Genomic DNA, 115343 nt, shown 5'->3' with positions numbered 1-115343 from the left:
GCAAACCAGAGATTGCAAAAAAACTTTTACAGTTGCTTGAACGGACATCCTTCAGCAGGGAACAGATGGGGAAATATGTTAACCGCTTATTTGAAAGTTTTAAATGGGAGGGTGTTCCATATGTAGAGAGTGAAAAGGATACATATATAGTTCGTATATACGAGCGTGGCATGGTCATGCTGGAAAAAAGAATGAAGCAGACGGAAGAAGTAATCTACTGGCTGCTCGAGGATATCATTTTTACGGCGGCGCATGTGGAGTTGCTGGAACGTCACGGTGTGGATAATAAACAGACACATTTGAATTACACGAACGAAGTGACGCAAGAACTGGTGCAAAGTGTTGAGAAAGCTTTCCAACAGATCGGTGATCCCTATTTACATTGGCATCAGATGGGTAAACGGCAGGAGCTTGAGAAGATGGAACCGAGGAAGAAGAGGTGATTGTGTGAGTGAACAGGATATCAATGAAGTGTGGTATGAGTATGCTTTAACCTTTGTAGGGAAAAAGAATGAATCCGCTCAGGGGTGGGCTGCGCTAACAGCGAATGAGCAGGAAATTGCTGCTTTATGGCTTTTAGAGACGGATGTGTTTAACGGTGGTTTTGTTCAATTTTTCTGCAACTGGGGAGAAGAGGCATACCTATACGCGCTGCGGGCATTACATGTCATTGGTGCGCCTCAAGTGTTGGACATCATAAAGTCAGCATACGGCTGCATTGAGCATTTGGAAGAGGATGAAAGACTTAATGGGCTGTGGGATATTCCTAAGTTTCTAACAACAGAGGAGGAGCGCAAGCTGGATATACTGGATCAGCAATTCTGGAACAATGAAGATCAGATTGCAGAAAAGGCTTATGCATATTATCATGAAAAGTTGAACATGATGTCTTTATAAACTTTGGCACAGGACTCATCTCTTGTTCTATCTGAAGATTAAATTCTTGCCCTTGCAATGATATTAACGTTCGGCTATACTGGCTATAAATTGAATACATGAATTACGTTGATAGAGCGCAGTAGCGGCTTTGTCCCTGTTACAGAAAGTCAGGGGTTGATGGAACCTGATACATACAAGGGCTGCGAATTACACTCTGGAGTACTTGGGTAATGCCAAGCGGAATGGCAAACGTTATTTTGCCGAAAGCGGTATGGACAGCGTGTAAGCTGTTGTCTGTGCAAGTTGGGTGGTACCACGGTTATGATAATCGTCCCTATGTCTATTGAAGACAAGGCGGCGATTTTTTTGTGTCCAAAAAAAAGTCGCACCCTGCTTAGCTCTTGATGAATTCACGTAAATCATGGCCTAATACCAATGCATAGAGAAGGGGTTGTTTGTTTTGAATATTATTGATGAACTGGAATGGCGCGACGCCATTAACCAACAGACGGATGCGGAGGGTCTGCGTGAGCTGACCGAGACGACGTCGGTTTCCTTGTACTGCGGGGTTGACCCTACAGGAGACAGCATGCACATCGGACATTTGATTCCGTTCATGATGCTGAAACGTTTCCAACTCGCTGGCCACCGTCCGGTCATTCTGATTGGTGGGGCAACAGGTACTATTGGTGATCCAAGTGGTCGTCAATCGGAACGTTCTCTGCAAACATTGGAAGAGGTACAGGCGAATGTGGACGCTCTGACTGCACAAATGAAAAAGCTTTTCGTAACGGATGGCGATAATCAGGTGCGTATGGTCAACAACTACGACTGGACACACAAAATCAATGTGATTGAATTTTTGCGGGACTACGGTAAAAACTTTAACCTTAACACAATGCTGGCCAAAGATGTGGTTGCAAGCAGACTGGAAGACGGAATTTCGTTTACCGAGTTTTCCTACCAAATTCTGCAATCACTTGACTACCTGCATCTGTTCCAACATGAGGATGTACAGCTGCAAATCGGCGGTTCAGATCAATGGGGCAACATTACAAGCGGTCTGGACCTGATCCGTAAAAAAGAAGGGCCAGAAGCTAAAGCTTACGGTCTGACAATCCCGCTTATGCTCAAATCCGACGGAACGAAATTCGGTAAGTCCGCAGGCGGGTCCATCTGGCTTGATGCGAATAAGACAACTCCATTCGAATTCTACCAGTTCTGGGCGAATACGGATGACCGTGATGTAATCAAATACCTGAAATACTTCACGTTCCTAAGCAAAGAAGAGATAGAAGCTTTGGCTGTTAAGGTAGAAACGGAGCCGCACAAGCGTGAAGCACAAAAGGCACTCGCTGAAGAAATGACGAAATTCGTTCATGGCGACGATATGCTGGAGCAGGCGAAACGCATTACCGCAGCACTGTTCAGCGGAGATATTCGTTCCCTTACGGCGGACGAAATTGAGCAGGGTTTTAAAGAAATGCCGACCTTCGAAACCGATGGTGAAGCGAAAAATATTGTAGACTGGCTTGTAGATCTTGGCCTGGAGCCATCCAAACGTCAGGCACGTGAGGATGTTACCAAAGGGGCTATTTCCATGAACGGTGAGAAAGTGACGGAGCTGGAATTCACGGTTTCTGCAGAGCATGCCATCGGTGGTAAATTCATCATTATCCGCAAAGGCAAGAAAAACTACAGTCTGGTGAAATTGAAATAGCCATAGGATTGCAGTCAGAATCTGGGGAAGGTAGAGCGAAGGCATTATCTTTCCCAGTAACACAAAAGGACCGTCCCCAATCATGTCAATGACATCATGGAGACGGTCCTTTTTACATTCCATTCGCAAATGGATTATTCGTTATTCATTTATTGATTCACAATCGCTGTGATCTCTTCATCCAGATCCAGTCGAACATTCTCACGGTAAGCCCGAATATCGTATTCACTGTGCAGGTAGCGAAGGATTGCTTCAATCATGTTCGATTCGACCAGATACTGACTGCGGCCTTGAATCCAGACTTCAGCGGAATATCCCGTATCCTCTTCCCAGCTCAGTTCCACATTGACATCGGTTGGGCGAACACCCTTGCGTTCAGCCATGTGAATACATATCGCGTTGACAATTTCATCCATGCTCAGAACCATAGAGATTAGTACCGTCCGTTTCTGTTACGGTCATCATCATCACGATCATTACGGCGGTCATAACGACCATCTGCTGCTGGTTTACGACGATTCGTAATGGCTCTGAACAGGGCCATTGCGAGCATCACGATCAGCATAATTGCAGCCACGTTTACGAGCAATCCAAGAATGTTACCCAGAGCGCCCATGCCACCGAACAATCCGCCGAACATCATACCGGCAAGACCACCCAGCATCATACCTTTCATGAATCCACCGCCACCGCCGAAGAATCCGCCGCGGTTCGTTGTAGCTGCTCCATTGCTGGAGTTGTTATTCGTATTCGATTTGCTTACATTACTATTGGAATCGGATTTCTTAGGTGTGTTGGTATAGCTTTTTGTTCCCGATTTGAAACCGCCACCACGTCTGGCGTCAGCAGAATCTGGATTCGCGACTCCAACTGTTGCAAACAGCAATGTAAAGGCCATGAAAACCATCATGAGATGTTTAATTCCGAATTTTTTCTTCATTGTAAAGATCGTAACCCCCCGATTAATTTGTTTGAATACCCCAAAAATGGGCCTTACTCAGGTAATACGGTCATCTTGCAGGAACGTTTCAAATTTTTTTTAATTTTCTGAAATACTTGGACAAGGGTCCTGAATGGCCGCTTGGCCATCGAGAAGTTGGGTTACCCAGTTACACCATTCAATGCCCGTTTGTGCGTTCATCAACCCTTTTTGTACCAAAATGTAACTTCCGAATTCCCGACTGCCTACTCGCAAATTATCCTGAGGGATACGGGACTTCAAATCTTCGAAATAACGGATGCGTTCCATAAACCAGTTTTTGCGCTCATTCAGAATGCGTCTCATGCTACCATCTTCCGCAATGCCGACACATAAAATACGCAAATTGAACTCGTCACGCGTAACCGGTGCGGTAACGGGAGTGATCATCCATTCCAGCAGTTTCTCAATACCTTTCTCCGTGACTGCATACATTTTTTTGTCCGGTTTGTCAGACTGTTGCACCCAGCGGGAGGCTAAAAGCTCATCGTTTTCCATTTTGGAGAGGAGGGGATAGATCTGACTGTGTTTGGCCTGCCAATGTGGCTGGATTCTCAGCATTAGATCATAACCGGATGACTCCTCGCGGGTAAGAAGCCCGAGCAATCCGTAGGAAAGTATGTTCATGCACATGTCTCCTTAATATTAGGGCTGGGCCAGCAAAAACAACGCAAATTGTTCTCATTGACCGCTTTCATAAAAGTGTACACTGAAACTGTATGGTTTGACAACCTGACAGAACAACTGCCTCAATTTAGACAAAAAAAGAGTGCGGACCCTGAGGTCCGCACCCAAAACCATTTAGAGAGATGTCTATTGCTCATACCCATCTTTGACAAGATCAAGTTCACCCGTGTAAGAGTCGATGACCATGCCGTGAACGGGTACAGTAGGTGGAAGCAATGGATGTTTCTTGATCACTTCCACAGTATGTTTTACCCCTTCTTCAACGCTGTCAAACCCGCGCAACCACTTTTGTAAACGTATGCCCGAGTTCTCCAGTGTGCTCATGACTTCCTCGGATACACCCCGCTCGACCATATGTCCAATCATGGTCTCCGCGTGCAGAGAAGCCATACCGCATTCCGTATGTCCAACAACCAGTACCTCATCGGCACCCAGCTCATAGATGGCTACGAGAACACTACGCATGACAGACCCGAAAGGTTGAGAGATGATTGCGCCAGCGTTTTTAATAATTTTGACATCGCCATTTTTCAGGTTCATGGCTTTAGGCAGCATTTCAACCAGACGAGTATCCATACAAGTGATAATGACCATCTTTTTGGTTGGAAACTTGCCAGCCGTATACTTTTCGTATTCTTTAGTTTCGACAAATGATTTGTTGTAAGTCAGAATCTCTTGAATGTTGTTCATGTCCATTGCCTCCTGTTATTCAATACGATGAGCACGGCCACTTGCATCAAATGCAGCTTGTCCTACGCCCTTTGGTTTTTTATTATATCACGCTCAGCAGCTCAAAATATTCTCCTTTTGAAAAGAATACTTCAAATTGCATCTGTCAAAAGTTGATTATACGCATTGCAAAAAGTATCATCAATAGGGAATCCACATTTTTTTGAAGAGGTGAACATTGACAATGGACCAACAAACACAACAACAGCTAGAATCCTTCCGTAATCTGGCTCGTAAAATCAAGAGTTATCATGAAGCCATTGGTTTGCTTCACTGGGATCTGCGCACAGGCGCGCCCAAAAAAGGTGTACCGACACGTTCGGAAACACTTGGCATGCTTTCGACTGAAGCATTCAAACTACAAACCTCGGCTGATATGAAATCCTGCCTGGATACATTAACAAGTCCAGCGGTGCTGGAACAGCTGGACGATATTGACCGACGTCAGGTGGAAGATTGCCAGAAAGAATATAATCGCAGTCAGTCCGTACCACCGGAAAAAGTTCAAGCTTATACCGTACTCACCGCCAAATCAGAAACGGCTTGGGAAGATGCCAAGCATAATAGCGATTTTGCAGGTTTCTCACCCTACCTCACTGATATTGTGAAGCTCAAACAAGAGTTCATTGACTACTGGGGTGTAAAAGACACTCGTTATGATACTCTTCTGGACATGTATGAGCCAGATCTGACGGTAGACAAGGTGGATGCCGTATTTGCACGTCTTAAAGCCCGTCTGGTGCCCCTGCAAGAAAAAATCAACGCGTCGGCCAACAAGCCGAACACGGAGTTCCTGAACCAGCTGTTTGACAAGGGTCAACAGGAAAAATTCAGCTTGTTTATTCTGGGACAAATGGGTTATGACTTTGAAGCCGGAAGACTGGATGAGAGTGTTCACCCGTTTGCAACAGGCCTGAATCCAGGTGATGTGCGGATTACGACGAACTATTTGCAGGATGATGTGACGAGTGCGGTTTTCAGTTCCCTGCACGAAGGTGGACACGCCCTGTATGAGCAAAATATTGACGACAGTCTCGCGGGTACCCTTCTTGCCGAAGGAACGTCCATGGGGATTCATGAATCCCAGTCTCGCCTATGGGAAAATATGATTGGACGCAGTCTTCCATTCTGGACGCGCTATTACAAAGATCTGCAACAACATTTCCCTCAATTAAACGAGGTTGAGCTGGAAGACTTTTACCGGGCAATTAACCGGGTTGAAAGCTCTCTGATCCGGATTGAAGCCGATGAACTGACATACAATCTGCACATCATCATCCGTTATGAAATTGAGAAAATGCTGTTTAACGAAGGTCTGGAAGTCAAGGACCTGCCAGAGACCTGGAATGCTAAATACAAGGAGTATCTTGGCGTTGTGCCGCCGAATGATGGTATGGGTGTGCTTCAGGATGTTCACTGGTCGGGTGGTGACTTTGGTTACTTTGCATCATACTCGCTCGGCAACATGTATGCAGCACAGATTTTACATACACTGCGCAAAGAAATGCCGGAGTTCGATACCTATATTACCGAAGGTAACCTGATTCCCATCAAGGAATGGTTGACTGACAAAATTTATCGTTACGGCAAAAGCCGTACACCTTCCGAACTGATTGTGGCCGTAACGGGTGAAGAGCTGAATCCGGACTATTTGGCCGATTATCTGGAAGCGAAATATGCAGAGATTTACAAGCTGTAGGACAGCAATGAATATCAGATCCAATTCTTGAAGAGCGGGGCAGGATTGCCCGGCTCTTCTTTTGCATGCAAGTTCTTAACCTTTTGCTGGGCATCAGCATATCCATAGTAGAGAAAACAGCTGAGACCAGTGAAGGAGGGAAATATCATGAAATACACGCCCTGGTTCATCCGGGCCATCGTCATTTTGCTCATTATCATCGTAGCTCTCACCAGCTGCAATAAAGATAAGGATGAGACCAAAATTACGATAGGTGAGGTCACACGTTCTGTATTTTACGCACCAGAGTATGTGGCTGTGGCCCAAGGTTTTTTTGAGGAGCAGGGGCTTGAAGTGGACATTCAGACAACGGCTGGCGGAGACAAAACAATGGCAGCGTTGCTTGCAGGATCAGTTGACATCGCATTGGTCGGAGCAGAGACGTCAATTTATGTCTATCAACAAGGAGCAGAAGATCCGGTCATTAACTTTGCACAACTTACACAGACGGACGGAACGTTTCTCTTTGCCCGCGATCCCGAAGGTGAATTTAATTGGGAGCAACTGAAACAGAGTACATTCCTTGGACAAAGAAAAGGCGGCATGCCCCAAATGGCAGGCGAATTCACGCTAAAAAAACATGGCATTGATCCGCAGAATGATCTGGAATTGATTCAGAATGTGGATTTTGCCAACATCGCTTCTGCATTTGCTTCAGGTACGGGGGATTATGTGCAGCTGTTTGAGCCTCAGGCGTCCATTTTCGAGAAAGAGGGTCGTGGTAAGGTCGTAGCATCATTTGGAACGGAAAGTGGCCATCTGCCTTATACGGTCTTCATGACCAAACAAAGTTATATCAACGACAACAAAGATATTGTACAGAAGTTTACAAACGGCTTGCACAAAGCACAAGCTTGGGTGGACTCGCACACCGCTGAAGAAATTGCTGAAGTCATCAAACCTTATTTTAAAGATATCGATCCAGCCATCCTGATAAGCAGTGTGGACCGTTACAAGGAACAGGGCACATATGCAACCGATCCAATCATTGATGAAGAAGAATGGAATAACTTGCTGGATGTCATGAGTGCTGCGGGAGAATTGAAACAGCGGGTGGATTCTCAAACGATTGTTGATAATTCCTATGCAGAACAAGCAGCATCAGATAAGTAACCAGGTATTCAGGAAAGGACGTGAGCATGTATGCCTGAATCCGAAACGGTGATCAGACTGGAAGGGATTTCGCAAGTCTATGTCAGCGAGCGTGAAGCATCACTGGTTATCGAAAATTTCAATCTTCAGATTGAGCAAGGGGAGTTCATTAGTCTTGTTGGCCCTAGCGGATGTGGTAAAACGACATTACTATCGATCATCGCCGGGCTGCTCACACCGACCGCAGGCGAGGTCAAGGTTAAAGGGAAACGCATTGAAGGGCCGTCTGCCCAGATTGGATATATGCTGCAACAGGATTATCTGTTTCCGTGGCGTTCCATTTTGGATAATGCCCTGATCGGGCTTGAACTGACAGGTACGCTCAATGAACAGAGTCGTGATCGTACGCGTGAGCTGCTCGCAGGTATGGGTTTGGCTGGAACTGAAAGCCAATATCCTTCCGAGCTATCCGGGGGCATGAGACAACGGGTGGCTTTGGTACGTACACTGGCTACGGATCCGGGAATACTGTTGCTGGATGAACCCTTCTCGGCTCTCGATTATCAAACCAAGCTGCAGCTGGAGGATCTGGTCTCGGACACATTGAAAAAATCAGGCAAAACTTCGGTGCTTGTTACCCACGATCTGTCCGAGGCTATCGCTGTCAGTGACCGCGTCATTGTGCTTGATCGTAATCCGGGTCGTATTCGGCGGGAGTTTATTATTCCAGAAGATATAAGAAACGCACAGCCTTTTCACGCGAGGGAGCAGCAAGGGTTCAATGAGCTGTTTCAGGCGTTATGGAGTGAACTGGATCAGTCCGGAGGAGGTGAGAAGAACGGGTGAATCAGACGAAACAGAAGCAGGAAACGCGTGATGTTTGGATGAGACAGCTGCACCAAAGTCATATTCAACAGGTTGCCAGATGGCGACATAAAGTGCTGGCGGTGCAGCTGTCCATGTTGGTGTTTATGTTTTTGCTCTGGGAACTGGCGGGAAGGCTTCGCTGGATAGATGTGCTCTTGTTCAGCTATCCCAGCAAAATTTTCAATCAGATCTGGAAGGACATCATCAGCGGGGAACTATGGGCGCATGTTGGGGTAACCGTAGGGGAAACGGCAGTTGGATTTTTGCTGGGGACACTCGTCGGAACACTGCTTGCGGTTCTGATCTGGTGGTCTCCTTTTTTGTCCAAAGTACTTGATCCTTATATGGTTGTGTTCAACAGCATGCCCAAAGTAGCGCTGGGTCCAATCTTTATCGTCATGTTTGGTGCAGGATTTACTGCCATTGTCATGACGACTTTGTCAATCACAGTCATTATTACTACACTTGTCGTGTATAACAGTTTTAATGAAGTGGATCAGAACTATATTAAAGTTATCCGTACGTTTGGTGGCGATCGCTCCGAGATTTTCAGCAAAGTCGTATTGCCCGCTTCCTTTCCTGCCATTGTCTCTACCTTAAAAGTAAACGTGGGTATGGCCTGGGTTGGTGTCATCGTGGGTGAATTTCTGGTCGCCAAGCAGGGGTTGGGCTATCTGATCATCTATGGGTTTCAAGTGTTCAACTTTACCCTCGTTCTATCGAGCCTGTTAATTATTGCTGCTGTAGCGACAGCGATGTACCAAATGGTTGTATATGTAGAACGCAAGCTGCTGGCAGGACGCAGGTGATTTTGCGAAGCATGCGTGTGTAAAAGAGAGCTTCATGATATGTATACAATTTCACAAGAGGTGTCACGTTGCCCGAACCCGTAAAATCAAGTACCATACTAATACGATTATTCCGCGCAGTCCGGAATGAATGCGACGATTGGAGAAAAGGGCCTAGAGGCTGCTGTCGCATCAATCAAATGGCCAGCGTCCCTCATCCGGGGCGCGTTATTGTGACCGACATGCATATGCATGTCGGTTGATGCCGTTTATGAGTGTAGCATCGAATTATGAGATGCGGTTCTTCCAGAATCCTTCTTTTAATTAGAGAAGAAATGGTTTTTGGCAGGATGTGTAATACTATGGATAGGATATTTGGCAGTACACGCTGCAGGCATAGGACAAGCATTCCACCTGGATGGGCATGGCTCACTGGCTTTGACATTTATGCAGCTTAGAGGAGAGGGAGTTAGATGGGTTTTAGGGTAATCAAAACTGCAATAGCCGCGCTGATGGCTGTGCTGATTGCGGACTGGTGCGGTTTGCCTGGACCAACATCGGCGGGCTTGCTGGCCATACTAGGCGTTGATGTAACACGAAAAAGAAGTATTCGCACCATATCTGCCCGATTTTTTGCTTCCGTAGTGGGGCTTTTATTCGCAAGTGTACTTTTTCACTTTCTTGGCTTCCATTACTGGGTGCTGGCGGTCTACATACTGATTGCATTTCCGGTTATCGTTCGGGCCGGATTCAAGGAAGGCATTGTAACAGGTTCTGTTGTGGTGTTCCGGGTATTTGGTGGCGGCGAAATGGACGTACATGTGGTTTTGATTCAAATTGGACTGCTGCTGATTGGTCTCGGTTCAGCGATGGTGGTTAATCTGGCTTATATGCCTGCTGCGGACCCGCAAATGCTGCGTATTCGCAAAAGAATTGACGAACTATTCTCGGTTATCTTCAAGGAGTTTGCAGCCACGCTGCGCAATCCAAATGAAGTGTGGGCAGGAAAAGAGCTAATCGAAGCCGATAAGGCAGTGCTGGGCGGTATTGAAGCGGCCAAACGTTCATTGGAGAATCAGGTCATTCATCCGAACGAGGGATGGAGTGTTTACTTTTATATGCGCAAAACGCAGCTGGATTCTATCCAGCATATGATGCATCTGGTATCCCAGATCTATCAGAAGATGCCGCATGCGGAAATGGTATCAGAGCTGTTCGAACAGCTCAGTCAAGATGTACTCACTGAATCTTACACCGGACGTACGGAAAAACTTCTCGCAGATGTGCAAGAAGAATTCAAGCAAATGGAGTTGCCGGATACAAGGGAAGAATTCGAGATTCGTTCCGCTATTCTCCAGTTGTGCCGGGAACTCGCGCTGTATCTGAAAATTGCGAAGAAGGACAAAGCACCATCTCCGGTGTCGGACCGGTCCCAATCTACAAATGAATAATAGAAAATAGTTGTCACCCTAGACGGATGCCCTGCATACACTTGTAAAGAATGATTGTATGGAGGAGGTTTAAAGATGTCATTGAGTCATAAACATCAATGTAGAGAGATCATCACGAAGGCGATCTGCGGCAAAGGTCGTAAGTTCTCTACCGTAACACATACCGTGACTCCGCCAAATGGTCCGACTAGTATTTTGGGGGCTTGGATTATCAACCACCAATATGAAGCTGTATCAGCGGGGGACGGAATTGAAGTTATTGGTACTTACGATATCAACATTTGGTATTCCTATGACAAAAATTCACAGACGGATGTAGCCAAAGAAACGGTGTCGTATGTAGAACATGTGCCTTTGTCCTATCTGGACCCGAAACACCGGGCCGCCACTGTAGAGGTATCTGCGGATGCAACGCAGGAACCGAGCTGCGTGGAGGCCACGGTGTCAGCAGGAGGAAGCAGCGTAATTATCCGGGTAGAACGGGAATTCGCTGTTGAACTGGTCGCCGAGACCAAAGTCTGTGTGAAAGTGTGCACGGATGGCTGTGGAGATTACGAAGACAAGGATTATGACTTCGGCAGTGGTGATGGAGATTATGACGATCTCGATCCTGACCTGCTTGACGATGAGTTGTAAGCTCATCGATCTGGACTCATAAACTTAAGGTATCATATGCGCCGCAAGCGGCAGTGAAGAGGGCGTAAGCCCTCTTTTTTTATTTTGGGCGAAAATCGGGAGGAGGGACAGGATGAATGTGGTCGATGAGGCAGAGGAGGCGGTGCGCCGATATGAGCGCATGCTCCCTCGTGAAAGGGTAGATCGTCTGAAACGTTCTGGCATTGAAGTACTGGCTTCACAAGGCAGGCGTGACCGGGAGTTGGGCCTGCGTGTACGTTACGATGTGGAGATATGCTGTCTGCAAGCGATTCGCATCAAGCGCAGGGACACCAGTGGCATGGGTGGAACGCAAGAAAGTGTGCTGGATCGCGAAGCGGCATCCACGTTATTCAAACGCATTGAACGACTTGCCACCAAAACATTGTATACGGTTGGATTGGATCACGGCGCTGTAAGACTCGAAGCAACAGGCAAAAGCGGTTGTTCTGTCATCTCGATTGACCCCAGGCCATGGAAGGGAATGACAGATCTCTCTGCGATGTACCGCGCAGGCTGGAAACAGCTTCAGTCCGAACTGGATGAAGAGCGACATCGTAATGCGGCCCCTATCATAGGAATGGACCCCGAGTTCCTGCTTGTGCAGATGCCAGAGTCCAAAATTGTACCCGCCTCCCGATTTCTCGAGCGAACAGGCATAGCCGGCTGTGATTCCGTGACGATTGGTGGAAGACGAATATATCCTGTAGCCGAACTGCGACCGGTTCCCAGCTCGGAGCCGCGTGAACTGCTGGCTCATCTGATGAGAGCCTTCGCGGTCGCAGACCGCAGCATTAGTGATCACTCACTGATCTGGCAGGCAGGAGGAATGCCCCAGCGTGGCTTGCCACTGGGCGGACATGTTCATTTCAGTGGTGTTACGCTAAATGGGGAGCTGCTGCGCGCACTTGACAATTATCTGGCGCTGCCGCTTGCCGTTCTTCAGGATCCACGAGGATCAGGCCGCCGTCCACGTTATGGGGCATTAGGTGATTTTCGACTGAAATCATACGGTGGATTCGAATATCGCACATTGCCCAGTTTTCTGGTATCCCCTCTGGTTGCCAAAGGCGTTGTTGCTCTGGCTGGTCTTATCGTAAGAGGCTATCATCAGCTGCATCAGCGTCCGTTGGCGAAGGCTGCTATTCATACTGCATTTTATGAAGGCAACCGTGAAGTGATGCAGGCGCATATTCCGTCACTGCTGGATGACCTGATGCAGATGGACGGTTATGAACGTTATGAACGTTACGCCGCTCCATTAATTAGCCAGCTTATACAAGGTAAGACGTGGGACGAGAGTCGGGATATACGTAAACTCTGGAATATTCGAGCAGGTTCATGAAGAGTGGGCACTTTTTTGTTATAATGAGAATTAAGTCGATTTTGATCATCGTTACGGAAGAAATGGAACAGCAACCTGTGAGGGAAGCGGCGGATGCCGAAACTGAGGCGGTGGCACGAATAAGGTGTCTGACCGCCTTATTGCTCCTTCCGGGACAGCTTCTCTTCCTGACAACAATGGAACGGATGGAGGATACTCATGGCTCAGTATACGCCAATGATTCAACAATATTTGCAAGTGAAGGCCGAAGCGCAGGACGCTTTTCTTTTTTTTAGACTAGGTGATTTCTATGAAATGTTCTTTGAGGATGCGGTTAATGCTTCCCGTGAGCTGGAAATAACATTAACAGCGCGCGCAGGTGGGGGAGAAGATAAAATCCCGATGTGCGGTGTGCCTTATCATTCGGCTGACAATTACATACAGCGCTTGATTGAAAAAGGATACAAAGTAGCCATCTGTGAACAGATGGAAGATCCAACGGTAACCAAAGGCATGGTGCGGCGTGAAATTGTACGCGTTATAACACCCGGAACGGTAATGGAAGGCAAGACATTGGGGGACAAGTCCAACAACTATATGGTGTGCCTGACAGGGAATCTGAACACACTTGCACTGGCTGCCTGTGACTTGTCCACGGGAGAGCTCTACGTGACCTCTGTGCCATACTCCGAGGAATGGCTCAAGGATGAGATCGGGATCTACGAACCTTCGGAACTGGTGGGGGATGCAGCACTGTTGGATACGGTGGCTACCCAGGCATCTCCAATTGGTCGGCCTGTGGTATACACACCCTGGACGAAGAGCAAGGAAGATTTGGTGCGTCAGCAATTTGGCGAAGCGGTATGGGCTCGTCTGGAGCCTGAACGTCAAGCTTGTATAGCGCGTCTTTTCTCCTACTTAAGTGAGACACAGAAACGTTCTCTTGGACAATTGACACAGGTTTCGACGTATGAGCCGGATCACTTTATGATTCTGGACCCTTTTACTCGGCGTAATCTGGAACTGGTGGAGACGGTACGTGAACGTTCGAAGAAAGGTTCGCTGCTCTGGCTGTTGGACCGCACAGAGACATCCATGGGTGCTCGCATGCTGCGTCGGTGGGTAGATAAACCCTTGCTGCAAAAAGGCAAAATCAATGAGCGGCTGGAGGCGGTAGACACGCTGTATAACCAGTTTATACTGCGGGAAGATCTTAGAGCAGAGCTCAAAGACATCTACGATCTGGAACGCCTGGTGGGTCGAATTGCCTTTGGTAACGCCAACGGTCGGGATCTGAATGCACTGAAGCTGTCACTGGACAAAATTCCGGGATTACGTCAGTATTGTGCAGGCTCACCTTCCACGACATTACAGCACATTGCTGGTGTTATGGACGAATGTAGTGATTTGCGGGATGCGATCGCTCAGGCTATCGTTGATGAGCCGCCTGTGTCGGTTCGAGATGGTGGCTTAATTCGTGAAGGATACCATGAGCGGCTGGATGAGCTCAGGGAAGCCTCGGTGAATGGCAAGCAGTGGATTGCTGAGCTGGAAGCCAGAGAGCGTGAAGCGACGGGCATTCGCTCACTGAAAATCGGGTACAACAAAGTATTCGGGTACTATATTGAAATTACCAAGTCGAATCTGTCTTCTCTGCCGGAAGGCCGTTACGAGCGGAAACAAACCCTTGCTAATGCTGAGCGTTATATTACACCGGAGCTGAAAGAAAAAGAAACGCTGATTCTGGAAGCTCAGGACAAGATGGTTGATATTGAGTACGGCTTGTTCGCTGAATTGCGGGAACGGCTCAACCAGGAGATCTCCAGACTGCAGAAGCTGGCTGAGCTGGTCGCGGAGATTGATGTGTATCAATCCTTTGCCGTCATCAGTGCAGAGCGTAATTTCGTACGGCCTACCTTGACCGATGGTTATGATCTGGTCGTGGAACAGGGGCGTCATCCAGTGGTTGAGGCAGTAATGCGAGATGGAGCTTTCATTGCCAATGATACTGCGATGCAGAAGGAAGAGGCGCGTATTCTGCTGATTACCGGCCCGAATATGGCAGGGAAAAGTACGTATATGCGGCAGGTAGCGCTGATTTCGATTCTGGCGCAGATTGGCTGTTTTGTGCCGGCAGGACATGCTGAAGTACCGATTATGGATCGTATTTTCACACGGATTGGTGCGGCAGACGATCTCATCGGCGGACAAAGTACGTTTATGGTGGAGATGGCCGACATTCAGGTCATGACGGACAAAGCAACACCACGCAGTCTGATTATTATTGATGAATTGGGCCGGGGAACGTCTACCAGTGAGGGAATGGCCATTGCACAGTCCGTCATTGAATATGTGCATGATATCATTGGGTGTAAAGCACTTGTATCCACTCACTTTCATGAGCTTGCTCATCTGGAAGAGAGTTTGGACAAGTTGGCGAATTACTCCATGGCTGTTCAAGAGAGCGGGGACAAGGTTAATTTCCTGCGTAAATTGATTGCTGGGGCAGCCAGCAGCAGCTACGGGATCTATTGCGCACGGCTTGCAGGGCTGCCGGACAGCATTATTGAACGGGCGAATGGTTTGCTGCACGGTTTTGAGCATGCGGCGGCTCAGGTTGCGGTTGGCAGCGAATTTGGCGGGAATGACAAGCAGAAGTCAGGTGATTATGCTCGAGATGGTGCAGAGTTCCAGTCAACTGATCATTCGTCATTGGTTCGGGAGCAGGGATCTACAGAACCTGTCGAACTCACTGTGGCGACTGAAGATCCGGCGCGGAAACAACATGCTAATAAACCAACCAGCAAGCAGCAGTCAGTCTCCAAACATGCCGATGTGGTTCAGCTGTCCATCTTTGGGGATGAAGAGCCAAGTGTGTCTCCAAAAACGGAGGTTGCTGCCCTTGACAAGCCTGCCCGCGAGTTTATTCGTAATATGAAAGATATTGATGTTATGAACATGACGCCGCTTCAGGCGATGCAAATACTGAATGATCTTAAATTGAAGGCACAGCAATTATCCTGAGTATAGGGGAGGGGAAGACCTGTGGCGAAAATTCATGTGCTTGATGAACATATTGCCAACCAGATTGCAGCAGGTGAGGTGGTCGAACGGCCTGCTTCAGTCGTGAAGGAACTGCTCGAAAATTCGGTGGATGCAGGCGCCTCCAAGATTGATGTTACGGTGGAAGAGGGAGGACTGCTCCGTATTCGGGTCAAAGACAATGGCTCCGGTATTGAGCCAGAGGATATGGAAAAGGCCTTCTATCGTCATGCAACCAGTAAAATAGCTCATGGCCGCGATCTGTTCCAGATCACAAGTCTTGGATTCCGGGGAGAGGCCTTGGCAAGTATTGCCGCTGTCTCCAAGGTGGAAGTGTTATCGGCCAGCGGGAATGACGGGCGAGGGCGACGAATCGTGATTGAGGGCGGCAAACTTCTCTCACATGAGGATGAAACCTCGCCCCAAGGTACGGACTTTGAGGTGAAAGAACTATTTTTCAATACGCCGGCCAGGCTTAAATATATGAAAACGATCCAGACCGAGCTGGGACATATCTCGGATGTTCTCTATCGCATGGCCATGTCCCATCCTAACATCTCATTCACGCTGCGTCATAATGAAAATACGCTGCTGCAGACGCTGGGCAATGGGGATCTGCTGCAAGTGGTTGCAGCGATCTATGGTACCAGTGCCGCCAAAGCGATGCTCCCCATTCAGGGAGAGAGTCTGGACTATCGTGTGAGCGGGCTGATCAGTTTGCCGGAATGGACTCGTGCCAATCGTGGCGGCATGTCGACCATTGTGAATGGACGATTTATTCGGAATTACGGGCTCAACCAAGCTATTCTGAAGGCGTATCATACGCTGCTACCTATTAATCGGTTCCCGCTTGTCGTGGTGCAGTTGGAGATGCATCCGTCCCTGGTCGATGTGAACGTACATCCGGCGAAGCTGGAGGTTCGTTTCAGCAAGGAAGCGGAGCTGTACGAGTTTGTGGAAACGACACTGCGTGGCATATTGCGGAAGGAAGTGCTCATTCCACAGGTAACCAAGCAGCAAATCAGACGTGGAGATAACAGTTCCTTTATCCAGGAACAATTTCTGTTCCCCAGAGGTCCTTTGAAGGATGAGCCGGAATCCTCAGGTTATGGGCAGCAGGGTCCATTAGGAAGAAATGCCGGACCCGCGAAAATGACTTCAGAGGACGATGATCTGGATCTGGACGCTCCGGCTGATGTGCAATCAACTCCTGATGGAAACGGTGAGAATCAAACGCAGCCGTTGCCTGAAGCTCCACCCGAGGTACCACCAACCTATGATCCATTCGGGATGTTGGGCGGGGACCTAGGATCTAATGTTCTGAAGCATAATGATGGTCATGACGAACATTCACATAGTGAACCAGCTTCTGCTGTGAGTGAGAATACAAGTGCAAGTGCTGCTAAGGATCGTGCTGCGCAGGATGCAACGCCTTCAACTGGGGATAAGGGGCCATCGACTTCACAGGTTCAGGCTTCTGCCTATCGTTCCAATTCGGTGAATTCTCCGGTTAGAGAAGCACGTTCATCTTATAACCCATCTGCGGCGGCTGCAAAAGGAGAGCGAAGCTGGAAGGCTCCAAGTTTACCGGACCCGGCAAGGCTGGCTTCCGCCGTTAAATCGGATGTTTCCATGCCCGCATTTCCTGAACTGAGCCTGATTGGGCAGCACCATGGAACATATTTGATTGCACAAAATCAAGATGGTCTGTATCTGATCGATCAGCATGCAGCCCATGAACGAGTGAATTATGAGTATTACTACGAGCAGTTTGGCAATCCAGCTCAGGCTTCACAGGAGCTGCTGCTGCCCATTACACTGGAGTTCACACCATCCGAGACCGAAAAGCTCAAAGCAAGACTGGCTTGGTTTGAGCAGGCGGGTGTGTACCTGGAACATTTCGGTGGACAAACCTTCCGGGTGCGTTCCCACCCGTTCTGGTTCCCCAAGGGGGATGAGAAAGACATTATTGAAGAGATGTCAGAATGGGTGCTGAGTGAACGCAGTATTGATGTTGCCAAGATGCGAGAAGCGGCGTCCATTATGTGCTCTTGCAAGGCTTCCATCAAAGCCAATCAGAAATTGACGGATCAGGAGGCGGAAGTGCTGATTCAGCGTCTTGCCTCTTGCCGTCAACCGTATACATGTCCACACGGGAGACCGATTGTGGTTTCATTTTCAACCTATGATCTGGAGAAGTTATTCAAACGGGTCATGTAGCTATTTAGGAGGAAGTTATGTATATTACAACCGGTGAAAAGGAAGCAGGCCACCTTGTGGAACGTGCACGAAACCTGGCGGAAACAACGGGAGGGACCTATGTACCGCGCAAAAAAATGTCTTTGCCTGCACTGGTCGCACATTATGGGATCGATGAGATTGTAGTTGTGCTTCAGGGTAAAGTTCGTTTGTTTCGACCGGATTCACCGCTGCTTGAGTTTCACCCCAGTATGGGATTTGTTCGGGCCAAGCGTGTATTAAATGGAGAAGCTGATCCGATGCTGGAGGCGGGGGCGATTCATGAAGGAGATATCGTTATCGATTGTACAGCAGGGTTGGGCACCGATGCATTGGTATTCTCGGTTGCTGTAGGCAAAAGTGGTCGGGTCATCGCCTGTGAAAGCTCCCTCCCACTGTACACGCTATTGGTAGAAGGCATGTCTCAATATGAGAGCATTAAGCCTGAGGTAAACGAAGCTTTCCGGCGCATTGAGCTGCGGCATGTGAATCATCTCGATTTGCTGCGTTCCTTGCCTGATCGAAGCTGTGACACGGTTTATTTTGACCCCATGTTTCGTGAACCGATGATGGATTCGAGTGGCATCAAGCCTTTGCGGGATTATGCGAATCACAACGCACTGGATGAACAGAGTATTTTTGAAGCCAAAAGAGTTGCCCGCAAGCGGGTCGTTATGAAAGAGAAGCGCGGCAGCGCGGAATTTACGAGACTCGGTTTTGAAGTACACGACCGGGGCAATGCAAAAACACTGTACGGAGTGATTAATGTTGAAAGCGGAAGTTAAACCGAAGCTGCTTGTGCTGGTTGGACCAACAGCTGTAGGCAAAACAAGAATGAGTATTGAGCTTGCACAGGCGTTCAATTGTGAGATTATTTCGGGAGATTCGATGCAGGTCTATCGCGAAATGGATATCGGAACAGCCAAAATTACCCGCGATGAAATGAAGGGCGTGCCCCATCACCTCATTGACATCCATGAACCGGAATACCCCTATTCCGTGGCGGAATTTCAGGAGAGCTGCACACGTCTGATTGGGGAAATCCATGAGCGCGGCAAGTTGCCTTTTATTGTTGGCGGCACAGGTCTGTATGTGGAATCGGTATGTTACGGCTTTCAATTCTCGGACAGCGGCTCGGATGAAGCGTTTCGGGATGAACAGTTTCGTTATGCTGAGCAACATGGCCCGCAGGCGTTACATGATAAGCTGAGGGTCATTGATCCGGTTAGTGCAGAACGACTGCATCCGAATGACCAGCGCCGAATTGTTCGTGCACTGGAGATCTATCACCTCACAGGTGAAAAGTTGTCCGAGCAGCTGGCTTCCCAGAAAAAAGAGTCTCCATATGACCTGCTTATTGTGGGTTTGACCATGGATCGTCAGAAGCTGTATGCCCGAGTGGAAGAGCGAATTGATCTTATGATCGGACAGGGTTTGGTAGACGAGGTTAAGTCTTTACTGGAGCGCGGTGTAGCTAGAGGACATATCTCCATGCAGGGGCTCGGGTATAAGGAAATTGCAGCGTATCTCCAGGGTGAAGTCAGCTGGGAGGCTGCGGTAGAGTGGCTGAAAAGGGATACGCGCCGTTTTGCCAAGCGGCAATTGTCCTGGTTCCGTCATATGAAGGATATCGAGTGGGTGGATATGACAGACACCGATGATTTTTCAGGCAATTATGCCCAGGTATGTGAGATGATCAAACGAAAGTTTAACTGAATATTAGGTGGAGTTTGCCACCTCTTTAGGACTTTAGAAGGGGCTGTCTCAAAAGGAATTCCGCCTCGCTCCAAGCGCTAACGAACCTACCGCACCTTAAAAGGCAGATCATCAACGGTTGCAAGATTTAACGAACCTCAGTAACGCTTTTTCGTCATAAAAGGGCTTCAAAACCTAAAAAATCAAGTGAATCGACGAAATAACGTCTCTGTAATTCGTTAGATCTCAGATCTGGGCAAATGGGAGCGAATAGCGTGTGTCAGGTTCATTAAAACAAAATAACACTAAAAGAGGATGCCCCCGTCATATTCATGACTTATGGGACATCCTCTTCTTACTTTTTTGATATGAAATGACGTCATTAAAAGAGGGAATAATCGGATGTATATACAAATTTAAGTAAAGATATTCATTGTGAAAAAATAACATAAATATTAAAATGAATTCAAATGACAAGCAAATTTATTTTGATTCTAAGCTAAAGTGGGAAGGGGGAAGATTTTATGAGTGCAGAACCGAGCGGCATGGCAAGTTTATATCTCTTTTTCTCAGGGTTATTTGGAATTGGCTTTGCCATTGGAGGTCTTATCGCCTTAATTTGGTTAATTATCGTTCTAATCAATACCAATACATACCTGAAACTCTTAATCAATGATAGAAAAAATCGGAAAAATAGTACGTTAGCCGGCGAAGAAGGAAAACCGTTTACAGATCAGGAGAAGTAAGGAGGAAAGCATGTCGAAAAGGCAGAAATTGTCCCTCTTTTGCAATTCTGACAAGCGGTGTATAATGGATAAGTCTTCTAGTTGCAAGCGAAGCTCAGGCATGGGTGCAAAATAGCAGACAAGGGGTTTTTGTGGATTATATGAATCCGTTCATGATATAATAGCACGAAAGCTACTCAGCGATATTGAATATTACTTAAACTCGAATTCAAATGAACCAATGGGGGTACGGCTAATGAACAAGTCCATCAACATCCAAGATACGTTCTTGAACCAACTGCGGAAAGAAAACATTCCTGCTACGGTCTATCTGACCAATGGCTTTCAAATCCGCGGAACGATCAAGGCATTTGACAATTTTACGATCGTCATTGACAGCGACGGACGCCAGCAAATGGTCTACAAGCACGCCATCTCCACGTTCACGCCGCAACGCAGCGTATCGCTGATGCAGCAAGATAATAGCGGCGAAGCTTAAAAAATTACGAAACCTTTTTATCAACCATTTCGTCTACAAGTATAGGAAATGAGACAGAGCAACCTGAATAAGGGTTGTTCTTTTCATTCCGGGCAAAATAAGCTCTAAGGAGCTTGAGTCAGCAGACGAATAGAAATTATGCAACCGAAAGGGAGTCAGGAGGTAACATGCCAAACGATCCGTTGTCGAGGTCTAACAATCGCAACAACAATAACAAGTCAACCAAAAAAGCGAAGCCAAAGACCTCTAAAAAGAAAAAAATTACGGGTAAACGCGTTGGTTGGACACTGTTTTTCACTATGGCAATCGCCATATTCTGTGCACTGGGTGGATATTTATTTATAATGGTGAGTGGAGAAAAGCTGCTCAAAGCCAATCTGGACAAAACAACAATTAATGAAACTTCAAAAGTATATGATCGCAACGGGCAGTTAATGGGCGAGTTGTCCATTCAAAAGCTTGAGCCGGTCAAGGAAGAAGATATTCCGGATTTGGTAAAAGAAGCTTTTGTTGCTACAGAGGATAAACGATTCTACGAGCATCAGGGCGTGGATATCTGGTCCATCGGACGGGCGGCGGTAAAAGACGTCATGGCCCGCTCCATGGTGGAGGGCGGCAGTACGCTGACTCAGCAGCTGGCGAAAAATATGTTCTTGTCCCGTGACAAGACCTTCTTCCGGAAAGCGACGGAAGTTTCCATTGCGATGGCATTGGAGCGCAAGTACACAAAAGACGAAATTCTGACGATGTATCTGAACCGAATTTTCTTTGGTCATCAGCGTTACGGAATTAAGGCTGCATCTGAATTTTATTTCGGGGAGTCTGACCTTAACAACTTGAAAATCTGGCAAATTGCCACGTTGGCAGCGATGCCTAAAGGGCCTTCTGCCTATAACCCGCTGAGCAATCCCAATGATTCCAAGGCACGTCGTGGTGTGGTATTGCAGCTGATGTATGAGCAAGGATACATCACCAAGGCGGAAATGGATGAAGCCAAAGCAGTGGATTATGACTATACACCTCCAGAAAAAGAGCAAAAGTACCAAGCTTTTATCGATTATGTTCTTCGTGAAGCTGAAAAAGTGACAGGTAAAACGGAGGATGATCTGAATATCGGCGGGTACAAGATTTACACGACGATGGATGCTCAGGCCCAAACAGCCATGGAGAGTGCGTTTTCGGATGACAGCTTGTTCGAGTCAAGCAAAGATGATCAGCCGGTTCAAGGTTCCATGGTAATCATGAATCATGAAAATGGCAGTCTCGTCGCCTTGCTAGGCGGACGGGATTATCAAACGAAGGGTTATAGCCGGGTAACACAGAGTCGCAGACAGCCTGGCTCGGCGTTTAAGCCAATTGTGTCTTATGCACCTGCTCTTGAATCGGGTGATTACAATGCAAACTCGTCGCTAAGTAATGAAAAGCAATGTTTTGGCAACTACTGCCCAGGGAACTTGCACGGGTATTCTTCTACCATTAGCATGACGGATGCCATTACAAAATCGGAAAATATTCCGGCAGTATGGCTCTTAAGCAAAATAGGTGTGAATACAGGTGTTCAGTTTGCAAAAAGCGTAGGGATCCAACTTACGGATGAAGACAAAAACCTGGCGATTGCGTTGGGTGGCCTTAGCAAAGGTACGAATACGTTGGAAATGGCGCAAGCCTATAGTGCATTTGCTAATCTGGGTGAATACCAGCAGGCTTATTCCATTAAGGAAATTAAGGATAGTGCAGGGAAAACGACTTATAAACACGATAAATCGCATACAACGCGTGTCATGAGTGAGCAAAATGCTTATTCTATGACTCAGATGCTGCAAAACGTGGTAAATGACGGTACAGGTCGTTCAGCACGTTTGGATCGACCAGTTGCTGGTAAGACGGGAACTGTTCAAAGTGGCATTTCCGGCAACAGTGCCAATCGTGATGTTTGGTTCGTCGGATACACGCCTGAATGGACTGCTGCCGTATGGATGGGTTACGACAATCCTGATGCAACGCACATGCTCAAGAATAGCAGCAAGCTGTCAGCGGCGTTCTTTGCCAAAGTAATGGGGGATGCGTTGAAAGGAGTTCCTGTGAAGGACTTCAAAGCTCCAGCAGGAGCCCAGACTCCTCCGCCGCAAAAAGAACCAGAGCAGCCAACGCTTTCAGTGAGTGGTTTGAATGGGTCGTATGATCCATCTACGCAAACTGTATCGTTGAATTGGACAGCAACGGGGGATTCCTCGACTCAGTATCGGATTTACAGAAAAGAAACATCTGAGGGACAGTACACTCATCTCTTAGATGCGGTGGGTTCGACGAGTGCGCAGGATTTAAGTGCACTTCCAGGTCTTACCTATGAATACTATGTGACTGCTGTTGACCCTGCTTCCGGACAGGAGACGGATCCATCCAACACTATATCGCTGATGATTGAAGCGGAGGAACTGGAACCGGAACAGCCAGATACGGGCACAGAGCCAGGAACGGAACCGGGCACAGAACAGCCAGGAACAGAAAATCCGGACAACGGTTCGCAGGGAAATGGAAATTCTGAGGGTAACAATGGTAACGGGAATAATGGCAACAATGGTAATGGCAACAATGGTAATGGTAATGGGAATAATGGCAACGGAAATAATGGTAACAACAGCGGGCCAGGTCAAGGGGGCGGACAGAACGGAGAAGGAAATACATCGCCTGGGCAGGGAACAACAGAACCTGGAGGTACAGGGGAGGGTTCCAATGATGGTTCCGTTATGACACCGGGTGAGGTTGTCACGCCGCCTGATAATGGAAGCAACGGTAACGCTGGAGAGACTGATGCACCGACAGATTCACAAGCTGGTACTGGTGGGTAACGAGAATAAACCATATTAAATAATTGCAACCTAAAACCTGCTCCCTGATGTTAGGGAAGCAGGTTTTTTGGTTCGTGTACCTTACGAAAATTAGCCAAGGCTATTCAATAGGATGGGGCAAAGCTTGATTTTGAGTGTATAACTTAAATATGGTAAGCTGTAACTATTCGTAATACGTGTGCAAATCGGATTCCAGGACTTATGGAATCGGTAATGCGACGTTATTCGCTGTTCACCAATATCAGCAGGTCACGGACCTGTGGTCGGCAAAGAGGGGTTCGTATGAAACGGAAATTCGGGGACCGCGCGAACTGGCGCCGGATTACGAACCGACAATTTACATGCCGGTTCGTTCAATCCAAAATTTTTACGGGGTACATTACGTTGTATACGATACAAGATTTGAAAGAGCCATTGTGGAAAACCTATGGAGGAAGCACCTTCTGCATTGCAGATAAAGGTTATTCCTGGTTGCAGTATTATCCGAAAGGTGAGCACTTTGTTGTTACGGCCATGTTTGACGATCAGGAGCGGATTGTTGAGTGGTATATTGACACATGTCGCAGCCAGGGCATAACCGATCAGGGGGTTCCGTGGTTTGATGATCTGTATCTGGATGTCGTTGTCCTGAAGGATGGAGAAATATTTTTGCTGGACGAGGATGAACTTGAAGATGCTCTTTCACGCAAGCACATTACAACGGGGGATTATGATCTGGCTACCCGTACAGCAAAGGAATTACTGCATGCCATTGATGCACATGTGTTTCCATATTTTCAGTTGTCTTTGAAGCATAGGCAAAACCTTTTTGAGAACGGGGAGTTCAGGAAAAATATTCAGATTTAAGTCAGGGAACAGTCACAGAATTCTTTGCCATCCTTCTAATATTAGAGCACCTGATAGAATACATTAATAATCAGGAGAGTTCAGCCCGATAAAATAGAGGTGATGGCGAATGAACGGACGGGTCATGGCTGCAGGAGGGCAACCGGGAGGCAGACCATCCAGACAAATTAATGTTATTTTGCGTAACCAGGAGCCTCAGATGCTGGTCAAAGAAGATGAAGCAGTAATACAAGCAGCAAAAGGTGTAGCCAAACATGCTCATTTTCAGGAGATACAAGGTGAACTGGAGCAGCTGGTTGGTCTCGAAAATATCAAGGATCTAGTATTTGAGATCTATGCTTTCTTACAGATTGCCCAGATGCGTTCCGAAGCTGGACTAATGAGTGGGGCGCACGTGTATCATATGATTTTTAAAGGCAATCCGGGAACCGGAAAAACAACGGTAGCACGAATTGTTGCGAAGCTGTTTCAGAAGATGGGTGTATTGAGTAAAGGGCATTTGATTGAAGTGGAACGTGCAGACTTGGTCGGGGAATACATCGGGCATACGGCACAGAAAACGAGAGATCTGGTCAAGAAGGCATTGGGTGGAATCCTGTTTATTGACGAGGCGTACAGTCTGGCTCGCGGGGGCGAGAAGGATTTTGGGAAGGAAGCTATTGATACATTGGTAAAGTCAATGGAAGATAACAAGAATCAATTTATCCTTATCCTGGCAGGATACTCGGAAGAGATTGATTTTTTCCTGCAGACAAATCCCGGATTACCTTCCCGTTTTCCAATCCAGGTTGAATTTCCAGACTATAGCATTGATCAATTGATTCAAATTTCGGAGATTATGGCCAAGGAACGTGACTATATTCTCATGCCACAGACCATACTCAAACTAAAGCAGCATCTGCTTCAGGAAAAAAATGAGTCTCTTCATGCGTTCAGCAACGCCCGATATGTTCGAAATGCCATTGAACGATCCATTCGTCATCAGGCAGTTCGACTATTGGAACAGTATACCCAGGGAAATCCGGGGAAACTGGAGCTGATGACCATTCGCACAGAGGATTTGAAGTTTGATCAAAAGTAAGCGATAATATAATTTTTGAAGCAGCCGGCCGGGTTAACCGGTTCGGCTTAAAGCATGCCATGTAAGCATGGTGTACAGAATATATGCGGAAACGTAGTAGAAGGAGTGAATATACACGATGACAAATGGCACACATGATACAGATATGGTGAAGAAGGATCGCGCCGTATTGGTGAGTCTGATCACCGATGAGGTTAAACGTTCGGGTATTAACCCGGAGTACTCCCTTGAGGAGTTGGTGAAACTCGCCGAGACAGCAGGCGTGGAAGTGCTAAGTGTATTGTCACAAAATCGGGAAACCCGGGACACCAAATGGTTCATTGGTAAGGGGAAAGTGGAAGAACTCCGGGCCATAGCTGAAGAAATGGGAGCAACAACAGCTATCTTTGACCAGGAACTGTCTGGTGCTCAGGTACGTAACCTGGAAGAAGCGTTGGATCTCAAAATTATTGACCGTACCCAGCTGATTTTGGATATCTTCGCGCAGCGGGCCAACACCAGAGAAGGTATTATTCAGGTCGAATTGGCTCAGTTGAGTTATTTGTTACCACGTTTGTCGGGTCACGGGAAGAATTTATCAAGACTCGGTGGTGGAATTGGAACACGGGGTCCAGGTGAAAGCAAACTGGAGACGGATCGTCGTCATATCCGGGGTCGCATTGATGACTTGAAGCGTCATTTGGAAGAAGTGACACGTCACCGCAAGCTGCATCGGGAGCGTCGCAAAAAGACGGGGATCGTTCAGGTAGCTCTTGTAGGCTACACGAATGCGGGTAAATCCACCTTGCTTAAACAATTAACGGCAGCAGATGTATACATTCAAGACCAGCTGTTTGCCACACTGGATCCAACTTCACGGACGATGGAACTGCCAAGTGGTAAAGAAATCGTACTTACCGATACGGTTGGGTTTATACAAAACCTCCCTCATGATCTGATTGCAGCATTCCGTGCAACGCTGGAGGAAGTGAATGAAGCGGACCTTATCTTACATGTGGTCGATGCATCGTCTGCGATGCGTGAAGATCAGATGAAAACGGTTCAAACGATTTTGCAGCAGCTGGGTTCAGGGGACAAGCCGCAATTGGTGTTATATAACAAAAAGGATGCTTGCACACCGGAGCAGCTTGAAATGCTTCCTTTAGATAAAGAGCACATCAAAGTGAGCGCACTGGATGCGGATGACTTGTTGAAAATTCGAGAGCTCATCCAGGCTGAATTGACTGGTGACACCAAACGGTTCCGTATTCCGGCTGAGCGTGGGGATCTTACATCAGTACTTTACAAAATTGGTGATGTGGTTGAGACCACATTTGAAGATAATGATGTAATTTATGAAGTAGAGCTGCAAAAAGGTGAATATGAGAAATTCGGTTATTTACTTGAAGATTTCATACAACTGTAACATCGATGACATATTTGTATGATAAGTTGACACGATAATTGATATATGACGTCAGATTCGTGCTATGAAGGGGAATGAAGCAAGATGGCAAGCTTTGATTCAGAGATTATTGAACTTCAACAACAGGTTGAACGTCAGATTGAGGGGCAATTGCAACAGATTGACCGTATTACGGATCATAACCAGTGGAAAGTAATTAATGCTTTTCAACATAGAAAAGTCAGCGATTTTCACTTTGCGGGGTCAACGGGTTACGCTTATAACGATCGGGGGCGTGAAGTACTTGATGAAGTGTATGCCGATGTGTTTGGTGCAGAGGCAGCACTGGTGCGTCCCCATTTTGCATCAGGTACACATACCATAGCTACAGCTTTGTTCGGTGTGCTCCGTCCGGGTGACGAGTTGTTATACATCACGGGTAAGCCCTATGACACATTGCATAAGGTCATTGGCAAACCTGGCGATGGCACAGGATCGTTACGCGATTTTGGCATTGGCTATCAGGAGACGGCTCTGTTGGAAGATGGCGGAGTAGATTGGACAGCGGTAGAGAAAAATATCCATGCAGCGACAAAAGTCATTGGTATTCAGCGCTCCAGAGGATATGATTGGAGATCTTCCTTCTGTATTGAAGAAATCGCTGATATGGTTTCACGTGTAAAGGCAATCAAGGAAGATGTCATCGTATTTGTGGATAACTGTTATGGTGAATTCACGGAGGAACGTGAACCAACTGAAGTCGGAGTAGACCTGATGGCAGGTTCTCTGATTAAGAATCCCGGTGGAGGTCTGGCGGAAACCGGAGGATACATATGCGGGAAGGAAAAATACGTACAATTGGCAGCCTATCGTTTGACTGCTCCCGGAATTGGTGGTGAGGTTGGCGCGATGTTGGGAACAACGCGTGGCATCTACCAAGGACTTTACATGGCTCCGACAATTGTAGGACAGGCCATTAAAGGAAGTACATTCGCTGCGGCGATGTTTGCTGCATCCGGATTTGTAACCAAACCGGCATGGAATGAGATACGTACAGATCTGATTCAGGCTGTTCAATTTAGTTCGGCAGAGCACTTAATTGCCTTTGTACAAGGAATACAGCGGGCTGCTGCAGTAGATAGCCATGTTGTTCCTGAACCGTGGGACATGCCGGGTTACGAGCATCCTGTCATCATGGCGGCAGGTACGTTTATACAGGGCGGGAGTCTTGAATTGTCAGCAGATGCGCCTATCCGAGAGCCTTTTATTGGCTATATGCAGGGCGGTTTAACATACTCTCATGTTAAATATGGCGTTTTGATGGCATTACAGACCATGAAAGAACGCAAATTATTGTGAGTTTATCTAACACATCATTGACACTTAGTAATAACTAAATGTACAATAGAGTGAAGAAAAGATGACTGGAAGGTTGATGAATGATGGGTGACGAAATTCGCAGAAATATGGCCTTATTCCCGATAGGTATTGTAATGAAGCTTACAGATCTGTCCGCGCGTCAGATTCGTTATTATGAGCAGCACAGTTTGATTGTTCCTGCGAGAACGTCAGGTAATCAGCGTTTGTTCTCTTTCAATGACGTAGAACGATTGCTGGAAATTAAGGCTCTGATTGAAAAAGGGGTTAACATCGCAGGCATTAAACAAGTGATGAATCCTGTATCCAAAGAGTCAGAAGAAGCGACTGTTATTACAGCCGATACAGAAGTCAAACGTAGAGAGCTGTCGGACTCCCAACTGCATCGTCTGCTTAAACAACAACTGGTGTCAGGTAAGAGACCTGGACAAGTATCTCTCATACAGGGAGAGCTTTCCCGTTTCTTTAATAAAAAATAAGTTCGTATAACCTCGCAGGTCAGGGGAAATCCTGCTTTTGGGTAGGAGGACTCCTTGACCCATGCAATATTCTAATGTACAAATATAACAGGCAAGCCAAATACGCAGAGAAGAAAGGGAGAGGGTATCGTGAGTTTTACTAAAGAAGACATACTACGCATCTCAAAAGAAGAAAATGTACGATTCGTTCGTTTGCAATTTACCGATCTGCTTGGAGCAATCAAAAACGTTGAAATTCCTGTGAGCCAACTTACCAAGGCTCTGGACAATAAAATGATGTTTGATGGTTCTTCCATTGAAGGTTACGTGCGTATCGAAGAATCCGACATGTACCTCTATCCTGATCTTGATTCTTGGCTGATTTTCCCTTGGGTAGCCGAGAACCGTGTTGCGCGACTGATTTGCGACGTATATCTTCCGGATGGTAATCCGTTCCCAGGAGATCCGCGTGGTATCTTGAAACGAAACCTGAAAGAAGCCGAAGAAATGGGATTCACTTCCTTCAACGTTGGTCCTGAACCAGAGTTCTTCTTGTTCAAAACAGACGAAAAAGGAAACCCGACTAACGAACTGAATGACCAAGGTGGATATTTCGACCTTGCGCCTACGGATCTTGGTGAAAACTGTCGTCGTGACATCGTTATCACACTTGAAGAAATGGGCTTTGAGATCGAAGCTTCCCACCATGAGGTAGCTCCAGGTCAGCATGAGATCGACTTTAAATATGCTGACGCTCTAAAAGCAGCAGACCAGATCCAAACGTTCAAACTTGTTGTTAAAACGATTGCACGTCAGCATGGTCTACATGCTACCTTTATGCCGAAACCGCTGTTTGGTATGAACGGTTCCGGTATGCACTGTAACCAATCCTTGTTCCAAGGCAAAGCGAACGCATTCGTAGACGAGTCGGACGAGCTGGGTCTGAGCAAAACTGCACGTCACTTCATGGCTGGAACATTGAAGCATGCGCGTGCGTTTGCAGCAATTACGAACCCAACTGTGAATTCATACAAACGTCTTGTACCAGGTTATGAAGCCCCTTGTTATGTAGCATGGTCCGCCAGTAACCGTAGCCCAATGATCCGTATTCCAGCTTCCCGTGGTCTGAGTACACGTGTTGAGGTTCGTAACCCGGATCCGGCTGCTAACCCTTACTTGGCTTTGGCTGTTTTGTTGAAAGCAGGTCTGGACGGAATCAAACGTGAGCTTTCCTTACCAGCTCCGATTGACCGTAACATCTACATCATGTCAGAAGAAGAGCGTGTGGAAGAAGGCATTCCAAGCTTGCCGGCTGACCTGAAAGAAGCATTAAACGAATTGATCCGCAGCGAAGTTATCTGTGATGCTCTCGGCGATCACGCCCTGGCTCACTTCTACGAGCTGAAAGAAATTGAGTGGGACATGTACCGTACACAAGTCCACCAATGGGAACGCGATCAATATATCACGTTGTACTAATAGCTCAATCCCTTGGCGCTCTAGCGCTGAGGGGTTTTTCTTTTTGTGGGCAAGTCCATACATACTTAATGAAAAACCAAAGTGCCCACAAAATGCCCACAAAAGTTTTCTATTCAAAAATTTCTTCAGTGAATTTCTCAAATCGATCTATATTGCTTTTCTGGATCTTGCCCGAGATGTGGGCATATACATCTGATGTGATCTGAATACTTCCGTGACCTAATTGTTCTTGAACGAATTTCATATCTGCCCCGGACTCAAGTAAAAGAACCGCGCAGGTATGTCGGAGAGAGTGAATGGGGAGAGAGGGGAGATCGCAACGTTGTAAGCGAGAAAAGGCATTAAACAAGGAGGATTTAGGCATGAAGTTTCCATCTTCCCTACATAGAACCAGATCAAGGTCATGGTGGTATCTATCCCCAAGTATGCCTTTGTTATGTTCCTGCCACTCTCTGTGAAATTTAATGTCATTTACTAAGTTCGTAGTAATTTTTATTTTTCTTACTGATTTTGCTGTCTTGGTATCACCGAATAATTCTTCTTTGCTTTTCGCTGTAAAGTCTAAAGTTTCATCAATTGTAATGATATGATTATCCAAATCAATATCGAGCCATTTAAGAGCGGCTGCTTCGCCTTTCCGCATACCAGTTTCAATTAACACTCGGAAAAATATCCAGTATACATAACCATAATGACGTGAGTTTTGCATAAACAAAGGTATATCATCGGAATCAATAAAATGTACTTCCTTCTTTTTACGCTTAATTTTTATCTCGACACCTAGACATGGATTTTTTTCTAATTTTCCGATTATAACAGCTTTCTGTAAGGCGTTATGCATAGTGGAATGAACCAATTCAACAGTTCGTCGACTATATCCTTTCTCACTAATATGGTTTATAAAATTTTGGTACATAATTGGCTTCACATCTCGTATAAGCATGTTTTTAAAAAAAGGGATAATATGATTTTTAATGTTGTTTTGATGAAGTAATAATGTATTCTTACGAACACTTCCTTTCTTATATTCGTTGATCCAAAAATCCAGATAGTCTTGAAGTGATAAATCAGATTGTTCATAGCCAGAAGCAAGCTTTCTTTCAAATTCTCTAACTGCTAACTGCGCTTCTTTTTTTGACTCGAATCCTCTTTGTGCTTTCTCTCGAAATTTTTGTGTGAAAGGGTCTTTGTATCGTAGTCGATACTCCCATCCGGTTCCATGTTTTTTAAAGCTAGCCAAACAAAAAACCTCCCATAAAGAACGTATGTTCTGTTTTTATTTATATGAAACCGCCTTGCAGCGGTGTAAGCGCAAGTTTATATAAATTTATGTAATTCAACTGGCACAGAGCATCGACGTAGGAGTTGCTCTTTTGTTTCGCCTAATTCAGGTTCTACTGTGGCTGTCAGTAATTTGATAGCAAACTGATTGGCCTGTCGTTCATATTTTCCAGCATTAAAGAATGAGTGTTCATCTAAGAAGAATCTGCTTATGCCAGGGTGGAGACGATCATGGGCGAGTTCATGGGCACAAACAAATCTCATCCAAGGCTCACTTAGATCAGAGTTAATTACGATAAAGCGCCGCCTTAGTTTACGATAGTACATGCCACGTGTATACTTCCCAAGATCAGTGTACCAAACCTTAATATTGAGTCTTTCGGCAATTTCAAAGGGGTCGTTTGTCTTAAAGCGCTTAATGAGTCCTTGAACGATATCGTCCATAGGCTACTCCTCTTTCTTTTTACGACCGTAGGTTTTCTTGTTGTCTTTTTTAGCGTCCCAAAACATTGCTTCCATAACCCGCTTGATCTTTTCTTTGTCCTCACCTGAGATAGGTACCCCGTCAAACATTACATCCCCATCTTCCTCTAACATTGTTTTGAAATCCCTTTTATCTTTGGAAGTTGCCCATTCGGGAAGTACTGTTGAATCTCTACCCAGCAGAAAATCTACTGAAACTTGATGTAGTTCGGCCAATTTATCAATAAACTCAATGTCAGGTTTTGCGATACTATTTTCCCATGAATTGTACCTAGGACGTTTGATGCCGAGTCTTTCTGCCATTTGATCTTGAGTTAATCCTTTTTTTTCGCGTAATTCAGTTAACCTCTGACCTAGTTTCATTTTGTACAATTTCTCCTTTTTAATAAGAAAGATAATATAATTATCAAAATAATATTGACGATAATATAATTATCAAATATAATCAGAGGCAAGGAGGTGAACAGTTTAGTGGAAACACAAAAGCGACAATTTTTCTCAGACTGTAGGAAACATAAATGCACACAAGCAAAAGTGGCTCAAGATAATAAAATCTCAACGGTTTATGTTCGAATGATTGAGAATGGAACATTCACTCCTGGCAGAGATCTCATGTTCAAATTATCAAAATATTTCGGTCATCCAGCAGAAAAACTGTTTCCTGATTATTTTGAAAGGCTTCTTAGTCATGCAAAAAGCGATAATTAAATTATCTACTGTTAATATAAACGATAATATAAATATCGTCAATAATTTAGAATATATTTTTTTGACCTGATTGATAATTAAATTATCAATCTAACGGGAAAGGAGATTTTATGCTATCGATCAGCGTTGATGAAAAAGAAATAAAAAAACTCCTTAAGGAGAAAGTGACAGAGATTTTAAAAGAAGCCGACGCTGAGTATGTCTTCTGGGATGCATCCGAATTGAAGCGCAGGACTTGCATGAGTTGGAATTTCATACAGGATCAATTCTTCTTTGATCCAAGGTTTCCTAAAAGGAAAGTCGGAAGTAAATGGTACTTTCCATCAAGAGAAACACGTGAATTTTTGGAAGAGTGGCTAGCTGAACAGCCAGTAATATGAAGATTCTATTTTAAACGTTCTGGAAGGAGAATCAGGGTGTTAATTGACATAAATCAAATCAAAGTCAGTGACCGAATCCGCAAAGATTTTGGCGGCATTGAAGAATTGGCAAAAGATATCGAACAAAACGGACTTATCAATCCTATCGTTGTTACACCAGAGTATCAGTTAATTGCAGGGGAGCGTCGTTTACGTGCTCATCAATACCTAGACCGCAAAGAGGTTGTAGTCCGAGTGATGGAAATCAGCGACTTTGAACATCAGCTTCGACTAGAAATATCGGAAAACGAGCACCGGAAAGAATTCACCTTTTCGGAGCGAGTTGAGTGGGCTAAACGGTTGGAGGAAGTCGAACGGATCAAGGCAAAAGAACGAATGGCCGCAGGCAAGGAAAATGTTCCTGAGCAGCCTGCCGGACAGGTTCGTGACATTGTAGCTGATCAAGCAGGCTTTGGATCAGGTAGAACCTATGACAAAGCGAAGTACTTTGGGATGGCATGAAACAAATGCAAGAGGACGTTGCCGAAAAGGTCGGAGAGGTTCAGATGATGGTTCAGGAGGTCCGAGACAGCGTAACGCTGACGGATGCAGAATGCTACCAGCTCCAGTCTCTTGTTCGCAAGAAATCTAATGGACTGACCAAAGATCGCTATAAAGAGTCAGATGAGAAATTCAAGGATATGGTTGGTCGTTATCGTCGAATGATCTGGAGTAAGTTGAAGGAAAGGTTTGAAGTAGCGAAATACAGCCATGTACGGCGTATCGACTTTGATGATGCAGTTGATTTCATTAAGGAATTTCGTCCGGAAGATTATATCTGAGGGGAGTTGAAAAACAATGGCACACAAATTCATGACTCTTGACGATTTAGCACGTATCTGGTCACACAAGCCTTTACAGCATGAGATTCTTACTCGAAACATTGATCGGATGAAGAAATTATGATTACTGTTCCGCAGAAATTGCTTCATTCCAGAATCATGCGGAAGAAGTTAAGAAATTTGTATGATGACATCATTGATGCTGAAAAATTTGGCCTTGATGCCAGAGAGATGAGTATTGAAGCCGCGATTTTATCCGATAAGTTGGAGAGTTTAGAATCCTCCATTCGTAAAAATCGCAAATATCTTGGATTGGAATGGAAACCTCCAACGGGATATAAGTGTCTGGAACAGTAATTGGAATATGTCAACTTTGCCAAAAGGAAATCTTCTCAGAGCAGAAAATTCCTGATCCAAATGAAGAAGGACTCTTTTGTAACTACTATTGCAGAAGAGTCTACCGCAATAACAGTATCAAATGAGTCCTTAAATTAATCGTGCTACCAACACGATCATTTAAAAAAATATTCAACGGCAGTATAACATGAAAACTTAAAAATGGAAATAGGGGGGATGTTCCGTGAAAGAAAATAAGAATTTTGCTGTACGGGAAACGAATATCACTGTTAGGGGAGATAAAGAAATATCCCATCCCATCTTTCTGCGGATGTTGGAAATGATGAGAGGCAGAGGATTTACCGTTGGTTCAGACCCGAGGATAGATCGTGATTATGCGATCCTTTCAAAAGATCACTTCGCTGGAAGCAAGGGAGACCTCATCGTCTACCCAGATCGGGTCCCACTCAGCAAAAATGCCGAGGAAATTAAATCAACGTATGATTTTTCTCCACCACCACAAGATGTACTGGAAAACATGGCTGAAGCTTATCGCAATTTGAATGGCACAGAGGTTGTGGGTGCCGTGTGGGGATACAGTCCAGACGGATACAGCCTTTATGGTTGGGAAGACAACGATGATGAAAAATTCAAAGAGTTCATTTATGCAATTGAGCAGGACGCAATGTTCGGAAGTTACATTGATGATCGAGAGAGATTCGATGCTGATTGGGAAAGTGGAAAATACGAACCAGCTGCAGCAATGCATTTTGATAAAAATGACTTCGTAATTCTTGAGAAGATAGAACGTAAATCATTGGCCGAAGGCGATCAATCGACTGAATAAACTTAACGAAGTGGAGGCCGTATCAAGATATTTTGGTCGGTCTCCCCAAATAGGAGGATATACAAATGCGCGAGATTAAATTTAGAGCGTGGAACAAGCAAACGAAACGACTGGTAAGTAACGATGTATTTCGAGATATAGGTAGAGAGCTTGTAGAATTTGCGAAAAAATCGATGCCCAAATCTAGGGTTATTGCGAATGCGAAGGGAGGGCTGTTGATAGCGAATGATGCAGATGAATTAGTGTTCATGCAATTTACTGGTCTGCAAGATCGAAAAAACAAAGATATATACGAAGGCGACATTATGGACTATTTCACATACGTTATGTGCAACGAACGCCGCAAGGGGATTGTATGCTTTGATGAAAAGCAGTCCAAATACAAGATTGTGCCGTTCGAAATGTACGAACTGAACGCAGGAAACGGTGGCTATACAGGGCATTCATTTGACTCTGCAATCTGCGCAGGCTCCGAAGTGATCGGCAACGTCTACGAAAATCCTGAGTTGTTGGCTCCCAAGGAAGGAGCGGAACAATGAGTAAACGAGTGACGCATTATTTCTATGTCGGTGATCGGCGCGTAATGTTCTCAGAATGGTACGAACCTTTATCTAAGAAGGAATTACAGGAACGTGCATTCACAGCGTTTGAACGAGGATATGGAACGCCTGATAAGGTGGTTGACACTACTGGTCGAACGGTGATTTTGGTTGAGGAAGGAGCGGACAAGCATGATTGACTACTCTGATTTAAAACTAATCGATTCCTACGAATACGATATTACTCCCAATGAAAAGGGCGAAATGATGATAGTTTTCAAAGTGATTGAAGCTATAAACGAACGTGATCAAGCGATGGCCGAAATGACGAAAATCAATGCCAACATTGTAGCTGACCATGAACGAACGAAAAGAAAACTAGAATGGTTTGAGAATCGTTGTTTGGAATTCATGAAAGAAAAAGCAGCTTGGGAAACACAGGAGGAACCAGCATGAGCACAGAAGAGATTATTGTCATACCTAAGCAAGAAGACATTGATGATACTAATAAGATCATTCAGTTAAACTTTTTTTCGGATGTGGACAAAGAGGATATTCGTAAAACAAAATGGCTCCTCGGTAAATATGTAGACATGATTGACATCATTCAAAATTATGAGTACGCACTCAAGCAGATCGAGAATGGGATGTCAGCCTATGAATTGTTGTCGGCAGAGGGTTCAGTTGCCAAACGCGAATCAGGCCATGAACTTACAGCAGACGTTACAGCTAATTCGGTAATTATGAAGGACAAGCGTCATGATAACTATAAGTTATATGTGTTCATTACCAATAATGTTCGTTTTGCAATCAACAATATAAAAGATCCCCACGAAGGAGTAGCGGCGAGATTGTTGTTCTTGGAAGGTAAGAAGTATTTGAAAGCTCAGGTATACATGGAAAAAGGCTATCGCAAGGATGTACCGGGAATTGCAGCTACTACATTTGCGGACAAGCGGCGCAGAGCCATAGCTAATATCGCCAATAGTTTGAAATTCAATCGCACTCTAGATTTTGTAACAATAGACTATGGACGCGGAAGAGATAAAGACGGAGAAATAGGTTTAAGGTTGCCTTGAAGCAAGGACCGCTTAGGATTAATTCCAGAGCGGTTTTCTAGCGATAGGAATATTTTACTATATTATGTATTATAGTGGTGGAAATTGTTGAAAAAGGAGGATTTTTATCTATGGAAGATCAAAACGAAGATTTTCTTACTGAGGAGGAACAGGCCCAGGAGGAGAAGAAAAAGGCTCGGATTGAACAAGAGGTTCAAAGGTTACATAATAACTTATCGAGCGGCAACTTGGATACTCTTATTTCCCGAGTTGCATACGTTTTAAATAACTATAAAGAGTCACGAAATTCAGATATGATATTAAAAATAAAGTACTGGCAGATATTTCAAGGCGTGACAGGCAACACAATTGATATCAAAGATATGTTTAAACTCGAAAGGGATACTCAAATTTCCCGAGCAAGGGCGAAAATTCAAAATGAATACAAGTTATTTCAAGCAGATCAAAAAATACGTTGGTATAGAAAAGGAAAAGAAGAAGCAGAAAAAGAAGTCCAAATATCAAACAAACCTAGTCACCCGTCTCTAACTATTTTTGCTGATGAAAGTGGCAAGTCAGGCGCAGACAAATATTTAATCATAGGTGGATTATGGGTCTTAGATCACAATCGGGTTCATGAACTTCAATCTCATTTTAAGAAGTGGAAAGCAGATAGTGGAAATGAAGCTACCGAAGGAATTTCATTTTACTGATATGAAGAGACATCAACTCGATGTGTATAAAGATATTTTTACTGAACTGCTGTCTCTATCCGATATGATTAGTTTAAAAGCAGTTGTAACTGAAAGATCAACCAATAAGTATAAATCACTTGACGAAATGATATATGCAATGTTTTATCAACATGTGCATCATGGAGTGGAGCATGAAAGATCCACTGGTAGAATTACTTTGCCTAGAGCAGTTAACTTTTGGAAGGACAGAGAAGAAGGAAACGACAGGTTATTTATGCAAGAGTTAGAACAGCGATTGGTAACTAATTTTAAAGGTTATTTTAATGATGAATTAACTTTAGATTTAATTAGCCCAATCGACTCTTTTGCAAGTCATTTAATCCAGATGGCTGATCTTTATACTGGATGTATAAACAGATATCTTAACCCTCCTAAAGAAGGAGCGCGGAATCATAAAGATGAATTTGCTGATTTTGTTTTTGATTTATTGAACATAAATCCATTAGATTTGAAAGATCAGAACAATGATATGGCAATGATTCATTATTTGTAGGTATGAAATTATGTAGCGAAAACGTACAAAAAGAATGATATTCTAATTTTATAAAAATTTGAAAATATAAGGTCGCTCTTAGGAGCGGCCTTTTTGTATTGGAGGGAAGAGTGTGGATGGTAATTTTTACAGCAGGAATGAACCGGCTATTCCGAGGGTTTACGAGAAACAACCTGAAAAATGTCGGGGGTGCTGCGTGGGAACATGGACGGGTGTTGTTCAGTTCTGTATAGTGCCACGCTGCTGGAAGGAAAAAGATTCCGAGAAGGTGGTTGAATGAAAAAAGTCCAACCGATCCGTGATGAACGGGTTATAGATGGCATGAAACATTACTTCTGGATTAGGAGTATACGAAACTATTTGTTTTTCTGTATAGGAATATACAGCGGCCTTCGTGTATCAGACTTATGCAAATTAAGAGTAATTGATGTAAAGGGAACACACGTTAACCTGGTTGAACAAAAAAATAAACATGCTAAGAAATTCATAATCCACCCAAGTATACGACAGGATTTAGACAGATACATTGCAAATATGAAGGATACGGATTTTCTGTTCCCAAGCAGGCAAATAAAAACGGTCAGCAGAATGCGGAACCAGCCAATTGACAGAACGACAGCATATCGATTTTTGAATGCAGCTGCTAAAGAATTTGGATTAAAGGAAATTGGTTGCCACACGCTTCGTAAAACGTGGGCATATCGCCTTTATATAGATGATCCAGAGAATTTAGCGTTACTAATGGAGATGTTCGGACATATCGATCCGAGAGAGACTTTGGACTATATCGGGCTGACTCAAGACATGATGGACAAGGCAATCTTGAATTTAAGGTGAATTTAGTGCAACACAATACGGTTTATATTGCACTCATTTATCAATTAGGAAGACATTAGATGAAGAAACATGTTTTTTCATGCCTGAAATGAGTGCAACAGAATTACCTTTATGTTTCAGTCAACTTACATTATTTAGTGCATATGAGTACAGAACAACAGCCTGCGATTCAGACGGAGGCTTATTTTGATTCGTAACGTTTGACTATTACTGACCTTAAATAGGAATTCCAACTCAATTGCATGAAAGTGGTGATAATTTTGTGAGCAGAAAGCAGAATCCGAATCGTAAAAAGGCGTTCAAAATTTGGAAAGATAGTGGCGCTGTAATGAAGCCGAAAGAGATTGCAGAAAAGTTGGGCATTACACCTGAATCAGTCCGAAAGTGGAAATCGCTTGATCAATGGGAAGGGAAGATGGCTAACAGTAAACCTGGTGCTCCTCATGGCAATCAGAACGCTAAAGGTAATCGAGGTGGAAAAGGAGGCCCGCTGGGCAATCAGAAAGCTGTAACACATGGATTGTTCCGTAAGTTCGAGCCGCAAGATCCTGAGTACCTAGAACTCATAGATATTGTTCATCAAATGGAACCGATAGACATGATCTGGCACAACATTACTCAAGGATTCCGTAAGATCATTTGGGCGCAGCGTATTTTCTTTATCAAAGACAAAGAGGATATGACGAAAGAGTTGAAGAGGGAAAAGCCTGGTGAGTATGGTGATGAGTATGAATGGGAAATACAGTTCGCTTGGGACAAGTATGCTAGTTTCATCAAGGCAGAGGCGACAGTTATGCGCGAGATCAGGGGAGCCATCAAACAATTTCTTTCAGTAGCCGATGAGAATGACAAACGCCGTTTAGAGCTTCAGCAGATGCAGGCTCGGGTAGATAAGACGAGACTTGAAATTGAGAAGCTGAAAAACGGAGATGGAGATACAGAAGAAAATCTTATTGAGGATTGGGTGAAGGCGGTGGAATCTGGTGAGTAAAGAATCACCTCAAACGAAACGCCGCTTTGCTGCATTCAAAAAGAGAATCCCAGTGTACCGGAAGAATCCGGTGCTTTTTTGTGTTGAAATGTTAAAGTTTATGCCGGATGAATGGCAAGCCGAAGTATTAATGGATATTGCCGGTAATCCACGTGTGTCAGTACGATCAGGGCAAGGCGTTGGAAAGACAGGTCTGGAAGCGGCGACAGCATTATGGTTTCTCACATGCTTCCCATATCCGAAGGTTATTTGTACAGCTCCGACACGTCAGCAGCTCCACGATGTCCTTTGGGCAGAGATTAGCAAGTGGCAGGAGAAAAGTCCGCTCCTCAAACGAATTCTTAAATGGACAAAAACAAAGATTTACATGCGAAATTACGAGGAACGCTGGTTTGCTACAGCCCGGACAGCTACCAAGCCTGAGAACATGCATGGTTTCCATGAAGACTACATGTTGTTCATCGTAGACGAAGCTTCTGGGGTTGAAGATCGTATCATGGAAGCAATCCTGGGTACGCTCTCAGGTGAATACAATAAGCTGCTTATGTGTGGTAACCCAACCCGAACCAGCGGAGTATTTTATGATTCTCACAACCGAGATCGTGCTGACTACAATACACATAAAGTATCCTGTTTGAACAGTCCTCGGACAAGCAAAGAGAATATAGCTATGCTTGAAAGAAAGTATGGAAAAGGATCTGATGTTTGGCGTGTCCGGGTTGAAGGTGAGTTCCCACGAGGGGAATCCGAAACATTTATTGCGTTGGAAGTGGCTGAATTTGCTGCCAAGGAAGTAAATCTTTCTCCAGTCGGTGATATCTTGACGATTGGCTGTGACGTTGCCCGTTTTGGCGATGATGAGACATCTATGTACGCGGGGATAGGTCCAGTAACAGTTGGACAGCATCATCATTTCAAAAAAGATACAATGGTTACTGCTGGCTGGGTGTTGAACTTGATAAGAGAATTGTTGCCGCAATATCCGGAAGTTGTTCATACGAGAATCAGGATAGATGATACCGGCGTGGGCGGTGGAGTAACGGACCGGCTGAATGAAGTTATTGCTGAGGAAGGACTGCCTTATGAAGTTATCCCGATAAACAACGGTTCATCTTCATTGGATGAGCATTACGGAAATTTAGGCGCAGAGATGTGGGCATCCATTCAAGGACAATTGGAGCAGAATATGAGCAATTACATGAACGGCGACCCTGCTGTATTACAACTACCTGATGATGATGTATTGACATCTCAATTGACCACAAGAAAATGGTCAATGACCAGTAAAGGGAAAATACTTCTCGAAAGTAAGAAGGACATGAAAAAAAGAGGATTAAAATCACCGGATAGAGCGGATGCATATGTTCTCACCTTCGGTGAATATTTGTTGGGAGCACCTCAGGCCCTAATGCTTCCATCATTGGGTAGTGTGTCAATAAAAAGATAAAGTGCGTTGTCGATCAACGAAAGTGATACTTGTTGCGTTGTGAAAGAATGTTTGGAAACCGTTCAGCACTGCCAGTAGATAGGCTTCATCCACCGCGAGGCAGCACTTATTGAGGCATATGTATATAGAGAACATCAGTCCACCAATGCAATCAGCAAGCAGACAGAGACTATTGCTGTTTATAACGTGGACAGAGAAGCTCAGCTCATCAACATGGATGAAAGACTTGAATTTGCAATGAGTAAACTGTCCAGCATCCAGCAGGAGGTCATCCAACGCAGTTACCTGGATCATGAAGGTGAGTTCGATTACATCATTGCTGGTGAAATGCATATGAGTGATAGACGTTTAAGGGAAATCAAACAAGCAGGGCTGGATACATTGGCCACAATAATGCGTTTGACTGTCTACCGTGAAGCGGCCAGTTCAGTCGTGTAAAAAGGGGTTCCGGTTTTTTGCCGGATTCTTGCCGCTTTGTTGCCCTTCGTTGGACTTTAGACGTGATATATTTGTAATGTGGAAATCAAGCGAGAATGAAACGCACAGCCGCAAAAGCGGCATATGACTGGTGCGTTCCTCTTCTCGCTTTTTTAATTCCTAAAAAGATGATTATTGGAAATTATTACCTTTACATATCTATTTTAATAATATATGCTTTAAATGTAACAAAAACCCAAATGAAGTATTTTAGTGGTTCTTGTTCCAAAAAAAATAATATAATTTGGAGAGTGATAATTTTGAGTAAAGCTAAAAAGTTAATTACAGGTATTGTTGCTATGTCTTTGTTACTATCGGTACCAATAAGTGCTGGTGCAGCAGCAATTGAATCAAATGAATCACAGTCTAATTATTCAGTAACGTCACAAACAATCACTGGTATTAAGACTCCTGAGGAATACATTGCTTATTTAAAACAACTTCAAGTTGAATCTTCATCGGTACAATCTTTACATATCACAGCGTCAGAGTCATCGGATGTTAATGACTTCTTAAGCCAGTATGTGAGCTTACCTGAAGATAAACAGCAACAGTTTGTAGATTATCTAAATGACCCAGAATTTATAAAGACAGTATTTTCTGCTATGAATGGAGAATTAGGTAGTCAATCATTTTATAACGGTAATTTGGTAGTTACCAGTTCAGTGAATGAAATTACTCCTGCTTATTCCACAAATGGTATCTCAATTATGGCTGTAGGTGATACTAAAGATCATGGATTGTATCATGAGGCAGTTTCAACATTATTCGGTATTGATTTTATTAAAACACATGTAGAAGTATCTTATAGAACAACTGAAGTAAAAACAAATTCAAGTCAAATCACTAAAATTTTAAATAGTAAAGGGACCCTGGTCCAAAATTATTATCCAGGTGCACACATAACAAAGGAGGAGCACAACGTAGTTGTTGCTTCAGATAAAACAACTGCCAAGTTTACAGTTGATTGGTCCTGGAACTTTATTTGGGATAAACTCGGACTAACTGTTGGAGTGAAGAGACAATGGATCGAAGTGAACAAAGCCGGAACTGGATATGGAAGCATATATAATTTGTAGTAATAATATGATACAATATGATTTATGTACTTAATGTCAATTATTAATGTTTGTAAAATGGGGGGGATTAGGATGAAATCAAACAAAAAGACAGTAATAATAGTATCATCTATTGTCTCGATAGTAATACTTCTACCCCTGATTTACTTCATTGTTTTTGTAGGCTTGTTTAACTCATAACAATGATTATTCCCGCGAACAACAAAAGGACTATGTCATTTGACATGGTCTTTTTATTTAGGTTCTATCAGCTGGTGAAGTGTGTGAGCTAGTCAGTAGAGATTCTTAGTGAAAAAGAGAGGATTCGCTAAATTAAGTCAGTTTGTTTCCTTAAACTGTTCACTCACTTAATTCAGTAAATTGACATTGACTCTATAGTTGAATAGTAAGTATGCATTTAAAGCAAAGAGCGCAGCGTTTTTGCGGCGACCGTTTCGGACGCATGCTTTTAGGACGTAACACCAACTTCATACATATCACATTTAAAGTCGTTCCTTCTTGGATCGGCTTTTTTTTATTGGAGGAATTTAAGTGATAAGCAGCAGAAGACGTAAAAGGAAACGGGCACGACCCAACAAGCAGCCTGAGAAATGCAAAGGTTGTGTATGGGGCAGCTGGGATGGAGTTAAGCAATTTTGTCCCAAACCTCCTGATTGTTGTGTTAGAAAGGAAAAACCTTCCTGAATGTCGAAAGTGGACGTAAGAAAGGGGGATTGACATGGAACATAGCTTTGTTGATGGGTTTTACTCATTCGTTAGAAAGCAAGCTAAGGAGTACCCATGTCTGGGCTGTATGGGTTATAACAACGAGCCGAAAACAAGAAAATTCATCAGTTCTACAAAGGCGGAAGTAACCTTGGAATGTCGAGACTGTAGTAGTGAACGGGTGGTAACTATAACAATGAGGGATAAACAATAAGCAAGTCGCCTTTGTGCGGCTTTTTCTTTTGCTCTCATATGACAGAATGTGAGCCGTTCTGAGCTTCTTAACATGAGAACGTCCGGGTTTGCAGGGATTAGTCTATTGAAGAGCGGAGAACAGCAACTGAGCGAGCCTACGCGCGAATATGAAGCTCACCCAAACGTGGAAACCAACTCAACACAAATGTTATAATATGTTATTCATTGTAGAGTTGGGGAGGATTGAATGGATAATAACGATCGTGATCTCACTAATGATAATTATCAGACTGATTTAGCAAAAACAAAGTTTAGTCAAGATATGAATAAAATGATTGAAAAACAAGCTAAAATCTTAAAATCACTGGGTCCGACAATTGAGATTTTACGGAAAGCTTCGAAGGAATACTCACCTGTATTTAATGCATTAAAGGACTTTAGCAAGATGATCCGACAACAATATCAGTACATTGAACGAAACGGCGCTTCTCCGTTTTATGATCGAATTCATCAAGCCTCTTTAAAGAATACTAGTTATGGATGGTGTATGTCTGCACATATATCCATTAGTGCATATAGGAAAATAGCTGAAAGTGAAGATAGCCAAGAAGAGAAGGATAGACTGTTTGTAATGGAATTTGAAGCGGAAAATTTCGATCTGTATGAGGCAGAGAAGAACCAAATCATTATGACAGCGCATCAAGAATGGCGGGCGTTCTATGAAGAATGTTTTTATCTAATTGACCATCAGAGGTATCAAGCAGTCGTTCCTTCTTTTATATCTGCTATTGAACATGAACTACTCTTTGAACAAACCAGTGCTTATGGAACAAGATTGATTCGCAGAGTAGAAACTTCATTTGAAAATCAAGATCAAACTTCTTTTCTTTACGCACTCAGCACCTCTGTGCTTAATCTTTTAAAAAGCAATATTTTCCTGAACCATCAATTTGATGAGGATAGGCCCCCGTTAATCAACAGAAACTGGGTTCTACATGGGCGTGATAATCCTTCCCTCTGGGGAAAACAAGATGTTTATAAACTGATCGCTTTAATTTCATCTTTAAGAATGTTAAGAGTACATTCAGTAGAATAATAGTGATCAATTGAAGGACAAGCCATAGTGCTGGTCCTTTTTTGTTGCCATAAAACAATGGAGGTAAGGACATGAACATCAGAATCGTTTCAATCAATCAGATTAATGCAGCAGCCTACAACCCCCGGGTTGGCCTTCAGCCGGGAGATCCCGAATACGAGAAGCTTCGCCGCAGCATAGAGGAATTTGGCTATGTGGAGCCAATCGTCTGGAACGAACAGGGCTCGTGGTCGGTGGCCATCAACAGTACAAGATCATGGTTAGTCATAAATTAAAAATGAATTTAGCTCAAAAAAAGCGAGGAATTTGACACTGTTTGTCGAATAATTCGAGGTGGCTAATTATGGATGAATTAATAGAGAAGATAACAGCATTTAGAGATAAACGAAACTGGGGACAATTTCATAATCCAAAGGACCTTGCAAGCCTAATCTCAGGTTTAAAAGGTGCAGCGTTGAGTGACTGGTTCAATTCCCTTAAATCGAAAGGATTGGTGCCGATGAGTACTATCGTAATATCGCTGTCCCTGGTGGCTTGCCGGAGAGAATGGTTGCCTGATTAGACCCATAGTAATTAAAACCTTAGGGACAGTATTAAGAACAAGAGATCATCTCGTTAACGAGGTGGCTTTTTTTATTGGCTACAGGCCATTCTGAATGGAACAGTTTGTCGAATTGGATATCAGGTTCAAAAAGATGAGCTGTGAACTCGGAACTTGAAATATGATGAATGAAATTTATGAAATTTATGAAAGATAACTCTAATTCGAATTGGATTGGAGGAAAATTATTATGAGTCGTGTTCAGCTAGCTCCCACTAAATTGCTATTTGATGAATCAAAGCCTGAAATCATTAGTGAAGAAACTCCATCAGGTGTCAAACTTATTGAGGCTCCTTATATGTGGGACTTGGGTTATAAAGGTAAGGGTGTTGTAATTGCTGTATTAGATTCTGGTTGCGATGTTAATCATCCAGATTTAAAAGGTAGAATTATTGGAGGATATAACTTCACTATTGAGGGTGAAGGGGAGCATGACTACATGGATTATCACTGGCACGGGACCCATGTGGCTGGAACTATTGCGGCAAGTGAAAATCATGAAGGTATTGTTGGAGTAGCGCCTGAAGCTAGTCTTTTAATCTTGAAAGTATTAATGCGAAAAAACTGTAGTTCAACTGATGGATCAATTGGTTTTACTGAGTGGGTCACAAAAGCAATTCGTTATGCACTGTCTTGGAGAGGTCCAAGTGGTGAACGAGTAAAGATAATTTCTATGTCTATTGTGAACGAAAGTGAAGATGACACGGTTAGAGCTATGCATGAAGCAATTCAAGATGCGGTGAAACAGGATGTTTTGGTCGTTGCATGTGCAGGTAATTCAGGAGGAGATTGCGGGCCGGAAAATGATGAAAAGAGTTACCCGGGATACTACTCGGAGGTTGTATCAGTTGCTTCAGTAGCACTTGATAAAACCATGCCTTGTCGATCTACAAACTCTAATATTGACTTGGTTGCACCAGGAGAAATGATTCTTTCGACATTTCCAGGTGGAGGGACTCAAATGGCTTCTGGTTGTTCAATGGCTGTCCCTCATATTTCTGGAGCAGCGGCTCTTTTGGTAAATCAATTTGAAAAAGATTTTGGCAGGAGTCCTACAGAGAATGAATTGTATGCTCAAATAATTAAACATACCTATCCATTAGGTAATGATAAACGTGAAGAAGGAAACGGGCTTTTAATTCTGAAAGGAACAAGTAATTCCTGTTAACATTTATAATTTATTAGAGAGGATGAGCTGATACGCTTGTCCTTTTTTTATTGGTGGTGGTGATGAATGTATGGTATTGCTGAGTAAATCCGTAGTAACGTTATAGTAACTCGATGATATTATATATCCATGGAAGTATGAAAAACTTTAGGGGGTCAGGAAACTTTTCCTGCCTTCTATTTTTATGTCTGGAGGTGAAACTTTGAAATGGTATCATAAAGCCATTTATTCATTTGCGAATTCGGTTCTTCCGACTGCTGTAAAGCGTCAGATGATGGGTTTTGGTAGGATGACCTCACCAAGATCGTCAAGCGGATGGGATATATTCAATTGGCTTCCTAAAAAGTACCAAAGTGCTCACAATATTGATCTGACCAAACTACAGAATCATACAGCAGAAGAATTGCTTGAGATTCTTGTATCTGTTCATCCAGACATATCTCATGCACTATACAACTTTTTGCGTATGGGAGATACGCCACTTTCGTTTACAGCCAAGAAACAGAGTGGCAGTGATGACAAAAGCGGACAGAAGGCTTTGGACTCCATAAAAAATATGCTAGACTCACCACTTCCTTCACCAGGTTACCTGCACGGAAGGTCATTGGATAAACTGGACACAATCCAGCGGATGATGATTATGGTCCGTGGAGCTTGTGCTGGTGAAGTAGTTCTGAATGAGCGTTGTAACGATGTGATTGATATCGTACCTGTTGATCCTGCGACGATTTGGTTCAGGAAAGAAGAGGGGACTAATCGACTTGTGCCTTGGCAATACATCAAGAATTCATGTCCCCGTGTTGGCGAAGATTGGTTTGGTCAGTATAAAAAGATCGATACGCCGACATTCATTTATGAAGAGTTCGATCCGATGATAGATGATCCGTATGGGCGAACACCGATATTACCTGTTCTTCAAGCGGTGTTTTTTCATTTACAGGTTTTGCAGGATTTGAAGGCAGTTGTTCACAATCAGGGATACCCAAGGTTGGATATATCCGTGGTTGAAGAAGTTTTATTAAAAAACATGCCTAATCAATATAAGAATAATCCTGCTGGTCAGCAAAAGTGGTTGACTGAACGTATGAGTGAAATAATGGGACATTTCAATTTGCTTAATCCAGATGATGCCATGATTCATTGGGATAGCGTAAAAGTTGAATATCTCAAGGGTGGCAATGCTGGACCGATGATAGACATCAAGAAATTGATCGATATTATTGATACGCAGATGGCAACCGGGTTGAAAACGTTACTCACATTACTATCAAGGCATCAAGGTTCTACTGAGACTTACAGCTCCGTGGATACTCAAATATATATCAAGTCCGTAGAGTCCGCTCGAAACGTAACCAAGCGTTTCTGGAAGCGGGCTTTTTCTATTGCTGCAAGAGTGAGAGGCGTTCAAACCTTGGTAGAGACAGACTACGCTCCGATTGATCTACGTTCTGAAATGGAGAGAGAGCGTGATCTGAGAGCGAAGCTTAACAACTATGTACTGGCGGAGAAAGAACGCTACATCACTGCCAAAGAAGCGGCGACAGAAGCACGGTGGATTATGGGGCTTGATCCTAATATACCGTCTGAGTTGCTTGCTGGTCTTGAGAAGAAGTATGGGTCTGATGATAACGATGATGATTCAGCAAGTTGAGAAAGAAGATTCGTTTATTACATGAAGGAGGTGAAAAGGAGTAGATGGCAAAGCCAACAACTGAGCAATTAGCGAGAATTAATCAACTTCGCGTGTTCCGCTCACGGAAGAAGAAGCCTATGTGTTTCCTGCAAAGCTTGTGGGTGATCAAATCATCCCACGTCGATTTTACCGATTAACACCGAAATTCCTTCGAAAGATGGCTGTCCAAGCCAGAGAAGGTGTATCGTTGCTGTTGGATCACTCTTGGGCAAATTTAGGAATCATGACAATTCCACTCGGTAGAACCTTTGACAGCCGATTGCAGATGGATGGCGATGAACTAGCATTATATGCAGACCATTATATGAAACTGGGTCAAGAGGTCGGAGACATCAAGATAGATCAAATAGCGGAAGGTATTGATGCCGGAACGATCTTTGATACCTCAATCGGCTTCACAGTAAGTAGTCAAACGTGTTCCATCTGTGGTCAGGAATATTTCGGCGGAAATTGCCCTCACATACGCGGCAGAGAGTATGATACAAAACTCTGCACAGTTGATATTAATGACGGTGATCTTATGGAGAACTCACTTGTCTTTGACGGAGCTTATCCGGGTGCTGGAGTAGTGGGGATGAGCAATGCCACTGAGCAACAACCAACTGTGAAATGGGAAGCTTTATCTGAAGATACGAAGTCGCTTCCTAGCGGCGGACGTGTCTTTTATTCTTTTAGCGGAAAATCCGGTCTTGATGGATTCGTAATCAAGCAAGAAAAAAACAATGTGGCCGAAACGCAGGCCGAAGGAGATGACACTGTGACAGAATAACAAAAGGCTGCTTTGGCAGCATCACAAACTCAAACAATCGCACTGACTGCTGCGAATAGTGTGCTCGGACAAGTCCGGGCTGCGCTGGGCGTTGAAAATGATGCGGACATTACCTCAAAGTTGGCTACACTTAGCGCTCAGGCTGCTGATGGTGCAGTCTACAAGACAAAGGTTACGGAGCAAGCTTGTGGAGCTGGAGTACGTGCGTTGGGAGAAGCGTTTAATACGGAAACTATGAAAGCTATGCTGTCCCACTTGCCAGTATCTGAGATTGAAAAAATCGGCGCGACTTACGAAGCTCAGGCTCAGGCTGCATTGGGTGGTGGTGGTCGTCATACCGAGGGTGAGAACCCTGATCTTCCTGCAGGAGCTGCCAATGGAACAGCGCCAACTAACGCGCAGGCTGCTGGTCAAAAGTCACCAGAACAACTCCAAACAGAGGCAAAGGAAATGGCTAGAGCTGATGCTATAGCTGCCCTCAAAAATACCGGCAGAAGTAATCTGCTGAAGGAGGATAAGTAATATGATTGGATCTCAATACAACGGTGCTCCGGGACCTGGTCAGATTAACACACAGGAATTTGTTGAAGTTCTTGCTTCCACGGACTTGCAAGCGCGGATTCCTGGTGGCGTGTTGCTTGCAAAAGGGAACGGAGTAATTAAGAAAGGTACTGTCCTTGGAAGGGTAACAGCTACTAATAAATTCGTTCCCTATCTCTCTTCAGCATCCGATGGTTCGCAAGAAGCTGTTTGCATTTTGGACAATGATCATGATACCACATTGTATGATATTGGAGCTTCGGCCTGGATCGCGGGCATTTTCACTGAATCTAAAATTACAGGCATTGATGAAGCAGCTATAACAGCACTGAAGCTTTGCTACTTTGTATAAGGGGGAACAAAATAAATGGCAAACGTACTAGACCCGTACTTCCTGACGGAAGTTGTTCAGAACATTCGGACAGATATTAACAGTTTTCGAGGTGCTCAAATCCTGATTAATGGTGTGGATTTCAAACCAGAACTCGGGCTGACAATTAAATATGACGTTACCTACGACGATACCGGCATGACTCCACCTACTGGACTCAATGATCCCTCACCGATCCATTCCGCTCCTGTTGTGAAACAAATGGAGTTTACCAACCAAGAATGGCGTGAAAAAGCAATCATTGATCGAGAAAAAATTGCTACCCTTCGCAAGCCGGGCACCAGTCTTGAGCAAACTTGGGGTGAAGAATACATGATTGAAAAAATGGTAAATCTCAACAAACGTCTTGAAACTCGATTCGAATGGATGCGTTGGCAAGCACTTACAGGCAGCCTTGTTGTTCCAGCAACAGCAAATAAACCTTCGCGGACAATCGACTACGGCGTTCCAGCAAATAACAAGCCGACGGCTGATGTTCTTTGGAACAATACCGCAACTGCTGATCCGTTGAAAAACTTGGATGAATGGCTGCTTAGATTCAGGGGGAGCGGCGCGAGAGGCGTTAAAGTTGTGGCTAACAAAAAGGTGGATACGTACTTAAAGCAGAATGAAAAGATTCGCGATCTGATTAAATTCACTTACGGCAAAGATATTGTAACCGACGGTTCTCTTTCAGAAATCGTCAATCAAAACCTGAATGGGCTGCAATATGAGGTGTATGACGGTGGATACATCGACGATACAGGAACGTTCTACCCGTTTATCCCTGATAACGCCGTAATCATCATTGGTCAAGGCATGACAGGTTCTATAATGGACCTGGTTACCAGCCCGAACAACTACGAAGACATCTTCACTGGTCACACTGGAAAATTCGCGCTGGCTAAACTTATTCAAGGCGACCCTGACCAATGGCAAGTAATCAACGGCGCAACTGTGCTGCCACGTTTAAAATACGTGAACTGGCATATCTTTGCCACAGTGGCGTGAGGGAGGAATGACCTATGACGATTGTAAAAGTTTTGGTTGATGCTGTTGGGGAATACAACGCAGGGGACATCGTAAAAGATGCCCCTGATGGACTAATTGATATTGCTAAAAGGCAAGTTCAAAATGCTGCAACGGGAAAGCTCTTAGCTGAGATTATTGAGGGCGATATAGCTTCTACGCATACTCCATCGGAACGTGAACTAAAGCTTCAGGAAAAGTTGGACGAATCGAAGAAGCGCGAAGCAGAGCTTTTGGCTCAAATTGCTGAACTGCAAGCCGATATTCAAAATGGAGATTTGGACGATGAACTAAAGGAATTGAAATCTGTTGCTAAAGAAATGAAAATCACCGGCTACACAAAAATGAGTATCGAAGAATTAAAAGAGGCCATTGCCGCAATTGGCGGTGACGCTGGTGGCGAATAAGATACTTACGACAGAAACATATCACGAAGAAATAAGAGGGCGTCTAGGCGTTGGTGAGGATGTAGTATCTGACTCCAACATAGACGCTATTTCCGTTTTACCAATCGCTGAAGCGAGGGTTGTAAAGGCAGTTCCAGATTACGCTGATTTGACTGGTGATGACCAAGCCTATGTATATGCAGCAGCTATTTGTATGGTTGCTGCTATACTGGCTCCATCTATGGGTGCGAGAATCAAAAAAACGATGAAAGATTTCGATTTCTCTTTTGAAAATCAGGCAGTCAATTGGGATAGGCGTGCATCACAACTGGTTGATGAGGCAAATGAATTCATTGGCTTGATCTCTAGTTTTCAAGAGCCCTTGGATGCTCCATTATTTGTGTTGTCTGGTCCCACGAGGGAGAAGGAAAGGCGGCGTTTCTAATGTTTAAGGATTTCGCTCACAGGCATTCTCCCTGCACTGTAAATGGGGAACCGGATAAAGTCATTCTGTCCAGAGAAACAAAGGCGATTACGGTTCTTGGTAAAGAGTACATGTACAACGGCCTTTTTGCTCCTAAGTCGCTAGTATTGCCGGGGGATGTCGTGCAGAATGATATGACATTCTTGGTTCAAACTCTCCGCTTTACTGCAACCAAAGACAAATACTGTTCCTTAATCAAAACGAACGTTATCGCGGAAGTTCAACGGTATATGCAGGAGTACGATGCTAATGACAATCCAAAGGGAAGACCTGAGTTTACACCCGTTGCTGCGGATATCATTGGTTTCGCTCAACATGTATCAGCGCAGCTCAAACAAGAGGAACCCGGCCTTCTGCCTACAACATCGTTGGTTCTTCTTTTACAGACGAATGTGGATGTAAGGGAACCAAGTGACCCAGAGCTGATGAGTCCAGACCGTATAGTGATTGCTGGCAAGAAATATCAAGTGGATGCGGTTGATCGGATCAAGTATCCGAATCTTCTGTACATTCAGCTATGCGAGGACCGGCGATGATTACAGGGTATGATGCTGAACGAGCTGCAAAGGATTTGGAGAACAAACTGGCGGTTGAAATCACAGGTCTGACGAAAATCGTTTTGCTTACTGCCAAGACTGGCATCAGATACTACCCTGCTGTCCGGGAAAGCTTAGAAATGCAAATGACTGTTCTGGCGAACCAGATGATATCAGGAGACATCACTGCTGATTACTGGCAAGCCTGGCTTGAACAGTTCGGTAAAGGCTCACTTATGGCAGGCCCAAGTCAAAACCCGGGTCTGGTAAGTTATATGAATAGTGAAGCGTGGAACCGGCTGAGATCAAAGGGGAACCGAGTTGTTGTAGGCCGGGGTAGAGGGAAGTACCGAGCTATTGACGGAACGATTAAGGAATCGAAAGGCGGATATGCAGGCGTTGATTTGGAGGAGCTGGCAGAACGGGGGGATCTTGATCCTTCGTTTAAAGCCACTCCTCCTACTTATTTCATGCGTATTGCTATCGAATCGAACAGGGAGCGGATATTGAACGGAATCAGTCGCGTTATTACTGATTTCCCATATCATCGCTACTTCAGGGAGGTGAAGGGTTGAGTTTGCAATTGTTGGATGCAGTTCAACATGCGCTTAAAAGTGACTTGGAGCTAATGGAACTGCTAGAACTTGATGCATCTTCACCATCCGAAGAGGTAGTGAAGCGTTTGACCAAGGGAATGGAGCCTGAAATCACTGTAAGTCATGAAACTGTGCCTCATATTTGCCAGTATGTGATGCCAGGGCGCTTTTCTCCGAATCAATTAGTCTTCGAAGGAAAGTTTTGCTTAGATTTTTATGCTGGGACTGGTTATGCCGCGAAGCTGCTGTTTGAAAGAGCGTTCCGTATTCTACACGATAAACGGATTACGATGCCAGGTTGGGCGACATACCTTTGTGTACTTACGTATGACGCTGATTTCGCAACCGGAATCCAAGGCGTAAAAGGATACAAGGCTATTTTCGACGTGGACTATCTCCGAATGAATTGAGGTGAAAAATATGTCTGATAAACAGAGTGAGTCAGCGGAGGGGCAACAGGAGCCTAAGGAAGATTTTCCTGAGCTGAAGAAGCTGGTTCAAGAAAAGGTTCGTCTTGCCAAAAAACTGGGATTGATGGACGGTCAACAACCTATCGAAGGATACAATGATACCAAAGATTACAAACGTATTGAAGAGATTGACGCAAGGCTCTGGGAGCTTGTTTAAGCGTCACAAAATAAGGAGGAAATATTAATATGAGACCACTCGTTTTTGATGGTGTAGGTACAATCGTTGCTCGGAATCTGGATGGAACTATTAAGTACGTTGAGGATAAGGTGAACAAAGTTACATTGCAACTTCAATTTGATTGGCAAGCAGTTATGGGTGGTGACAGTGGATATGCATTCCATTACACCGCGGGCGACCTTCAGGACAAGGTTAGCATTGAGGTACCACGTTACTCTGCGGCAATCGCTGATATGTCTCAAGGCGGTAAAACAGAGAAGAAAGAAATTGTGTTTGACGAAACAGAAACGGCTTTTCTGAAGAATGGAGAGTACAAGCTGTCCTTCGGAGAAACTTTGGTAGCGGGCAGTGACGAAGTATATCTCAAGGACCCGGATACTGATGCATTGACTCAACTTACCCGTGTGGCATCAACGCCGACCGATCAACAATATACGATCACCGCTGAAGGATTGATTGAATCTACAACGGCAAATAACGATAAAGAGCTTCTTGTTACCTACAAGTGGTCTAACCAGGGCACGGAAACATCATTCGATGGAACTCGTCGCCCAACAGCATTCAAATTCACCCACAGATTCAAACTGCTCGACGACAAAACGAACAATGAGATCCAATGTCAGCTCACTATTTACAAAGCGCTGGGTGGTGGTACGCTTGACGTATCCCAAGAGCGTAAAAAAGCTAATACTTCCACCATGGATTTGCAAGTCATGGAGCCTGAGCGTACACCAGAAAACCCAAACGGTCATGCAATGACAATCAAATTCGGAATCTAACCAAACTAACCCTGCCGGTCCTCGGTGGGGTTCTTTTTTTGGTAAAAACCATTTGAATTCAAAGGAGAATGAACATGAGCGAAGTGGAAAAAGCAGTTGAAGGCCAAGAAGAAAGACGTTGGACCAGACTTTGAATATTGGAAGCACAGTACGTTTAGCTGAAGGCATTCAGAAGACTATTAAGGTAGGAACGATCAAATTGATTCGGGAAGTTCGGCAGCAAGCAAAGAACCTCAAGGGTATTCGTTTCAGCTATGTAATCGGACGAGATTCTATTGAAGCAACACAAGTAGGAGAACAAGACATTCCAGCCATTGACTGCCCAGCTATCGAGAAGGCATATCAAGAAGCGTTTAATCTAATATTTGTTGAAGGTCTAACGAATGAAGAATATGAACAGGTAGACATGGAGGGCATCAAGGAACTTGATGATGTCCTAGATCGATTTCTATAAGGAATCATTCCCACAAGACCCGGATGACGAAGATGACGATTCAGACGATGAGGAAGAATCAGATCATCCGGGTACGGATTGGCTTGGTCTATGGGCACTCTGTATCAGCAACGGGATATCGGATACAGAGTGCCCTAATATGACCATTCCTAAAATTCGGGCTTTGATGAATGAGAAACAACGTTCTCGCGAGTTCGAAATTGTGTTGCATGGCGGTAAAATTGAAAACAAAAAGCCGAAGAAAGCAAAATACTTATCCGATCTCGGGTTCATCCAGCCAAGATAGAAAGGAGTTACTATGGCAGAGGGTACAAATAAAGATGTCGTTGCTGCGCGGATTAATTTAGATACAGGGACAGTCTTACAGTCTTTCAAAAACATCGACACTGGAGCACGAGGGAACGCAGATGCATTTAAAGCCCTGAATGCTGAGTTATCAACGGCTGAGAAGTCATACAAGAATATATCATCAGCAATGGATAAAATGGCTTTAACTGCAGATCAACGCCGTCAAAAAATCTTAGCTGAATACGAAGCTCAACAAAAACAAAAACTTGCTCAAACTGCTTTGCTTGGTGCCAGGGCTCAACAGATGGAGCAAACCAATCGTTTAATCGATGCAAAAATGCAGGCACAACAAGCCTTGATAAAGAGACGTAACCAGCAGATTGAGCAATCTGAACGTGAGCACCAACAAAAGATGCAGATTCTTCAAAATCGTTCAGTCAAATCAGGACAAGAGGCTGCGAAAGCAACTGGTACGGGTACAGACGAGCTCACGCGGGAACGTGTTCTGCAAGAGGAACAGAAGATACGTGTTGCTCTGACTGAACGCCAGCGAAAAGAAGAAGCTCTCCGGGAAAAAGTGTTGCAAGAGGAACAACGGATTCGACAAGCTTTGTCTCAAACTGAACAGCAAACTAAACGGATGGGGTCCACAATGGATGCTGTCTCTAAAAGTTGGATTGGCAGATTAGGAGACATGGCTACACATGCCGTTGTCTTCCATACGATGTACAAAGCGATGCACGAAGTCACCCAGGCCATGAAAGAAGGTTTGGTTGACATCGAATCAAACATGGCCGGTTACGTGCAGACCAATGAGCATTATTTTGTGCATTTCGAAGATGGCACCAACAAAATGATTATGGACACCCAAAGGTTGAATAAGGAAACTCAACAATTCATCCATACTACTCATGAGCTAGGTTCGAACATTCTGGATGTAACGGAGTCAGCTCGTCTCTGGGGCCGTATGTACAAAGATGTAAACGTAGTACAGGAGCTTGTCCGTCAGTCTACAAAATTGTCCACCGTTGATATGGTGGAACTCGAAGATGCAACGAAGTCCATGGAATCCGTTATGTCTCAGTATGGTGTACACATCAGTAATGCGAATGATGCCATGGTAATTGGTAACCGGGTTTTGGACTCTTGGTCTAAAGTTGCACATGATACGATGGCTCCAGCGCGTGACCTGGGCGCAGCCTTCCAACGTACTGGTAAGATAGCCGCCGAAACAGGCGTATCATTCGACGTAATGAATGGTCTGATCTCCTCTGGTGTTCGGAACACTGCCTTATCCGGGGAGAACTTGGGTAACATGTGGAAAACGGTCCTTGGTACGATTCGGACGGATAAAGCCGTGGATGAAATTGAGCGTCTCGGTGTCAAGACCAAAGAAGTAGTCGATGGTGTTGAACAATGGCGTAAAGCCGAAGATATTCTATTGGATTTGTCCATCCAGGTGACAGACAAGAACTATGACCTCACACAATCCTATGCGGATATTTCTCGCGGGGTTTATCAGTATGCAAAACTAGCAGCATCCTTGAATGTGGGGGATATCCTGCTTGGTACTGCTGCATCTGTAGGTTCTACCGGCTCCACAATGCAATACCTAACCGTTCAGATGGATACAATTCAGCGGAAGGCAGCACAGACAAAAACCTCTCTCCTTGAGATTTTTAACACGGCTGGAGAAGACGGCCTTCGCCAGATGATCAAAGATGTTCTGGACGGTATAGATCAACTCTTGATCGGGTTAACGAAAATACCAACAGGTGTCTATGCAGCCACTGCCGGACTAACCGGTTTGCTTTTGGCATACAAAGCATTACGCGGGCCTGTAATGGCTGTAGTCGCAGCGATTGAAGTATTAAATGCAGCCAAAGCTAAAGAAGCGGCTACGACTGTTGCAGGGACAGCAGCAACAGCAGCAAACAGTGCGGAAAACACAGTAAATATAGTTTCCAGTGAAGGTGTGATTGTCTCTACAGTGCAACAGACTGCTGCTAGAGAAGCCCAAACAGTAGCGACAAGCGCGGCTACAGTGGCGACTAGTTCACTGAGCAAAGCGCAAGCAGTCTCAACCGTTACTATGGCAGCAGCAACCGCAGGGTTATCACTGTTGGTAGGTGCTCGCTTTTAAAAGCGGAGAAGCAGACAAAGCCGAGCGCGATAGATTACAAAGTCTGAAAGATAACGATTCTGCGAGTCAGCAGATGATCAGTCAATATCAACGGCAGATTGATTTATTGCCAAAAATGGTTAATGCGCACAACTCACTGAAAAAAATGATCGACAGTGGAACGCTCTCCTCAAGTAAACAAGAGCAGGCTAAGAGACAACTTGAGGAAGTTTCTAAAGCTCTTGCGATGACAATTGGTCAAGAGGGGTTGGCTCAGCTCGAAGCGGCAGGCTTCACAGACACAGCGACTAAGCAACAGATAGATAATCTTAATCAGTTGATCGAGAAGCAGAGAGAGGCTAGAAAAAACGTTCTGGAAGATCAAAAGAACTCACTGGGAAATCAGTTAACTGCAAACGTTTCTGCCATTGAAGAAGCGAAGTCTAAAATTGATGCTGTAAATAAAAGCATTGCGTCTTTCGGATCAAATATAAACAGGACAGAGCAGCTAAAGACCCTGGAGAATGAACTGGCATCTCTTGAAGCGAAGAACCGTGAACTGCAAGCCGCATTAAGCGATGCTGATGTTCAGATGGGTCAAATGACATTGGAAGCCTTGGACGCACAAAAAGAGATGGATTCTTTAGCAGGTATAAACGGAAAAGTTTCCGAGACCATTGAAGAACTGACTGAAAATTTAGTGGAACAAACAAAAGCCTTAAGGGAATCTGTTCAAGCGAATATTTCATCCGTTTCTGAACTTAATCAAGTAGCAGAAACACTGGCTGATGGGCAATCTCTTAGCGCTCAAACAGTAGCGGATTTAATTCTCAAGTATCCAGAACTGGCTTCGCAAATCAGAAAAACCACTGATGGTTTGGATGTTTGAGGGACAGGTGCTTGAAAAACTCAGACAGGCAAAAATCAAAAAGGCAATAGATGATTTAAAAGCAGAAAGAGATTCAACACGAACGGTCGCATTTTAAAATCGTTCTGCTTTAAAGGTACCCCAGAATCGTTCAATAGGCTGGTTGTCCAAACACCGGCTTACACGAGACATACTTGTCCTAAACTTGTATTTCACTTGAAGTCGCTTGTACTCGAGCGAGGTATATTGAAAGCCTCTATCACTGTGTAAAAGCGGCTCAGCGCCCGGGTTTCTTCGGTAAGCTTTCTTTACCGTATTCATGACAAGCTCATTGTTATTGGAACGGCTGAGCACCCATGAAACAACAGAGTTGTCATATCCGTCAATAATGGCACTCAGATAGGCTTTGCGGCCATTTCCGTACTTTAACTCTGTTACATCCGTGCACCACTTTTGGTTGGGTGTCTCCGCTTGGAATTTTCGGTTCATGACATTTTCAGCGATATGAAGGGCTGGAGCTTTCACGTAATTTGGCCGTTTTTTGCGAATCACTGCTCTTAATTCAAGTGCACGCATGATGCGATAATACCGTTTACGGTTGTAGCTTTTTTTAAGCTTACGATTCAACTGAATACGCATTTGGCGATAACCAAGTATCCCGCTTCGTTTGTCGTAGCGACGTTTGACTTCTTCAGCCAGTGCAAGATTTTCGAGTTCTCTGGTAGATGGCGTCCATTTCAGCCACTTGTAGTAGGCCGATCGGGCAATCTCTGCGAGCTCACAGAGTCTTGTGACCGCATATCCTTTTTCTTCATGCATTTCCTTAATCGCTCGATAGATGTCTACATGCCGAACGAAGGTTAGCGCGGTTTTCTTCGCCGGATCTCTGCCAACTTTTTTGCAAATGCATTCTCCATTTCAAGATACTCATTACGTGCTTCGAGTTCCGTAATCCGAAGCTTTAATTGTTCCTGCTCATCTAGCTCCTTTAGCGGTTTTTTACGACCACGATGATCTTGAAGAGCTTCCTGACCATGGGTTTTAAATTTACGGACCCAAGCGTATACCTGCTGGTAAGAGACCTTGTATTTTTCGATCGCCTTCTGATAATTCAAATCATGAGCGAGGGTATATTGTACAATTTCAATGCGTTCTTCGTAAGTGGTTTTCCGTCCTTTGTTCATGTGTGAGGATCCGATCCTTTTCCGAGTTGGTTTTCCCTCAGTATACTTGGAAATCCATCTCACCAACACACTTTTACTCGATATATGATACTTTTTGGTTACAGCTCGAACGGAGTAGTTCCCGGAGAGTACATCCTGAATCGCTGCCAGTCGTAGCTCCTTGGAATAAACTTTCCAACTTTTGGATTCGTTTAATCCTTCCACTTCATCTGCTTGATATTTTCTTATCCAATCGGTAACCGTGTTTTTATGAACCCCCAGTTGTTTTGCCTCCTGGTTGGGATTGGATTCATGTCGCAGGCAACGCCTTACAACCTGAATCTTTATTTCATATGAAATTGGGCTTCTTTTTGACATTACAAAAACTCCCATCAAGGTAGAGTCGTGTAAGCCGGTGTTTGGACAACCAGCCTATTGAACGATTCTGGGGTACCTTTAAAGCAGAACGATTTTACTTGGAGAAATATGACACGTACGACGATCTCCTGCGAAGTGTACAAACCTATATGCGCTATTACAATAATTATCGATACACCAAACGACTAAATGGTTTATCCCCTAACGAATATCGACGAGCAGCTTAACGAAGAAAAAATAAATCCCCTCAGCTTGGATAACCGAGGGGATTGCACACGGATGATTTTGTTTTTTTGTCTGTCTACTTGACAGGGTGCACTTCATGAAGCTGGAGAGCCTTTTTTTGAATTTAGACTATAATATTGATTAGTTGTATTTTGTAAATTGAATATTATAAGGTTGGTTGTAGTTGTTAATGCCGTTATCCATAATTCTGAAGTAAACTTTCTCACCAGGTTTAGCACTCATACCAATTGCCTCAGCGTATCCAGGCCCATTCCAGTTATCCGTTTTAATGAACTCTATTCCACCGCTTGCATTCATTTTATAAACAATCATAATAATATCGAAATTAGGTGGAGGGGTAGCAATAACGCCAAATGTGATTACAGAAGATCCATTTGTATTGTCTACAAGATAATAATCATTATCACTCATGCTGTCTAAATACTGTGTAGCGCTGAATCCAGAAGTTGGACTAATACTTGTATACATTACTTCCGCGGTTTCAGGAGTATCTGCCCAACCCGTTGCTGCAAAAGCAGAACTTGACCCGAAAGCCATCAAACATGCCGCTGCCATAACAGAAATAGAGAATTTTCTTAATCTTTTCATATTCAAACCTCCCAAATATACTAGAACCAATAAAATAGAGATTCTGTTTTGTATGATTTATTTGAACTTAAAGATGTCGAATAACCTCTTACATGTGACGGTTGGCCAACCATGGTTAAATATACCATATATACTTTGTTATTGTAAATACTTTACATGTAAAATTTTAGCGTTGGAAATACTATATTGGAAATTTATAAGCAATTAAGGACTGTATTAAGAATAAAACAAAGGCGACAGGAATAACCTGCCACCCTTGTTTACTCAAATGTATTCAGTGATTCAAGAATAGATGAAAAAGTTTTTTCTATATAATTTAATCCAGTGTAAACTTGATTCTTAAAATCACTTTCTTTCAGTTTATCTTTGCCATTGTAGTGATCAATGATGTGTTGTATTAGCTCGCCTTTATATGTGTTCAGCTCTTTTAGTTGAGCATTTGTCCCTTGTTTAATTTCCTTAATATTCAGAGAGCATTCTTTTTTTGCGGATGCAAGTAGCTTCTTGTCTGAATCTCTTTGTCCTTTGGCTTTTGCGATCACTTCTTTCGATGCCTTACTTTTCACAACTGCTTTATATTTGTTAATAGAAACTTTATATTTTTCAGATGCGACCTTTACGTTGGCACATGCAGTTTGAGCGAGTTTTTTCAGAGCTACTTTGACTTCTCTCACTTGTGAATTGTAGTCTTCGAAATAGGACTTTTCCACTTCTGATTTAGACATATTAAAAGCGAATGCTTGTACCGGTAGTACTAATACTAGCAGAAATACTAGCGCTATAGTTTTTTTCATAATTTAAACTCCATTTCATCTAGTAAGATTTACTGTTTAATTGAAGAACATTCTTTAGTGTGACAATTTTCCTGAACCAACATATTTATCTTTCTTACTATTCCACTTATAGAAGGCCACAGCAGTGTCCCATCCACCTTCAGGGAAATAATTCTTCCACGCTTGTCTGATCTCACCGGATTTAGATATCCTGATACTTACATCACCAATAATGGAGAGTTTCTTTTTAAGCGTTCCATCCTGGTACTTAAAAACAAATAGTTCAGTGTTTGAAGGCGGATAGTCTAGCGTTATAGCAACATGCTTCTCTTTTGAGGAGATATTAATTAAATGGAAGGTAGGATCTTCTTCGTTGTAGTAGTTCGTATCTATAAGTACTATTACACCTTTAGAGTTTATGAAATAAAAGTTGTTTGAGTCGGTGATCAATAAGTGTTCTTTTTTGTTATCTCCATTTAGATCGATGGATTTACTTACAGTTACGTGTTCTCTGGGGTATTTCTTTTCTAGAAGTTTCACTGGATTAGTTTCAGCGGCATCCGTTGTAGGTGCAATGAGACAAAATAAAATTGATAGTGTACATAACAAAGAAGTAACTTTACGCAATACAATTCCTCCTGATATGGTAATAATTAACAATATTAAATAGTCTATCAGACCTAAGTACAATTTTCTATAAAAATGTATGGATGTGGAGAATGAATACATATAGAGTATTACAAACAGATATGGATTTCCTCGCAGCAGCTTTGACTCAGGGGCATGTATCCGTCTGGCATGTCATGGGTGATCGAGAACATATCATTGACTATGGCGGATCAGTAGAAGAGTATAGCCCAGTATCCATTAAGATTATGGGAAAGAGATACTTTCGTAATACATTTGAATTCAGGGTACAAAAATAAGAGCCTTATACGGCTCCTTAGTTAAACATCTTTATAATAAAAATATCATAACCGTATTCCTCCAAAAATAGGCTTAGACAATATAGGCCACCGAGTAAAAGAAAAAAGCCACTGAAGAAGCAAACTAGTATAGAATTAAAAGCACTTGAACTACCATAATGTTGACCACAATGTGGGCATACATAAGCGGTTGTAGATATTTCTCGTCTACACGATTCACATCTCATTAATTTGCTAGTTGGTTTAAATTTTTCTTTGATATTAACAACCATTGTTTTAAAACTCATATATGACAAGTAAAACAACAAAAAAATCATTATAAAACCGATCGCATTTCCGAAAATATCACTTAAGTTATCCATTTACTCCTCCAAAAACTATGTAATAAATCTAGATCTATTTGACTCAATTAGTCTATCAGACCTATGTGATTATTTCCATATATTTCTGAGTAGAAAAAGACTCCGTGCATTAGCACAGAGTCGTCTCATTAATTGGTCGTATATTCACTTACTTCAAACGTCAAAATCTTATCGAATATCACGTAATCTGTACGCTTGCTGAATGGACCTTTGTTGTTGCTGTATTTATTGATGGCAAATTTAGCTGGTCCATTTCCTGCATCACGAGCATCGTACCAGTTGAGGAATGCATTTACATCACTCATTGGAAGATCATATTCTTTTTCTAGTCCAATTGTCATTGTTACAACTAAAATTGCGCGATTTGCTACAGGTTCATTTGAGTCTGTTGGGTCTGTAGGATTTGTTGGGTCAGTGGGATTTGTAGGATCGGGTACAGAATCCGGATCTTTACTATAAAAAAAGTCGAGTTCATTAATATTGATATCTTCTCCAGACATGGTGTACAAAGTGATGTATCTTACTTTACTTAGTACCTTTCCGTTAGGGATTGATTCAAGTGTCCCACTACCACCATTAAGGGTAAACTCATGCAAGTAACCAACAGATCTATCCTGAAAGCTAATTCTCATACTTTTTAAATCACTATTTATTTTAAAGGAATCAATTGTTCTATCTGTGCCTAAATCAATCATCAACATTCTATTTTTGGGAAGTAAGGTTCCTGTTGTTTCGTTGTTATCAGTAATTAATGTCGTTACAACTTTCGAATCATGCGGTTTTGTAATAAAGTAGTTATCAGGGATCATAATTATGGAATTTTTTCCATTAGCATACCCACCAGTATAGGCACTTACAGATGATAAGGGGATAAATACTGATACAATTAGTGTTAGAATTAAAAATAAATTAATCTTTCTTTTCATTTAAACAAGTCCTCCTAATTTTTATTCAAAGTTAATAATACAAAATTTAACAAGGGTAGTCTAAACAATAATAACTATATATTCAATTAAGTGTTAGATGTAATAAAAAAGCTCTACCGACCTTATAAGTCGATAAAGCTAATAACTCTTTAACCTATTTCTTTTAATAATTCTTCGTTATTATTACGCACATTGCCAACTTCCTTTGGCACATCGTAAGCTCGCATTTCAGACGCTTGATATGGCTTCAGTAAACTAAGCAGCGACTGAAGATCTTGATTATCCCTTCCGAGCCATTCAGCTTCATTCTCAGCTCTCAGTATAACCGGCATTCGATTATGAATGTCTTCCATTAGACTATTCGGTTCAGTTGTAATGATGGTGCATGTACTCAGTTTATTGCCGTCCGGATCTGTCCAGGTATCATATAAGCCAGCCAGTGAAAAGATGCTGTCATCCTTCATTAAAATGCGCATTGGCTGTTTAGCCGATCCTTCTTTACGCCACTCATAAAAACCGTTTGTAGGAATGATGCAGCGTTTGGAACTGATCAGACGTTTAAAGGCTGGCTTTTCGGAAAGAGTTACAGCCCGGGCATTGATCATCTTATTCCCAATCTTGTCATCCTTGGCCCAAACGGGTACCAAACCCCATCGGAGTGAGCCCAGTCTATTGCCGTCTTTGCTGCCGATAATTGTCGGGATGTATTGCATAGGTGCAGCGTTGTAATTAGGCTTGTACTCAAATCCTTCTGCAATAGATGCATAGTACCGATCCAAGATAGCGTCTATGGGATCAGTAATCGTAAATCTACCACACATACAAAGCACCTCCTGTATTGTCCTTACAATATATAATCACACAATAAATTGATCAAACACGGGTATACGTAGTAAGCCGGACTTTGTCCAGTTCCGCATCTTGACCCTGGCTTGTATCTTTGGTTCCAAGTACACATAATCCTTATCCTGGCCAGTTATGAGTTGCTGGCATACACCGCGGAATGCCTGCTTATGCTTTTGATTCGGGCCGTGCTCAATTATTCCTGCTGTTCGTAGCCTGCCGGACAGATCGGGCACAGCAGCAAGCCATCCGAATTCAGTTTTTCGATACCCAGTGATATAGACATCAGCGTATGACCAGTTGATGACCTTCTGCCAGTCTTTGGAACGCCTGCTGACGTACTGACTATCCTTACGCTTGCCGACAACACCTTCCATACCCATCGCTTCAATTTGAGAGAATAGATCTTCTCCAGCGCCTTCTATATGGGGCACAACTCCAAAGCTTCTGGAAGGCAACATGAGGCCATGCAGGATCGCCTTGCGCTCCATAAGAGGTAGCTTACGTAGATCCCGTCCTTGGTAGAAAAGAATATCAAATATAGCAAACGTGGCGGGGAGCGGTTTGGTGAGCTGTTGTATCTTGCTGGACTGTTTGGTGTTTAATCGACTCATAACTCCCTCAAAGTCATTTAGCCCTGTTTTTGGATCAGTGCAAGTGACCTCACCGTCTAGGACAATATCAGAGTCAAACGGCAGAAGCAATTCCGGGTACTGACGAGTACATTCATTATTGTGACGTGTGTATAACCGGACATTGCCGGACTCTTGCGAATATATCAACCGGTGCCCATCAACTTTTGGTTCAAAAATGAATGCTGAATGTGAGAAGGGACCTGGTGCTGTTTCAAGTAACATAGGACTAATAAACATAAAAACACCTCAACCCAATTATAGCGTTTTGCCATAAAGGATTGAGGCGGTAAGTTATGGAGAATATGATATGTATTGATCACTTCATATAAGTTTGTTCAAACCATTCAACGGACTCTGTTAGACTCGCAATTCCTAACACGAAAAGACCTATACCAAAAAGAAAACAGATAAAGATTGAATCACCTAATCCATTCATTTTACCGTAATGTTCACCACAGTACGGGCAAATAATAGCAGTGTTTGAAATTGAACGTCTACATGTTGTACATGGCGTCATTCGGTCTATTTTTATACCTTTTAATCTTCTATAAATATTGATAAAGCTCTTGATAATAAACATAATTGATAATACAAACAATGATAACGTTAAAGCACCTAAACAAAACACACCAAAATAGTCACTAATTTCGTTAATCTTTTTACTCATAAAACAGTTAACCCCTCATTCAAATTTAAATTCTATTAATGTAGCATCCAGGAATCTTCTAACTCGTTGCTTACCCAGCTACCAGTACCACGATTTTCTGATGGACTTATGTATTCGACATCTACATCTTCTCCGCATTCATAGGCCCAACTTCCGTATAATTATTTCGGCAACTCCTTAAAATACTCCTTCAGCTGACGCCCAACGTGTATTGGCACTTGATTTACCAGTTCTTCACTATAACTGTACCCATACTTGTCAAAACCTTTATACATATTAATCGGACAGACTCGGGGTTCTGTTTACTTCTATTGGCATATTTTTTGGAGGAGCTCCGGAACTCCGTGAAAGTTGTTAGGATGACTTTGTAATCTGTAATCTGTATACCGACTAAGAATAAAAAATACATAAAATGTAAGCTGTTATTACTCTCTCCCATGAGTGCTACTATAAAACGACTGGGTATTTTTGTTGTAGATTAAAAAACGAACGTTCTAATTTGCGTGAAAAAAATGGCCCTGCCAACAATTGTGTGGGAGGGCCTTTAATTATCTAATTGTATATTCAAAAGTATTGTCTTTTACCTTAATCACAGCTTTTAACGGTTTATCACTATCAGCGACTTCGTTCGGTATCTCGGCTAGATAATATAACGTTGTGGTTTTTAGAGGATTGACGCTAGTGATGTTGCTATAAGTGAAGTCTTCTCCTCCTTTTTCCTCAACAGTGCTGAATGTAGGGTAGTCATATTGATTATCATATATCAAGGTGACGTTTGCTATTTTATCTGCATCAATGCCTGTAGTATATAAATTTTTAGCTTTTACAGTGAGTGCAAAATATGTAGAATCATCTTCTTTTGATTCGTAGTACGTGTAGAAATTACCGGGTTTTGAAGGTTCAATCTTTTTAGAAAACTTTTGTTTAGAAACTGAAAGCTCCGCATACCCGTCTATCGTTACTGTATCTCCTTTTTTAATTGTAGTTGCAGTAATTTCCTGTTCTTCATTGACAGAATCTGTAGTTGTTTCATCTTTTGACTCTTCTGGTGGTTCCGTTTGCGACACAGTAGGTTCCGCTTCATTCGCTATGACTCCATCACTTTTTAAATCGGCATTAGGTTGAGGTGAGCAAGCTGCGAGTGTTAAAAATGCGGTAATAAGCAAAATACCTGGTACTATTTTCATATTGCTAATAATCCTCCAATTAATATTCTTATTATATAGTCTATCAGACCTAGGAAAATATTTCTATATGTAATTCCAGATATCCCTTAATTTACTGTTGGATAAAGAACGTTTGTTCGCATATAATGTTAACGAGGTGATTAACTTGCTAACGGATTATCAAAGGAAGGTCCTTCGGATCTTATATAACTACAAAGGTGGACGGCGTAGGTTTCCTTCTATACATGAGCTTACAGTCAAAACGGGAAAGCATAAACCGGATGTAATGGCTGCTCTGGACGCTCTTGTGGCTGCGGAATACATACATTGGGATGACAAATCGGATACGTCTAACATAGTTATTTTAGAAGGCTGGGAGCGTGAGGGTGAACGTCCTAAGGTTGACCATAAGCTTCTGGGAACATCGACTATTGGACTGAATATTAAGGGAGGTACTTGTCATGCGTAGCAGACTGAAAGATAACGGGTTGTATGAGACGTCCAGAATGTTTATGCCTGAACACAGAGAGGCATGGTTGGCTCAGTGTGAACAACAAAAAAACGTGGTAAGCCGGAACTGGATGATCAGGAAATTCAACGGATCAGTGAAGTACTTGTTGACTCTTATAATAGAAGTAGTACGGTTGATTTGATATTATTTAACCCTTTCTTCGAAGAGCCGATATCCGGAGTAGTTGTGGGATTAAACTCTGCACGGTATGAAATAAAGTTGATGTTAGAGGATGAGTTCCGCTGGGTTTCTTTAGCCGAAATTGTATCTGTTAATTAATGAGATTGTATCGCTTTGGAATTGTGAGCTTATACTTTATAATATCTGTATAGCATATCATTTTTTTTTTGGAGATTTTCGATTTAACCAACGTCATATAGATTAAATTTATCGCGTTTAATGTCAGAGTAGTAATGCATTCAAAGTGAGGATTCGAAACGAGTTTCTTCATTATAATAAGAAAAAAGGGCGCCCACAAAAGCGCCCACAAAATGCCCACAAAAGTCTGAATAATTATGATTAGTTTTGAAAAGCTGATCACTGATAATACTTGTTTTAAGCCGATTTCTTATGGTGGATGATTCACTTTGAAAGCATGGAACATAAACCGTACACAAGTCCACCAATGGGAACGCGATCAATATATCACGTTGTACTAATTGAATAAGCCTTATACCTACGGGGTTTTTGAGGGTTTAGATGGGGGACGTTTGAAAGGGGACTATACTTCTATTGAGGAGTGTCCCCCAAACGTCCCCCATTTTGATTTTTTGATCCAAGAATGCTGTCGATATATTGTTCATATCTGTCGATATCCTGTTGCTCTAGCTTTTTGGAGATATGGCATATATATCAGAAGTAATTTATACACTTCCATGACCGAGTTGTTCGTGAACAAATTTAATGTCTGCACCAGCTTCAAGCATGAGGACGGCATAGGTGTGCCTGAGAGAATGGATACGTAATTTTCACTTATTTCCGCATGCTTAAGTATGCGCTGGAAGGCATTGAGAAGAGTAGATTTAGGCATGTGGATTTCGTTGTTTCGACACAAAATTCCAGATATCCATTGTGTTTTTTTCAATGATTACGATTGGTGAAAACCCCCAATAGTAGGTAGGTACTGAGAATAAACAGAGGAATGAAAGTCGTCATTACTGGCGGCTTTCATTCGTGTTTAAAAGTGAGGTTAACGGCAATAGATGTAAGGATCAAATGCGGCAAAGTGACGATACAGGACGGTAACTGTGATTGACTAAAATAACTTACAATGGGGTATGAGTTCAGTTTAGATAGCAGTGGAAAAAAGACAAGCCCTAGATCCCTATCTTTTTCCAATGATTTCTCGAACTATCATATTTTAGACTCCATAAAGCCTTCGACTGGCCTTAGAGAATGAAACAGCGACAGCCAGTGAAGTGAAAGTAAAGTCAAAGATTGTCGTTATTTGGGTTGATTTAGCGTTTCCCGGTCTCTTAATAAATTTGTCGTCTTCGCCGTTCAGTGCTCATCCACTCAGGAGTCCAGCTTTGTTCTTTATCATCAATACGTTTGCCTGGTGGATTAATTGCATCAATAGCATCCAACACATTTGTATCGAGTTTCACCTTTGACCCAGAGATATAGGCTTTTAATTGATCTATGGTACGTGGTCCCCATAGGGTTGATGTGACAAACGGATGACTTTGCGTAAAAGCAATCGCCATATCCGCTAATGAAATCCCCACTTCATTTGCCAATTGCTGCAACTTCTCAATGACCTTAAACTTATATTCATTTTCAGCCAATTCTGGATCTAATGTATCTGCATAGCCTTTTAATGTAGCAGCACGTGAATCGCTCTGTGCAGCCTGACCAGCTTTGTATTTTCCAGTTAGTAGGCCACCAGATAAGGGGCTGTACACAAACAGGGATAGGTCATACAGTTTTGCTATCTCAGCAAGTTCAAACTCCATTCTTCGATTAATAATAGAATATGGCGTTTGCTCACTTACGAAACGTTGAACATGATATCGATGGCTAATGTTTTGTGCGTGAACCATTTGCCATCCCAGATGATTGGATGTTCCGATATGATGAATTTTCCCTTCTTTCACCAAATCGTTTAATGTCACTAGAATCTCTTCGTAAGCAACGAATTCAAAAGGAAGATGAAGTTGATAAAGATCTATATAATCGGTTTGCAAACGTAACAGGCTTTGTTCAACAGCGGTTCGTATCCATCCTCGTGAGGCACCATTTTGGTTTATTTTATCAGCAGCTTCCGCTCCAAATTTAGAAGCTAATATGACATTCTGCCGTTTATTCTTAATCGCTTTGCCGATAATACGCTCTGATTCCCCCTTTCCGTAGATATTAGATGTATCAATCAAGTTGATTCCGAAGTCTAAAGCTTCATCAATGATTTTTATGCTCTCATCTTCGCTTGCTCTAGTTCCAAAACTTGATCCGCCTAATGCAAACGCACTAACTTTTGTACCTGTCTTCCCAAGATATCGATATTCCATGGTACCCTCCTAAAATTTAGATAGTTTAAATATAATGAACACGTGTTGATTAAAGCTGTAGAACCTATTATAATTGAGCATTAATGGATGATCAATAAACACAAAAGGCTACGTGTTCATTAATAGATACGACGTGAAAATTGTTCACAAATATATACAATTTCACACTAGGAGGAAAATAGTGATCAAAAATAGTACTGATATGAGAGTGATCCGTAGTCGCACACTAATGGAGAATGCATTGATATTTATATTAGAAAAGGAAGGTATTAAAGGGTTGTCCGTTAAAAACCTTTGTAAAATAGCAGGAATTAATCGAGGAACATTTTATTTGCATTTTAATGATATTTTTCATCTGATAGAGGAAACTGAGTTTGTTCAAGGATTATTGAGTGTATTCGAACCCATTAATCTTCAAGAGTTAATGAGCCACGAGTATGATGATGCAGCTTACCCTCCAATCACGAAAGCCTTTCAGTACTTGCATATTCATGCTAGCTTCTTTAAAACACTAATTTGTTCGGGAGCTCCAACAGAATTAAGAGAGCGACTCCAATATTTGGTGGGCACACGAATGTTTGAAAATTTAACAAAAGATCCAGCCTATATGTTTTCTGACTATGCAATTGCTTATTTAGGAAATGCACAGTTTGGAATTATTCAGCACTGGTTTATGACAAATCGTGCAATTTCACCAGAAGATATAGCGAGGATATTAACCGGATTTATCCGCAAATCTCCGTGTCTTGTTCAATGAGGATTACTGAGGAATTTCAAATTTGAAGAGCACCAGTTCAATTTTTGAACTGGTGCTCTCATTATTAATGACTTTAAGAATGTAGCAGTTTAAGCATTGCAGAAACAGTCCCTACATGACTGATTTCATGCATCACACTCGAAAGAATTAAATCTCCTACGGATTCGGCTTTTAAAAAATTCCCCTCTACAGACACTCCAAGTTTATTATTAAATAAATCATGGATCCGATCTGGCTGCTCCCTCAATTGGGCTACTAAAAAATCCCATTCAGGAGCGTTTTCCCGCCATTCCGTTGGCCTGGTACCACTTCCAAAAAAGTCTTTGTAATACACAGGAAGGTTTGAATTTACCCTCCCCATAGAACCTGGCTACTTCTTTACTTAAGCCAAATTAAGTAATTATTATCAAACTAAAGAATTTCAACTATTCAAAAGCTGAACACGTGTTAATAAAGGCTATAAAACCAATTATGAATAATTGTGATTAGAAGGTCAATAAACATTAAAGACCGTATGTTGATTAAGTGACACCGGGCCAAAATGACATAAACATTTTCAGACGCTCTAAGTGACGACTAGATACACTCTACTTTGGAGTCGGATCAATCACATTCCATGGTAGCATCAATCAAAAAAACAACCTTACTTGTATCTTCAAAAACCTTTCAACTGTTCATTCCAACATGGTAGTTTGCTCCTGATTCCAATGCTTGTGATATCGATGGATGGACTGCCCACATATGCGCTATCATTGCGCTAAGTGGAAGGGGTTCTTACCATGGTCAGCAGAGTTCGATTTTTCTCTCATCATAAGAGCGTGCTCAAACGCAGCAAATAAATCATGATAAGCTATGCGCAGAAAAAGAGGTTGTCCTGATGAACAGGACAACCTCTTTGTGTATTTCACTATGATACGAACCATCTGGCCAACTTTAATCCCTATTAATGAATATCACGGAAAAGGCCAATGACTTTGCCCAGAATGCTAACGTGTTTCAAACGCAAAGGTTCAAAAGTCGAATTTTCCGGTTGAAGACGAATATGATCTTTCTCTTTGTAGAATGTTTTCACAGTCGCTTCATCATCTTCAGTCATGGCTACTACGATATCGCCGTTATCCGCAGTTTGCTGCTGACGTACAATAACATAATCTCCGTTAACAATGCCTGCTTCAACCATACTGTCTCCCACGACCGAAAGCATAAATACTTTCTGATCGCCTACATAATGCGTAGGAAGAGGGAAGTAATCTTCGATATTTTCTGTTGCTGTGATCGGGACCCCTGCAGTAACTTTACCCACGACAGGAATGCGGGCAACGCTGTGAGCAAACTGATGTGAATGCTCTGACTCTTCCTGGCTGAGAAGTTCAATGGCTCTTGGTTTGGTTGGGTCACGTCTAATCAGACCTTTCTTCTCCAAACGATCCAGATGTCCATGTACTGTAGAGCTGGAAGCCAACCCAACGGCTTCACCAATTTCGCGTACGGAAGGAGGATACCCCTTCAACCGGACTTCATTGCGTATAAACTCCAGAATAGCCTGTTGCCTGCTGGATATCTTCGACATACCGTATCAACCCCATTTTAGTAACGTTTGGGAAAATTATAACATAGAACCTCCGTTCGTACAAACATAAGTTCTAAATAAACTGCCATAAAATCAATGTTTTTTTTGCAAATTGAGATAAAAATGTTCTTCGAGTCCAATCAAATACTGCAAATGACAGTTTCCATACAATAGAGGAAAGATAATAGAAGATAGGATCTGAAAAAAAAGCGAACAATTGTTCTAAAAAGTTATTGTACAAAACAGATGTTCGTGTTATATTGATTTCAACAGATAGGAACAAACGTTTGGAGGTCAATAATAATGAGATATTCTACTTATCAAAGTATTTACGAACCGGTTAATACAGAAGTGGTTAAAACAAACATAGGGAACTTCAAGAAGCTGTTTACGAAAGGTAAAACTCCAACATGGATTTTGAAATTGGTAATTGTATCGTTAATTATATTCGTTGGGTGCAGCACAGTACTTACTGTGTTCGCAGGTAATGAGAGCGATCTGTTGCCTGGAAATAAGGTTGCAGTCTCAGAAGGCGATACGCTGTGGAGCATATCGCTGAATCACAAACCTGAAAGTATGGATACACGTATATATATAGAAGCAATTAAGAAAGTGAATCAACTTCACTCAACTTCAATACAGGTGGGGCAAGTCTTAACACTGCCTCAATTCACAGAATAAACTGCACATCCATACGCGCTAATGCGTGTCAGCTTGACAAGCTGCCCTTATCATGTCAAAGTTAATATGACTTTGTATTTTTGGAGGGGACAAGCTTGGATATAGATAGTCTGGTAGCACGTATTAATGAATTGGCCCGTAAGCAAAAATCCACTGGATTGACAGAGGAAGAACTCACTGAACGTGCCAAGCTTAGAGAAATCTATTTGAATAACATTCGAAGCAATTTCAGACAACAACTGGATTCGATTGAAATTGTAGATGATGAGAATGATCAAGGCCACCAAGGCAAACTCAAACATTAAGGAAACCTAATGATATCAATATGATATTTAGGTTTCCTTAATGTTATTTAGAGATTGCAAACTATAGGGGGAAATGTTGGTTTACAGTAATGTAAGCCGATACAAAGAACATCTAAGGGGGGGATTCTCATGTCGCGTTCGTTCGAGAGAACGGTTCGGAAAAATTCTAAGCAGTTGAATCAGCAACGCAAAAAGAACGGTCAACCGGTTTCCGGGACACCAGGTGAAGACGTATTTAAAGGACGCAGCCTTCTGTTTCCTATTTTTCTGATCGGACTAGCATTTCTGTACCTCTTTATGAGTACGTTTCTTGTCAAAGCTCCGATGACCACCTGGGACTGGGTGACCATGTTGCTGTATGTATTTTTGGCAGTTATCTTCATGCTTCGTCGTCCTTATGTCAAAATAGGAAGTAATCGGATTTTGACGACCAAGGGGAACCGTGAGCGTTCAATTGGAGTCGACGATATTGTGAAATTCAGAATTGAGCCAGGTACGGTTGTGATTGAGCATAATGCACGGGGTAAGAGATGGGTGTTTACCAAACTGCTCAATCGTTATGATACAGATGCCATTACTGAACGTCTTCTGAAATTCGCCAAAGCACATCAGATCACTGTGGAAACATACGAGAAAAAGTAATTATTGCATAAAGGGGAAGATGACCGAAATGGCGTTAAAAGCGATTTTGTTCGACCTGGATGATACTTTGCTGTGGGATGAGCGCAGTGTTCGAGAAGCTTTTCATGAGACTTGCCTGTTCGCTGCTCAAGAAACGGGTATTAAACCGGAAGAACTTGAAGATGCTGTTCGTAATGAGGCACGCAATCTGTATGAGTCTTATGAAACTTTTTCGTTTACGAAAATGATTGGCATTAACCCGTTTGAAGGTCTTTGGGCCAACTTTACGGGTGGGGATCAACCGGAGTTTCGTCAGTTGGAGCAGCTTGCACCTGCATATCGTAAAGAGTCATGGCGTCGTGGCTTATTGAAACTTGGTGTTGATCGTGAAGATCTGGCGGAACGACTTGCCTCACAATTTGGGGCAGAGCGGAGATCAAGACCTCATGTCTATGAAGAAACGATGGAAACGTTGAGTCATCTACAAGGGAAGTTCAAGCTTTTGCTTTTAACCAACGGCTGTCCTGCTTTACAACAAGAGAAGCTTGATGGCGTTCCTGAATTGGCTCCTTTTTTTGACGAAATTATCATCTCGGGTACGTTCGGCAAAGGAAAACCTGATCCTTCGATCTTCGAGCACGCATTGAGTAAGCTGGGAGTACAACCTGAGGAAAGTATGATGGTTGGAGATAAACTTACGACTGACATTCGTGGAGCACTATCGGCTGGCATTAAGTCTGTTTGGATCAACCGTGAGAATAAAGAGAATACCGAATCGTATGTGCCTGACCATGAAATCAAGCATTTATCCGAATTGGAACGTATTATTGCCGAATTCTCAATTAATGCATCATAAATCGTATTTTTTGTGTTCTGTCCAAACATTGTTAGGTTCTATGAGATGTTTTCATCCATGAACCTAACAATGTTTTTTTGATTAGGGAAAGCTTGATTATAACGTAATAACGTATTCTAAAAATTTTTATTAAAAGTTATTGAAATTATAGAACGGCTGATTTAGAATATAACTAACATACTAGTATGACTAGTATGCGAATGAATGCAGCGAATATCTGTTGACTTACTCGAATGAACTAGAGGCGGGAGTTATTCGCTATTATTTTCACATTCCATTGTAAGCGCTTTACATAGTTGAATAAACCATTTAATTCTGGAAAACCGACAAACAGTGATTAGTAACAAAATGACAATAAGTATCTTAACCGATATGAGTCTCTAATAATCGCCAGAATTGATATCGCTTACAATGTAAATTTTGTTTATTCTGCAGGTGGGGGTGAAGTTCATCTGAGTACTTATCTTCTACAAAAGAAGAGATGGTAAGATTTGATCGAAAACGATTTTATTTTATTAAGCTAAGGATCGGAGTGAAATAACATATGGAGTCGGAAACCGCTAAAACCACGCTAACGATGACATCATTACGCAAAGAAAGCAGGTTAAGAACGGCCGGAGCTCTGCTTCGCAAAGATTGGCAGCTGTACTCACTGTTAATTCTTCCAATTATCTATCTTATTATTTTCAAATACGGTCCAATGCTCGGTAATGTAATCGCCTTTAGACGATTTGTACCAGGTGGCAGTATTTTTGGAGAGACGTGGGTTGGATTCAGATATTTTCAGATGTTCATTCAAGACCCAACCTTTTGGAAGGTATTTGGAAACACACTTATGCTGGGTGGACTTGCGTTACTTTTCACTTTTCCAGTTCCGATTATTTTTGCATTGATGCTGAATGAGGTGAAAAGCAAACGTTTCAAAAAGTTTGTACAGACCGCATCTTATCTTCCGCACTTCTTATCGATCGTCATCGTTGCCGGAATGATTCTGCAATTAACAGCAGTTAATGGCTCCATTAACGGGATCGTTTCATTTTTTACCGGAGACAGCATTCCTTTCATGCAGCGAGCGGAATGGTTCAGAACAATCTACATCACCTCTGAGGTTTGGCAAGGTATGGGGTGGGGAGCCATTCTATATTTAGCTGCATTGACAACCATTGATGATTCTTTGTATGAAGCTGCACGAATCGATGGTGCAAACCGCTGGAAGCAAACCCTGCATATAACCATACCGGGGATTTTGCCAACAATCGTTACACTGCTAATTTTGAACATGGGTAATTTCCTTGCGGTTGGATTTGAGAAAATCTTGCTCCTTTACAATCCGCTGATCTATGAGACATCTGACGTGATTTCCACTTATCTGTACCGGGTAGGTTTGCAGTCGAGCAATTTCAGCTATGCCACCGCCATTGGTTTGTTCGAATCGATTATTGGACTGATCCTGGTATTCTCGGTTAATGCAATTTCACGCAGACTGACACAACGAAGCTTGTGGTAAAGGAGGAGCAATATGCTGGAATCAAAATCATACAAAGTATTTAAAGTTTTCAATGCGATCTTTTTGCTGCTTGTGGTATTCATCACGCTCTATCCGTTTCTAAATGTTGTGGCTCAATCCTTTAGCAGCGAAGCCTATATCAACTCAGGCAAGGTAAGCATTATCCCGAGAGGTTTTAATGTAGAGACTTACAAGACTATCTCTCGCGACAGCATGTTCTGGACCAATTATAAAAACACAATTATATATACCGTTGTAGGTACTTTGATTTCCATGTTCATGACGACTATTTTCGCGTATGCCTTATCTAAGAAAAGATTGATGGGACGAAAATTTTTGACGATGTTCGCGGTGTTCACCATGTTTTTCAGTGGGGGCTTAATTCCAAACTACGTCCTGATTAACTCTCTGGGCTTCAACAATACGATGTGGGCATTGGTTGTTCCAGGTGCAATCAGTATTTATAACATGTTAATTATGAAATCATTTTTCGAAAACATGCCTGAGGAGCTTGAGGAAGCAGCAGCTATCGACGGTTTGAATACGTACGGCATTTTGTTGCGGATCATTCTACCGCTGAGTAAGGCTGTCATGGCAACAATGGTTTTGTTTTACGCTGTAGGACACTGGAATTCATGGTTCCCCGCATTTCTGTATCTCGACAAAAAGGAACTGTTCCCAGTAACAATCTACTTGCGTAATATGATCGCCGCCGCGACTGGTGGGGCTTCAGCCGGAGCATCAGCAGATAATTTGACTCAGATCGCTGCAAATATCAAATCGGTCACCATGGTACTTACCATTCTGCCTATTTTAACGATTTATCCATTTGTTCAAAGGTACTTTGTAACCGGTATCATGTTGGGATCTGTTAAACAGTAATCCTAACCCGATATAGTTCAACATCTTGTTTGTAAGGCCAATCTAAACCACATGCAGGGGGAGAATTGAATGAAACAAAGACCACGTAAGCTGGTAGGCAAGTTGGTATTGGCAACAATGATGAGTGTCGTATTGGCAGCATGTAGCAGCGGTGCTGGTGGTGAGAAAGTTGAACCAGAATCCAAGGGAGCCATGGAATCCTATGGTGTAGGGGAGACCTTCAAAGCCACTGAACCGTTTAATCTATCTATTCTATACAGTGACCAGCCTGCATACCCGTACAAGAAGGATTGGCTCCTATTCCAAAAAATCACCGAAAAAACTGGAGTCACACTGGATCCTACCATCGTACCGATGAGTGACTATCCCCAGAAAAGATCCCTTTTGATCAGTTCAGGTGATGCTCCGCTAATTATTCCAAAAACCTATCCGGGTGAAGAATCTGCTTTTGTATCGTCTGGTGCGATTTTGCCAGTGAGTGATTATGTTGATTTGATGCCTAATTTCAAGGACAAAGTAGAGAAATGGGGACTTCAGGATGAGCTGGAGGGCCTTCGACAAGAAGATGGGAAATATTATGTGCTTCCAGGTTTGCATGAAGAGGTTTGGCCGGACTATACCCTTATTGTGAGAACTGATATTTTCGAAAAAAATAACATTGCCATTCCCAAGACATGGGATGAATTGTATAATGCAGCCAAAAAGCTGAAGGAAATTTATCCGGATTCCATTCCATTTTCAGATCGATTCAAGTTCAATAGTACGCTGGGTATTGCAGCTATCGGTTTTGGAACAAAGGCGGGATGGGGATTCGGGAATGGTCTGACGTATCAGGCAGACAAGGATGAATTTGTGTACACATCTACAACACCGGAATATAAAGATATGTTGACTTACTTTAACAAATTGGTATCCGAAGGACTTTTGGATAAGGAAAGCTTCACCCAAGACGATGATCAGGCTACACAAAAATTCGTTTCTGGAAAATCATTCATGATTAATGGTAACTCGCAAACGTTAGTACTGCACCGCAATGACATGAACAAAACATTGGGAGAAGGGAATTTCTCTATCGCCAAAATTACGGTACCTGGTGGTCCAAAAGGCCAACTGATGTCTGGCTCCAGACTTGAAAACGGTGTCATGATTTCCGGGAAAATTAAAGACAGCGAAAACTTTAAAGCAACCATGCAATTTATTGACTGGTTATATTATAGTGATGAAGGTCAGGAATTTGCCAAATGGGGTGTTGAAGGGGAAACCTTCACCAAAAAGGACGGCGTTCGTAAACTGGCAGAAGACGTGAATTATAACGGACTGAATCCGAAGGGCACAAAAGATTTGCGTATAGATTACGGCTTCTCTGGTGGTGTGTTTGCATATGGAGGGACAACAGATTTGCTTCAATCCATGTTTAGTGAAGAAGAACTGAAATTCCAACAAGACATGAAAGATACAAAAGAAGTGATTCCTGCTGAGCCGCCAATTCCTTACTCGGATATCGATCGTGAACAGGTCACGTTACTCAGCACACCACTCAAGGATTTTTCGGATCAAAATACCCTCAAATTCATTCTGGGAGAACGCAGTCTTACCGAGTTTGATGCATTTGTAAAAGAATTGGAGAGCCAAGGATTGTCTCAATATATGCAGCTTGCCAACGACACGTATAAGAAATACAAAGAAAACAAGCAACAGTAGTTGTAAACTGAAATTTGCCCATTGCCGTTTCACTTAGGGAATTTTAGTGAAGCGGCAAATTGTGCTAAGATGGATGAATACGGCTGAGAGGAAGAGGTTAAGGCATGTCACTTAATCAAAAGATTAGAGGATCGACCCGGGCTTATTCATACAATCTGATAAAGGAACGCATTCTGCACCTTGAACTTGAGCCTGGCACCAAGATTTCCGAGAAGGAAATCGCGGATGAACTGCAAGTAAGCAGAACGCCAGTTCGTGAAGCATTCATGAAACTTGCCGAAGAAGAATTACTGGATATCATTCCACAGAGTGGAACCATTGTCTCCCATATTAATCTGGAGCATGTTGAAGAAGGCCGGTTTATGCGAGAGAAGATGGAGAAGGAAATTGTCACGCTTGCATGTGCTTCTTTTCCGGAAGAATTCAGATTCAGACTGGAAACCAATATTGCGATGCAGGAAGTATGTATAGGAAAAAATAATTTCTATCGGCTTTTTGAACTGGATGAAGAGTTTCATCAGATTTTGTTTCAAGGAACAGGAAAAATGAGAACATGGAAGATGCTTCAGCAGCTCAATATTCCCTTTAATCGCCTTCGTTTATTACGGTTATCTGAAGATTCCGATGCAGAGGTTATTATTTCACAACATAAAGAAATATACCGGCTCATTATGGAACGTGAGACTGATCAGGCCGTTAAGGTTATGGAAGCTCATCTCAGACTCGTTGTTGTTGAACAAGAGAAGATGAAGGCAAAATATCCGCATTATTTTATATAAAGCATGGAATGTTGTATACTATTTAAAATATGCAGAAACCCCTGTTCGAAATGAACAGGGGTTTGTTGAGCAAATAATAAAATTTGCTTATTATGCTTGTTTGATAAATGTTGGATCCGGGTATGGATCTGCGATCCAGCCATCTTTTTCAATAAACAGACGTATGGCAATAATTTGTTTGTTCTCCATCAAAGTAAAGAAGTGTGGTGTGTTCTCAGGTACCGAGATAACGTCTCCAGGAGACAATTCTACATTAAAGTAACCTACATCATCTGTAGCTTTAATGACAAAGATTCCTTTGCCGGCTACAATTGCTCGGATTTCATCCTCAGCATGAGTATGAATTTCTTCGAATTTGGCAAGCTTCTCTTCAATATCGGGTGTTTGTTCAGACAGCGTAATAACATCCCAGATTTGGTACCCGCGACGTGCAGCCAAGTCTCTGATTTCATAGTCATATGTTTTGAGCACTTCTTCTTTTTGTTCATCGGTGAGTCCAAAGTTATTTTGCAGGTCAGTGCTTAATTTGGACGCGTCCCATTTTTCGAATAATACTTCATATTTGTTTAAGAAATTTCGAACATTTTCGTCTCCAGTGATACGTTCGTTCGTATTTCGGATTACAATTTCAGCCATGCTCTTCCCCTCTTTTCCACTTGGTTTAATCGCTATTATATCGGATTCCCCTATTTTTGTCGATTCACAAATTCATTCGACCTTCAATAAAAACGGCCAGGGGACTGATCAAACCCGATCTTTCACATTAAGATAGTTTCTGTTAAACTAAGATTTAACGTTTTGCGGAGGTGACGATATTGGACAAGCTTAGCCTACATGATGCATTAAAACAACGAATATTGATCCTCGACGGTGCAATGGGGACCATGATTCAACAAGTTGATCTCACAGGCGCAGATTTTGGCGGAGACGATCTGGATGGATGTAATGAAATGCTTGTACTTACACGTCCAGATTTAATCCAGCGTATTCATGAGGAATATCTGGAAGCCGGTGCTGACTTAATTGAAACAAATACGTTTGGTGCAACTTCTGTTGTACTTGCTGAATATGACATTCAGGACCGTGCACGTGAAATCAATCTCGAAGCAGCTAGAATTGCAAAAGCAGCGGTGGATCGATTCTCGACGCCGGAGTCACCGCGCTATGTGGTGGGGGCCATGGGACCCACAACCAAAACGCTGTCTGTAACAGGCGGAGTAACGTTTCAAGAGCTCATCGACAGTTATTTCGAGCAAGCGCTTGCTTTAATTGAGGGAGGCGTTGATGCGCTGCTGCTCGAAACTTCACAAGATACGCTTAATGTAAAAGCAGGCAGCATTGGGATTCAACAGGCATTTGAGCAAAGCGGTATCAAGCTTCCTTTGATGATCTCAGGAACGATCGAACCGATGGGTACCACCCTCGCTGGTCAAAACATTGAGTCTTTTTATATATCCTTAGAACACCTTAACCCAATTTCGGTGGGACTAAACTGTGCTACAGGTCCGGAATTCATGCGTGACCATATTCGCTCTCTTTCCGGGATGGCTTCGGTTGCTGTTAGTTGTTATCCCAATGCAGGTCTTCCGGATGAAAACGGTAATTATCATGAATCCCCGGATTCACTTGCTCAGAAGATCGGTGCATTTGCCGAACAGGGCTGGTTGAACATCGCGGGTGGCTGTTGTGGAACAACCCCTGCGCATATTCGGGCTATGCGGGACACACTAGCCAAGTACCCTCCAAGAGAAATGAACGGAACACATCCACCAGCTTTGTCTGGAATTGATCCAGTCTACATTGAACAGGACAATCGCCCATACATGGTTGGGGAACGTACGAACGTACTTGGATCACGGAAATTCAAGCGTCTTATTGTTGAAGGGAAATATGAAGAAGCTTCGGAAATTGCTCGGGCTCAGGTGAAAAACGGGGCACATGTTGTCGATGTTTGTGTTCAGGACCCGGACCGTGAAGAAGCCGAAGACATGGAGAAGTTCCTTGAGCTTGTTGTTAAAAAAGTAAAGGTGCCGCTCATGATCGATACAACAGATGCAGCCGTCATCGACCTTGCACTGCAATACTCTCAAGGTAAAGCCATAATTAACTCCATTAACCTTGAGGACGGCGAGGAAAAGTTCGAGCTGGTCACTCCGTTGTTGCATAAATACGGCGGTGCTGTCGTTGTCGGAACGATTGATGAACGCGGTCAGGCTATTAGTCGTGAGGACAAGCTTGAGGTAGCGAAGCGATCTTACGATTTGCTGGTGAACAAATATGGATTAAAAGCCGAAGATCTGATTTTTGATACCCTGGTGTTTCCAGTAGGTACGGGTGATGAACAATATATCGGTTCGGCCAAAGAAACCATTGAAGGTATTCGTATCATTAAAGAAGCGATGCCTGAATGTCATACGATCCTAGGGATCAGTAACATATCATTTGGATTGCCTGAAGCAGGGCGTGAAGTGCTGAACTCTGTATTTTTGTATGAATGTACCAAAGCGGGTCTCGATTATGCCATCGTTAACACAGAGAAATTGGAGCGTTATGCATCCATTCCGGAGGAAGAGCGCAGACTCTCGGAAGACCTGTTATATAATACGAATGACGAAACACTGGCTGCTTTCGTAGCGGCGTTCCGTAACAAAAAGGTTGAGAAAAAAGAGAAAATTTCGAACCTGTCATTGGAAGAACGCCTCGCATCGTATGTTGTTGAAGGAAGCAAAGAAGGCTTGCTGCCCGATCTGGAGCAGGCACTCACCAAATATACAGCCCTTGAGGTAATCAATGGCCCGCTGATGCGGGGGATGGAAGAAGTAGGGCGACTGTTTAACAACAATGAGCTGATCGTAGCAGAGGTGCTTCAGAGCGCGGAAGTCATGAAGGCTTCGGTAGCTTATTTGGAACAGTTCTTGGAGAAAAATGAGACGTCAGTTAAAGGGAAAATTATTCTGGCGACGGTCAAGGGCGATGTGCACGATATCGGCAAAAACCTGGTGGAGATCATCCTTTCCAATAACGGTTACCGGATCATAAATTTGGGTATAAAAGTACCACCAGAGCGAATTATCGAGGCGTACAGAGAAGAAAAAGTCGATGCGATCGGTCTATCCGGTCTGTTGGTAAAATCGGCGCAGCAGATGATTCTTACCGCTCAGGACTTACGCACAGCGGGTATCGATGTACCTATTATGGTTGGTGGAGCGGCATTGACACGCAAATTCACCAAGAATCGTATACGCCCGGAATATAACGGCATGGTTGTCTATGCAAAAGATGCCATGGACGGCCTGGATCTGGCCAACAAGCTGATGAATCCAAGCACGCGTGAAGTGATGCAACTTGAGATGGAGGCTGAAAAAGAGGCTGACGCTTCAGGTGCAGAAAATGTACAACCACTTCCCGAGCTTACTCGGGTAGAGCGTTCGGATATCGCAATCGACAACCCGGTTCTTGTTCCGCCGGATCTGGAACGACATGTTATGCGGAATTATCCGCTATCACACATCTTACCGTATGTGAACATGCAGATGTTGCTAGGTCACCATCTTGGTTTGCGTGGCTCAGTAGAGCAGTTGCTTGCTTCGGGTGATCAGAAAGCTACTGACCTGAAAGCGGTAGTGGATGATATTATGCAGGAAGCTGTTCGTGACGGGATTATTCAGGCTCATGCGATGTATCGTTTCTTCCCTGCTCAGTCCAGCGGTAACAGCGTCATTATCTATGACCCGGAGGATACAAGTAATATCCTGCATACATTCACGTTCCCTCGTCAAAAAGTTGAACCCTTCCTGTGCCTGTCTGATTTCCTGAAGCCGGTAGAATCCGGACAAATGGATTACGTTGGTTTCATGGTTGTAACAGCCGGACACGGTGTAAGAGAATTATCAACTGCTTGGAAGGATCAAGGCGATTATCTTCGTTCACATGCTCTGCAATCCGTAGCGCTTGAAGTAGCAGAGGGATTAGCCGAGCGGGTTCATCATATGATGAGAGATATCTGGGGATTCCCTGATCCAGCCCAGATGACCATGAAGCAGCGTCATGGAGCACGTTATCAGGGAATAAGGGTATCATTCGGATATCCGGCCTGTCCTGATTTGGAGGACCAAGGACCGTTGTTCAAGTTGTTACAGCCTGAGGATATCGGTGTGGAGCTGACTGAAGGTTTCATGATGGAACCTGAAGCATCTGTATCGGCGATGGTGTTCAGTCATCCGCAAGCGAAGTATTTTAACGTAGATAAGGCATAAAAGTAAAATGTCAGGCAAAGCCCTCCGCATTGTCGGAGGCTTTTTGCTGGCAACAGAAAGAGGTGCGATCCAGAGTGGAACTATATTTCCTGGGAACTAACGCTGGTGTACCTACGCTTCAGCGGAATGTAACGTCTATAGGGCTGCGTATGTTGGATGAGCGGAGAGCATTGTGGTTGTTTGACTGCGGGGAAGGAACTCAGCATCAGATTCTAAGTTCTCCGCTTAAATTGAGCAAATTGGAGAAAGTATTCATAACCCATCTTCATGGAGATCATGTATTTGGACTTCCGGGTCTACTCTCCAGCAGAGCGTATCAAGGTGGCACTACACCGTTAACGGTGTATGGTCCGCCAGGCACTGAACGAATGATCATGACTACGATGGAACTTAGCCAGTCACGTCTAAACTATGATCTAAGCATTGTAGAACATACAGGCGGAGTGCTTTTTGAAGATGAGACCTTTATCGTGGAATCAGCGTTGCTGGAACACCGTATCGACAGTTATGGGTATCGAATTACCGAGAAGGATCGTCCAGGGAGTCTGGACCCTGCGAAACTGGCTGGGTATGGCTTGAAGCCTGGGCCGTTATTTGGTCGTTTGAAACGTGGAGAAACCATTACTTTAGACAACGGTGACTCACTTCGCCCAGAAGATGTATTGGGAGCGCCAAAGCGTGGAATGATCGTTACCATTTTGGGGGATACACGTCCATGTGACAATGTACAGCCACTAGCTCGTCATGCGGATGTCCTCGTACACGAAGCTACGTTTTTGCATGATTTGGCTGACACGGCTCACGAGTACTATCATAGTACATCGAAGGAAGCGGCTGAGGCGGCGAGAGCGGCAGGTGCAGGACAGCTGATCATGACCCACTTCAGCTCTCGCTACAAAGATGAGGCTCAATTGCAGCCGCTCCTGGAAGAGGCGCAGGCGATATTCCCGAATACAAAACTTGCGATTGAACACGAGCTTATTCCAGTTGTTCACCGCAAGGGCGAATCCTAATGGTGGATGTGCGAAACAGTACAACCAAACACGACGGAAGAAGAAGCCGTTAAATGCACGGGACTGAGGGGAAAGTTACTCCCGAGGTCCCTTTTGCAATCTGGACAAAAAGCGTGTAGGATGGGCAATATGAGCGGGGAAATGATTCAAATTATTTTCCGGGAAAGCGCAGGAAATGACAAGCTTGTACAGAAGACGCGTGAGTCCAGACGTCCTTGTTCGATTCGGTTCGACGAGTTGCGTGCAGATGCGAGCAAGCCATTTTTTGTAGTGTATACATAGGTTAGCATCGAAGATCATTGCAAATGGTAATTAAGGGCATGAACTGTTAATGGAATAAAGAAAGGAAGTGCTGTATATGATTAAGGCCTATCTGATTGATCTGGACGGTACGCTCTATCATGGCAGACATCGTATTGAAGGAGCCGATAAACTTATTCGGACTTTGAATGAACAAGAGATGCCTTATTTGTTTGTGACTAATAATTCTTCGCGTACGCCGCAAGGTGTGGCGGATCATCTGAACGGGATGGGTATCCCCGCCGATGCTTCTCAGGTATGTACTTCTGCGGTAGCGGCTGCGGAATACGTGGCCAAAGAGACTCCAGGAGCCAAAGTGGCTTGTATTGGAGAAGAAGGACTGTTGCAAGCGATTGAAGCGGCAGGACTTACCCTAACGGATGATGAACCTGAATACGTTATACAAGGAATTGATCGTGAATTTTCCTATCATAAATTGACCAAAGCGCTCCGCTGGATCAACAGCGGCTCTAAATCTGTCATGACCAACCCTGATTTGCAGCTTCCTTCTGATGATGGACTTACGCCGGGAGCGGGAACGATTGGGGCAGCGATCGAAGCGGCAACCGGGGTTCACCCTACCGTTATTGGTAAACCGTCAAGTATTATTATGAAGTCTGCTATTAGCCGATTGAACTTAAATTCTAATGAAGTTGCTGTAATCGGAGACAATATGCGTACAGATATTGCGGCAGGAGCAGCAGCGGGATGTGAGACTCTGCTGGTTCTTACCGGAATAACGACACGGGACAATATGGATAGCCACATCCAGGCGACCAAGGTTCGTCCTGATCATGTGTTTGAAGATTTGCATAAACTGATTGAGTGGCTGTCGCAGAAGACAGGCCAAGCATCCAAGAAGGGGTAGATGTACGATGCCGGAATTGCCGGAAATGGAAAACTACCGGACCTTGCTGTCCGAGAAAATACTGGATTTGCCGATTACAGGTGTGGTGGTTAATCGTGAAAAGTCGATTAATATTGATCCTGAAGTGTTCACCCGTGAACTGACAGGGAATCGTATCATATTTGTAGAGCGCCGGGCCAAACATCTGATCTTTCATCTGGCTAATGGGAAGCGGCTTGTGCTGCACCTAATGCTGGGCGGAATGATTTTCTGGGGTACGGAAGCTGAACGTCCTGATCGTTCCACTCAAGTGGAACTTCAGTTTGGAGAATATACGTTGTTTTTTATTGGCCTCCGTTTGGGCTATTTGCATCTGCTTACTTCCAAAGAAACGGAAGAAGCCATGTCTGATCTTGGACCTGAACCACTTGATCGGCGCATGAATGCAGAACGTTTTGCTGCCCTGTTGAAAGGACGTAGGGGCACACTCAAAACGACACTGGTAAACCAGCACATTATTGCAGGCATTGGAAATTGTTATTCGGATGAGATTGCCTTTGCAGCAGGTCTGAGACCAAGCTCCAAGACGCAAAATATTGCCGCCTCGCCTGAACTTACAGCACGTTTGTACCATTCTGTGCAATCCGTGTTGCGGGAAGCTGCATCGGAAGGCGGTTATATGGAAATGCCGCTGATGCAGGGAGACACCAAGACGGGAAGTTTTGATGAGCAGTGCCGAGTGTATGATCGTGAAGGGGAAACTTGCCCTCGCTGTGGGGGAACGATAACACGCGTGGAAATTACGGGCAAGAAGGCTTTCTTCTGTCCGGATTGCCAGCATGAGGCCTAAAAGCGGAATCGGGGCACATGTCAGCACCAGAGGCGGATTTCTTCAGGCAGCCAAACGGGCATATGATATGGGGGCTACGGCATTTCAATATTTTCCGAAGAACCCGCGGAGCCTTGGCTTGAAAGAACTGGACCTCAAAGATGCTGAACAGTGTCGGGATTGGTGTGAGACGCAAGGGATATCTTCCATTGCCCACTCACCCTATCCCACGAATCCGGCTTTGGGCAAAACCCGAGGAGAGGCGGGTTTTCATGCGACCATCGCATCGATTCAAAATGATTTGCTTATTGCAGATGCCTGCGGTTCAGTTGGGACTGTAGTTCACTTTGGACATCTCAAGAGTAATGAGCCACTCGAAGGGTATCAGAATCTCATATCCTGTCTGGACACTGCTTTAGCAGATTGGGATGGACAGGCAAAGGTTCTGCTTGAAAATCAGGCAGGAGATCATGGCTCCATGGGTACGACGATGGAAGAATTGATTCAGATTCGGAAGCTAAGCCGGTACCCCGAACATATTGCTTTTTGTTTTGACACGTGTCATGCTTTTGCTTCAGGCATGTGGACGACAGGCAATGAGGCATCAATGCTTGAGAATGGCAGACTGCTTGGATACTGGGATGCTCTTGCGGCTGTTCACTTTAATGATTCAAAATATCCTTCCGGTTCATGCAAGGACAGACATGCAAGGATCGGACAGGGTTTTATAGGAACAGAAGCGATGCAGGAACTTTTAAGTGCGCCTGAATTTCGGCAAGCTGTCGTTGTGCTGGAGACCGAATCAGGCGAAGATGGAACACATCGTGGTGACATTGAGCTCATGCGTTCCTGGCTTTAAATGGGGAGAGGAGCGATTGTAATGCATGTTTTTTTGGATGATTACCGGTCATGTCCGAAAGGGTTTGTTCTTGCTACCAATGCAGAAGAATGCCTGATGCTGCTTAGAGAAGGTGACGTGGATATTCTATCCCTGGATTATGAACTGGGCCCAGACTCCCCGAATGGAGGAGAAGTTGCTGCTTCGATCGTCCGGGAAGGTTTATTTCCACGCCAGATCTATTTGCACACGTCCAGCATGTATGGCAGACGTCAAATGTACGAATTGTTGTACAGCAATAAACCAGACTCTGTTACCGTCCATAACGGTCCGATGTCGGGTGAGGTTGTGCTTCGTGTTGCTGCAGGAGAAGAAAGCTGATGAAGCCGATAACGACCAAAATGTTAATGCGTGGTGTATGGGAAGGCATGCCTCAGGCTGTATTTATCTATACTCCGCTCTGCGGAACTTGCGCGGCAGCACGTCGAATGCTGGAAATCGCCGAGCATTTGCTGCCCGAGGGGATTTTGACCGAGATGAATATTCACGATATCCCTGAACTTGTGCAGCAATTTCAGATTTCGAGCGTGCCTGCGGTTATGCTGTTTGATGGGGAACATGATGTGCCCAGAATGGTATATCGGATGAACTCTGTCGAGCATCTGTTAGGGGAAATCCGGAAGGCGGTGCTAAAATGAGTATAATCTCGATGGAGCATGTCTCTCTAAGACGGGAAGACAATCAGATTCTGGATGACGTCCATCTGCATGTTAAAGAAAACGAGCATTGGGTGATTCTCGGGCGCAATGGTTCAGGTAAAACAACACTGCTGGAAATGATGAATGGATATATGTTTCCAAGCCAGGGGCGTATTGAAGTATTAGGCAACCTGTACGGTCAATGCGACGTTCGGGAGGTTCGGAAAGAGATTGGTTATATCAGTCAGACCTTGATTGAGAAACTGACACTCCGAGATCCTGTATGGGAAGTTGTCGCAACAGGAGCTTATGCTTTTTTGCGTTTCTATCAAACGATTCCGGATGATGTGAAGGCCAAAGCGATGAACCTGCTTGATGAAATGGGCTTTGCAAAACTGGCTAATCATCCGCTCGGCACCCTTTCTCAAGGGGAGCGCAAAAAAGTAATGCTGGCTCGGTCTTTGATGGCAGAACCCAAATTGTTGATTATGGACGAGCCTTGTGCCGGACTCGATCTGTATGAACGTGAGAAAATGTTGGCCGAAATCGATCGTCTGCATAAGCGTAATATTACTGTTGTTTATGTAACGCATCACGTGGAAGAGATCGTACCTTTGTTCACACATGTGGCCTTGATCCGCGATGGACGTATTGCTGCGGCAGGGCCTAAACATGAAGTTTTAACACAAGAAACAATTAAGCATACGTACGATGTTCCGGTTGATATTCAATGGCATGATGGACGTCCCTGGATCCGCGTACGTTCTGGAGGGTAACACAATTTGAGTACACAGTCATCTTGGGGTGAAGGAGACTTCTCCCGTTTTATCTGCACAGCCAATCATGGCTTTGCACCCTATGCTCAGGAGGAATTGCGCCGTACGTTTGGGGCAGTAAAGAGCACGGTACTCGTACCAGGTGAGATTCTGCTTGCCGGCCTTCCGATTGCGGAAAAAGAGGTAGCGATCAAGCTTTTGGAAGAAAGCCCGACGTTTTTACGTCATATTCAACCTGTTCAATTTCAGGAAAATACGGAAGAATCAGCGCAAGCAATGGAAAAATTGATTTCATTTGTGTTGAACCATACGGAGTTAACAGGCACTAAAGTTGCATTACAAGTTCGTAAAACCGAAGGTGCCTTCTGGCAGGAGAACGCTGCTTCTTTAAAACAGGTGTTGACCGATAAGCTGGATGACCTTGGATGTGAGTGGGTTGTCCGTGATGCGGATCATGTTATATCTGTTTTCTTTGCGGATGACATGTTATATGCCGGTGTATCCAGACCTGATCAAAATCTGTCGGATTGGAGTGGCGGAGCAGTTCGTTTTCAGAAGGAAGAGGGCCAAATCTCTCGAGCCAAATTCAAATTGCTTGAAGCGGAGCAGACGTTTGGTATCGACTTTACTTCTTTTCACAAAGCATTGGACATCGGTGCTGCACCAGGTGGTTGGACCTCTTTCCTGTTAGAGCGCGGGCTTGAAGTTACAGCTGTTGATCCGGCCAAGATGGATGCGACCCTGCTGGAATCACCCAAACTGACCTTTTTGAAAAAAAATGCAGGTGATGTACGTTTCCGTGAAGGGGAATTTGATCTGCTCGTATGTGATATGAGCTGGAGCCCCAAACTGATGAGCCGTCTTATATCGGACCTGTTGTATAGCCTCCAATCGGGAGGGACAGCCGTTGTGACAGTGAAGTTACTGCATAAAAAACCGCTTGCGTTGATTAAAGAAGTCATTGATACATTTGAGCGCTCCCGAATGCAGATCCAGCGTTCCAAACAGTTGTTTCACAATCGTGAAGAAATTACGCTATATATGATTAAGTATTAAGTTATTAAAGGCTTTAAATTTATGCTTTACAATACCTTATTGTCTATACTATAATGATACCAATATTAACCATAACAAGTTGAGGGAAAGCATCCCGAAGTGAAGAGTCCGGATATCCGGTCTGTTCCGCTTCGGTGAAGCTTTCCCTTTTTTGTTATGCATACAAGGAGGAGTACATATGAGACATCCGGCCAGGCTCGAACGTGGAAGCCTGCTGGGAGGAAGATATCGTATCGTGTCCATTCTCGGAACGGGTGGAATGAGTCATGTATATGAAGCGGAGGATTTGAAGTTACCGGGTAAAACCTGGGCGATCAAAGAAAGCGTGACGGCGATGCCATACGAAGGCAGTATGGAGTCAGAAGCTGCTCTCCTTACATCTCTGAGACATCCCAGATTGCCACAAATCGTAGATTTTTTTGTCCCGGATGAGCACGGGTATACGTATCTTGTGATGGAGTATATCGAGGGATTGACACTTGGTGAGTATTTCAAGCAATGTCGAGGGAAGATTCCGCTTGAACATATGACGGAGTTTGTGCTTCAGTTGCTGGATGTATTAAGTTATTTGCACAGTCTGGACCCGCCTGTCATCTATCGGGATTTAAAACCATCCAACATTATGATTACTCCGGAACATGAAGTCAGACTGATTGATTTTGGGATAGCAAGGAGCTATAAAGCACAAAGCGTCGATGATACGGTTAAATTGGGAACGGCAGGTTTCGCTGCACCGGAACAATATGGTTCAGGACAGACGGATGCACGTTCTGACCTGTATGGGCTTGGAGCATTGCTGCTCTATCTCATGACTTGTGGAGCTTATACGGAATGGATTCAGGGAGTAGAGAGTTCCATTCGCAGTGATGTACCTCGTACTTATATTCCTGTTGTGAGAAGGTTGTTACGACTGAATCCGAATGAGCGCTTTCAATCGGCTGATGAAGTTCGTAAGGAGATGCTGCGCAGACCGGGATTAACAGCTGGTAGTTTAGAAACGACGGTGACGATAAGCGGAGGGACCAGAGTGATCGCTTTGACAGGGGCATCATCCGGAGTTGGGGTTACGCATACGGCCATAGCCATCAGTCACTATCTGGAGCGGCAGAATTTCAAAGTAGCCATAATCGAAATGTCACCACGTTCCCAATCGTTTGCACGTATTCAACAAGTGGCGCATGCAGGTAAACCCGTGCCAGCAGGCAGACAGTTTGCAGTGGATGGTGTGCATTATTGGAAACAATCAGGAAGAGCAGACATCCTGTCTTTATTAGGAGGCAGCTATCAGTTCATTGTGATGGATCTGGGCAGTGGTCAAGATCAGAACCGGCTCGAAGAGTTTCTCAGAGCAGATCTGCCCATTGTTATTGGTTCTGGTGCCGAATGGAGACAAGCAGAGATTGGAGCTTTTGTCCGTTCACACAATCGGTACCCGAGAGACAAATGGATTTACTGCCTGCCACTTGCAGCATCTGACGCCGTTCAGCGGATGCGCAAAACGTTGGATACTTCCAGTGTCTATGGTCTGCCTTTACATATCGATCCTTTTGATCGGGAACCGCAGATGGATAAGGTTTTTGCTCATATTCTGACTCATATGATGGGGCAGCTTCCCAAGAAACGTTCACTCTTTGCAAGAAGAAGAGTACATGATTAGAAGAAATTGCGAAAGGAGAGCCTCTTTTGTCTAAATTACGAAAACAAAGCCGTCAACTGATATATGCCGGACTGACGGGAGCAGGAGCAATCGGTTTATTGTTTGGGGCATATGTCATTTACAATGTCAAAACCATGAGTGATACGAGGGCTGAAGTGGAGGCTCGTTACTCATCAGTCTACGAACAAAAAGAAGCTGAATTGATGCAACAATGGAACTCGGGGGCACAGGGATGGGTAACTATACGGGATGTTGAAGCAGGAGAGTCGATATTGCCCGAGGATATCAAACTGATAGCCGTTCCAGATGCACAGGCACCAAGGAATCTGTGGTCGAGCTCCAAGCAGATGGATGGTCAAGTGGCGAAAATAGAATTAAAAAAAGGAACAGCCATTACAACTGAAATGGTGTATGAGGATACCCCGCCTTCGCCGGATTTAAGAAATCGTGAACTACAGGTTGTATTACTACCTTCTTCACTTGCTAAGGGAGACATCATTGATATTCGTATTCAGTTTCCAACGGGCCAAGACTACGTTCTCCTGTCCAAAAAGAAAGTCGAAAGATTAAATGCAGCTACCCTATGGATTACGATGACGGAGGAGGAGATCTTGTCCCTTTCAAGTGCAATTGTAGATGCCTATTTACATAAAGCTTCAATCTATGCCTTAACCTATGTAGAACCACAGTTCCAGACACCAGCAATCCCAACATACCCTGCCAACAATGAAGTGTTAAAACTGTTGGAGAGTGATCCTAATCTAGTGCGTCGGGCTGAAGTGGAGTTGGCACGGCAAGTAAGGAGTTCGCTAGAAAGCTCACTCGCCGCATCCATCTCTGCGCCATCTCAAGGTGTGGAGCAGGATGTTGCACAATCTTCCGTCTCATACAATAATCGCCCTGGAGCGAGTAACTCTTCATCTACTGATGGGGTCATATGGAATGACGGTTCAGGTAGCGGCGGAACGACGGGTACAGAGAGCAATGATTCTTCAGCATCAGCTTCGAGTTCGGATGAGCAGAAAAGCTTGCTGACGGGCGGGGAGTAAAACACGAGAAAAACAATCATTTTTTCTCTTCGTGTAACAACGATTAAAAGAATTTAAAAGGGGCTTTGATAGCTATGCAAATATGGATTTTTGCCGGGTTATGCGAGAAAAATGACCTGATGCTGTACCTTTGCAAAATATTGGCATCCTCCGGTAAACGTGTCTTACTTGTTGATGGAACATTACAGCAGAAATATGGATATGGCGTAGGGGGAAGTCAGCAATCTCTGCGTATTACAGAGTTTGAGGGCTTTGATATTGCCTGTCAGTTCGTAACTTCAACAGCGGTTGAGAGTCATCTTGAAGCGAGTGGCGAGAAATTGGAGACCTATGATTATGTCCTTTACGATATGGAAACATCGCACTTTGCATCACGTGATCTATGGCTCACGGCTGATATCCGTGTCTGGGTCAGTGATTATGAACGTTACAATCTGGAACGAGGTAAAGGCTGGCTAAAGCGTTTGCTTGAAGAACAGTCCCTGCCTGCAGAACTGCCTTTCCAGCGTATTTTGATCAATGCCGTTGATTGCAAACTAGAAGCTCGATATTTGTGGGCGTATCTGGAAGGTAGTCCATTTGTATGGACAGGGGAATCGCTGATGTTGCCTTGGGATGAACTGACCGCAGCAGTCAAACTGGAAAACGAGCATCATCGCCGGATACGCCTGGGGCCATTATCGCGGAACTATAAAAAGTCGCTATGCAGGTTAGTGGAGCAGTTGACCGGTTGGGAAAATGTCCAGAGTCGGCGGGCTATTAAAGAAGCAGAAAGGATGAGGGCATGAGCACTATTACGTTTTGGAGTCCTTTTGCTGGAACAGGCAGCACCTCAAGTGCGTTAATCGCCGCCTATGCCATGGCACTTCAATATAGGACAAGAATTTTGCTTGTAAATACTGGTCCAGTTGGGAGTAGCACAGAAGCTGCCCTTCCCCCCAATGAAATTGGGGAAACAGGTTCGGATTTTAATTTTGAAGAGGGGGGATGGGATGCGATTGAACGGCTGCATATCAGCGGGAGTCTGAATAAGCATAATTTGAGGGATTATACCAAGCCTCTCCTTAAAGACCGTCTGGATCTGTTGACTGGAAGAATTAACCGATTGGAACGTTCAAAAGAAGAGCATGTGGAGACATTAAAAAGGCTGCTGCACGTAGCCAATGAATATTATGATCTGGTTCTTCTAGATGCAGATCGTGCAGGCACAAGTGCCCCGGTTCTGCTGGAACACGCGGACTTCGTTGTGGTGAACTTGAATCAAAATATGAGGGATTTGGAGTGTTTTTTTGAAAAAATCAGACCTGAGAGTATGAGTGATCAAAAGCTGCATGTCGTACTGAATAAGTATGATCCACATTCACGCACAAGCATTACTAATATTCGTCGACGTTTTCGATACAAGGGATCGATATCAGTGTTGCCGTATACTACAGGATTTCTGGATGCCTTTAATCGTCGTGATGCGGCCGCGTACTTGCAATTGGAAGGTCTAAGCAACAATAAAGATATTCGTAAAGGGAGCTTTGCGGCAAGTATGACTGAACTCGCTCGCCTCATTATGGACGGGGCAGGGATGCGTACTGTACTAAAGAGGCTGGAAAGGGGAGCCTGAACATCCGATGCTCTGGAATACCCTGTGGTTAATTTTAATTTTGCTGTTATGCCTTGCATGTGTTTGGTTTAAATACAGTATTTCCCATCGTGAAAAGAATAAACGTGCTCCTGAGCGTGAATCCTTCACGATTGAAGTGCTGACAGAGAAAGTAAAAAACTCGCTACATGAGCTCAGTCATAGTCAACTGGCTGATGCCGGATTGCATGAAGAAGAATATCGTCGAAGAATTAATCAGCGTGCCGAGATGCGTAAGGCGCTTAAAGGTTGTGTATCAGGAAGCATAAGTGACAAAACGTATGTCAAAAATCTGATAGGTGATCTGCTTACCCGCAGCATAGGACTGAACAAGACGAATATAGATGAGGTTATTTATTTTGGGGAAACGGAGTTGCTGACGGTTCAAGATCAATTCGAAATCGTGTTTTATCTATACCGGCAGCAATTTGGTGTCGATGCCTTGTCCCGCATGATTGATACCTATGATCTTGGCAGATTGAGGCTGGGTGAAGGTGCAGACGATGGAGGAAGTTACTATATCTCCGAAGAGGACATCCGATATGTGTTTGAGTGTGAGTACAGAGAGCTTGGATTCAGAGAAAAAACAGATATCATCGTTCAGCGCATCTATCAACATTACAAAGGTTTCTCAGTGGTTGATGAAATAAGGGATCAACGAATAGATGGTGTTAGTGGTGGAGTGAGCGGTATGCTGGATGCCGTTCAGGATATGGGGCTACGGCAGCCAGCTTCGTGGAACGATCTCTTGGAGGATGGACTTGAAGATGCTGCCCTTGAAGAGCCACTTAGCGGAATGGAAAGTGTATGGATTTTCTATAAAGGTAAGTCGATTCATCTGTCCTTTCTGTCATTTGGCAGTATCCGTGAACTGAAAAGGGTATGTCAAAATATTTATAAATACAACTATCCAGGACAGCTTTCAGAAGCGAATGGATACAAGGTAAACGAGATGAAGGATGGATCACGTGTCGTTGTTGTGCGCCCTCCCTTTGCTGAATCATGGGCATTCTTTGTCCGGAAATTTGATATTCCCAATGCTTCACTGGAGCAGCTGATTACCGGAAACAACGCAGAACTGCCAATCACTTTACTGCAATATTTGATGAAAGGAAGTCGAATTACAGCTGTAACAGGAGCACAGGGGTCGGGTAAAACGACGCTGCTCATGGCGATGGTGAAACATATATACGCTTCGTATACCCTACGTGTGCAGGAAATGGCTTTCGAGCTACAGCTGCGGCGTATATACAGTCGGCGTAACATTCTAAGCTTCCGGGAGACCGAGCACATTTCAGGTCAACAGGGACTGGACTTACAGAAAAAGACGGACGGTACTGTAAATATACTTGGTGAGGTCGCAAGTGACGAGGTAGCAGCATGGATGATTCAGATGTCCCAGGTTGCCAGCCTGTTCACCCTGTTTACCCATCATGCCAAAACGTTTCGTGATCTGGTCTTCTCCCTCCGTAATTCACTGCTCAAAACAGGTATGTTCCAACATGAACATATTGCCGAGGAGCAAGTAGTAAGTGTCATTAATTTTGATGTACATATGAAAAAAGACGCAGAGGGAAGAAGATATATCGAACGAATCACGGAGTGTCTGCCACTTTCGAGTAAAGGGGACAGCGTGGAAGAACGGGCGGGCTTTACGTCTCGCAATGTAATTGAGTACAGGGATGGCAATTACATTGTCACAGCCCCGATCTCCATAGGGAGTATCACGGATATGCGGGATCAGATGACCATACAGGATGCTGAGCGGTTCGAACAGTTCATCCAGCAACATTGGGGTGATACCTATGACCGTTAAGCTGTTACTTGTTTTGATGCTGGGCATATGTGCAGGTGGCCTGGTAATTACACTGCTTGTACTGAATCTGTTACGTCATAGAGGAATTGACACTGCAAGCAGATCTATCGGAAGCGCTAAGCTGAACGTAAGAAGTACGTTTCGGTGGGGATCTTTCCTATTAAAGTCCTATCGTTGGGGCATGAAAGTGCCGCTGCTCTCCATGTATATTTTGCAAGTACAGAAACGAATCTCATTCCGGCATATCGGGGACGAACCAGCATTAAGACGAATGACGATGAACGTGGTTCTAATGATCTCCGGAGGATACGGCAGTATCAGTGTAATCCTTTTCCTCTTGCAGCCGGGTATTGCCTTTGTCATATTGTCGGTACTATGTGCTGTAGTTCTAAACAGTCTTGTGCTGGATATGTGTCTGAATCGTATGGAAAAGCGACTGTTGGTGCAAATGTTGGACCTGTTTGCCGACGTGAGACATCGGTATCATCAGCATGGGATGGTAGAGGAAGCACTGTATGAAGCAGCGGAAGCAGGGAAAGGAGAGGCAGCCGAGCAAGTGCTGTTGATCTATGAAGCATTAACTTCTCCGGATCCTAATGAAGCTTTGGAACGTTACTATGAGATTGCACCAAATCGCTTTCTTAAAGGTTTTGCCGGTATTTCATATATGGTGATGGAGTTCGGGGATAAGGATAGAGCACAGGGTTCGATTTACTTGAAAGGCTTGGGAAATCTGACGCAGGAAATTCATCTTGAGATTTTGCGGCGGGACAAATTGGACTATCTGTTAAAAGGGTTAAATATCATTGCCCTGGCCCCCGTTCTGTTCACAGCTCCAATTGAACGTTGGGCCAGAGGAAGTTTTCCAACGATGGATGAATTCTATCGCAGCAAAATCGGGTTTGTTACCAAAATATCGATCTACGTCATTATCATACTTGCCTATCTTCTCTTGCAAAGACTTCAGCAATATGATGAAACCCGTTATCGCACAGGGCGCAAACACTCCAGGATCGATCAGTTCCTGTACAAGCAGACGTTCATTCGTAAAGTTGCGATGTTATTCGCGGCCAAACCTGGCAGTACCAATTACAGCCAAACCGTAAGACTGATGCGGGAAAGCAGCTCGGAACTGAAATATGAATGGCTGGCTATACGAAGGCTGATGTTATTTGCAAGTTGTTTTGTCCTGACCCTCGGCTGTGTCTTTCTGCTGCATCAGGTTGAACGAAATCACATCTTACATGATCCTGTGAGAGATGACCGGATGTTTGGCACGATGGGAGAGGCGGAATTGAAGCAGGCAACCGAAAAGTCAAGTTTGGATCAAGCCGTGCTCGAGCGCATTGAAATGAAGCGAGGAGCAACTTTTGATGAGATCTCCAATGCATTACAGTCCATAAATCGCGTTCAACTGGACCATGATACACAGACTGCAACCATTGCACGCATCCTGCAAAAGCTTGAAGTGTACAACAAGCAATACCTCCGCTGGTGGGAGTTCATTATTGCGGTGATGATCGGTATTGCGGGGTATCACATACCGATCTGGCTCATGGTGTTCCAACGCAAGATGAGAAGCATGGACATGAGGCATGAGATCTATCAGTTTCAGACGGTTATCTCAATCTTGCGAGAGATGGATCGTATGTCTGTAGAGGAAATATTAGAGTGGCTGAATCGTTTTGCTGTCATTTTCAAAAGGCCGCTGCAAAAGTGTCTGTTGCACTTTGAACACGGACCGGAGCATGCGCTTGAACAACTGAAAGAGGATGCGGGCCTGCCTGAATTTCAGCGTTTGGTTGAAAAGCTGCAGCTTGCACTAGGCAAAATTTCAATTCGTGAAGCTTTTGATGATCTGGACAGCATGATGGCCTTTTATTTTGAACAACGGAAACAGGAGTATACCAAGATGATTGATGTGAAAGCATCATGGGGAAGAATGATCGGATTTACACCGATGTATGCCCTGATCTTCCTCTATCTGGTCATTCCGCTGGTAGGTATGAGTTTCCTGCAAATGAACATTTATTATGAACAGATTCAGAAACTGTAACGAGCATGTACGTGACAGTCTGAAATATATTAAAAACTAATCATTATAGGAGGATTTATCATGAACAATGCATCAAGCGCTTTAAAGGTGGCAGCAGGAATATTTCTGACCATCGCCCTTATTACAATTGTAGTTCTGTTGTTTATTTCGGCTCAAGAGGCAACCAAAACGGCGCAAAACAATTTTGCTGATATCCAGACCGAGTTGTCTCAAGCTGCATTTACGGTGTATGACGGAACAACTATTAGCGGATCGCAGGTTACGAATGCATTGCGTAAATATGCGGACAAGGATCAGTTCGGGATTCAAGTTATTACAGGTAAAAATAAAGGAGGACAATGGTATGGAAATCAGTTGAACATTTCCCAGGATCTCAATAATGAGGATTATGGCTCTGTTATTAAACCAGATGAGAAAGTGGGCGTAATCAACCAGACCATGAGTGAAAAAGATAACCAATATGTCAATCCAAGCGGTAAATTCAAAGCGATTATCGTAAAAGACAGATCCAACGTAGTAAGAGGACTTATTTTCCAGCAATCCTGACAGGAGTTGGTTTATCATGTCCCAGAATACACAGCAGTTCATGTTGTTCTGTACGGCGGTTGTCCTATTTGTGACAGCCTGCCTGTACGGGCAGCAGAATGTTAGAGTTCTATCAGACGCTTTGAATCATTTGGTACGTACGACAGCAGACATGGAAGGAAGATTAAATACCACTCTGCGTATAAGCGAGCCAACCCTTTATAGTGGTGCGGAAGTCTTACACACTGTAAGGCAAATGACAGGAACGATGGTCAGCGTTGAGGTGGAGGGGAATGCATATGTCATTGATCCTCTTGTAAACAGAAACGAGACCATACCTGTTCAGCTTGCCGCTTCGTATAGACCCGAGTTCATAAGAAATGAGGCTGGCGAACTGCTAAAGATTGCATTTTGGAAGGAGGGCAGTACACCTTGATTAATGCCACATCCAAGCTGCTTGCTGTTTTGCTGGCAGTGATTTTGCTTTATGTATACCCGGCAGCAGAGACTGCTGATCGACAGGATGACATGGCACGCATGACCGTTGTTCAGACGGTTACCCGTTTTGTTGATGCGGTCAGAACAAAGGGATACATTACCCCTGCCATGTATGCAGAGTTCGAAGAACACCTGGCCCGAACGGGGAATGCCTATGAGATATCCATGGAGCATTTGCACAAAAAATATGTTCCTCATTACTCTGATCCGATGAATCAAAACACATTCACTGGTACCTATGAAACTGTACAAGATGGCTATTATTCAGCTCAAATTAAAGCAAAGCTGTTTCCTTCGTCCGGTGCGCTGGTTTTAGACGATCCTGGGAGGAGGTATACACTGGCCATGGGGGATTTCTTCACAGTGACCGTCAAAAATACGAATCGCACGCCTGCCATGTTGATTCGTGAATGGTTGAACGGGACTGCGCAGGCTGCAGCTGTATTTACCACATATGGGGGAATGGTACTCAATGAAGATTACTGATCTTTCCATTGTGTTTGTGCTTATCTTTTTACCTATATTCTGGCTGATCTCTCACAACACAAACAATGCTCACGAGGTCCAATATTTAAGCAGTCGATATAAAATGGCACTTCAGACTGCTGTATTGGATGCAGGGGCCGTGATGCATCAAAATGAGAAGCAAAACGATGAAGCAGGATATGATTCGACCAAATTTGTAAAGGCGGATAAAGAGCTAGCTTTGACTACGTTTACCCAGACCATGGCGTTAAATATGGGAATCCAGGATGATCCTGCTGCGATACGGGCCATGTTTAATTACATTCCTGCACTGGTCATGTTGGATTATGATGGTTACTATATTTTGGCGAATGAAACAGAGCTTACCGGAAACCCTGAAGATTTATTTAGGCAGGTATGGAGTCCCAAAAAGCCCTATACATATTTTGATTCAAACGGTAGCAGTATTAACTTCACACTCGATGGGTATGTGTATGCCTATGATGCCGGCTTGGGGAAGTGGGTGGAAGGTTTTCAGAAAGAACTGGCCTCCAGCACGCAAATCCCTCTGCTTCAAAATGCCGAGACGTTTGAGCAGGTCAGACGAAGTCGGATCGTGACAAGTGTGCAGGAAGATTTGGCAGATGTAATCAACCGGCATAATGAGTTTGCAAGAAGGAATGGTGTTTCCTATACCTTTACCATGCCTTTAATTTCACAGGAAGACTGGTACAATTCGTTAAATGACACGGGCCTTATGGCTTTTATTCAGGGAATACCTGTAGGTAACCAAAAAATTAACAATTATGCTATCGGTGGTGGCAGACTGGTTAAGAAAACAGCTATTGTTGGCGGAGTTGATCCGGTAAGTGGAATTAAATATTATTACCCTTCCACATGTAGCAATGGTTATAGAGCCGAAGAAGTGTTTACAAATGCCAAACAAGCGGCAGCGCAAGGATATTTTGAGTTTAACTGTTCGTTAAATTAACGGCAGTCTTTTTGTAATAAAAAACTGAGGTTTGGTGAGAGGTTTACATTACTTTCAGAAAAGGCGATACCTGTGCTAAAATAGGGTTTCGGAACGATAGTAATGTCCAATAGATAGGAGCAACCTCATCTTATGAGTTTATTGACAGTAGAGAACGTGAGTCACAATTTTGGAGACCGCACGTTATTTAAAAATGTATCTTTTCGTTTACTTGCCGGAGAACGTGTAGGCCTTGTTGGTGCAAATGGTGTGGGCAAGTCCACATTGATGAACATCCTTACCGGGAAATTGTTAAAGGACGAAGGGAAGGTCGAATGGACCCCCAAAGTTCGTTATGGATATCTGGATCAGCATACCAAGCTCACGCCTGGAAAAACGATTCGTGATGTGTTGAAGGATGCGTTCCTGCCATTGCTTGAGCTGGAGAAAGAAATGATGTCCATCACCGATCAGATGGCAGACGCCGATGCAGATAAGCTCGAATCGTTGCTGGAAGAAATGGGTGACATTCAGGAACAATTGGAGCAAGGTGATTTTTATCTGATTGATGTGAAAGTAGAAGAGATGGCAAATGGTCTTGGCTTGTCCGCCATCGGTCTGGATCGTGACGTGGCCGCGCTTAGTGGTGGTCAGCGTACAAAGGTATTGCTTGCCAAGCTTTTACTGGAGAAACCTACAGCACTTCTGCTGGATGAGCCGACGAACTACCTTGATGTAGAACACATTGAATGGCTGACACGTTACCTGAAGGATTATCCGTATGCGTTTATTCTGATTTCGCATGATACGGAGTTTATGAATGAGGTCGTTAACGTTATTTATCATTTGGAATTTGCCAAATTGACGCGTTATTCAGCGAACTATAACAAATTCCTTGAAATGGCCGACATGAATAAGGCGCAGCATATTGATGCTTATGAGAAACAGCAGGAATATATCAAGAAGCAGGAAGATTTCATTCAGCGGAACAAAGCCCGCGCTTCCACTTCCGGTCGTGCCAAGAGCCGTGAAAAGCAGCTCGGCAAGATTGAACGGATTGATCGTCCAGACGAAGCGGCCAAACCCACATTCAAATTCAAGGATGCCCGGGCGAGTAGTAAAACCGTCTTTGAGGGCATTGATTTTGAAATAGGGTATACGTATGCCTTATTGCCCAAAATGACGATGACGATTGAGCGTGGTGAGAAAATTGCCATTGTTGGCTGTAACGGTGTAGGTAAATCCACACTGCTCAAAACTATTTTGGGTAAAATCCCGCCAATCAGCGGAAAGACCTTCTTGGGTGACTATTTGGAAACAGCCTATTTCGAACAGGAAGTACGTGCAGGTAATATTACCCCAATTGAAGATGTGTGGAATGAATTTTCTCATCTGACACAGAATGAAGTTCGAGGCCATCTTGCACGCTGCGGATTGAAAAATGAGCATATCACCCGTCCACTTAACGCACTTAGTGGTGGTGAACAAGCTAAAGTTCGTTTGTGTAAACTTCTGATGCGTGAAAGCAATTGGATATTGTTCGATGAGCCTACAAACCATTTGGATGTGACGGCCAAGGCGGAACTGAAACGTGCCTTGCAAGAATTCAAGGGTACCGTACTGCTCGTATCCCATGAACCTGAATTCTATGAAGGTTGGGTTACCAAAACGTGGGATGTTGAAGCTTGGTCTGAGAAACAATAGTTTCTTTGAGCTATTCTTCCCACAAGTACACCAACTTCGAAAACCATATTTCCTTTTACTAGGGATATGAATGAATATAATAAAAGTACGGTGACAAAAAATGGAGTCTATGGTAACATAGGCTTCAGCTTCATATGAACACTAGGGGGGCCGCACGACGCGGCTGAGATGGAAGAATGCGATTCCGGACCCTTTGCACCTGATCTGGATCATACCAGCGTAGGGAAGTGGCGCGTTTTCAGCTAATGACAAAGGGTGTTATCGATGATTTTGCGATATTGCCTGCAAGATGAATCATGCGGTTTCCAGGTATACTACGTTGCGACTATGGATGGTTTCATAGTGGGTTATGCGTTATGTATAGAGTAATTGCATGCAACAGTCATTTAGTTGATTCATGAATTTTAAATTCGTGGCCACTCCCTACGGGAGTGGCTTTTTTTGTTGTTTTAGATCGGCTTAAATCATGCAAGAGGAGGGTGAACAGGACGGCAAACTTCCACAAACATGTAAAAACACAATCATTCGAACTGCATGTGGTTTCATCAGGTACAGGAGATAGGGACTCTTTCCTGAATACAGCTAAGGATATTTGGAGGTGGGTCGATTATATCCACATTCGGGAAAAAAAGCTGAACCCTGAGCAGCAGATGGATTGGGCACAAAATTTAAAAACACAAGGTGTTCCATCTAATCGAATTGTTATGAACGGCCTAGATCAGCTGGATCAACATGCTTTGTTTGGTGGTGTGCATTGGGGTCAAGCAGTTATTCGCCGCTATGATAAGGATGTGTTGAGGATAGTCGATCGGCCCCGCTTAGGGATATCGGTTCATTCGCTGGAAGAAGCAAAAGTTGCTGAAGAACGTGGTGCGGACTATCTCTTCTATGGGCATGTCTATCATTCAAGTAGTAAACCAAATTGTGAACCTAGAGGGCTTAGTGCATTGGCTGAGGTGTGCTCCAATGTTTCGATTCCGGTGATCGCGATTGGCGGGATTGGACCTGAGCATATTGCTGCCATTCGGACTGCTGGTGCCAGAGGAGCGGCTGTGATTTCAACGATTTGGACGAACGATAGGCCAGAACTGGCCGCAGCTTCATTGCGGCAGGCGATCGTGTATTCAGAGTAGTACGCCGAATCAAGGAGATGAGATCATGAGTGAGGAAGCAAAAAATAGAAGTGGGAATCGTTCAAATTTTCATCCAGGAACGGTACCCATGAGAAAAGCTGGAACCGAAATTCGAGGAAAACTGCATGCAGAAACCATTATTGTAGGCGGAGGAGTTATCGGATGTGCCATCGCATGTGAACTCGCAACCCGAGGCCATGACGTTCTTCTGGTTGAGCGTGCGCGAATTGCCGGGGGAACTTCCAGCGCAGCCGCCGGAATGCTTGCTGCTGACAGTGAGGAATTCACTCATGCTGTGATGGCGAAGCTTGCACGGCAAAGCAAAGCGCTGCTTCATGAGCAAAAGGAACGAATCAGTTCGCTTAGCGGAGTAGATATGGGGCTGCAACAGAGTGGTTTTATTACTCCTTTTCGTTCATACAGTGAGGTCAGCGATTACAAAAATAGCCGATCTTCGAATTTCTCTGAAAAACCCATTTGGTGGGATCGTGTCGCTGTTCAACAGGAAGCGTCATGGTTGAACAGGAATACGTACGGTGCATATTACAGACCTTCCGAGAGCGAAGTTCTTCCTGTCCATCTAACTCAGGCTTATGTCAGATCGGCCCAAGCCATGGGAGCAAGGGTGGTGGAAGGTGTTCAGGATGTCCGCTTGCATACGGATTTCAACGGAGTGCAGGGAATCAAGACTTCAATAGGAACGATGACATCGAAGAATGTCATTGTTGCAACAGGGTTACATGGAGATGAGTTGATGAAACAAGTGGACATTGGTTTACCTGTTTTGCCTGTGAAGGGTGAAATTGCAGCGGTGCAGTTCTCACCCCATCATGTTGGTTTCAGACCTGACAAAACGGTCTATGCAGAGGATATATATATTGTGCCCAAAGCCAATGGAGAAGTGTGGCTCGGTGCAACCAGCCTTCCTGGAAAAACAGATACAAAAGTCTCAGTTCAAGGCATTCAGAAATTGCTTACTGCTGCGACAAGCTGGGTACCTGGCATGAAGGAAGCGCATTTTCTTCGGGCATGGGCAGGAGTTAGACCTTCGACCCCGGATGGATTGCCCTATATAGGGGCTTGTGATAGTATTCCCGGCTTATTCGCTGCTTTTGGACACTATCGTAATGGCATACTGCTTAGTGCGATTACGGGCAGCTTAATGGCTGATTTGATCTACGGTAAAACTTCTGAAGAGTTGGGAATTCAGGATCTTAGTCCAAATCGTATGAACCGAAAGGAGATACTCAGTGAATATCATTGTCAACGGACAAACCATGCAAATTGAAGATAGCATAGATCGTGTGGACAAATTGCTCCAATCATTTAATTTGCAAGTTAAAACCGTCGTGGTTGAATTGAATCGGCAAATTTTAACACGTGAATATCATGAGACAACGGCAATAAAAGACGGAGATCGAATTGAAATTGTACATTTTGTGGGAGGCGGTTGAACTATGTTGAGGATTGGAAATTATACATTTGAGTCCAGATTGCTTTTGGGTACAGGCAAATTTTCGGACTTGGAAGTGCAAAGCCAGGCGGTTGAAGCTTCAGGTACGGAAGTATTAACATTTGCAGTTCGGCGTTTGAATCTGGAGGATCGGAACAAACAGCATTTTCTGGACACATTGGACTTAAAAAGGTATACGCTGCTTCCCAATACAGCTGGTGCTTCAACGGCAGAGGAAGCTGTGCGAATTGCTGAACTTGCTCGGGCTTCGGGTCTTTGTGATATGATAAAAGTGGAAGTCATCGGCGATGGAATCACTTTGCTGCCTGACCCGATTGAAACCTATAAAGCTTGCGAGATCCTGCTTGAAAAGGGCTTTACGGTACTGCCTTATATTTCGGACGATGTTATTTTGGCCAAGCGATTGCAGCTACTCGGCGTACATGCTGTCATGCCTGGGGCTTCGCCCATAGGGGCGGGGAGAGGAATTATTAATCCTTATAATCTGGAGATTATTATTGAACAAGCTGTCGTTCCTGTCATTGTGGATGCAGGACTTCGTGCACCTAAAGATGCTGCTCATGCAATGGAACTGGGAGCAGACGGTGTATTGTTGAATACAGCCGTCTCCGGATCCGGAGACCCAGTGAAGATGGCGAAGGCAATGCGAATGGGGGTTGAAGCAGGCAGACTGGCTTATGAGGCAGGCATGATTCCCGTAAAGCGCTATGCAGCAGCGAGTAGTCCGGTGGAAGGAATGGTTCATACATGACTAATCAGACACAATCCTCTGAGCAGGGAGACCGCTATTCCAGACAGGAACGGTACGCACCTATCGGTAAGGATGGTCAGCATCGATTGAATAACAGCAGAGTATTAATTGTTGGAGCGGGCGCGCTTGGCACGGGAATTGCAGAAACACTGGTACGTTCAGGTATTGGCCATATTACCATTGCAGATCGTGATTATGTGGAGTGGAGTAACCTGCAGCGGCAACAGTTATATGTAGAGCAAGATGCCATTCAACGAATGCCCAAAGCGATGGCAGCCGAGAAGCGCCTGTCTGACATTAACTCTACCGTTGAAGTTATAGGTAAAGTGATGGACGTCAGGGTGGATGAACTTGAGGAATTGGTTCAGAACGCAGATCTGATCATGGATGCAACAGATAATTTTGATACCCGGTTATTAATAAATGATATGTCTCAGAAGTATCGTATCCCCTGGATTTATGGTGGATGTGTGGGCAGTTATGGAATTACCTACACATTTCTGCCTGGAGAAACCCCTTGTTTAAACTGTTTGTTGGGTGAGATTCCATTAGGTGGGGACACATGTGATACTTCAGGTATTATCCCTCAGGCGGTGCAGATGGTTACGGCGAATCAGACTGCTGAAGCGATGAAATTTCTTAGCGGCAATGTAGGTGCGCTGAGACACAAATTGCTGTCATTCGATGTGTGGAGAAATGAATACATATCCATTAACGTCGACGGTGCCCGCAAAGAAGATTGTCCTTCCTGCGGAGTAAAGGCTAACTACCCGTACCTCTCTGCCTCAAACCTAGAGAAAACAGACGTATTATGTGGCAGGGATACGGTACAGATTCGTCCTTCACGACGTATGAACCTGGATCTACAGCACACGGCTGATCGCCTCAGCAAGCTGGATGAAGGCAAAGTAGAGGCTAATCCGTTTTTGGTTTCTTTTACAATCGGAGCCCACAGGATGGTCATTTTTCAGGATGGCCGTGTCCTTGTGCATGGAACAAAAGACACGGCAGAGGCACGTACACTGGTTCATCGCTACTTTGGTTAGAGAAAAAACAAATGAATGTTCCGAGTTCATTCCTTTCAGGAATGGACTTTTTCATTTTACGGCATGATAAACATACAACAACGCTGTGATACAAAGTGAACTCAAGAAAAATGTGGGGACAAGTGTAATTGAAACCATCCGATGTAGCAGCGTATAAGACAGGCCGGGTGAGAAAATGAAAACATCCATATTACTGATTGGCAGGGGAGATCTGGTTACTTTTATCCAAGAAATATTGTGTGGTGAAGGGTACCAGGTCGAACAATTGGAATGGACAGATTTAAACCGTATTTCTGAATCAACATTAACAAATCTCAATATGATTATATTAATGAATGAAGGATGTCAGGAAGATACTCTTACAAATGGATTAGAGGATTTCGTAAAAAAAGGTGTCCTTTCTCCATTGCTTGTCATAACTCCAAAGACATCTCCTGAAATAATCGTGGAATGGCTGGATTATGGTGCAAATGATGTGATTGAAGAGCCTATACATCGTAATGTCCTGTTGGCCAGGGTACGAAATCTGTTACGTCTGTTTGCACATGTATCACAGGAAGATGAAGAAGTCATTGTGGTGCATGATCTTAAAGTGAATCTTCGTTCACGTCGGGTAAGTCGTGCAGGAGAATATCTGGTATTGACTCCAAAAGAATACGAATTGCTGGAGTTTTTGGCTCGTCATGTGAACGAGGCATGTCCGCGGAGGGTTATTTTAAGGGAAGTGTGGGGGTATGATTTGGATTTTGCAATGGATACCAATGTCGTGGATGTGTACATCAAGCACTTGCGCGTGAAAGTGGATAAGGGGAAAGACATTAAATTAATTCATACCGTTCGTGGAATCGGCTATATGCTTCATACCAAATAAAAGGTCATATCGCCGAACCCATTTCTGTTTTCCATATAACTCCTAGTTTGAACACAGAACTTCATGGGGTAAATATAAAAAGACCGGATCATCAGATCCGGCCCCTCTCACTTCGTATCTAAAAAATGAACTACAGTACGCGGCGAGCTTTAATATAAGTTTTTTTCCAATTACCCGAGTTTAAGTCGGAGAGAGTAACACCTGGTGATCCGTACGTGTGCAGAATTTTTCCGTTTCCTGCATATACAGCTACGTGAGTAATATTGGAGCCAGTAGAGCGACTACCGCTAGAAAAGAAGACCAAATCTCCAACGCGCAGATTCGCTTTAGATACAGCTACGCCTTCTTTGGATTGCTTAACGGATGTACGCGGCAAATCAACACCATACTTTTTGAAGATGTATTTCATAAAAGAAGAGCAGTCAAAATTTCTGGTTGTAGAAGTTGACGCGCCAAATTTATATGGAGTTCCTGTAAAAGTTTTACCATAGTTCACGATTTGTTGTCCTGTGGATACAGACGCGCTTGCTGCCTGTGCAACAGGTGCATTAGTCATTAATACAGCTCCAAAACCTAGTGTAGCGCACAACCCGACGGTTACGGCCTTTTGGACAAAGATGTTTGTTTTCATGTAGTTACCTCCAAAATTCGTTTTCGTTTAGTTGCTAGAGCGAGTATAACAGCTTTGTAACAACCTAGAAATTGGATGGAACCTGATTGTCCTTAGGGCCGCAATGGTTTGGGTTTGTTTATTAAAATACCATTAAAAATGTCAAAAAATTAATCATTGACGAATGTAGAATGTTTCAAACATAGAAAAGATCCTTGTGTATCAAGGGTCTTTGTTATTTTTTGAGATTGTTTTTAATCCGAATCATAGGTTACAAAAAAGTAATAAGTAGTTGCAGGAGGTTAATCTTTGCTCTGAATAATGAGTAATAATCCACTATTGATCGAGACAGTGCCAGACTTTCCAAGCAGCTTGTTACTAATACCTAAAGATTGTCCCATCCGTATCGTGGCTTGATCTAGTGGGTACATGAAACCTTCAAGCGTAATTCCTGTCACTTCATTAGTGAGTGGGAGCAGGGAAACATACTCATATCCACGGTCTTCAACATAAGCTTCGGAGGTCGTTAACATCATATAATTGTGTTCATCCTGCAAAATACAGGAAATATGATGCTGCATAGCGCGGACCATAATATGTACGTTAGCCAGTGTATGATCCATGCGAGTGCCCGTTGCGCCCAACATAAGAATGTCAGTAGGCTCAAGTTCCAAAGCTGTTTCAAATGCCATCTCGGTATCCGTTAAATCCTTATGCACAGGATCGCAAGTGATGATCCGTTCGCTGTTATCTCGTACACTTTCTCGCTCCTGTTCGGTAATGGAATCAAAATCTCCTACTGCGATATGTGGCTGAACTCCATGTTCTATTAAGAATAACGCCCCACGATCGGCTGCGATAATAATGTCATCCTTACTGATTACATTTAAAAATTGAGGAGAGAGATTTCCACCTGTAAAAATAACAATTCGTTTCTTGGTCATTCTATTTCATCCTTCCTGATCAATAAAGAAACAATTCACTTCTAACTTAAGGTGCTATTTTGACGCAAAAATCATTCATAAAACCAGTATAATCCACAAAATGTGGTTGCACAATTTCGGCTTGCGCGGATACAATGGGTAGAGCGACATGGAGATGACTTGAAAAGTGAGGTTTGAACAGGTTGGACTTGCACATTTTTGAAGTGTTCAGCATTATAGGCACCATTGCATTTGCAATGTCCGGAGCTTTCGTGGCAATGGAAGAGGAATATGATATTTTGGGCGTACTGGTGTTGGGACTCGTAACCGCATTTGGAGGCGGAGTTATTCGTAATGTTCTCATTGGTGTACCCGTAACCATGCTGTGGAGCCAGGGAGCGCTAATTATGCTCGCTCTAGTGTCTGTTGCCATTGCGTTTGTATTACCTCTTAAGTGGATTGGTCACTGGAAGCGGACAGAGGCGTTGTTTGATGCGATAGGACTTGCAGCGTTTGCGATTCAAGGAGCGTTATACGCGGTAAATATGGGCCATCCCATCAGTGCCGTTATTGTTGCCGCAATGATGACCGGTATAGGCGGAGGGATTATCCGTGATCTGCTGGCAGGAAGGAAACCACTGGTGCTGCGGGATGAAATCTATGCCGTTTGGGCCATAATCGCTGGTTTTGCCGTGGGTATGGGCTGGTTCACTACAAACGTGGGATTGTTAATATGTTTCGCGTTAGTTGTGATCTTCCGGATGTGTTCTGTTCATTATAAATGGAAGCTGCCACGTCGCTCTCTGGTGCAAACGGAGAGTGTGAAACCTCAGCCAGCAAGAGCGCCACTTAACCGCACCTTGAGTAAGGGGGATTAACATGATTAATGTTTTGTTTGTATGTTTAGGCAATATTTGCCGATCGCCGATGGCTGAAGCCATCCTGCGCCACAAAGTTAATGAAAGAGGACTAGCTCAGCAGATTCGTGTGGACTCGGCAGGTACAGGAGACTGGCATGTCGGTAAACCTCCGCATGAGGGGACTCGGAAATTGCTTGATTCGCGTCAAATTTCTTATGCCGATATGGCTGCAAGACAATTTGGAAGTGAAGACTTTGTACAGTTTAACTACATTATATGCATGGATGATTCCAACGCCGCTAACGTAAAGAGTGTTGCAGGCGGTGAAGAAGAAGAAATTATCAAGATGATGGATCTCCTGCCGGACGAAACACTCCGCGAAGTTCCCGACCCGTATTATACTGGGAATTTTGAAGAAGTTTACAGGCTGCTTGATGCAGGCTGCGATGTGTTACTGGAACGGATTGAAAAGCACCATTCATTGAATAACATCGGATAATGTTTGTAGTAATGATATGTGTGATACAAGAGAAGAAGCCGAAATGGACAAGCAGGTGTGCCTGCTTCTTTTTTGAGTTTATTTGTAAGCGGTATCAAATGATTGTAAAACAAAAGCGGCATTTCAGCCGCCTGTTCAATGATTGAAGTTAATTTTCCTGAAGAAAGTAGAGCAATGCATCCGGCAGTTCTTTCTGCCAGAAACCCCACTGGTGATGCCCGTCTTTCTCCTGATAGGAGACGAGTGCACCTCGTTTTTCCAGTAAATCACGGGTATCCCGGTTTAATTGAACAAAATTATAGGTACCTGTATCGGCTTTAAAGGAAGTTTCCTGCAAACCAACAATCATCCAGATTGTGAGCCAAGACAAGTCTTGCTCTGCAGCATAGATTTCCTGCGAGGCAGTGTAGAAGGCCCCAGACATACTGATGACACGTGTAAACAGGTCAGGATAGAGAAGAGCAAGATGCAGTGAAACACTACCACCCAGTGAGTCGCCAGCAAGTATACGTTCCTGCGGAGAGCGGCGCACAGGATATTTCTCTTCTACATAGGGAATAATCTCTTCTGCAAAGCACTTGGTGTAGGCTGTGAATCGACTGCCAAAAGGAGCGTACTCCTGAGTTCTTACGGATACGTCCACTTGAACCCCTACTATAATGAAAGGTTCGGCACCTTCATCCAGAATGATGCGGTTGGCTGTTGTGGCGATTCGTCCAAAGTTAAAAAATTCTTCGCCATCCTGGCAGTACACCACAGGGTAGCTAAGCAGTTCGTTGTAGCCTGGGGGAAGATAGATGCGAAGGGTCCGTTTTTCACCGAGATAACGGCTTTCAATCTCTTCCTTAACAATTGTCCGTTTCAAATAGCGGGAATCCGTCATAAAACGTCACCTTTCCGGGTTATTTTTGCATTCGACCGCGCAATACGGTAAGATTAACCTGGTGCGGGGATGGGTCAAACACGCAATCATGTATTATGCTGTTATACCAATATTAGCCCCCTGTTATACATACAATCCCAAAGGAAACATAAAAAAATTACGGATTTCTTTGACGTATGCAGTGAAACAGGTGTATAATAATAATATAACAGCGGAACTTGATATTCAAATTTTTTGTTGAGGTGAAGAAAAAAATGAGCAAGGTTCCTTATGAAGTATATACGGAGGATGTAGAAGCTCTGTCCGTGCTGTCTCCTGACGGCGAAATTGTTAACAAAGACATGATGCCTAAGCTTTCCGACGATCAATTAAAAGAAATTATGTATCGCATGGTATTTACCCGTACTTGGGATGACCGTGCAGTAAACCTTGGCCGTCAAGGTCGTCTTGGTTTCTATGCTCCAGTATCTGGTCAAGAAGCTACAATGGTAGGTAGTGAGTTTGCCCTTGAAAAAGAAGATTTCATCGCTCCAGGCTATCGCGACATTCCGCAACTCGTGTGGCACGGACTTCCTCTTTATCAAGCATTCCTGTACTCCCGTGGACACCAGCATGGTGGACAAATTCCGGATGGCGTTAACGTATTGATGCCGCAAATCATCATTGGTGCACAAATTCTGCACGCAATGGGTATTGCTATGGGTTACAAATTGAAAAAACAAAAACAAGTAGTTATCACATACACAGGTGATGGCGGTTCTTCCGAAGGTGACTTCTATGAAGGTCTGAACTACGCTGGTGTATACAAACTGCCTGTAATCTTCTTTGTACAAAACAACGGTTATGCCATCACAACTCCTTTTGCTAAACAAACAGCAGCTCTGTCCATCGCTCACAAAGCGGTAGCAGCAGGTATCAAAGGTGTTAAAGTTGACGGTATGGACATCTTTGCTGTTATCAAAGCGGTTCAGGAAGCTGCTGAACGCGGACGTAATGGCGAAGGCGCAACGTTGATCGAAGCTGTTACTTATCGTTTCCGTCCACACTCCCTTTCTGATGATGCTTCCAAGTATCGTACAAAAGAAGAAGAGGCTGAGTGGAGCGTAAAAGATCCAATCGCACGTTTTGCTAAATATCTGGAGAAAAAAGGTCTGTGGACTGAAGAAGATACAGCACGTGTGAAAGAAGAAGCAAAAGCAAAAGTGAATGAAGAGATCAAAAAAGCGGAAAAAACCGAGAAAATGACGATTTCAGGCTTGATCGACAGCATGTTCGAACAAACGCCTAAGCACTTGGAAGAGCAAAAAGCTGATTTCCAATAAGTTTTTTCCGATAAAGCATAAACATCCGGGAGGGGTTCCGGTGTCCCGGTATACATGTATGAATTCAAATGTGAACTGTCAATGTTTAAGGAGGAAATGAAGCAAATGGCACAAATGAACATGAAAGAAGCAATCCGTGATGCGCTTCGCGTTGAGTTGAAACGTGATCCTAACGTTCTGCTTTTCGGTGAAGACGTAGGTAATGTAGGCGGCGTTTTCCGTGTAACGGAAGGTCTGCAAAAAGAGTTTGGCGAAGAGCGTGTATTTGATACTCCACTGGCTGAATCCGCTATTGGCGGTCTGGCTGTAGGTCTGGGTGTTCAAGGCTTCCGTCCGGTTGCCGAGATTCAATTCGTTGGTTTTATCTTCGAAGCCCTTGACCAAATGGTAGTTCAAGCAGCTCGTATGCGTTTCCGCTCTGGCGGTAAATACAATTCTCCAATCGTATTCCGTACACCATTCGGTGGCGGTGTAAAAGCGGCAGAATTGCACACAGATTCCCTTGAAGGTTTGCTTACGCAAACTCCGGGTATCAAAGTGGTAGTTCCTTCTAACCCTTACGATGCAAAAGGTTTGATGATCGCTTCTATTCGCGACAACGACCCTGTATTCTTCATGGAGCACTTGAACTTGTACCATGCATTCCGTGCAGAAGTACCTGAAGAAGATTACATCGTTGAGCTGGGTAAAGCGAATGTTGTTCGTGAAGGTTCTGATGTAACTATCATTACTTACGGTATGATGGTTCACACTTCTGTGAAAGCAGCAGAAGAACTCGAAAAACAAGGAATCAAAGTTGAAGTTATCGACCTTCGTACGGTTAGCCCGATCGACATCGATACTATCGTTGCTTCCATTAAGAAAACAAACCGTGCAATCGTTGTACAGGAAGCTCAAAAGAGCGCAGGTGTTGCAGCTGAAGTCATTGCCCAAATCAATGAAAAAGCAATTCTGCACCTGGAAGCACCGGTTCTGCGTGTAGCTGGTCCGGATACTGTATATCCATTTGCACAAATCGAAGATACATGGCTTCCTAACCCAGCGCGTATCGTTGCTGCGGTTAACAAAGTCGTAAATTTCTAATTTAATCATCTGACATGCCGCAAGGCGCAGTATGGTGATCCACACCGCAGCGCAAGCTGCACTGTAAACAGCCATTAGCCCCTTGAGTAACAGTTTATTGCACTAGCAGTAACGGTTGTTTCTTGGAGTTAAGGGTTGTTTTCAGGATTGAGACATAATCAAGGAGGTTTTTCAGTTGGCTAAATTTGAATACAAATTCCCTGAACTGGGCGAAGGCCTACACGAAGGCGAAATTATCAAGATGCACATCAAAGTCGGTGACAAAGTAACTGACGACGATATCATCATGGAAGTACAGAATGACAAAGCGGTAGTGGAAGTACCTTGTCCGGTTAACGGAACGGTTACAGAAGTGTTCGCTAAAGACGGTCAAATTTGCCATGTTGGTGAAGTAGTTGCCATTATTGATGCAGAAGGTGAACTTCCTGAGCAAGACGATGCTCCTGCAAGCGAGCAAGAAAAAGATGCAGCTCAAGGTGGAGCTGACACAAGCGGTTCTTCAGAAGCAGCTTCCAGCTCGGATGCAGCCAAAGAAGGCGGAAACAACAGCGTTCCGGCAGTACCTGCCAAAGACGTTCTGGCAACACCTAGCGTGCGTAAATTTGCTCGCGAACAAGGCGTAGACATCGCTCAGGTTAACGGTACTGGCAACAACGGTAAAGTTACCAAAGAAGATGTTGAATCCTTCAAAAATGGTGGCGGTCAATCCGCAGCGGCATCTTCCGAAGCACCTGCCCAAGAAGAGAAAAAATCCGCAGCACCAGCAGCGGCTGCAGCTGATCAACGCCTTGAAGAAGAGCGCGTACCATTCAAAGGTATCCGTAAAGCGATCTCCAATGCTATGGTTAAATCAGCTTACACAGCACCTCACGTTACAATCATGGACGAAGTGGACGTAACTGAACTGGTTGCTTTCCGTACTCGCATGAAACCTATCGCTGAGAAAAAAGGTACAAAAGTTACTTACCTGCCATTCATCGTTAAAGCATTGGTTGCGGCTTCCCGCCAATTCCCTGCTCTGAACGCTATGATTGATGAAGAAGCTAACGAAATTGTTTACAAAAAATACTACAACATCGGTATCGCTACAGATACAGATAACGGCTTGATCG

The 115343-nt window shown here is 43.8% G+C and carries 130 protein-coding genes, 1 pseudogene, 1 riboswitch and 1 other annotated feature (2 of these 133 only partly in view); of the genes and pseudogenes, 106 read left to right on the top strand and 25 right to left on the bottom strand.

Features of this window, described 5'->3' with window-relative positions; genetic code table 11:
* The 3 genes from MHB49_RS21345 to tyrS all read left to right on the top strand — a co-directional run.
* Positions 1-443, top strand: the 3' portion of a protein-coding gene (locus tag MHB49_RS21345) for an Imm63 family immunity protein (RefSeq protein ID WP_405152914.1). Its footprint begins 16 nt before the window's first position; the window shows 443 of its 459 coding nt (coding positions 17-459); the start codon falls outside the window, past its left edge; its stop codon occupies positions 441-443.
* Between the two features lie 4 nt (positions 444-447).
* Positions 448-897 carry a DUF4375 domain-containing protein gene (locus MHB49_RS21340; protein WP_247898066.1) on the top strand — a complete coding sequence of 150 codons (450 nt, stop codon included), beginning with the start codon at positions 448-450 and terminating at the stop codon, positions 895-897.
* Positions 898-996: 99 nt separating this feature from the next.
* Positions 997-1218, top strand: a binding site (T-box leader).
* A gap of 121 nt (positions 1219-1339) precedes the next feature.
* On the top strand, positions 1340-2599 hold the full coding sequence (gene tyrS / locus MHB49_RS21335) for a tyrosine--tRNA ligase (RefSeq protein WP_405152913.1): 1260 nt from the start codon (positions 1340-1342) through the stop codon (positions 2597-2599).
* A gap of 149 nt (positions 2600-2748) precedes the next feature.
* Here the strand turns inward: tyrS and MHB49_RS21330 are convergent, their stop codons facing one another.
* The 4 genes from MHB49_RS21330 to MHB49_RS21315 all read right to left on the bottom strand — a co-directional run bounded on the left by MHB49_RS21330 (position 2749) and on the right by MHB49_RS21315 (position 4955).
* Positions 2749-3027: a YxcD family protein gene (locus tag MHB49_RS21330; protein WP_024630486.1), complete on the bottom strand. Its 279-nt coding sequence runs from the start codon at positions 3025-3027 to the stop codon at positions 2749-2751.
* Between the two features lie 5 nt (positions 3028-3032).
* Complete coding sequence (locus MHB49_RS21325) at positions 3033-3539, bottom strand: hypothetical protein (protein WP_090900138.1); 507 nt, start codon at positions 3537-3539, stop codon at positions 3033-3035.
* A gap of 99 nt (positions 3540-3638) precedes the next feature.
* Complete coding sequence (locus tag MHB49_RS21320; protein ID WP_405152912.1) at positions 3639-4205, bottom strand: PadR family transcriptional regulator; 567 nt, start codon at positions 4203-4205, stop codon at positions 3639-3641.
* 186 nt (positions 4206-4391) lie between these two features.
* On the bottom strand, positions 4392-4955 hold the full coding sequence (locus tag MHB49_RS21315; RefSeq protein ID WP_405152911.1) for a beta-class carbonic anhydrase: 564 nt from the start codon (positions 4953-4955) through the stop codon (positions 4392-4394).
* A 223-nt stretch (positions 4956-5178) separates the two neighbouring features.
* Between MHB49_RS21315 and MHB49_RS21310 the strand changes: the two genes are divergently transcribed.
* The 21 genes from MHB49_RS21310 to glnA all read left to right on the top strand — a co-directional run bounded on the left by MHB49_RS21310 (position 5179) and on the right by glnA (position 30581).
* Positions 5179-6693 carry a carboxypeptidase M32 gene (locus tag MHB49_RS21310; RefSeq protein WP_247898061.1) on the top strand — a complete coding sequence of 505 codons (1515 nt, stop codon included), beginning with the start codon at positions 5179-5181 and terminating at the stop codon, positions 6691-6693.
* 147 nt (positions 6694-6840) lie between these two features.
* Complete coding sequence (locus MHB49_RS21305; RefSeq protein WP_247898060.1) at positions 6841-7845, top strand: ABC transporter substrate-binding protein; 1005 nt, start codon at positions 6841-6843, stop codon at positions 7843-7845.
* A 30-nt stretch (positions 7846-7875) separates the two neighbouring features.
* Entirely contained in the window at positions 7876-8670 is a 795-nt protein-coding gene (locus MHB49_RS21300; RefSeq protein ID WP_247898059.1) for an ABC transporter ATP-binding protein, read from the top strand.
* 38 nt (positions 8671-8708) lie between these two features.
* Complete coding sequence (locus tag MHB49_RS21295; RefSeq protein WP_405157209.1) at positions 8709-9500, top strand: ABC transporter permease; 792 nt, start codon at positions 8709-8711, stop codon at positions 9498-9500.
* A 452-nt stretch (positions 9501-9952) separates the two neighbouring features.
* Positions 9953-10930, top strand: a complete 978-nt coding sequence (locus MHB49_RS21290; protein ID WP_247898058.1) for an aromatic acid exporter family protein — start codon at positions 9953-9955, stop codon at positions 10928-10930.
* A 75-nt stretch (positions 10931-11005) separates the two neighbouring features.
* Positions 11006-11566, top strand: coding sequence for an outer spore coat protein CotE (locus tag MHB49_RS21285; RefSeq protein ID WP_247898057.1), 561 nt, complete (start codon positions 11006-11008; stop codon positions 11564-11566).
* Positions 11567-11678: 112 nt separating this feature from the next.
* On the top strand, positions 11679-12929 hold the full coding sequence (locus MHB49_RS21280) for a putative amidoligase domain-containing protein (protein WP_405152910.1): 1251 nt from the start codon (positions 11679-11681) through the stop codon (positions 12927-12929).
* A 23-nt stretch (positions 12930-12952) separates the two neighbouring features.
* On the top strand, positions 12953-13204 hold the full coding sequence (locus MHB49_RS21275) for a hypothetical protein (RefSeq protein WP_405152909.1): 252 nt from the start codon (positions 12953-12955) through the stop codon (positions 13202-13204).
* On the top strand, positions 13128-15932 hold the full coding sequence (mutS, locus tag MHB49_RS21270) for a DNA mismatch repair protein MutS (protein WP_405152908.1): 2805 nt from the start codon (positions 13128-13130) through the stop codon (positions 15930-15932). Before MHB49_RS21275 ends, mutS begins: the two co-directional genes overlap by 77 nt.
* A gap of 21 nt (positions 15933-15953) precedes the next feature.
* Positions 15954-18170 (top strand): DNA mismatch repair endonuclease MutL, encoded by a 2217-nt coding sequence (gene mutL / locus MHB49_RS21265; protein WP_405152907.1) that lies wholly within the window; start codon positions 15954-15956, stop codon positions 18168-18170.
* Positions 18171-18187: 17 nt separating this feature from the next.
* Positions 18188-18973: a class I SAM-dependent methyltransferase gene (locus tag MHB49_RS21260; protein WP_405152906.1), complete on the top strand. Its 786-nt coding sequence runs from the start codon at positions 18188-18190 to the stop codon at positions 18971-18973.
* Entirely contained in the window at positions 18957-19904 is a 948-nt protein-coding gene (gene miaA, locus MHB49_RS21255; protein WP_405157208.1) for a tRNA (adenosine(37)-N6)-dimethylallyltransferase MiaA, read from the top strand. The genes MHB49_RS21260 and miaA overlap by 17 nt, the downstream gene beginning before the upstream one ends.
* A gap of 503 nt (positions 19905-20407) precedes the next feature.
* The gene (locus tag MHB49_RS21250; RefSeq protein ID WP_405152905.1) at positions 20408-20629 is read left to right on the top strand and encodes a hypothetical protein; all 222 of its coding nucleotides are present in this window, start codon (positions 20408-20410) and stop codon (positions 20627-20629) included.
* A 235-nt stretch (positions 20630-20864) separates the two neighbouring features.
* The gene (hfq, locus tag MHB49_RS21245) at positions 20865-21107 is read left to right on the top strand and encodes an RNA chaperone Hfq (protein ID WP_017687918.1); all 243 of its coding nucleotides are present in this window, start codon (positions 20865-20867) and stop codon (positions 21105-21107) included.
* Between the two features lie 167 nt (positions 21108-21274).
* Complete coding sequence (locus MHB49_RS21240; RefSeq protein ID WP_405152904.1) at positions 21275-23956, top strand: PBP1A family penicillin-binding protein; 2682 nt, start codon at positions 21275-21277, stop codon at positions 23954-23956.
* A gap of 282 nt (positions 23957-24238) precedes the next feature.
* Positions 24239-24802 (top strand): DUF402 domain-containing protein, encoded by a 564-nt coding sequence (locus MHB49_RS21235; protein ID WP_247898048.1) that lies wholly within the window; start codon positions 24239-24241, stop codon positions 24800-24802.
* 109 nt (positions 24803-24911) lie between these two features.
* Positions 24912-25883: an AAA family ATPase gene (locus MHB49_RS21230; RefSeq protein WP_247898047.1), complete on the top strand. Its 972-nt coding sequence runs from the start codon at positions 24912-24914 to the stop codon at positions 25881-25883.
* 118 nt (positions 25884-26001) lie between these two features.
* Positions 26002-27288: a GTPase HflX gene (gene hflX, locus MHB49_RS21225; RefSeq protein WP_247898046.1), complete on the top strand. Its 1287-nt coding sequence runs from the start codon at positions 26002-26004 to the stop codon at positions 27286-27288.
* A gap of 84 nt (positions 27289-27372) precedes the next feature.
* On the top strand, positions 27373-28626 hold the full coding sequence (locus MHB49_RS21220) for an aminotransferase class I/II-fold pyridoxal phosphate-dependent enzyme (RefSeq protein ID WP_405152903.1): 1254 nt from the start codon (positions 27373-27375) through the stop codon (positions 28624-28626).
* 83 nt (positions 28627-28709) lie between these two features.
* The gene (locus MHB49_RS21215; protein WP_063563200.1) at positions 28710-29123 is read left to right on the top strand and encodes a MerR family transcriptional regulator; all 414 of its coding nucleotides are present in this window, start codon (positions 28710-28712) and stop codon (positions 29121-29123) included.
* Positions 29124-29252: 129 nt separating this feature from the next.
* Positions 29253-30581: a type I glutamate--ammonia ligase gene (glnA, locus tag MHB49_RS21210; protein ID WP_405152902.1), complete on the top strand. Its 1329-nt coding sequence runs from the start codon at positions 29253-29255 to the stop codon at positions 30579-30581.
* 109 nt (positions 30582-30690) lie between these two features.
* On the opposite strand, the gene MHB49_RS21205 is transcribed toward glnA, so the two are convergent.
* The 3 genes from MHB49_RS21205 to MHB49_RS21195 all read right to left on the bottom strand — a co-directional run bounded on the left by MHB49_RS21205 (position 30691) and on the right by MHB49_RS21195 (position 32708).
* Positions 30691-31821, bottom strand: a complete 1131-nt coding sequence (locus MHB49_RS21205) for a tyrosine-type recombinase/integrase (protein WP_405152901.1) — start codon at positions 31819-31821, stop codon at positions 30691-30693.
* A gap of 77 nt (positions 31822-31898) precedes the next feature.
* Positions 31899-32306, bottom strand: a complete 408-nt coding sequence (locus MHB49_RS21200) for an ImmA/IrrE family metallo-endopeptidase (RefSeq protein ID WP_405152900.1) — start codon at positions 32304-32306, stop codon at positions 31899-31901.
* Between the two features lie 3 nt (positions 32307-32309).
* Complete coding sequence (locus MHB49_RS21195) at positions 32310-32708, bottom strand: helix-turn-helix domain-containing protein (RefSeq protein WP_405152899.1); 399 nt, start codon at positions 32706-32708, stop codon at positions 32310-32312.
* Positions 32709-32816: 108 nt separating this feature from the next.
* On the opposite strand from MHB49_RS21195, the gene MHB49_RS21190 reads away from it, so the two are divergent.
* The 37 genes and pseudogenes from MHB49_RS21190 (at position 32817) to MHB49_RS21010 (ending at position 58461) form a co-directional block, all read left to right on the top strand.
* Positions 32817-33053, top strand: coding sequence for a helix-turn-helix transcriptional regulator (locus MHB49_RS21190; protein WP_405152898.1), 237 nt, complete (start codon positions 32817-32819; stop codon positions 33051-33053).
* Positions 33054-33163: 110 nt separating this feature from the next.
* The gene (locus tag MHB49_RS21185) at positions 33164-33433 is read left to right on the top strand and encodes a group-specific protein (protein ID WP_405152897.1); all 270 of its coding nucleotides are present in this window, start codon (positions 33164-33166) and stop codon (positions 33431-33433) included.
* Between the two features lie 36 nt (positions 33434-33469).
* Positions 33470-33919, top strand: a pseudogene (locus MHB49_RS21180) (ParB N-terminal domain-containing protein); the annotation flags it as partial.
* An 11-nt stretch (positions 33920-33930) separates the two neighbouring features.
* Positions 33931-34254, top strand: coding sequence for an ORF6C domain-containing protein (locus MHB49_RS21175; protein ID WP_405152896.1), 324 nt, complete (start codon positions 33931-33933; stop codon positions 34252-34254).
* Between the two features lie 120 nt (positions 34255-34374).
* On the top strand, positions 34375-34611 hold the full coding sequence (locus MHB49_RS21170) for a hypothetical protein (RefSeq protein WP_405152895.1): 237 nt from the start codon (positions 34375-34377) through the stop codon (positions 34609-34611).
* 223 nt (positions 34612-34834) lie between these two features.
* Positions 34835-35437: a hypothetical protein gene (locus MHB49_RS21165; RefSeq protein ID WP_405152894.1), complete on the top strand. Its 603-nt coding sequence runs from the start codon at positions 34835-34837 to the stop codon at positions 35435-35437.
* A 65-nt stretch (positions 35438-35502) separates the two neighbouring features.
* Positions 35503-35976 (top strand): YopX family protein, encoded by a 474-nt coding sequence (locus tag MHB49_RS21160; RefSeq protein WP_405152893.1) that lies wholly within the window; start codon positions 35503-35505, stop codon positions 35974-35976.
* Positions 35973-36176 carry a hypothetical protein gene (locus MHB49_RS21155; RefSeq protein WP_405152892.1) on the top strand — a complete coding sequence of 68 codons (204 nt, stop codon included), beginning with the start codon at positions 35973-35975 and terminating at the stop codon, positions 36174-36176. Before MHB49_RS21160 ends, MHB49_RS21155 begins: the two co-directional genes overlap by 4 nt.
* Positions 36169-36432 (top strand): hypothetical protein, encoded by a 264-nt coding sequence (locus MHB49_RS21150; RefSeq protein WP_405152891.1) that lies wholly within the window; start codon positions 36169-36171, stop codon positions 36430-36432. Before MHB49_RS21155 ends, MHB49_RS21150 begins: the two co-directional genes overlap by 8 nt.
* Positions 36429-37055: a hypothetical protein gene (locus MHB49_RS21145; RefSeq protein WP_405152890.1), complete on the top strand. Its 627-nt coding sequence runs from the start codon at positions 36429-36431 to the stop codon at positions 37053-37055. The genes MHB49_RS21150 and MHB49_RS21145 overlap by 4 nt, the downstream gene beginning before the upstream one ends.
* Positions 37056-37165: 110 nt before the next feature.
* Positions 37166-37747, top strand: coding sequence for a hypothetical protein (locus MHB49_RS21140; RefSeq protein WP_405152889.1), 582 nt, complete (start codon positions 37166-37168; stop codon positions 37745-37747).
* A 1-nt stretch (position 37748) separates the two neighbouring features.
* Entirely contained in the window at positions 37749-38282 is a 534-nt protein-coding gene (locus MHB49_RS21135) for a hypothetical protein (protein WP_405152888.1), read from the top strand.
* Between the two features lie 276 nt (positions 38283-38558).
* The gene (locus tag MHB49_RS21130) at positions 38559-39119 is read left to right on the top strand and encodes a tyrosine-type recombinase/integrase (protein ID WP_405152887.1); all 561 of its coding nucleotides are present in this window, start codon (positions 38559-38561) and stop codon (positions 39117-39119) included.
* 262 nt (positions 39120-39381) lie between these two features.
* Entirely contained in the window at positions 39382-40110 is a 729-nt protein-coding gene (gene terS / locus MHB49_RS21125; RefSeq protein ID WP_405152886.1) for a phage terminase small subunit, read from the top strand.
* Positions 40100-41557: a DEAD/DEAH box helicase family protein gene (locus tag MHB49_RS21120; protein ID WP_405157207.1), complete on the top strand. Its 1458-nt coding sequence runs from the start codon at positions 40100-40102 to the stop codon at positions 41555-41557. The genes terS and MHB49_RS21120 overlap by 11 nt, the downstream gene beginning before the upstream one ends.
* Before the next feature lie 78 nt (positions 41558-41635).
* Positions 41636-41995 (top strand): ArpU family phage packaging/lysis transcriptional regulator, encoded by a 360-nt coding sequence (locus MHB49_RS21115; protein WP_405157206.1) that lies wholly within the window; start codon positions 41636-41638, stop codon positions 41993-41995.
* 95 nt (positions 41996-42090) lie between these two features.
* Complete coding sequence (locus MHB49_RS21110; RefSeq protein ID WP_405152885.1) at positions 42091-43113, top strand: hypothetical protein; 1023 nt, start codon at positions 42091-42093, stop codon at positions 43111-43113.
* Positions 43114-44260: 1147 nt separating this feature from the next.
* Entirely contained in the window at positions 44261-45109 is an 849-nt protein-coding gene (locus tag MHB49_RS21105; RefSeq protein ID WP_405152884.1) for a hypothetical protein, read from the top strand.
* Positions 45110-45180: 71 nt separating this feature from the next.
* Positions 45181-45384, top strand: a complete 204-nt coding sequence (locus MHB49_RS21100) for a hypothetical protein (protein ID WP_405152883.1) — start codon at positions 45181-45183, stop codon at positions 45382-45384.
* Positions 45385-45452: 68 nt separating this feature from the next.
* Positions 45453-45671: a hypothetical protein gene (locus MHB49_RS21095; protein ID WP_405152882.1), complete on the top strand. Its 219-nt coding sequence runs from the start codon at positions 45453-45455 to the stop codon at positions 45669-45671.
* Positions 45672-45900: 229 nt separating this feature from the next.
* Positions 45901-46878 carry a S8 family peptidase gene (locus tag MHB49_RS21090; protein WP_405152881.1) on the top strand — a complete coding sequence of 326 codons (978 nt, stop codon included), beginning with the start codon at positions 45901-45903 and terminating at the stop codon, positions 46876-46878.
* A 202-nt stretch (positions 46879-47080) separates the two neighbouring features.
* On the top strand, positions 47081-48529 hold the full coding sequence (locus tag MHB49_RS21085) for a hypothetical protein (RefSeq protein ID WP_405152880.1): 1449 nt from the start codon (positions 47081-47083) through the stop codon (positions 48527-48529).
* A 139-nt stretch (positions 48530-48668) separates the two neighbouring features.
* A complete protein-coding gene (locus MHB49_RS21080; protein ID WP_405152879.1) occupies positions 48669-49340 on the top strand; it encodes a hypothetical protein in 672 nt (223 codons plus the stop codon).
* Between the two features lie 12 nt (positions 49341-49352).
* Entirely contained in the window at positions 49353-49862 is a 510-nt protein-coding gene (locus MHB49_RS21075; RefSeq protein ID WP_405152878.1) for a hypothetical protein, read from the top strand.
* Between the two features lies 1 nt (position 49863).
* Positions 49864-50232 carry a head decoration protein gene (locus MHB49_RS21070; RefSeq protein WP_405152877.1) on the top strand — a complete coding sequence of 123 codons (369 nt, stop codon included), beginning with the start codon at positions 49864-49866 and terminating at the stop codon, positions 50230-50232.
* A 15-nt stretch (positions 50233-50247) separates the two neighbouring features.
* Positions 50248-51261: a major capsid protein gene (locus MHB49_RS21065; RefSeq protein WP_405152876.1), complete on the top strand. Its 1014-nt coding sequence runs from the start codon at positions 50248-50250 to the stop codon at positions 51259-51261.
* 14 nt (positions 51262-51275) lie between these two features.
* The gene (locus tag MHB49_RS21060) at positions 51276-51686 is read left to right on the top strand and encodes a hypothetical protein (RefSeq protein WP_405152875.1); all 411 of its coding nucleotides are present in this window, start codon (positions 51276-51278) and stop codon (positions 51684-51686) included.
* Positions 51667-52110: a hypothetical protein gene (locus MHB49_RS21055; RefSeq protein WP_405157205.1), complete on the top strand. Its 444-nt coding sequence runs from the start codon at positions 51667-51669 to the stop codon at positions 52108-52110. The genes MHB49_RS21060 and MHB49_RS21055 overlap by 20 nt, the downstream gene beginning before the upstream one ends.
* A complete protein-coding gene (locus tag MHB49_RS21050; protein ID WP_405152874.1) occupies positions 52110-52685 on the top strand; it encodes a hypothetical protein in 576 nt (191 codons plus the stop codon). Before MHB49_RS21055 ends, MHB49_RS21050 begins: the two co-directional genes overlap by 1 nt.
* On the top strand, positions 52682-53260 hold the full coding sequence (locus tag MHB49_RS21045; protein ID WP_405152873.1) for a hypothetical protein: 579 nt from the start codon (positions 52682-52684) through the stop codon (positions 53258-53260). The genes MHB49_RS21050 and MHB49_RS21045 overlap by 4 nt, the downstream gene beginning before the upstream one ends.
* Positions 53257-53691, top strand: coding sequence for a hypothetical protein (locus tag MHB49_RS21040; RefSeq protein WP_405152872.1), 435 nt, complete (start codon positions 53257-53259; stop codon positions 53689-53691). Before MHB49_RS21045 ends, MHB49_RS21040 begins: the two co-directional genes overlap by 4 nt.
* Positions 53692-53701: 10 nt before the next feature.
* Positions 53702-53908 carry a hypothetical protein gene (locus tag MHB49_RS21035; protein WP_405152871.1) on the top strand — a complete coding sequence of 69 codons (207 nt, stop codon included), beginning with the start codon at positions 53702-53704 and terminating at the stop codon, positions 53906-53908.
* A 29-nt stretch (positions 53909-53937) separates the two neighbouring features.
* On the top strand, positions 53938-54708 hold the full coding sequence (locus MHB49_RS21030; RefSeq protein WP_405152870.1) for a hypothetical protein: 771 nt from the start codon (positions 53938-53940) through the stop codon (positions 54706-54708).
* Positions 54709-54826: 118 nt separating this feature from the next.
* Positions 54827-55162, top strand: coding sequence for a hypothetical protein (locus tag MHB49_RS21025; RefSeq protein ID WP_405152869.1), 336 nt, complete (start codon positions 54827-54829; stop codon positions 55160-55162).
* A 139-nt stretch (positions 55163-55301) separates the two neighbouring features.
* Positions 55302-55448 carry a hypothetical protein gene (locus MHB49_RS21020; protein ID WP_405152868.1) on the top strand — a complete coding sequence of 49 codons (147 nt, stop codon included), beginning with the start codon at positions 55302-55304 and terminating at the stop codon, positions 55446-55448.
* 12 nt (positions 55449-55460) lie between these two features.
* Positions 55461-57593: a phage tail tape measure protein gene (locus tag MHB49_RS21015; RefSeq protein ID WP_405152867.1), complete on the top strand. Its 2133-nt coding sequence runs from the start codon at positions 55461-55463 to the stop codon at positions 57591-57593.
* Positions 57580-58461, top strand: a complete 882-nt coding sequence (locus MHB49_RS21010; protein WP_405152866.1) for a hypothetical protein — start codon at positions 57580-57582, stop codon at positions 58459-58461. Before MHB49_RS21015 ends, MHB49_RS21010 begins: the two co-directional genes overlap by 14 nt.
* Before the next feature lie 93 nt (positions 58462-58554).
* On the opposite strand, the gene MHB49_RS21005 is transcribed toward MHB49_RS21010, so the two are convergent.
* Positions 58555-59280, bottom strand: coding sequence for an IS3 family transposase (locus tag MHB49_RS21005; protein ID WP_405157204.1), 726 nt, complete (start codon positions 59278-59280; stop codon positions 58555-58557).
* A 20-nt stretch (positions 59281-59300) separates the two neighbouring features.
* Positions 59301-59981: a helix-turn-helix domain-containing protein gene (locus MHB49_RS21000; RefSeq protein WP_405152865.1), complete on the bottom strand. Its 681-nt coding sequence runs from the start codon at positions 59979-59981 to the stop codon at positions 59301-59303.
* A gap of 41 nt (positions 59982-60022) precedes the next feature.
* On the opposite strand from MHB49_RS21000, the gene MHB49_RS20995 reads away from it, so the two are divergent.
* The gene (locus tag MHB49_RS20995; protein ID WP_405152864.1) at positions 60023-60208 is read left to right on the top strand and encodes an IS3 family transposase; all 186 of its coding nucleotides are present in this window, start codon (positions 60023-60025) and stop codon (positions 60206-60208) included.
* A 139-nt stretch (positions 60209-60347) separates the two neighbouring features.
* Here the strand turns inward: MHB49_RS20995 and MHB49_RS20990 are convergent, their stop codons facing one another.
* From MHB49_RS20990 to MHB49_RS20980, 3 genes are all read right to left on the bottom strand, one after another.
* Positions 60348-60815: a hypothetical protein gene (locus MHB49_RS20990; protein ID WP_405152863.1), complete on the bottom strand. Its 468-nt coding sequence runs from the start codon at positions 60813-60815 to the stop codon at positions 60348-60350.
* Between the two features lie 260 nt (positions 60816-61075).
* Positions 61076-61609: a hypothetical protein gene (locus MHB49_RS20985; protein ID WP_405152862.1), complete on the bottom strand. Its 534-nt coding sequence runs from the start codon at positions 61607-61609 to the stop codon at positions 61076-61078.
* Positions 61610-61663: 54 nt separating this feature from the next.
* Positions 61664-62215 (bottom strand): hypothetical protein, encoded by a 552-nt coding sequence (locus MHB49_RS20980; RefSeq protein ID WP_405152861.1) that lies wholly within the window; start codon positions 62213-62215, stop codon positions 61664-61666.
* A gap of 122 nt (positions 62216-62337) precedes the next feature.
* On the opposite strand from MHB49_RS20980, the gene MHB49_RS20975 reads away from it, so the two are divergent.
* Complete coding sequence (locus tag MHB49_RS20975) at positions 62338-62514, top strand: hypothetical protein (RefSeq protein ID WP_405152860.1); 177 nt, start codon at positions 62338-62340, stop codon at positions 62512-62514.
* A gap of 490 nt (positions 62515-63004) precedes the next feature.
* Here MHB49_RS20975 and MHB49_RS20970 read toward each other — a convergent pair whose 3' ends face one another.
* From MHB49_RS20970 to MHB49_RS20950, 5 genes are all read right to left on the bottom strand, one after another.
* A complete protein-coding gene (locus MHB49_RS20970) occupies positions 63005-63802 on the bottom strand; it encodes a hypothetical protein (RefSeq protein ID WP_405152859.1) in 798 nt (265 codons plus the stop codon).
* 149 nt (positions 63803-63951) lie between these two features.
* The gene (locus MHB49_RS20965) at positions 63952-64623 is read right to left on the bottom strand and encodes an SOS response-associated peptidase (protein ID WP_405152858.1); all 672 of its coding nucleotides are present in this window, start codon (positions 64621-64623) and stop codon (positions 63952-63954) included.
* 36 nt (positions 64624-64659) lie between these two features.
* Entirely contained in the window at positions 64660-65517 is an 858-nt protein-coding gene (locus MHB49_RS20960; protein ID WP_405152857.1) for an ATP-dependent DNA ligase, read from the bottom strand.
* Positions 65518-65596: 79 nt separating this feature from the next.
* Positions 65597-65947, bottom strand: coding sequence for a hypothetical protein (locus tag MHB49_RS20955; RefSeq protein ID WP_405152856.1), 351 nt, complete (start codon positions 65945-65947; stop codon positions 65597-65599).
* A gap of 548 nt (positions 65948-66495) precedes the next feature.
* On the bottom strand, positions 66496-67134 hold the full coding sequence (locus MHB49_RS20950) for a bZIP transcription factor (RefSeq protein ID WP_405152855.1): 639 nt from the start codon (positions 67132-67134) through the stop codon (positions 66496-66498).
* Between the two features lie 265 nt (positions 67135-67399).
* On the opposite strand from MHB49_RS20950, the gene MHB49_RS20945 reads away from it, so the two are divergent.
* Both MHB49_RS20945 and MHB49_RS20940 read left to right on the top strand, forming a co-directional pair.
* Positions 67400-67582: a hypothetical protein gene (locus tag MHB49_RS20945; RefSeq protein ID WP_405152854.1), complete on the top strand. Its 183-nt coding sequence runs from the start codon at positions 67400-67402 to the stop codon at positions 67580-67582.
* A gap of 108 nt (positions 67583-67690) precedes the next feature.
* A complete protein-coding gene (locus MHB49_RS20940) occupies positions 67691-67903 on the top strand; it encodes a YolD-like family protein (protein WP_405157203.1) in 213 nt (70 codons plus the stop codon).
* A gap of 584 nt (positions 67904-68487) precedes the next feature.
* Here the strand turns inward: MHB49_RS20940 and MHB49_RS20935 are convergent.
* Positions 68488-68550, bottom strand: coding sequence for a hypothetical protein (locus tag MHB49_RS20935; RefSeq protein ID WP_405157202.1), 63 nt, complete (start codon positions 68548-68550; stop codon positions 68488-68490).
* A 549-nt stretch (positions 68551-69099) separates the two neighbouring features.
* Positions 69100-70131, bottom strand: coding sequence for an aldo/keto reductase (locus MHB49_RS20930; RefSeq protein WP_405152853.1), 1032 nt, complete (start codon positions 70129-70131; stop codon positions 69100-69102).
* A gap of 181 nt (positions 70132-70312) precedes the next feature.
* On the opposite strand from MHB49_RS20930, the gene MHB49_RS20925 reads away from it, so the two are divergent.
* Complete coding sequence (locus tag MHB49_RS20925; protein WP_247898042.1) at positions 70313-70888, top strand: TetR/AcrR family transcriptional regulator; 576 nt, start codon at positions 70313-70315, stop codon at positions 70886-70888.
* A 73-nt stretch (positions 70889-70961) separates the two neighbouring features.
* On the opposite strand, the gene MHB49_RS20920 is transcribed toward MHB49_RS20925, so the two are convergent.
* Both MHB49_RS20920 and lexA read right to left on the bottom strand, forming a co-directional pair.
* Positions 70962-71249 carry a hypothetical protein gene (locus tag MHB49_RS20920; RefSeq protein WP_405152852.1) on the bottom strand — a complete coding sequence of 96 codons (288 nt, stop codon included), beginning with the start codon at positions 71247-71249 and terminating at the stop codon, positions 70962-70964.
* Positions 71250-71831: 582 nt separating this feature from the next.
* Positions 71832-72458, bottom strand: a complete 627-nt coding sequence (lexA, locus tag MHB49_RS20915) for a transcriptional repressor LexA (protein WP_090899937.1) — start codon at positions 72456-72458, stop codon at positions 71832-71834.
* Positions 72459-72761: 303 nt separating this feature from the next.
* Here lexA and MHB49_RS20910 point away from each other — a divergent pair, with 303 nt between their 5' ends.
* The 8 genes from MHB49_RS20910 to MHB49_RS20875 all read left to right on the top strand — a co-directional run bounded on the left by MHB49_RS20910 (position 72762) and on the right by MHB49_RS20875 (position 79790).
* Positions 72762-73139, top strand: a complete 378-nt coding sequence (locus tag MHB49_RS20910) for a LysM peptidoglycan-binding domain-containing protein (protein WP_405152851.1) — start codon at positions 72762-72764, stop codon at positions 73137-73139.
* A 95-nt stretch (positions 73140-73234) separates the two neighbouring features.
* Positions 73235-73444: a DUF896 domain-containing protein gene (locus MHB49_RS20905; RefSeq protein ID WP_192267947.1), complete on the top strand. Its 210-nt coding sequence runs from the start codon at positions 73235-73237 to the stop codon at positions 73442-73444.
* A gap of 129 nt (positions 73445-73573) precedes the next feature.
* The gene (locus MHB49_RS20900; RefSeq protein WP_247898039.1) at positions 73574-74086 is read left to right on the top strand and encodes a hypothetical protein; all 513 of its coding nucleotides are present in this window, start codon (positions 73574-73576) and stop codon (positions 74084-74086) included.
* Between the two features lie 28 nt (positions 74087-74114).
* Positions 74115-74921 (top strand): HAD family hydrolase, encoded by an 807-nt coding sequence (locus MHB49_RS20895; RefSeq protein ID WP_405152850.1) that lies wholly within the window; start codon positions 74115-74117, stop codon positions 74919-74921.
* 577 nt (positions 74922-75498) lie between these two features.
* The gene (locus tag MHB49_RS20890) at positions 75499-76428 is read left to right on the top strand and encodes an ABC transporter permease (protein ID WP_405157201.1); all 930 of its coding nucleotides are present in this window, start codon (positions 75499-75501) and stop codon (positions 76426-76428) included.
* A 12-nt stretch (positions 76429-76440) separates the two neighbouring features.
* The gene (locus MHB49_RS20885; protein WP_405152849.1) at positions 76441-77310 is read left to right on the top strand and encodes a carbohydrate ABC transporter permease; all 870 of its coding nucleotides are present in this window, start codon (positions 76441-76443) and stop codon (positions 77308-77310) included.
* A gap of 69 nt (positions 77311-77379) precedes the next feature.
* A complete protein-coding gene (locus tag MHB49_RS20880) occupies positions 77380-79011 on the top strand; it encodes an extracellular solute-binding protein (protein ID WP_405152848.1) in 1632 nt (543 codons plus the stop codon).
* Between the two features lie 104 nt (positions 79012-79115).
* Positions 79116-79790, top strand: coding sequence for a GntR family transcriptional regulator (locus MHB49_RS20875; RefSeq protein WP_247898035.1), 675 nt, complete (start codon positions 79116-79118; stop codon positions 79788-79790).
* A gap of 90 nt (positions 79791-79880) precedes the next feature.
* On the opposite strand, the gene MHB49_RS20870 is transcribed toward MHB49_RS20875, so the two are convergent.
* A complete protein-coding gene (locus MHB49_RS20870) occupies positions 79881-80426 on the bottom strand; it encodes an acireductone dioxygenase (protein ID WP_405152847.1) in 546 nt (181 codons plus the stop codon).
* A 179-nt stretch (positions 80427-80605) separates the two neighbouring features.
* Here MHB49_RS20870 and metH point away from each other — a divergent pair, with 179 nt between their 5' ends.
* The 27 genes from metH (at position 80606) to MHB49_RS20735 (ending at position 108051) form a co-directional block, all read left to right on the top strand.
* Positions 80606-84046, top strand: coding sequence for a methionine synthase (metH, locus tag MHB49_RS20865; protein ID WP_405152846.1), 3441 nt, complete (start codon positions 80606-80608; stop codon positions 84044-84046).
* Between the two features lie 74 nt (positions 84047-84120).
* The gene (rnz, locus tag MHB49_RS20860; RefSeq protein WP_405152845.1) at positions 84121-85059 is read left to right on the top strand and encodes a ribonuclease Z; all 939 of its coding nucleotides are present in this window, start codon (positions 84121-84123) and stop codon (positions 85057-85059) included.
* A gap of 129 nt (positions 85060-85188) precedes the next feature.
* Positions 85189-85341, top strand: a complete 153-nt coding sequence (locus tag MHB49_RS20855; RefSeq protein WP_405152844.1) for a hypothetical protein — start codon at positions 85189-85191, stop codon at positions 85339-85341.
* A 76-nt stretch (positions 85342-85417) separates the two neighbouring features.
* The gene (locus tag MHB49_RS20850) at positions 85418-86227 is read left to right on the top strand and encodes a TIGR01457 family HAD-type hydrolase (protein ID WP_405152843.1); all 810 of its coding nucleotides are present in this window, start codon (positions 85418-85420) and stop codon (positions 86225-86227) included.
* Between the two features lie 7 nt (positions 86228-86234).
* A complete protein-coding gene (locus MHB49_RS20845; protein ID WP_247898029.1) occupies positions 86235-87056 on the top strand; it encodes an Fpg/Nei family DNA glycosylase in 822 nt (273 codons plus the stop codon).
* Positions 87046-87894, top strand: a complete 849-nt coding sequence (locus tag MHB49_RS20840) for a deoxyribonuclease IV (protein ID WP_405152842.1) — start codon at positions 87046-87048, stop codon at positions 87892-87894. Before MHB49_RS20845 ends, MHB49_RS20840 begins: the two co-directional genes overlap by 11 nt.
* Positions 87895-87915: 21 nt before the next feature.
* Positions 87916-88254, top strand: coding sequence for a cyclic-phosphate processing receiver domain-containing protein (locus MHB49_RS20835; protein ID WP_405152841.1), 339 nt, complete (start codon positions 87916-87918; stop codon positions 88252-88254).
* A complete protein-coding gene (locus tag MHB49_RS20830; RefSeq protein ID WP_053780884.1) occupies positions 88254-88571 on the top strand; it encodes a co-chaperone YbbN in 318 nt (105 codons plus the stop codon). The genes MHB49_RS20835 and MHB49_RS20830 overlap by 1 nt, the downstream gene beginning before the upstream one ends.
* 2 nt (positions 88572-88573) lie before the next feature.
* Positions 88574-89347 carry an ABC transporter ATP-binding protein gene (locus MHB49_RS20825; RefSeq protein WP_405157200.1) on the top strand — a complete coding sequence of 258 codons (774 nt, stop codon included), beginning with the start codon at positions 88574-88576 and terminating at the stop codon, positions 89345-89347.
* A gap of 6 nt (positions 89348-89353) precedes the next feature.
* Positions 89354-90403, top strand: a complete 1050-nt coding sequence (locus tag MHB49_RS20820) for an SAM-dependent methyltransferase (RefSeq protein ID WP_405152840.1) — start codon at positions 89354-89356, stop codon at positions 90401-90403.
* A gap of 178 nt (positions 90404-90581) precedes the next feature.
* A complete protein-coding gene (locus MHB49_RS20815; RefSeq protein WP_405152839.1) occupies positions 90582-92060 on the top strand; it encodes a serine/threonine protein kinase in 1479 nt (492 codons plus the stop codon).
* A gap of 26 nt (positions 92061-92086) precedes the next feature.
* Positions 92087-93109 (top strand): SAF domain-containing protein, encoded by a 1023-nt coding sequence (locus tag MHB49_RS20810; RefSeq protein WP_405152838.1) that lies wholly within the window; start codon positions 92087-92089, stop codon positions 93107-93109.
* Positions 93110-93183: 74 nt separating this feature from the next.
* The gene (locus MHB49_RS20805; protein WP_405152837.1) at positions 93184-93897 is read left to right on the top strand and encodes a hypothetical protein; all 714 of its coding nucleotides are present in this window, start codon (positions 93184-93186) and stop codon (positions 93895-93897) included.
* Positions 93894-94724 carry a hypothetical protein gene (locus tag MHB49_RS20800; protein ID WP_405152836.1) on the top strand — a complete coding sequence of 277 codons (831 nt, stop codon included), beginning with the start codon at positions 93894-93896 and terminating at the stop codon, positions 94722-94724. The genes MHB49_RS20805 and MHB49_RS20800 overlap by 4 nt, the downstream gene beginning before the upstream one ends.
* A gap of 7 nt (positions 94725-94731) precedes the next feature.
* The gene (locus MHB49_RS20795) at positions 94732-96558 is read left to right on the top strand and encodes an ATPase, T2SS/T4P/T4SS family (RefSeq protein WP_405152835.1); all 1827 of its coding nucleotides are present in this window, start codon (positions 94732-94734) and stop codon (positions 96556-96558) included.
* The gene (locus MHB49_RS20790) at positions 96548-98614 is read left to right on the top strand and encodes a hypothetical protein (RefSeq protein ID WP_405152834.1); all 2067 of its coding nucleotides are present in this window, start codon (positions 96548-96550) and stop codon (positions 98612-98614) included. Before MHB49_RS20795 ends, MHB49_RS20790 begins: the two co-directional genes overlap by 11 nt.
* Before the next feature lie 60 nt (positions 98615-98674).
* Positions 98675-99160, top strand: coding sequence for an ABC transporter permease (locus MHB49_RS20785; protein WP_405152833.1), 486 nt, complete (start codon positions 98675-98677; stop codon positions 99158-99160).
* A 16-nt stretch (positions 99161-99176) separates the two neighbouring features.
* A complete protein-coding gene (locus MHB49_RS20780; RefSeq protein WP_405152832.1) occupies positions 99177-99575 on the top strand; it encodes a hypothetical protein in 399 nt (132 codons plus the stop codon).
* Positions 99572-100123: a hypothetical protein gene (locus MHB49_RS20775; RefSeq protein WP_405152831.1), complete on the top strand. Its 552-nt coding sequence runs from the start codon at positions 99572-99574 to the stop codon at positions 100121-100123. The genes MHB49_RS20780 and MHB49_RS20775 overlap by 4 nt, the downstream gene beginning before the upstream one ends.
* Positions 100110-101093 carry a hypothetical protein gene (locus tag MHB49_RS20770; protein WP_405152830.1) on the top strand — a complete coding sequence of 328 codons (984 nt, stop codon included), beginning with the start codon at positions 100110-100112 and terminating at the stop codon, positions 101091-101093. The genes MHB49_RS20775 and MHB49_RS20770 overlap by 14 nt, the downstream gene beginning before the upstream one ends.
* Positions 101094-101225: 132 nt before the next feature.
* Entirely contained in the window at positions 101226-102776 is a 1551-nt protein-coding gene (locus tag MHB49_RS20765; protein WP_405152829.1) for an ABC-F family ATP-binding cassette domain-containing protein, read from the top strand.
* A 133-nt stretch (positions 102777-102909) separates the two neighbouring features.
* Positions 102910-103019: riboswitch (TPP riboswitch) on the top strand.
* Between the two features lie 236 nt (positions 103020-103255).
* Complete coding sequence (locus MHB49_RS20760; RefSeq protein WP_405152828.1) at positions 103256-103909, top strand: thiamine phosphate synthase; 654 nt, start codon at positions 103256-103258, stop codon at positions 103907-103909.
* A gap of 25 nt (positions 103910-103934) precedes the next feature.
* A complete protein-coding gene (gene thiO / locus MHB49_RS20755) occupies positions 103935-105197 on the top strand; it encodes a glycine oxidase ThiO (protein WP_405152827.1) in 1263 nt (420 codons plus the stop codon).
* Positions 105160-105363 carry a sulfur carrier protein ThiS gene (thiS, locus tag MHB49_RS20750; protein WP_405152826.1) on the top strand — a complete coding sequence of 68 codons (204 nt, stop codon included), beginning with the start codon at positions 105160-105162 and terminating at the stop codon, positions 105361-105363. The genes thiO and thiS overlap by 38 nt, the downstream gene beginning before the upstream one ends.
* A gap of 3 nt (positions 105364-105366) precedes the next feature.
* Positions 105367-106134, top strand: coding sequence for a thiazole synthase (locus MHB49_RS20745; protein ID WP_247898011.1), 768 nt, complete (start codon positions 105367-105369; stop codon positions 106132-106134).
* Positions 106131-107180 carry a ThiF family adenylyltransferase gene (locus MHB49_RS20740; RefSeq protein WP_405152825.1) on the top strand — a complete coding sequence of 350 codons (1050 nt, stop codon included), beginning with the start codon at positions 106131-106133 and terminating at the stop codon, positions 107178-107180. The genes MHB49_RS20745 and MHB49_RS20740 overlap by 4 nt, the downstream gene beginning before the upstream one ends.
* A gap of 175 nt (positions 107181-107355) precedes the next feature.
* Positions 107356-108051 carry a winged helix-turn-helix domain-containing protein gene (locus tag MHB49_RS20735; RefSeq protein WP_405152824.1) on the top strand — a complete coding sequence of 232 codons (696 nt, stop codon included), beginning with the start codon at positions 107356-107358 and terminating at the stop codon, positions 108049-108051.
* A gap of 130 nt (positions 108052-108181) precedes the next feature.
* Here MHB49_RS20735 and MHB49_RS20730 read toward each other — a convergent pair whose 3' ends face one another.
* On the bottom strand, positions 108182-108682 hold the full coding sequence (locus tag MHB49_RS20730; RefSeq protein ID WP_247898008.1) for a C40 family peptidase: 501 nt from the start codon (positions 108680-108682) through the stop codon (positions 108182-108184).
* Positions 108683-108963: 281 nt separating this feature from the next.
* Positions 108964-109605 (bottom strand): thiamine diphosphokinase, encoded by a 642-nt coding sequence (locus MHB49_RS20725; RefSeq protein ID WP_405152823.1) that lies wholly within the window; start codon positions 109603-109605, stop codon positions 108964-108966.
* Positions 109606-109793: 188 nt separating this feature from the next.
* Here MHB49_RS20725 and MHB49_RS20720 point away from each other — a divergent pair, with 188 nt between their 5' ends.
* On the top strand, positions 109794-110462 hold the full coding sequence (locus MHB49_RS20720; protein WP_405157199.1) for a trimeric intracellular cation channel family protein: 669 nt from the start codon (positions 109794-109796) through the stop codon (positions 110460-110462).
* Between the two features lies 1 nt (position 110463).
* Positions 110464-110943, top strand: coding sequence for a low molecular weight protein-tyrosine-phosphatase (locus tag MHB49_RS20715; RefSeq protein WP_405152822.1), 480 nt, complete (start codon positions 110464-110466; stop codon positions 110941-110943).
* A gap of 148 nt (positions 110944-111091) precedes the next feature.
* On the opposite strand, the gene MHB49_RS20710 is transcribed toward MHB49_RS20715, so the two are convergent.
* Positions 111092-111826 (bottom strand): esterase family protein, encoded by a 735-nt coding sequence (locus MHB49_RS20710; protein ID WP_247898005.1) that lies wholly within the window; start codon positions 111824-111826, stop codon positions 111092-111094.
* Between the two features lie 254 nt (positions 111827-112080).
* On the opposite strand from MHB49_RS20710, the gene pdhA reads away from it, so the two are divergent.
* From pdhA to MHB49_RS20695, 3 genes are all read left to right on the top strand, one after another.
* Positions 112081-113148 (top strand): pyruvate dehydrogenase (acetyl-transferring) E1 component subunit alpha, encoded by a 1068-nt coding sequence (pdhA, locus tag MHB49_RS20705; protein ID WP_145401862.1) that lies wholly within the window; start codon positions 112081-112083, stop codon positions 113146-113148.
* 105 nt (positions 113149-113253) lie between these two features.
* Positions 113254-114231, top strand: coding sequence for an alpha-ketoacid dehydrogenase subunit beta (locus MHB49_RS20700; protein WP_247898004.1), 978 nt, complete (start codon positions 113254-113256; stop codon positions 114229-114231).
* Positions 114232-114406: 175 nt separating this feature from the next.
* Positions 114407-115343: the 5' portion of a dihydrolipoamide acetyltransferase family protein gene (locus MHB49_RS20695; protein ID WP_405152821.1), read on the top strand. The gene runs 377 nt beyond the window's last position; the window shows 937 of its 1314 coding nt (coding positions 1-937); the start codon lies at positions 114407-114409; its stop codon lies off the right edge, out of view.

This window comes from Paenibacillus sp. FSL K6-0108, from assembly GCF_045040695.1.
Classification (GTDB): domain Bacteria; phylum Bacillota; class Bacilli; order Paenibacillales; family Paenibacillaceae; genus Paenibacillus; species Paenibacillus pabuli_B.
The sequence above is the reverse complement of the archived record's forward strand: the minus strand, read 5'-3'. Positions and strand labels throughout refer to the sequence as shown.

What these genes read in the sequence shown, in the direction of transcription:
- MHB49_RS21330 (WP_024630486.1), bottom strand. Translation starts at nt 3,027, where the DNA reads ATGGTTCTGAGCATGGATGAAATTGTCAACGCGATATGTATTCACATG.
- MHB49_RS21325 (WP_090900138.1), bottom strand. Translation starts at nt 3,539, where the DNA reads ATGAAGAAAAAATTCGGAATTAAACATCTCATGATGGTTTTCATGGCC.
- MHB49_RS21320 (WP_405152912.1), bottom strand. Translation starts at nt 4,205, where the DNA reads ATGAACATACTTTCCTACGGATTGCTCGGGCTTCTTACCCGCGAGGAG.
- MHB49_RS21315 (WP_405152911.1), bottom strand. Translation starts at nt 4,955, where the DNA reads ATGAACAACATTCAAGAGATTCTGACTTACAACAAATCATTTGTCGAA.
- MHB49_RS21310 (WP_247898061.1), top strand. Translation starts at nt 5,179, where the DNA reads ATGGACCAACAAACACAACAACAGCTAGAATCCTTCCGTAATCTGGCT.
- MHB49_RS21305 (WP_247898060.1), top strand. Translation starts at nt 6,841, where the DNA reads ATGAAATACACGCCCTGGTTCATCCGGGCCATCGTCATTTTGCTCATT.
- MHB49_RS21300 (WP_247898059.1), top strand. Translation starts at nt 7,876, where the DNA reads ATGCCTGAATCCGAAACGGTGATCAGACTGGAAGGGATTTCGCAAGTC.
- MHB49_RS21295 (WP_405157209.1), top strand. Translation starts at nt 8,709, where the DNA reads ATGAGACAGCTGCACCAAAGTCATATTCAACAGGTTGCCAGATGGCGA.
- MHB49_RS21290 (WP_247898058.1), top strand. Translation starts at nt 9,953, where the DNA reads ATGGGTTTTAGGGTAATCAAAACTGCAATAGCCGCGCTGATGGCTGTG.
- MHB49_RS21285 (WP_247898057.1), top strand. Translation starts at nt 11,006, where the DNA reads ATGTCATTGAGTCATAAACATCAATGTAGAGAGATCATCACGAAGGCG.
- MHB49_RS21280 (WP_405152910.1), top strand. Translation starts at nt 11,679, where the DNA reads ATGAATGTGGTCGATGAGGCAGAGGAGGCGGTGCGCCGATATGAGCGC.
- MHB49_RS21275 (WP_405152909.1), top strand. Translation starts at nt 12,953, where the DNA reads ATGAGAATTAAGTCGATTTTGATCATCGTTACGGAAGAAATGGAACAG.
- mutS (WP_405152908.1), top strand. Translation starts at nt 13,128, where the DNA reads ATGGCTCAGTATACGCCAATGATTCAACAATATTTGCAAGTGAAGGCC.
- MHB49_RS21260 (WP_405152906.1), top strand. Translation starts at nt 18,188, where the DNA reads ATGTATATTACAACCGGTGAAAAGGAAGCAGGCCACCTTGTGGAACGT.
- MHB49_RS21250 (WP_405152905.1), top strand. Translation starts at nt 20,408, where the DNA reads ATGAGTGCAGAACCGAGCGGCATGGCAAGTTTATATCTCTTTTTCTCA.
- hfq (WP_017687918.1), top strand. Translation starts at nt 20,865, where the DNA reads ATGAACAAGTCCATCAACATCCAAGATACGTTCTTGAACCAACTGCGG.
- MHB49_RS21240 (WP_405152904.1), top strand. Translation starts at nt 21,275, where the DNA reads ATGCCAAACGATCCGTTGTCGAGGTCTAACAATCGCAACAACAATAAC.
- MHB49_RS21235 (WP_247898048.1), top strand. Translation starts at nt 24,239, where the DNA reads ATGAAACGGAAATTCGGGGACCGCGCGAACTGGCGCCGGATTACGAAC.
- MHB49_RS21230 (WP_247898047.1), top strand. Translation starts at nt 24,912, where the DNA reads ATGAACGGACGGGTCATGGCTGCAGGAGGGCAACCGGGAGGCAGACCA.
- hflX (WP_247898046.1), top strand. Translation starts at nt 26,002, where the DNA reads ATGACAAATGGCACACATGATACAGATATGGTGAAGAAGGATCGCGCC.
- MHB49_RS21220 (WP_405152903.1), top strand. Translation starts at nt 27,373, where the DNA reads ATGGCAAGCTTTGATTCAGAGATTATTGAACTTCAACAACAGGTTGAA.
- MHB49_RS21215 (WP_063563200.1), top strand. Translation starts at nt 28,710, where the DNA reads ATGGGTGACGAAATTCGCAGAAATATGGCCTTATTCCCGATAGGTATT.
- MHB49_RS21200 (WP_405152900.1), bottom strand. Translation starts at nt 32,306, where the DNA reads ATGGACGATATCGTTCAAGGACTCATTAAGCGCTTTAAGACAAACGAC.
- MHB49_RS21195 (WP_405152899.1), bottom strand. Translation starts at nt 32,708, where the DNA reads ATGAAACTAGGTCAGAGGTTAACTGAATTACGCGAAAAAAAAGGATTA.
- MHB49_RS21185 (WP_405152897.1), top strand. Translation starts at nt 33,164, where the DNA reads ATGCTATCGATCAGCGTTGATGAAAAAGAAATAAAAAAACTCCTTAAG.
- MHB49_RS21175 (WP_405152896.1), top strand. Translation starts at nt 33,931, where the DNA reads ATGAAACAAATGCAAGAGGACGTTGCCGAAAAGGTCGGAGAGGTTCAG.
- MHB49_RS21170 (WP_405152895.1), top strand. Translation starts at nt 34,375, where the DNA reads ATGATTACTGTTCCGCAGAAATTGCTTCATTCCAGAATCATGCGGAAG.
- MHB49_RS21160 (WP_405152893.1), top strand. Translation starts at nt 35,503, where the DNA reads ATGCGCGAGATTAAATTTAGAGCGTGGAACAAGCAAACGAAACGACTG.
- MHB49_RS21155 (WP_405152892.1), top strand. Translation starts at nt 35,973, where the DNA reads ATGAGTAAACGAGTGACGCATTATTTCTATGTCGGTGATCGGCGCGTA.
- MHB49_RS21150 (WP_405152891.1), top strand. Translation starts at nt 36,169, where the DNA reads ATGATTGACTACTCTGATTTAAAACTAATCGATTCCTACGAATACGAT.
- MHB49_RS21145 (WP_405152890.1), top strand. Translation starts at nt 36,429, where the DNA reads ATGAGCACAGAAGAGATTATTGTCATACCTAAGCAAGAAGACATTGAT.
- MHB49_RS21140 (WP_405152889.1), top strand. Translation starts at nt 37,166, where the DNA reads ATGGAAGATCAAAACGAAGATTTTCTTACTGAGGAGGAACAGGCCCAG.
- MHB49_RS21135 (WP_405152888.1), top strand. Translation starts at nt 37,749, where the DNA reads ATGAAGAGACATCAACTCGATGTGTATAAAGATATTTTTACTGAACTG.
- MHB49_RS21130 (WP_405152887.1), top strand. Translation starts at nt 38,559, where the DNA reads ATGAAAAAAGTCCAACCGATCCGTGATGAACGGGTTATAGATGGCATG.
- MHB49_RS21110 (WP_405152885.1), top strand. Translation starts at nt 42,091, where the DNA reads ATGAAACGCACAGCCGCAAAAGCGGCATATGACTGGTGCGTTCCTCTT.
- MHB49_RS21105 (WP_405152884.1), top strand. Translation starts at nt 44,261, where the DNA reads ATGGATAATAACGATCGTGATCTCACTAATGATAATTATCAGACTGAT.
- MHB49_RS21100 (WP_405152883.1), top strand. Translation starts at nt 45,181, where the DNA reads ATGAACATCAGAATCGTTTCAATCAATCAGATTAATGCAGCAGCCTAC.
- MHB49_RS21095 (WP_405152882.1), top strand. Translation starts at nt 45,453, where the DNA reads ATGGATGAATTAATAGAGAAGATAACAGCATTTAGAGATAAACGAAAC.
- MHB49_RS21090 (WP_405152881.1), top strand. Translation starts at nt 45,901, where the DNA reads ATGAGTCGTGTTCAGCTAGCTCCCACTAAATTGCTATTTGATGAATCA.
- MHB49_RS21070 (WP_405152877.1), top strand. Translation starts at nt 49,864, where the DNA reads ATGATTGGATCTCAATACAACGGTGCTCCGGGACCTGGTCAGATTAAC.
- MHB49_RS21065 (WP_405152876.1), top strand. Translation starts at nt 50,248, where the DNA reads ATGGCAAACGTACTAGACCCGTACTTCCTGACGGAAGTTGTTCAGAAC.
- MHB49_RS21060 (WP_405152875.1), top strand. Translation starts at nt 51,276, where the DNA reads ATGACGATTGTAAAAGTTTTGGTTGATGCTGTTGGGGAATACAACGCA.
- MHB49_RS21050 (WP_405152874.1), top strand. Translation starts at nt 52,110, where the DNA reads ATGTTTAAGGATTTCGCTCACAGGCATTCTCCCTGCACTGTAAATGGG.
- MHB49_RS21045 (WP_405152873.1), top strand. Translation starts at nt 52,682, where the DNA reads ATGATTACAGGGTATGATGCTGAACGAGCTGCAAAGGATTTGGAGAAC.
- MHB49_RS21035 (WP_405152871.1), top strand. Translation starts at nt 53,702, where the DNA reads ATGTCTGATAAACAGAGTGAGTCAGCGGAGGGGCAACAGGAGCCTAAG.
- MHB49_RS21030 (WP_405152870.1), top strand. Translation starts at nt 53,938, where the DNA reads ATGAGACCACTCGTTTTTGATGGTGTAGGTACAATCGTTGCTCGGAAT.
- MHB49_RS21020 (WP_405152868.1), top strand. Translation starts at nt 55,302, where the DNA reads ATGACCATTCCTAAAATTCGGGCTTTGATGAATGAGAAACAACGTTCT.
- MHB49_RS21015 (WP_405152867.1), top strand. Translation starts at nt 55,461, where the DNA reads ATGGCAGAGGGTACAAATAAAGATGTCGTTGCTGCGCGGATTAATTTA.
- MHB49_RS21000 (WP_405152865.1), bottom strand. Translation starts at nt 59,981, where the DNA reads ATGTCAAAAAGAAGCCCAATTTCATATGAAATAAAGATTCAGGTTGTA.
- MHB49_RS20990 (WP_405152863.1), bottom strand. Translation starts at nt 60,815, where the DNA reads ATGAAAAGATTAAGAAAATTCTCTATTTCTGTTATGGCAGCGGCATGT.
- MHB49_RS20985 (WP_405152862.1), bottom strand. Translation starts at nt 61,609, where the DNA reads ATGAAAAAAACTATAGCGCTAGTATTTCTGCTAGTATTAGTACTACCG.
- MHB49_RS20975 (WP_405152860.1), top strand. Translation starts at nt 62,338, where the DNA reads ATGGATTTCCTCGCAGCAGCTTTGACTCAGGGGCATGTATCCGTCTGG.
- MHB49_RS20970 (WP_405152859.1), bottom strand. Translation starts at nt 63,802, where the DNA reads ATGAAAAGAAAGATTAATTTATTTTTAATTCTAACACTAATTGTATCA.
- MHB49_RS20965 (WP_405152858.1), bottom strand. Translation starts at nt 64,623, where the DNA reads ATGTGTGGTAGATTTACGATTACTGATCCCATAGACGCTATCTTGGAT.
- MHB49_RS20960 (WP_405152857.1), bottom strand. Translation starts at nt 65,517, where the DNA reads ATGTTTATTAGTCCTATGTTACTTGAAACAGCACCAGGTCCCTTCTCA.
- MHB49_RS20955 (WP_405152856.1), bottom strand. Translation starts at nt 65,947, where the DNA reads ATGAGTAAAAAGATTAACGAAATTAGTGACTATTTTGGTGTGTTTTGT.
- MHB49_RS20950 (WP_405152855.1), bottom strand. Translation starts at nt 67,134, where the DNA reads ATGAAAATAGTACCAGGTATTTTGCTTATTACCGCATTTTTAACACTC.
- MHB49_RS20945 (WP_405152854.1), top strand. Translation starts at nt 67,400, where the DNA reads ATGGCTGCTCTGGACGCTCTTGTGGCTGCGGAATACATACATTGGGAT.
- MHB49_RS20930 (WP_405152853.1), bottom strand. Translation starts at nt 70,131, where the DNA reads ATGGAATATCGATATCTTGGGAAGACAGGTACAAAAGTTAGTGCGTTT.
- MHB49_RS20920 (WP_405152852.1), bottom strand. Translation starts at nt 71,249, where the DNA reads ATGGGGAGGGTAAATTCAAACCTTCCTGTGTATTACAAAGACTTTTTT.
- lexA (WP_090899937.1), bottom strand. Translation starts at nt 72,458, where the DNA reads ATGTCGAAGATATCCAGCAGGCAACAGGCTATTCTGGAGTTTATACGC.
- MHB49_RS20910 (WP_405152851.1), top strand. Translation starts at nt 72,762, where the DNA reads ATGAGATATTCTACTTATCAAAGTATTTACGAACCGGTTAATACAGAA.
- MHB49_RS20900 (WP_247898039.1), top strand. Translation starts at nt 73,574, where the DNA reads ATGTCGCGTTCGTTCGAGAGAACGGTTCGGAAAAATTCTAAGCAGTTG.
- MHB49_RS20895 (WP_405152850.1), top strand. Translation starts at nt 74,115, where the DNA reads ATGGCGTTAAAAGCGATTTTGTTCGACCTGGATGATACTTTGCTGTGG.
- MHB49_RS20890 (WP_405157201.1), top strand. Translation starts at nt 75,499, where the DNA reads ATGACATCATTACGCAAAGAAAGCAGGTTAAGAACGGCCGGAGCTCTG.
- MHB49_RS20885 (WP_405152849.1), top strand. Translation starts at nt 76,441, where the DNA reads ATGCTGGAATCAAAATCATACAAAGTATTTAAAGTTTTCAATGCGATC.
- MHB49_RS20880 (WP_405152848.1), top strand. Translation starts at nt 77,380, where the DNA reads ATGAAACAAAGACCACGTAAGCTGGTAGGCAAGTTGGTATTGGCAACA.
- MHB49_RS20875 (WP_247898035.1), top strand. Translation starts at nt 79,116, where the DNA reads ATGTCACTTAATCAAAAGATTAGAGGATCGACCCGGGCTTATTCATAC.
- MHB49_RS20870 (WP_405152847.1), bottom strand. Translation starts at nt 80,426, where the DNA reads ATGGCTGAAATTGTAATCCGAAATACGAACGAACGTATCACTGGAGAC.
- MHB49_RS20855 (WP_405152844.1), top strand. Translation starts at nt 85,189, where the DNA reads ATGAGCGGGGAAATGATTCAAATTATTTTCCGGGAAAGCGCAGGAAAT.
- MHB49_RS20850 (WP_405152843.1), top strand. Translation starts at nt 85,418, where the DNA reads ATGATTAAGGCCTATCTGATTGATCTGGACGGTACGCTCTATCATGGC.
- MHB49_RS20845 (WP_247898029.1), top strand. Translation starts at nt 86,235, where the DNA reads ATGCCGGAATTGCCGGAAATGGAAAACTACCGGACCTTGCTGTCCGAG.
- MHB49_RS20840 (WP_405152842.1), top strand. Translation starts at nt 87,046, where the DNA reads ATGAGGCCTAAAAGCGGAATCGGGGCACATGTCAGCACCAGAGGCGGA.
- MHB49_RS20835 (WP_405152841.1), top strand. Translation starts at nt 87,916, where the DNA reads ATGCATGTTTTTTTGGATGATTACCGGTCATGTCCGAAAGGGTTTGTT.
- MHB49_RS20830 (WP_053780884.1), top strand. Translation starts at nt 88,254, where the DNA reads ATGAAGCCGATAACGACCAAAATGTTAATGCGTGGTGTATGGGAAGGC.
- MHB49_RS20815 (WP_405152839.1), top strand. Translation starts at nt 90,582, where the DNA reads ATGAGACATCCGGCCAGGCTCGAACGTGGAAGCCTGCTGGGAGGAAGA.
- MHB49_RS20805 (WP_405152837.1), top strand. Translation starts at nt 93,184, where the DNA reads ATGCAAATATGGATTTTTGCCGGGTTATGCGAGAAAAATGACCTGATG.
- MHB49_RS20800 (WP_405152836.1), top strand. Translation starts at nt 93,894, where the DNA reads ATGAGCACTATTACGTTTTGGAGTCCTTTTGCTGGAACAGGCAGCACC.
- MHB49_RS20795 (WP_405152835.1), top strand. Translation starts at nt 94,732, where the DNA reads ATGCTCTGGAATACCCTGTGGTTAATTTTAATTTTGCTGTTATGCCTT.
- MHB49_RS20790 (WP_405152834.1), top strand. Translation starts at nt 96,548, where the DNA reads ATGACCGTTAAGCTGTTACTTGTTTTGATGCTGGGCATATGTGCAGGT.
- MHB49_RS20785 (WP_405152833.1), top strand. Translation starts at nt 98,675, where the DNA reads ATGAACAATGCATCAAGCGCTTTAAAGGTGGCAGCAGGAATATTTCTG.
- MHB49_RS20780 (WP_405152832.1), top strand. Translation starts at nt 99,177, where the DNA reads ATGTCCCAGAATACACAGCAGTTCATGTTGTTCTGTACGGCGGTTGTC.
- MHB49_RS20770 (WP_405152830.1), top strand. Translation starts at nt 100,110, where the DNA reads ATGAAGATTACTGATCTTTCCATTGTGTTTGTGCTTATCTTTTTACCT.
- MHB49_RS20765 (WP_405152829.1), top strand. Translation starts at nt 101,226, where the DNA reads ATGAGTTTATTGACAGTAGAGAACGTGAGTCACAATTTTGGAGACCGC.
- thiO (WP_405152827.1), top strand. Translation starts at nt 103,935, where the DNA reads ATGAGTGAGGAAGCAAAAAATAGAAGTGGGAATCGTTCAAATTTTCAT.
- MHB49_RS20745 (WP_247898011.1), top strand. Translation starts at nt 105,367, where the DNA reads ATGTTGAGGATTGGAAATTATACATTTGAGTCCAGATTGCTTTTGGGT.
- MHB49_RS20740 (WP_405152825.1), top strand. Translation starts at nt 106,131, where the DNA reads ATGACTAATCAGACACAATCCTCTGAGCAGGGAGACCGCTATTCCAGA.
- MHB49_RS20735 (WP_405152824.1), top strand. Translation starts at nt 107,356, where the DNA reads ATGAAAACATCCATATTACTGATTGGCAGGGGAGATCTGGTTACTTTT.
- MHB49_RS20730 (WP_247898008.1), bottom strand. Translation starts at nt 108,682, where the DNA reads ATGAAAACAAACATCTTTGTCCAAAAGGCCGTAACCGTCGGGTTGTGC.
- MHB49_RS20725 (WP_405152823.1), bottom strand. Translation starts at nt 109,605, where the DNA reads ATGACCAAGAAACGAATTGTTATTTTTACAGGTGGAAATCTCTCTCCT.
- MHB49_RS20715 (WP_405152822.1), top strand. Translation starts at nt 110,464, where the DNA reads ATGATTAATGTTTTGTTTGTATGTTTAGGCAATATTTGCCGATCGCCG.
- MHB49_RS20710 (WP_247898005.1), bottom strand. Translation starts at nt 111,826, where the DNA reads ATGACGGATTCCCGCTATTTGAAACGGACAATTGTTAAGGAAGAGATT.
- pdhA (WP_145401862.1), top strand. Translation starts at nt 112,081, where the DNA reads ATGAGCAAGGTTCCTTATGAAGTATATACGGAGGATGTAGAAGCTCTG.
- MHB49_RS20700 (WP_247898004.1), top strand. Translation starts at nt 113,254, where the DNA reads ATGGCACAAATGAACATGAAAGAAGCAATCCGTGATGCGCTTCGCGTT.